At 42.8% G+C, this 102,919-nt stretch carries 81 protein-coding genes (1 of these 81 cut by a window edge); 56 read left to right on the top strand and 25 right to left on the bottom strand.

The window, feature by feature from the left end:
* The first annotated feature begins 29 nt into the window (after positions 1-29).
* Positions 30-1,115 carry a glycine-rich domain-containing protein gene (locus DUL71_RS32475; protein WP_208645703.1) on the top strand — a complete coding sequence of 362 codons (1,086 nt, stop codon included), beginning with the start codon at positions 30-32 and terminating at the stop codon, positions 1,113-1,115.
* A 9-nt stretch (positions 1,116-1,124) separates the two neighbouring features.
* On the opposite strand, the gene DUL71_RS30600 is transcribed toward DUL71_RS32475, so the two are convergent.
* The 3 genes from DUL71_RS30600 to DUL71_RS30590 all read right to left on the bottom strand — a co-directional run bounded on the left by DUL71_RS30600 (position 1,125) and on the right by DUL71_RS30590 (position 2,890).
* Complete coding sequence (locus DUL71_RS30600) at positions 1,125-1,427, bottom strand: hypothetical protein (RefSeq protein ID WP_208645702.1); 303 nt, start codon at positions 1,425-1,427, stop codon at positions 1,125-1,127.
* A gap of 4 nt (positions 1,428-1,431) precedes the next feature.
* Complete coding sequence (locus DUL71_RS30595) at positions 1,432-2,148, bottom strand: pirin family protein (RefSeq protein WP_114941620.1); 717 nt, start codon at positions 2,146-2,148, stop codon at positions 1,432-1,434.
* 157 nt (positions 2,149-2,305) lie between these two features.
* Entirely contained in the window at positions 2,306-2,890 is a 585-nt protein-coding gene (locus tag DUL71_RS30590) for a Crp/Fnr family transcriptional regulator (protein ID WP_114941619.1), read from the bottom strand.
* Positions 2,891-3,174: 284 nt separating this feature from the next.
* Here DUL71_RS30590 and DUL71_RS30585 point away from each other — a divergent pair, with 284 nt between their 5' ends.
* Genes DUL71_RS30585 through DUL71_RS30565 form a run of 5 tightly spaced genes read left to right on the top strand, consistent with a single transcriptional unit; the run spans position 3,175 to position 8,539 of the window.
* Entirely contained in the window at positions 3,175-4,347 is a 1,173-nt protein-coding gene (locus DUL71_RS30585; RefSeq protein WP_114941618.1) for a glycoside hydrolase family 172 protein, read from the top strand.
* Positions 4,347-5,198, top strand: a complete 852-nt coding sequence (locus tag DUL71_RS30580; protein ID WP_114941617.1) for a fumarylacetoacetate hydrolase family protein — start codon at positions 4,347-4,349, stop codon at positions 5,196-5,198. The genes DUL71_RS30585 and DUL71_RS30580 overlap by 1 nt, the downstream gene beginning before the upstream one ends.
* Positions 5,199-5,203: 5 nt before the next feature.
* Positions 5,204-6,421 carry a DUF6786 family protein gene (locus tag DUL71_RS30575; protein ID WP_114941616.1) on the top strand — a complete coding sequence of 406 codons (1,218 nt, stop codon included), beginning with the start codon at positions 5,204-5,206 and terminating at the stop codon, positions 6,419-6,421.
* Between the two features lie 30 nt (positions 6,422-6,451).
* Positions 6,452-7,732, top strand: coding sequence for an L-fucose:H+ symporter permease (gene fucP, locus DUL71_RS30570; protein WP_114941615.1), 1,281 nt, complete (start codon positions 6,452-6,454; stop codon positions 7,730-7,732).
* Between the two features lie 18 nt (positions 7,733-7,750).
* Positions 7,751-8,539, top strand: coding sequence for an SDR family oxidoreductase (locus DUL71_RS30565; RefSeq protein ID WP_114941614.1), 789 nt, complete (start codon positions 7,751-7,753; stop codon positions 8,537-8,539).
* 164 nt (positions 8,540-8,703) lie between these two features.
* On the opposite strand, the gene DUL71_RS30560 is transcribed toward DUL71_RS30565, so the two are convergent.
* The 6 genes from DUL71_RS30560 to DUL71_RS30535 all read right to left on the bottom strand — a co-directional run bounded on the left by DUL71_RS30560 (position 8,704) and on the right by DUL71_RS30535 (position 17,398).
* Positions 8,704-9,483, bottom strand: a complete 780-nt coding sequence (locus DUL71_RS30560) for a GLPGLI family protein (protein ID WP_114941613.1) — start codon at positions 9,481-9,483, stop codon at positions 8,704-8,706.
* A gap of 6 nt (positions 9,484-9,489) precedes the next feature.
* Entirely contained in the window at positions 9,490-12,291 is a 2,802-nt protein-coding gene (locus DUL71_RS30555; protein WP_114941612.1) for an outer membrane beta-barrel family protein, read from the bottom strand.
* 443 nt (positions 12,292-12,734) lie between these two features.
* Positions 12,735-13,952 carry an ABC transporter permease gene (locus DUL71_RS30550; protein WP_114941611.1) on the bottom strand — a complete coding sequence of 406 codons (1,218 nt, stop codon included), beginning with the start codon at positions 13,950-13,952 and terminating at the stop codon, positions 12,735-12,737.
* A gap of 12 nt (positions 13,953-13,964) precedes the next feature.
* Complete coding sequence (locus tag DUL71_RS30545; RefSeq protein WP_114941610.1) at positions 13,965-14,714, bottom strand: ABC transporter ATP-binding protein; 750 nt, start codon at positions 14,712-14,714, stop codon at positions 13,965-13,967.
* Positions 14,714-16,039 (bottom strand): efflux RND transporter periplasmic adaptor subunit, encoded by a 1,326-nt coding sequence (locus tag DUL71_RS30540; RefSeq protein WP_114941609.1) that lies wholly within the window; start codon positions 16,037-16,039, stop codon positions 14,714-14,716. Before DUL71_RS30540 ends, DUL71_RS30545 begins: the two co-directional genes overlap by 1 nt.
* A gap of 12 nt (positions 16,040-16,051) precedes the next feature.
* Positions 16,052-17,398, bottom strand: a complete 1,347-nt coding sequence (locus DUL71_RS30535) for a TolC family protein (RefSeq protein WP_114941608.1) — start codon at positions 17,396-17,398, stop codon at positions 16,052-16,054.
* A 383-nt stretch (positions 17,399-17,781) separates the two neighbouring features.
* On the opposite strand from DUL71_RS30535, the gene DUL71_RS30530 reads away from it, so the two are divergent.
* Both DUL71_RS30530 and nagB read left to right on the top strand, forming a co-directional pair.
* Positions 17,782-20,346, top strand: a complete 2,565-nt coding sequence (locus DUL71_RS30530) for a Kelch repeat-containing protein (protein ID WP_154402528.1) — start codon at positions 17,782-17,784, stop codon at positions 20,344-20,346.
* 745 nt (positions 20,347-21,091) lie between these two features.
* Positions 21,092-23,011 (top strand): glucosamine-6-phosphate deaminase, encoded by a 1,920-nt coding sequence (nagB, locus tag DUL71_RS30525; RefSeq protein WP_114941606.1) that lies wholly within the window; start codon positions 21,092-21,094, stop codon positions 23,009-23,011.
* 256 nt (positions 23,012-23,267) lie between these two features.
* On the opposite strand, the gene DUL71_RS30520 is transcribed toward nagB, so the two are convergent.
* Positions 23,268-25,535 carry an aconitate hydratase gene (locus DUL71_RS30520; protein WP_114941605.1) on the bottom strand — a complete coding sequence of 756 codons (2,268 nt, stop codon included), beginning with the start codon at positions 25,533-25,535 and terminating at the stop codon, positions 23,268-23,270.
* A gap of 217 nt (positions 25,536-25,752) precedes the next feature.
* Positions 25,753-28,968: a S41 family peptidase gene (locus tag DUL71_RS30515; RefSeq protein ID WP_114941604.1), complete on the bottom strand. Its 3,216-nt coding sequence runs from the start codon at positions 28,966-28,968 to the stop codon at positions 25,753-25,755.
* Positions 28,969-29,005: 37 nt separating this feature from the next.
* On the opposite strand from DUL71_RS30515, the gene DUL71_RS30510 reads away from it, so the two are divergent.
* Both DUL71_RS30510 and DUL71_RS30505 read left to right on the top strand, forming a co-directional pair.
* Complete coding sequence (locus DUL71_RS30510; RefSeq protein ID WP_114941603.1) at positions 29,006-30,289, top strand: glycosyltransferase; 1,284 nt, start codon at positions 29,006-29,008, stop codon at positions 30,287-30,289.
* A complete protein-coding gene (locus tag DUL71_RS30505) occupies positions 30,270-31,034 on the top strand; it encodes a glycosyltransferase family 2 protein (protein ID WP_244228887.1) in 765 nt (254 codons plus the stop codon). The genes DUL71_RS30510 and DUL71_RS30505 overlap by 20 nt, the downstream gene beginning before the upstream one ends.
* A 195-nt stretch (positions 31,035-31,229) precedes the next feature.
* Here DUL71_RS30505 and DUL71_RS30500 read toward each other — a convergent pair whose 3' ends face one another.
* The 7 genes from DUL71_RS30500 to DUL71_RS30470 form a co-directional block, all read right to left on the bottom strand.
* Positions 31,230-31,979 (bottom strand): hypothetical protein, encoded by a 750-nt coding sequence (locus tag DUL71_RS30500; protein ID WP_154402527.1) that lies wholly within the window; start codon positions 31,977-31,979, stop codon positions 31,230-31,232.
* Between the two features lie 262 nt (positions 31,980-32,241).
* Positions 32,242-34,719, bottom strand: coding sequence for a glycosyltransferase family protein (locus tag DUL71_RS30495; protein WP_114941600.1), 2,478 nt, complete (start codon positions 34,717-34,719; stop codon positions 32,242-32,244).
* An 85-nt stretch (positions 34,720-34,804) separates the two neighbouring features.
* Positions 34,805-35,098: a hypothetical protein gene (locus DUL71_RS30490; protein WP_112575671.1), complete on the bottom strand. Its 294-nt coding sequence runs from the start codon at positions 35,096-35,098 to the stop codon at positions 34,805-34,807.
* A 16-nt stretch (positions 35,099-35,114) separates the two neighbouring features.
* Entirely contained in the window at positions 35,115-35,369 is a 255-nt protein-coding gene (locus tag DUL71_RS30485; RefSeq protein WP_114941599.1) for a DUF4834 family protein, read from the bottom strand.
* A gap of 244 nt (positions 35,370-35,613) precedes the next feature.
* Complete coding sequence (gene uvrB / locus DUL71_RS30480; protein ID WP_114941598.1) at positions 35,614-37,638, bottom strand: excinuclease ABC subunit UvrB; 2,025 nt, start codon at positions 37,636-37,638, stop codon at positions 35,614-35,616.
* Positions 37,639-38,026: 388 nt separating this feature from the next.
* A complete protein-coding gene (locus tag DUL71_RS30475) occupies positions 38,027-38,506 on the bottom strand; it encodes a MarR family transcriptional regulator (protein ID WP_114941597.1) in 480 nt (159 codons plus the stop codon).
* 10 nt (positions 38,507-38,516) lie between these two features.
* The gene (locus DUL71_RS30470; RefSeq protein ID WP_114941596.1) at positions 38,517-39,014 is read right to left on the bottom strand and encodes a GNAT family N-acetyltransferase; all 498 of its coding nucleotides are present in this window, start codon (positions 39,012-39,014) and stop codon (positions 38,517-38,519) included.
* A 132-nt stretch (positions 39,015-39,146) separates the two neighbouring features.
* Between DUL71_RS30470 and upp the strand changes: the two genes are divergently transcribed.
* The 18 genes from upp (at position 39,147) to DUL71_RS30375 (ending at position 55,701) form a co-directional block, all read left to right on the top strand.
* Complete coding sequence (upp, locus tag DUL71_RS30465; protein ID WP_114941595.1) at positions 39,147-39,791, top strand: uracil phosphoribosyltransferase; 645 nt, start codon at positions 39,147-39,149, stop codon at positions 39,789-39,791.
* A 130-nt stretch (positions 39,792-39,921) separates the two neighbouring features.
* A complete protein-coding gene (locus tag DUL71_RS30460) occupies positions 39,922-40,617 on the top strand; it encodes a YjjG family noncanonical pyrimidine nucleotidase (protein WP_114941594.1) in 696 nt (231 codons plus the stop codon).
* A complete protein-coding gene (locus DUL71_RS30455; protein ID WP_114941593.1) occupies positions 40,614-41,147 on the top strand; it encodes a DinB family protein in 534 nt (177 codons plus the stop codon). The genes DUL71_RS30460 and DUL71_RS30455 overlap by 4 nt, the downstream gene beginning before the upstream one ends.
* Positions 41,148-41,405: 258 nt before the next feature.
* Positions 41,406-42,260: a UDP-2,3-diacylglucosamine diphosphatase gene (locus DUL71_RS30445; protein ID WP_114941591.1), complete on the top strand. Its 855-nt coding sequence runs from the start codon at positions 41,406-41,408 to the stop codon at positions 42,258-42,260.
* A gap of 123 nt (positions 42,261-42,383) precedes the next feature.
* Complete coding sequence (locus tag DUL71_RS30440; protein WP_114941590.1) at positions 42,384-43,376, top strand: glycosyltransferase family protein; 993 nt, start codon at positions 42,384-42,386, stop codon at positions 43,374-43,376.
* 60 nt (positions 43,377-43,436) lie between these two features.
* Entirely contained in the window at positions 43,437-44,423 is a 987-nt protein-coding gene (locus tag DUL71_RS30435; RefSeq protein WP_114941589.1) for a DUF6427 family protein, read from the top strand.
* Positions 44,424-44,522: 99 nt separating this feature from the next.
* A complete protein-coding gene (purQ, locus tag DUL71_RS30430; protein ID WP_114941588.1) occupies positions 44,523-45,215 on the top strand; it encodes a phosphoribosylformylglycinamidine synthase subunit PurQ in 693 nt (230 codons plus the stop codon).
* A complete protein-coding gene (locus DUL71_RS30425) occupies positions 45,215-45,958 on the top strand; it encodes a type III pantothenate kinase (protein ID WP_114941587.1) in 744 nt (247 codons plus the stop codon). The genes purQ and DUL71_RS30425 overlap by 1 nt, the downstream gene beginning before the upstream one ends.
* Complete coding sequence (bamG, locus tag DUL71_RS30420) at positions 45,951-47,273, top strand: BamG family beta-barrel-assembly machinery protein (RefSeq protein WP_114941586.1); 1,323 nt, start codon at positions 45,951-45,953, stop codon at positions 47,271-47,273. The genes DUL71_RS30425 and bamG overlap by 8 nt, the downstream gene beginning before the upstream one ends.
* A 9-nt stretch (positions 47,274-47,282) precedes the next feature.
* The gene (gene lptC / locus DUL71_RS30415; RefSeq protein ID WP_114941585.1) at positions 47,283-47,861 is read left to right on the top strand and encodes an LPS export ABC transporter periplasmic protein LptC; all 579 of its coding nucleotides are present in this window, start codon (positions 47,283-47,285) and stop codon (positions 47,859-47,861) included.
* 96 nt (positions 47,862-47,957) lie between these two features.
* On the top strand, positions 47,958-50,087 hold the full coding sequence (locus tag DUL71_RS30410) for a peptidylprolyl isomerase (protein WP_114941584.1): 2,130 nt from the start codon (positions 47,958-47,960) through the stop codon (positions 50,085-50,087).
* 160 nt (positions 50,088-50,247) lie between these two features.
* Positions 50,248-50,763: a DUF2480 family protein gene (locus DUL71_RS30405; protein ID WP_114941626.1), complete on the top strand. Its 516-nt coding sequence runs from the start codon at positions 50,248-50,250 to the stop codon at positions 50,761-50,763.
* Between the two features lie 93 nt (positions 50,764-50,856).
* A complete protein-coding gene (locus DUL71_RS30400; RefSeq protein WP_114941583.1) occupies positions 50,857-51,651 on the top strand; it encodes a DUF3108 domain-containing protein in 795 nt (264 codons plus the stop codon).
* 10 nt (positions 51,652-51,661) lie between these two features.
* Positions 51,662-52,225, top strand: coding sequence for a DUF3109 family protein (locus DUL71_RS30395; protein ID WP_114941582.1), 564 nt, complete (start codon positions 51,662-51,664; stop codon positions 52,223-52,225).
* 145 nt (positions 52,226-52,370) lie between these two features.
* A complete protein-coding gene (gene gmd / locus DUL71_RS30390; RefSeq protein ID WP_114941581.1) occupies positions 52,371-53,507 on the top strand; it encodes a GDP-mannose 4,6-dehydratase in 1,137 nt (378 codons plus the stop codon).
* A gap of 26 nt (positions 53,508-53,533) precedes the next feature.
* The gene (locus DUL71_RS30385) at positions 53,534-55,120 is read left to right on the top strand and encodes a gliding motility protein RemB (RefSeq protein ID WP_114941580.1); all 1,587 of its coding nucleotides are present in this window, start codon (positions 53,534-53,536) and stop codon (positions 55,118-55,120) included.
* Between the two features lie 48 nt (positions 55,121-55,168).
* Positions 55,169-55,387 (top strand): hypothetical protein, encoded by a 219-nt coding sequence (locus DUL71_RS30380; RefSeq protein ID WP_114941579.1) that lies wholly within the window; start codon positions 55,169-55,171, stop codon positions 55,385-55,387.
* Positions 55,372-55,701: a type II toxin-antitoxin system PemK/MazF family toxin gene (locus DUL71_RS30375; protein WP_114941578.1), complete on the top strand. Its 330-nt coding sequence runs from the start codon at positions 55,372-55,374 to the stop codon at positions 55,699-55,701. The genes DUL71_RS30380 and DUL71_RS30375 overlap by 16 nt, the downstream gene beginning before the upstream one ends.
* A 23-nt stretch (positions 55,702-55,724) precedes the next feature.
* Here DUL71_RS30375 and DUL71_RS30370 read toward each other — a convergent pair whose 3' ends face one another.
* The gene (locus tag DUL71_RS30370) at positions 55,725-56,240 is read right to left on the bottom strand and encodes an alpha-ketoglutarate-dependent dioxygenase AlkB (RefSeq protein WP_114941577.1); all 516 of its coding nucleotides are present in this window, start codon (positions 56,238-56,240) and stop codon (positions 55,725-55,727) included.
* Between the two features lie 40 nt (positions 56,241-56,280).
* Positions 56,281-58,212 (bottom strand): 1-deoxy-D-xylulose-5-phosphate synthase, encoded by a 1,932-nt coding sequence (gene dxs, locus DUL71_RS30365; RefSeq protein ID WP_114941576.1) that lies wholly within the window; start codon positions 58,210-58,212, stop codon positions 56,281-56,283.
* Positions 58,213-58,423: 211 nt separating this feature from the next.
* Between dxs and DUL71_RS30360 the strand changes: the two genes are divergently transcribed.
* A complete protein-coding gene (locus tag DUL71_RS30360) occupies positions 58,424-59,716 on the top strand; it encodes a hypothetical protein (RefSeq protein ID WP_114941575.1) in 1,293 nt (430 codons plus the stop codon).
* A gap of 65 nt (positions 59,717-59,781) precedes the next feature.
* Positions 59,782-60,543, top strand: a complete 762-nt coding sequence (locus tag DUL71_RS30355) for a segregation and condensation protein A (RefSeq protein ID WP_114941574.1) — start codon at positions 59,782-59,784, stop codon at positions 60,541-60,543.
* Between the two features lie 203 nt (positions 60,544-60,746).
* Here DUL71_RS30355 and DUL71_RS30350 read toward each other — a convergent pair whose 3' ends face one another.
* The gene (locus DUL71_RS30350) at positions 60,747-61,643 is read right to left on the bottom strand and encodes a helix-turn-helix domain-containing protein (RefSeq protein WP_114941573.1); all 897 of its coding nucleotides are present in this window, start codon (positions 61,641-61,643) and stop codon (positions 60,747-60,749) included.
* 151 nt (positions 61,644-61,794) lie between these two features.
* On the opposite strand from DUL71_RS30350, the gene DUL71_RS30345 reads away from it, so the two are divergent.
* The 6 genes from DUL71_RS30345 (at position 61,795) to DUL71_RS30320 (ending at position 71,380) form a co-directional block, all read left to right on the top strand.
* Positions 61,795-62,646: an aldo/keto reductase gene (locus DUL71_RS30345; protein WP_114941572.1), complete on the top strand. Its 852-nt coding sequence runs from the start codon at positions 61,795-61,797 to the stop codon at positions 62,644-62,646.
* 14 nt (positions 62,647-62,660) lie between these two features.
* Complete coding sequence (locus DUL71_RS30340) at positions 62,661-63,119, top strand: cupin domain-containing protein (RefSeq protein ID WP_114941571.1); 459 nt, start codon at positions 62,661-62,663, stop codon at positions 63,117-63,119.
* Between the two features lie 28 nt (positions 63,120-63,147).
* Positions 63,148-63,633, top strand: a complete 486-nt coding sequence (locus DUL71_RS30335) for a nuclear transport factor 2 family protein (protein WP_114941570.1) — start codon at positions 63,148-63,150, stop codon at positions 63,631-63,633.
* 416 nt (positions 63,634-64,049) lie between these two features.
* A complete protein-coding gene (locus DUL71_RS30330; RefSeq protein ID WP_161964549.1) occupies positions 64,050-66,647 on the top strand; it encodes an MBG domain-containing protein in 2,598 nt (865 codons plus the stop codon).
* Between the two features lie 314 nt (positions 66,648-66,961).
* Positions 66,962-68,248, top strand: coding sequence for a serine hydroxymethyltransferase (locus DUL71_RS30325; RefSeq protein WP_112575641.1), 1,287 nt, complete (start codon positions 66,962-66,964; stop codon positions 68,246-68,248).
* A gap of 3 nt (positions 68,249-68,251) precedes the next feature.
* Positions 68,252-71,380, top strand: a complete 3,129-nt coding sequence (locus DUL71_RS30320; protein ID WP_114941568.1) for a PAS domain S-box protein — start codon at positions 68,252-68,254, stop codon at positions 71,378-71,380.
* Between the two features lie 126 nt (positions 71,381-71,506).
* Here DUL71_RS30320 and DUL71_RS30315 read toward each other — a convergent pair whose 3' ends face one another.
* Positions 71,507-72,205, bottom strand: coding sequence for a ComF family protein (locus tag DUL71_RS30315; protein ID WP_114941567.1), 699 nt, complete (start codon positions 72,203-72,205; stop codon positions 71,507-71,509).
* Positions 72,206-72,228: 23 nt separating this feature from the next.
* Entirely contained in the window at positions 72,229-73,296 is a 1,068-nt protein-coding gene (rlmN, locus tag DUL71_RS30310; RefSeq protein ID WP_114941566.1) for a dual-specificity RNA methyltransferase RlmN, read from the bottom strand.
* Between the two features lie 157 nt (positions 73,297-73,453).
* Between rlmN and DUL71_RS30305 the strand changes: the two genes are divergently transcribed.
* Positions 73,454-74,623, top strand: a complete 1,170-nt coding sequence (locus DUL71_RS30305) for an amidohydrolase family protein (protein WP_114941565.1) — start codon at positions 73,454-73,456, stop codon at positions 74,621-74,623.
* Between the two features lie 175 nt (positions 74,624-74,798).
* Here DUL71_RS30305 and DUL71_RS30300 read toward each other — a convergent pair whose 3' ends face one another.
* Positions 74,799-75,320, bottom strand: coding sequence for a YceI family protein (locus DUL71_RS30300; RefSeq protein WP_112575636.1), 522 nt, complete (start codon positions 75,318-75,320; stop codon positions 74,799-74,801).
* A 227-nt stretch (positions 75,321-75,547) separates the two neighbouring features.
* Here DUL71_RS30300 and DUL71_RS30295 point away from each other — a divergent pair, with 227 nt between their 5' ends.
* From DUL71_RS30295 to sov, 14 genes are all read left to right on the top strand, one after another.
* A complete protein-coding gene (locus tag DUL71_RS30295) occupies positions 75,548-75,829 on the top strand; it encodes an acylphosphatase (protein ID WP_341867758.1) in 282 nt (93 codons plus the stop codon).
* A gap of 13 nt (positions 75,830-75,842) precedes the next feature.
* Positions 75,843-77,363, top strand: a complete 1,521-nt coding sequence (locus DUL71_RS30290; protein WP_114941564.1) for an oligosaccharide flippase family protein — start codon at positions 75,843-75,845, stop codon at positions 77,361-77,363.
* The gene (dut, locus tag DUL71_RS30285; protein ID WP_114941563.1) at positions 77,360-77,794 is read left to right on the top strand and encodes a dUTP diphosphatase; all 435 of its coding nucleotides are present in this window, start codon (positions 77,360-77,362) and stop codon (positions 77,792-77,794) included. Before DUL71_RS30290 ends, dut begins: the two co-directional genes overlap by 4 nt.
* Positions 77,795-77,866: 72 nt before the next feature.
* On the top strand, positions 77,867-79,666 hold the full coding sequence (locus tag DUL71_RS30280; protein ID WP_114941562.1) for a tetratricopeptide repeat protein: 1,800 nt from the start codon (positions 77,867-77,869) through the stop codon (positions 79,664-79,666).
* On the top strand, positions 79,644-80,429 hold the full coding sequence (gene lolB1, locus DUL71_RS30275; protein WP_114941561.1) for a lipoprotein insertase outer membrane protein LolB1: 786 nt from the start codon (positions 79,644-79,646) through the stop codon (positions 80,427-80,429). Before DUL71_RS30280 ends, lolB1 begins: the two co-directional genes overlap by 23 nt.
* A gap of 17 nt (positions 80,430-80,446) precedes the next feature.
* Positions 80,447-81,757, top strand: coding sequence for a murein hydrolase activator EnvC family protein (locus DUL71_RS30270; RefSeq protein WP_114941560.1), 1,311 nt, complete (start codon positions 80,447-80,449; stop codon positions 81,755-81,757).
* A gap of 59 nt (positions 81,758-81,816) precedes the next feature.
* Positions 81,817-82,254 carry a Sec-independent protein translocase subunit TatA/TatB gene (locus DUL71_RS30265; protein ID WP_112575630.1) on the top strand — a complete coding sequence of 146 codons (438 nt, stop codon included), beginning with the start codon at positions 81,817-81,819 and terminating at the stop codon, positions 82,252-82,254.
* A gap of 32 nt (positions 82,255-82,286) precedes the next feature.
* Complete coding sequence (locus DUL71_RS30260) at positions 82,287-82,463, top strand: Sec-independent protein translocase subunit TatA/TatB (protein ID WP_091219083.1); 177 nt, start codon at positions 82,287-82,289, stop codon at positions 82,461-82,463.
* A gap of 103 nt (positions 82,464-82,566) precedes the next feature.
* On the top strand, positions 82,567-83,991 hold the full coding sequence (gene gatA, locus DUL71_RS30255; protein ID WP_114941559.1) for an Asp-tRNA(Asn)/Glu-tRNA(Gln) amidotransferase subunit GatA: 1,425 nt from the start codon (positions 82,567-82,569) through the stop codon (positions 83,989-83,991).
* 66 nt (positions 83,992-84,057) lie between these two features.
* Positions 84,058-85,335 carry a lytic transglycosylase domain-containing protein gene (locus DUL71_RS30250; protein ID WP_114941558.1) on the top strand — a complete coding sequence of 426 codons (1,278 nt, stop codon included), beginning with the start codon at positions 84,058-84,060 and terminating at the stop codon, positions 85,333-85,335.
* A 317-nt stretch (positions 85,336-85,652) separates the two neighbouring features.
* Positions 85,653-86,021, top strand: coding sequence for an iron chaperone (locus DUL71_RS30245; RefSeq protein WP_114941557.1), 369 nt, complete (start codon positions 85,653-85,655; stop codon positions 86,019-86,021).
* Between the two features lie 146 nt (positions 86,022-86,167).
* Entirely contained in the window at positions 86,168-88,447 is a 2,280-nt protein-coding gene (locus tag DUL71_RS30240) for an NADP-dependent malic enzyme (RefSeq protein WP_114941556.1), read from the top strand.
* A gap of 286 nt (positions 88,448-88,733) precedes the next feature.
* Positions 88,734-89,318: a Holliday junction branch migration protein RuvA gene (gene ruvA / locus DUL71_RS30235; protein ID WP_114941555.1), complete on the top strand. Its 585-nt coding sequence runs from the start codon at positions 88,734-88,736 to the stop codon at positions 89,316-89,318.
* A 24-nt stretch (positions 89,319-89,342) separates the two neighbouring features.
* Entirely contained in the window at positions 89,343-96,353 is a 7,011-nt protein-coding gene (sov, locus tag DUL71_RS30230; RefSeq protein ID WP_244228885.1) for a T9SS outer membrane translocon Sov/SprA, read from the top strand.
* A 145-nt stretch (positions 96,354-96,498) separates the two neighbouring features.
* Here the strand turns inward: sov and DUL71_RS30225 are convergent, their stop codons facing one another.
* Entirely contained in the window at positions 96,499-98,301 is a 1,803-nt protein-coding gene (locus tag DUL71_RS30225; RefSeq protein ID WP_114941554.1) for a hypothetical protein, read from the bottom strand.
* Between the two features lie 272 nt (positions 98,302-98,573).
* Here DUL71_RS30225 and DUL71_RS30220 point away from each other — a divergent pair, with 272 nt between their 5' ends.
* The 5 genes from DUL71_RS30220 to DUL71_RS30200 all read left to right on the top strand — a co-directional run.
* Positions 98,574-99,419 (top strand): hypothetical protein, encoded by an 846-nt coding sequence (locus tag DUL71_RS30220; RefSeq protein ID WP_208645700.1) that lies wholly within the window; start codon positions 98,574-98,576, stop codon positions 99,417-99,419.
* Between the two features lie 147 nt (positions 99,420-99,566).
* On the top strand, positions 99,567-100,991 hold the full coding sequence (gene miaB, locus DUL71_RS30215; protein ID WP_114941552.1) for a tRNA (N6-isopentenyl adenosine(37)-C2)-methylthiotransferase MiaB: 1,425 nt from the start codon (positions 99,567-99,569) through the stop codon (positions 100,989-100,991).
* Between the two features lie 84 nt (positions 100,992-101,075).
* On the top strand, positions 101,076-102,335 hold the full coding sequence (locus DUL71_RS30210; RefSeq protein ID WP_114941551.1) for a sigma-54 interaction domain-containing protein: 1,260 nt from the start codon (positions 101,076-101,078) through the stop codon (positions 102,333-102,335).
* Positions 102,336-102,340: 5 nt separating this feature from the next.
* Complete coding sequence (locus tag DUL71_RS30205; protein ID WP_112575619.1) at positions 102,341-102,865, top strand: LptE family protein; 525 nt, start codon at positions 102,341-102,343, stop codon at positions 102,863-102,865.
* A gap of 21 nt (positions 102,866-102,886) precedes the next feature.
* Positions 102,887-102,919 carry the 5' end (the start) of a hypothetical protein gene (locus DUL71_RS30200; protein WP_114941550.1) on the top strand. Its footprint extends 1,323 nt past the window's final position, so the window shows 33 of its 1,356 coding nt (coding positions 1-33); it begins with the start codon at positions 102,887-102,889; its stop codon lies beyond the right edge, outside the window.

Here is a 102,919-nt window from a genome sequence, read left to right as displayed (position 1 = left end):
GCTAACCGTTAAGGCTTTTTGCGTTTAAAATGCTTTTTTATATCTCCGGCAACAATAAAACCATCCCAGCCACTCTCCAATCAATATTCTCCAATGACATACTTAAAACACCTGTTATTCTGAGCCGTAGCGAAGAATCTTCTTCAGCAGGCAAAGCGGCTATACACAGCGCAAAAGATCTTTCGTCCTTCAGGATGGCGGCTTTTTTGATGATGCCAAACACCGAAATTAATTCACAGCGCACCCAACTACTCACCACTCTCTATTCAACCACTCACCTATTTATTTGTGAAAGTAATTTCCCTATCTTAGCGCATATACCTAAACATATGCTTACAGCAGAACAAGCCGTACTTTGGCAAAAGATCCTCAATTTTCAATTGGATGATCCTGAAGCTGCTTTTAAATTTTCAGAACGTTTGGCCCGTGAAAACGGTTGGAACGCCAATTATGCTCTCCGTGTTATATCCGAGTATAAGAAGTTTATTTTCCTTTGTTGTATATCTGATAACGGTGTAACACCATCCGACGCTGTTGATCAGGCCTGGCACCTGCATCTGACTTTTACACGCTCATACTGGATTGATCTTTGCCGTGATACGCTTGGCCGGGAGATTCATCATAATCCTACTAAGGGAGGGGATAGTGAAGCTGTTAAATATGATGCTTTTTATACAGATACCAATAAAATATATACAGATGTATTTCAGCAATACCCTCCACCTGATATTTGGCCTGAAAATAATGCCCGGTTTACAGATATAGACTTTCAACGCGTTAACAAGCGACGTAATTGGGTAATTCGGAAGCCCAGGGCAAATAAGATCTGGCCGGTACTTTTGATTTTTACTTTTGGTTTCGGCGTGATCGCGATGAAGTCGGGAGATGGGGCGATGTTTGTTTTATGCTTTTTAGCGTTTTTTGTTGTTCTTCTGGTAGTTGTTTTTAAACGGGAAAGTTGGAACAAAAATGACGCAGGTGAAACTTCTGGTTGTAATACCGGGGGCTGCGGAGCTTACGGTGATCTGGATACGGGCCATCATGGGCACTCCGGTCATGGCTGTCATAGTGGCTGCTCCGGATGTTCGTCATCAGGGTGCAGCAGTGGACATTAATTTGATGTGTTATTTGCTCAAGGCTTCAAATATCTCGGCACTAAGCAACCCACTACCTCCACCAAAATGTTGTACTATCTTAATGTTGGGGTTTCTTTTATAAAAGCGCTCGTTCAATTTGCCTTCAGAAGTTTCATCGACTCCACCTCCCATTAGCACCACTTTAAAGTCTTGCGTATCGAACGCCGCAATGGCTTCCTCGTCGCTAAGGCAGCCTGTTGCGTTCCAGTCAGGATTATTGTTTACCAGTCTTACTACAGTGGCCAGTATTTCGGGATGCCGGCCAATTACCAATATCTGTGTCTTTTCCATGATCTTAAAATTTCATCGGTACATCTATCAGTAAAAATTCGGCATCGGTACCTGCTTCGACAGTAAATTTGTCGGTATCCCAAATGCCCAATGCATCGCGGCTGCTTAATGTTTCGCCATTGATGATCACTTCTCCACTTAAAATAAAAGCGTAAACACCGTTACCTTCTTTTTTAATGGTATATTCAGTACTTAAGCCTTTGTCAAATTTTCCTAAATGAAACCAGGCATCCTGGTGAATCCATACACCGGCATCGTCAGGGTTAGGTGATAGTACTTGTTGTAATTTATTATGGCGGTCTTCAAGATTTAACGAGATCTGATCATAACGCGGTTCAACATTCCGTTTGTTAGGATAAATCCAGATCTGTAAAAACTTAACTTCGCTGGTACGGTCAAAATTATATTCGCTATGGAAGATCCCGGTACCGGCACTCATAGCCTGGATATCACCGTTTTTAATAACAGCCACATTGTTCATGCTGTCTTTATGCTCCAGGTCACCTTCCAGCGGAATGGAAATAATTTCCATATTGTCATGTGGATGTTTGCCAAAGCCCATGCCCGGATCAACAGTATCATCATTTAATACTCTTAAAGCACCAAAGTTCATCCGTTGAGGATTGTAGTAACCAGCAAAACTAAATGATTGATAACTGTGCAGCCAACCATGGTCTGCATGTCCACGGGTGTTAGCCTTATGTAAAATGGTTTGTGCCATGATGTGTTTCCTTTAAATTGTAATACAAATTTAAGTGAGCGTTGTCCGGCGGCACTTGATGTAGGTTAAGAAATTGGTGTGCGGTTGATTAGGTGAGTGGAGAATAGTTATTTATGGCGCATAAACCACTCACTAATCAACCCAATCAACCATTCACTTACTTTTTCCTCACTATCACACTTTTCATCCGGCTAAAAAACTCGGGGGTTACACCAATGTATGAGGCTATTTGTTTTTGGGGCAGATGATCTATTAATGTAGGATAACGTTTGCAAAAGTTGTTATAGCGTTCTTCGGCAGTTAAGCTTAGGCTATCAATTAGTCGTTGTTGGCTGGCTACTAAGGAGTTTTCGGTCAGGATCCTAAAAAAATGCTCAAACTTGGGGATTTGTGTATATAGCTTTTCCTGGTTTACCTTAGAAAGTAGCAGCACATCGGTATCTTCTAAGGCTTCAATATTCTGGATACCGGGCTTTTGCGAAATGAGGCTGTACATATCTGCAATCCACCAATCGGCGGGGGCAAAACTCAGCACATGTTCAATGCCGCTTTTATCTACCGTGTATCCCCGCAAACAACCGGCCGTTACAAAAGCCGAATATTTACACACTTCACCATAAGTGAGCAAATATTGCTTGCGTTTTATTTTTTTCGGTTGTAAATAGGCCGTGAAAATTTCCTGTTCTTCGCGGGTTAAGTGGATGTGTTTTTCGAGATTATGTAGTATCAGATCAAGCGGCATATGCAAAAATGTGTTTTATTTGGCTCATTACCGAAGATTGGTCAATTAATCTATCCGGTTTTTTACAGGATGGGGCACGTATTTAATAAATTTTAAATTAGCTTTATCAACCGCCAAACAAGCCATGCCAAAATATGCGCATGTTATGCTTATAAAGCGGTATGGATAGCGAAAAATTATCAATATGATTGTGAATGGCTTTTTAAACAAGGCTTGAAGCATAAACAAATAAACCTGGAACGCATTACCAATTACTGCGTTAATTGATTTTAAAGATAAATTTTATGGTAAAAAATTATTTTTTAACGATCTGCCTGTGTGTTATTGTGGCTTCATTTGCTAACGCGCAACAAAAATTTAATGGGCTTGATGTAGGGCTCGGGAATCTTTACCGTACGTCTGATGCCAAAACAAGGTCTATCAGTCCGGAAAATTTTACTGGTGAAAAGGGTAAAGGCGGCATGGCTACAACCGGAACCGGTGCCAATGCCTCGCGCGATCTGGGGCAGACTTGGAAAGTGAGCCCAAGCGTTATCATCAAAAAACATACAACATTTACTGTTGCCGAAATTAATGGTTCAGGAGCTATTCAACATATCTGGATGACACCCACCGGGAACTGGCGATATTCCATTATTCGTTTTTATTGGGATGACGAAACAACCCCATCGGTTGAAGTGCCGGTAGGCGATTTTTTTTGCATGGGCTGGGGTAAGTATGCGCCGGTAACTTCGTTAGCAGTGGCGGTTAATCCAGGCAGCGCTTTTAACTGTTACTGGCCGATGCCATTCCGTAAAAAGAGCCGCATCACCATGGAAAATATCGACGATGAGGATATGGTACTCTATTATCAAGTTGATTATACCCTGACCGATGTACCTGAAGATGCAGGCTATTTTCATGCGCAGTTTCGCCGTGTAAATCCATTGCCTTATAAAAAGGATTTTGTTTTGGTAGATAGCATTAAAGGAAAAGGACAGTACGTAGGTACTTATATCGCCTACGGCTCAAATAAAAATGGCTGGTGGGGCGAAGGTGAGATCAAGTTTTTTATGGATGGAGACACTAAATTCCCTACCATAAATGGTACAGGTACCGAGGATTATTTTTGCGGATCGTATGATTTCGACACCCGTCATAAAGACGCTGATGGCAAAGAGAAACCAGGTACCGAATACACCGAGTTTTGCAGCCCTTACAGCGGTTTGCCACAGGTGATCCGCGGCGACGGACATTATAATATCGCTCAGCGTTTCGGTTTGTACCGCTGGCATATTGTTGACCCTATCCGTTTTGAAAAAAGCCTGAAGGTTACCATACAGGCTTTGGGCTGGCGGCATGATGGCCGTTACATGCCTTTGCAGGATGATATAGCCTCGACCGTGTTTTGGTACCAAACCGGCGAACATGGCCCGTTCCCTAAATTTCCCTCAAAAGACGAATTGGAAGTAAACTGATGAAACTATATAAACTGGCAAAGGGCAGCTTACTGCAGCATAACGGTTCATCATACATTATTGATGATGAATGGGACAAACTGATCAATCGTGATGATTTGGCCGCTTACCTGGAATCGGTTACCACCGATACTACAGCTTTAAGCACCGAAGTAGAGGCCGAACATTTAAATGGCAACATATTAGCGCCGATAGGCAGCCAGGAAGTATGGGCAGCCGGCGTAACTTATTTACGCAGTCGTGATGCGCGGATGGAAGAATCAGAAACCGGAGCAAGCCTGTACGATAAGGTTTATGACGCACCCCGACCTGAGCTTTTTTTCAAGGCGCTCGCTCATCGCGTGTCGGGTCATAACGGCGAGGTTTATATCCGTAAAGATTCGGAATGGAATGTACCTGAACCAGAGCTTACACTATTTGTAAATAGTAATGGCAACATCCAGGGATATACTATCGGCAATGATATGAGCTCGCGCAGTATCGAAGGTGAAAATGCCTTGTACTTGCCGCAAGCCAAAGTATACGAAAAGAGTGCGGCCCTTGGGCCTTGTTTATATGTTACTTCGGCACCTATTCCTGGTGAAACCGTGATCAGTATGAACATCAGGCGTGCTGGTGAGCTTGTTTTTGAAGATGAAACCACGGTATCCCGTATTAAGCGTTCATTTACTGAGCTTACCGGCTATTTATACAGTGAATGCGATTTTCCTTACGGATGCTTTTTAATGACAGGTACTTGCCTTGTACCGCCGCCAAGTTTTACTTTACAGGCCGGCGACGTGGTAGAGATCAGCATTGATCATATAGGTACTATGGTGAATGTGATTGGTTTAAACCCTAAACATAAATAAGCGGTATGGTGCAGCTTTTAAAAAAGTCATCATTAGTTTTGCTGCTTGGCGGTTTAGCGTCATGTACAATGCGCAACCCTCAACTACCTATGAAAGGCACTTTTGGATTTGATCTTGATTTTTTAAAAGCAAAGGATAGCGTTATCGTTTTAAAAGACGACAGCGGTTTGGGGCAGGTTATTGTCTCGCCTAAATACCAGGCAAAAGTTTTTACATCGACTGCTGATGGTTTAAATGGGAAAAGCTTTGGCTGGATCAAATATGAAACGTTCGACCAGAAACAGCCCGATCCGCATATGAATGCTTTCGGTGGCGAAGACCGCCTGTGGCTCGGGCCGGAAGGCGGGCAGTTTTCGCTCTTCTTCAAGCCAGGCACCAAAATGGAATTCGACAACTGGCATACACCCGCTGCTGTTGATAATGAAAGCTGGGAGCTTATTTCATCTTCGGATAAAAAGGTATCGATGAGCAAAAGCACACATCTGCAAAATTATGCCGGCACCGAATTATCAATAAAGCTGGAGCGGGATGTTGAGATCGTGGAGCCCAAAGCAATACAACAGCTGTTAGGTATCGATGCCGATGCATCTGTAAAATCGGTTGGTTTTAACACTGTAAATTCCATCAGTAATGCAGGGGATAAAGCCTGGGACAAAACAACAGGTGCACCCTGTTTGTGGAATTTGGATATGTTTACACCTTCGCCAAAAGTGGTGATCGTGGTACCATACGATGAAAATGCTACGGGTAAAGTTGCTACAACCAATTATTTCGGTGAGATTCCGAAAGGCAGGATCACTTATAAAAACGGCATTCTGCTGTTTAAGGCTGATGGCAAAAGCCGGGGCAAGCTGGGGATTCCTCCTCATCGGGCAAAAAGTATGGCCGGTAGCTATGATGCGGAGAACGATGTTTTAACCATAACCATGTTTGATGTGGATAGCACCGCATCATACTTAAACCAGGAGTGGAAAACGGATACCGCTCCTTATAGTGGCGACGCGGTAAATGCTTATAACGATGGCCCGTTAGCTGATGGTAAACAGATGGGGCCGTTTTACGAAATAGAAAGCGTATCTCCTGCCGCCTTCCTGAAACCGGGCGAAAAGCTTACACATAAACACAGTGTATTCCACTTTACAGGCGATAAAGCAGCATTAAATAAAATAGCATTAAAAACGCTGGGAATCTCTTTAGATGATATTTCCACAACATTTAAATAACAGATCAATATATATCAACCATAAATACTAATGTCAAAAAACAACACGCTATTCGCAGTAGCATTAATTACTTCCCTGTTCTTCATTTGGGGCTTCGCGCTTAATCTTAACCCGATATTAATTCCGCACTTAAAAAAGGCCTGTCAGCTTAACGATTTACAATCATCGCTCATAGATTCGGCTTCTTATATCGCCTATTTTATATTGCCAATTCCGGCTGCCCAGTTCATGAAGAGATATGGCTACAAGGGTGGTATCATTTTGGGCCTGATCCTTTTTGCTACAGGCGCGTTCCTGTTTTTCCCTGCGGCTGCAGTGCGTAATTATTCATTCTTTTTAGCCGCGTTATTTATCGTGTTTTCGGGTGCAGCGTTTTTGGAAACAGCTGCTAATCCTTATATCACAGTATTAGGCGATCCGGCAGGTGCTGAAAGAAGGATCAATTTTTCACAATCATTTAATGGGTTGGCCGCAACGTTGGCTCCATTGATTGGTGGTAAGTATATTTTATCTGGCAAAGTTTTAACAGATGCCGAATCAAGCAAAATGTCGCCCGATCAACTGAACGAATATCTTAACCATGAAGCATCATCGGTACAAATCCCTTTTTTAGTAATTGGAGCAGCTGTACTTGTGGTAGCGTTCTTAATTTATCGCACGCACTTCCCGCCAATTGTTGAAGAAACCAGTGATGAGGCTGTTAATGATAATCGTTCCCTTGGCGTAAGGATAGCCGAATTATTGCAGGTGAAAAGTTTAAGGGCAGGTATTTTTGCCGAATTTTTATACGTTGGAGCGCAGGCTGGTATAAGCAGTTTCTTTATCCGTTATTCAGAGAAAGTAGCTGGTTTTGCCGAAAAACCGGCATCATTTTACCTCACCATTGCTTCGGCGGGTTTCATGGCAGGCAGGTTTATTGGCACATTGCTGATGCGTTACTTTAACCCGGTTAAGCTGCTAATTACTTATGCTGTTATCAATATCTGTTTAATTATCATGACGGTTACCCTTCACGGTAACGTAGCTGTTTACTCATTAATGTGTACCTGGTTCTTCATGTCAATCATGTTCCCGACTATCTTCTCGTTAAGTATTCGTGGGCTTGGTGCTAAAACCAAACTTGGCTCGTCATTGGTGATCATGGGTATTGTAGGTGGCGCTATATTCCCGGTAATTATGGGTAGGGTATCAGATGCTACACACAACATTCAGATGGCGTATATAGTACCGGGCTTCTGTTTCCTGGGGATTTTGATATTCGCCATTAATAATCATAAAGTTAAAAAGCTGGTAATGGCCGGCAGTCATTAATATATCTATCATACTAAAATGAATTTACAACTTACAGATAAGGTAATTATAGTTACCGGCGGTGCCAAAGGCATAGGCGAGGGCATAGTGAAGGTGTTGGCGGCTGAAGGTGCTATCCCGGTTGTTTTAGGCCGTAACGAGGCTGATAACCTAAAAACGGTTGAAGCTGTTGAAGCGGCGGGGTACAAAGCCCACCAGGTTGTTGCGGAATTGACGGAACCCGGCGCTTGTGAAAATGCAGTAAAAGAGGTTGTAGCCAAATTTGGCCGTATTGACGGCCTGGTTAATAATGCGGGTGTAAACGACGGTGTTGGTTTGGAAAGCGGCGATTATGAAGGTTTTATGGCATCGTTACATAAAAACGTAGTGCATTATTACCTGATGGCACATCATGCCCTACCCGAATTAAAAAAATCTAAAGGCGCTATCCTGAATATTACTTCAAAAACTGCTGACACCGGTCAGGGTAATACTTCGGGATATGCAGCATCAAACGGTGGGCGCAACGCGCTTACACGTGAGTGGGCTGTAGAGCTTTTAAAATATGGTATCCGCGTAAACGCGCTGGTAGTAGCCGAATGCTGGACGCCGCTATATGCCAACTGGATTAAGACCCTGCCCGATCCGGAAGCCAAGCTAAAAGAGATTGAATCAAAAATTCCGCTGGGTAACCGCATGACCACTGCTGAAGAAATTGCCAATACCGTAGCGTTTTTATTATCGCCGGCATCAAGCCATACCACCGGGCAGTTAATTTATGTTGATGGCGGTTATGTGCATTTGGACAGGGCTCTGGCTAACGCCTGAGGAATATCCCTAAACAAGTCCTTTCCCCGTTGACCGTGTCCTCATGGTCAACTTTTTTGTATAAAGAAAGCGCCCGTGGGACACGGGCGCCGGGTATGATTTAAGAAAACATACGAAGTTTCAAAAACTTCGTATGTCTGATTGCTTTTCTTGTTATATTCTTTCTACAACGAAAACCCTTTTAAATACTGTTTAGCATAAGTTTCTCCCCAGTCTTTCATGGCGTTTTGCAGTACAGTAAGAAAGCTTTTATTATTTCCTGCTTTTCCTTTTTTGGGTGCCATGAGCGATTTCTCGTCTACCGGTTGTTCGGTAACTTTGGTGGCAAACCAGGTAATGTTTTCATGCGGTAAGGCTACGCCTAATATCATTCCGGGTAAACCATTAAATGATTCCGGCCCGCCGGAAACAGGGATTTCATCGGTATAAAAAGCTACTACATAAATAGAATCAAGGATGAGCCCGTTTGCCCGGCGGCAGTTATAGCCTGCAATCTCCCGGCTTTCGCCGGTAAGTTTCCATTTAATATGCCTTGTGGTATCCTTTACCAGGAAAGTTTCTTCAAATACCTTTTTTTGGCTGGTGCTTATTCCTGTATTATAGTCGGTGAATATGGTATTATTTTGCACGGCCATTGGCAGCTCATCGCCAAAATTGTTGGGTGTGTATTCCGGCTCTATAGGGGTAAACAACGTTTGATTATTGCCAAATTTTAAGGTGCTTTTCAAAACCTTAAACTGTGGTTTGTTTTTCTTGTATTGATCAAACATGGGTTGGTACCAGCTTTCATTATCCTTATTGATCAGTTTTTGTAGCATGGCCCACATGTTTGATGATTTATCATACTCAATGGTGCCGTGAAAAGTGAAGTGCTTATTGCCCTGTGCCCGCAGCAGGCTTGCGCTTAATAATAGTATGGTTGTTAAGGTTAAAATCTTTTTCATGATAGGTTATTTTTTAGGTGCTCCGCCGCCAACTTTGTTAAAATCCCAGGTTAGTGAAAACATAAAGTATCTCCTGATAGTGGTATAACGTTCCTGGGTAAGTACATTGGCCGATCCAGTACGGTTATATCCGGTATTTTGATTTAACAGGTCGTTGCCCGTAACAGAAGCTTTTAAAGCATCTTTAAAGAATGTTCTTGAAATGTTCGCGTTCCACAAAAATCTCCTGAAATCCTGCGGGAATGATTTTGTTGGCGCGTTATAAGTGTAGTTACCGTCCGAGCCAATCTGGAATTTCCCCGGCAGATAGATATTGAATCCTCCGTTGGCATTAAAGCCGCGACCATTATTGTTCAGGATGGTGTTAAGCGATGACGAGTTAATAGTATAAGTAGGCCCTGCTGATACCCATGCGTCATACTTCTTTTCCTTATATTTAGATAGCCTGACGCTGCCCGAATAGCTATATGATTTGGTTTCGTTCAGTACATCGTTAGACATATTGTAATAGGTATTACCATTGGCATAAACCTCCAGGCCTGCATTAATTCCTATTCCCGGAATCTTCCTTTCAAAATAAGTATTCACCCAGAAATTGTTTGTCGATTTATTTTTTAGGTTTGATGATTTATAGGTGCTGATACCGGTTGTAGTATCGCGCATAACATTGCTAACGATAGGGTTGCTGGTAGTTGAGTATGATCCGCTGATCCAGATATATTGATTACTGATCACCTTGTACGAGTTGTAGCTGATGTTGTACCTGTTGGTGAAAGACGGCTTTAAATCGGCGTTACCCTCCTGTATATTCAGCGGGTCGGTGTTTATTCTCACCGGCTGAATTTGATCGATATTAGGTTGGGTGGTATTACCATTATAGCTTACACGGATGCTTGATTGCTTGGAAAACTTGTACTGGAAGGAAGCCTGCGGATACCAGTTAGTAAAATTGCGCACCAGGTCAGCGATTCGTCCAAACTCATCAACCTGTTTAAACTTTACGCCGGCTACCTTAGTGCCAAAGTTGAACGAATATTTTTGCTTTTGCATATTAAATACCGCGCCTCCCTGGTTTGAAAGCTGGTTGAGTTTATAGTCGCTGCTGTAAACGCTGTCTAAAGCGGTGTAAATAGCAGCCGAGCTAACCGGTTTGTTAAACGTGCGCCTGTCGGCGGTGGCATTATTAACCGCTAAGGCATAGCTCAGGGCAAGGGTGAAATCCTTGGCCAATGGTTCGGTATAGGTGATGTTGGTATTGATATTGGTGCTTTTGGTTTTATTTACCTTGTACTGATCAATGGTGTCTTTGTTTACATAGGTACCAACAGAATCATAGAATTGGGTGTTTGACTTTAAGAAACCTTTGGAGTCACTTTCGTTATAAGCAGTTCTGAAGTTTACCGAAAGTGTACGGCTTTTTTTCTTGAATTTTTTGGTGTAGAAAGCATTCGCGTTAAATACTTTGCCATCAACATTGGCGCTGTTTTCACGATCATTGCTGTTGATCAGGCTGCCATCTAAACGGCGGGTCTGTGTAGCGAAATTGCTTCGGGTATTACTGTTTTTTAATGTTCCGTCGGCGGTAATCTTCAGGTTCTGCATCGAATCGATCTTTACCTGGTAATTTACATCCAGCTTTTGGCGAAACATGTAATTATGATTGTTTTGGTCGCTGTTAACATTTGATATGTTACCCGGGAAGTTGTTTTGCTGCTGGGTGTTCTTGGTACCGTCAACAGTAAGCGAACCTATTTTATAGTTGGTGTTTATCGATTCCTTATCATTATTCCATTTAGTATCATAATGTGCGCCACCGGTACGGGCTACAGGTTTACCTTCGCCATTGTACCTGCCATCGAAGCTATCAAGGTCATCACCACCGCCGAAGATATAGAAGCCGCCGTCGTCGCCAAACTCCATGCCGCCACCGCCGCCGTACTTGTTATTGTCTTCCCAGCCTAAACCTGTTTTACCGGTATTGCCAAGCGTGCCGTACACCGAAAACTTCTGTTTGCCTTTAAAGCGGTTAAATAAGGCCTGTCCCTGGTAATAACCATCGGTGCCTATGCCGCCGTCAAGTTTGCCGAAGTAGCCGTTCTTTTTATCTTCTTTAAGTTTAATGTTAATGGTTTTATCTTTCACGCCATCATCAATGCCGGTAAATGCGGCCTGGTCGCTTTTTTTATCATAAAGCTGTACTTTATCCACCATATCGGCACGCAGGTTTTTGGTAACAAGGGTAGGGTCATCCCCAAAAAACTCCTCGCCGTCAACCAATACTTTTTTTACGGTTTGGCCTTGCGCGGTGATTTTACCGTCTTTGTCTACCTCGATACCTGGTAATTGTTTCAGTAAATCTTCGACTTTTGAGTTAGGTTGGATATTGTAAGCAGCCGGGTTAAACTCGGTAGTATCTCCCTTAATTTTGATAGCCGCGGCTTTGCCTTTTACAATTACTTCTTGTAAAAGCCTTTCTTTAAGCAGCATGCTGATACGACCGAAATTGTGAGTAGTGTGTGCCGAATCCAAAGCGAAATGTTCAACAAAATCGGCATAACCGGGGTAGGTTGCCACTAAAATAAACTTGCCTTTATTAAGATTGTTGATGATAAATGTACCATCGTCCTTAATGCGGGTAAATTTTTGCAGGATAGAATCTTTGGCTGTGATTACGCTTACGCTGGCGTTAATAAGGTTTGTGTTAGCTACTGTGTCGGCTACTTTTCCTTTAATACTATAACCGGTTTGAGCAAATGAAGTTGTCCAGCTCAGGCAAAGCAGGAGTATTCCAATAAATGTGATTTTCATAAGGTTCGTTATGAAAGCCAAAATATAACTAAATGGTTAGTTATGCAAGCGATTTAACATTTTATACTGTAGATTTAACATTTCATCGCTAAAATTTAACATTTGGTCGCGGATGGATGTGTTAAATTTTATTTAGTGAAGTACTTGCATGGTGTAGACCGGCCAGAGGCCGGGAAATAGTTGCCGCTCGCGTACTCGCGAGCGGCGGCATTATTATTNGAAATAGTTGCCGCTCGCGTACTCGCGAGCGGCGGCATTATTATTTTATGTCATTGCGAGGAGGGACGACGAAGCAATCGCACGGAAGCATAGCCGCTCTGTATAGCATGCGGTTGCCACGCTTCGCTCGCAATGACATGATGGTGAGTTACTTGATTTTATTCCCCGCCGCCGCTCGGCTCCAGCCGAGTGGCAACTATCTCCCGGCCTCTGGCCGCCGATTATTACTCATACCGCAACGCTTCAATAGGATCAAGCCTTGCAGCTTTCTGTGCCGGGTAATACCCAAAGAAAATCCCCGTAATGGCACAAACCACAAACGACAATAGTACCGATGATTCTGATACGATAGTTGGCCATGATAAAGTGAGCGTAACCAGGTTGGATGATACAATACCCAACACTACACCAATAATACCGCCGGTGATACTGATCAGGATAGCTTCCATTAAAAATTGGAGCATGATATCTTTTCCACGTGCGCCGATAGACATACGCAGGCCGATCTCGCGGGTACGCTCCGTTACCGAAACGTACATTATGTTCATGATGCCTATGCCACCTATCACCAGCGAAATGCCTGCGATTACCGTAAGTAATACTGTAAGCAGCCCGCTGGTTGAACTCAGGGTATTGATCAGTTCGGCCTGGGTACGAACGGTAAAATCATTATCCTCGCTATCGCGTAAACGATGTGAATCACGAAGGATCTGGGTCATTTCGGATACGGCTGCATCGGTTACCTGCTCGCTGGCTGCAGAGGCGTAAATGTTTTGGTAATAGATAGTAGCCAGGATCCTTTTTTGAATAGTAGTATAAGGCGCAATCAAAATATCATCCTGATCTTGCCCGAAGGCGTTTTGACCTTTGGGGTTAAGAATGCCAATGATCTGGAAAGGGATTTTATTAAAGCGGATCACTTTTCCTATGGGGTTTTCACCGTTAGGAAACAGGTTGTCGATCACTGTTTGCCCGATCAAACAAACTTTTGCCGAGGTGAGAATATCATCCTCGGTAAATGCTATGCCATCTTTTAAGCTCAGTTTGCGGATATCTAAATAATCCGGACTTACGCCCTGGATACTGGTTGGCCAGTTAAGGGCGCCATTAATTGCCTGTCCTTTTGAGGTTATTGATGGTGAAAGTTCGGTGATATACTGAGCCTTTTTTAGGGCTACGATATCTTTTTGAGTAAGGGTTTGAAAGCTTGATCCGGCTATCCTCACACCGCCGTTAAGGTTACTGCTTGGCAACACGGTGATCATGTTAGATCCCATGCTTGATAGCTGGTCGTGAATGCTTTGCTTGGATCCCTGCCCAATAGCCACCATTGCTATTACGGAGGCTACACCTATGATAATACCAAGCATGGTCAAAAAGGCCCTCAGCTTGTTGCGTTGCAGGGCTTTGTAAGCTATCCTTATCAGGTTAAAAAAATTCATAGCTGCTTCGCTTTAATAATCATCGGTAATAGGCAAGCCTGCAAGTACTTCTTTTGCCGACCGCTGATTGGCATTTTGGGTATCCTTCTGGATCCGGCCATCACGCAATTGTATAGTGCGACTGCTGAACGAGGCGATATCCGGCTCGTGGGTTACAAACACAATGGTTTTGCCCTGCTGCGAGTTTAATTCCTGCATCAGTGACATAATTTCGTACGATGTGCGGCTATCCAGGTTACCGGTAGCCTCATCGGCCAGGATCATCACAGGCTCATTCACCAAGGCACGTGCAATGGCCACACGCTGCTGCTGCCCGCCAGAGAGCTGACTGGGTGTATGATCCAAACGTTCGGCCAGTTTTACGGCTTCCAGCGCGTGGATGGCCCTGTCGCGGCGTTCACTTACGCTGATCTCCCTGTTATATAAAAGTGGCAGCTCCACATTTTCTAATGCCGATGTACGGGGTAGCAGGTTATAGGCCTGGAAAACGAAACCTATTTTACGATTACGGAGTTGCGCCAGCTCATCACGCGAGAGTTTTTTTACATCTACACCATCCAAAAAGTAATCGCCTATAGAGGGTTTGTCCAAACAGCCTAAAATATTGAGCAGGGTAGTTTTGCCGCTGCCGCTACTGCCCATAATGGTTACAAATTCACCGGCTTCTACTTCAAAAGAGATCCCTTTAAGCGCGCGTACGGTTTCGCTGCCCATTTGAAACTCGCGTTTCAGCTCACGTATATCTAAAATCTTTTTGCTCATTACCGGCGTCCTCCCCCTCCGCCACGCGGCCTTTGTGGCATAAACGGACTTGCCCCCGGTTTAGCTGCCGCTGTTGATGAACCGGATGATCCGCCCGTAACACCAGTAATCACTGCGTCATCGGCTGTTAAGCCTGAAAGCACTTCAACCTGGGTATTATCATTCAAGCCGGTTTGGATTTTTTTGCGGACTATCTTTTTACCCTGCAACACCCACACTATGGCCGTTTGTTTATTTACGCCACTGCTATCCTTGCGGCTTTTGGCAGTATGCAATGCCTGAGAATTATCATTGGCACCTCCGTTTCCGCCACTGCCCGCAGCGGCATTTCCACCTTGGCCGCCACCTCTTTTCTTATTGCCTTTATGCCCAACCTTGCCTACTATCTCATAATCTTTCATTAACGCCGAATCGGGCGTAAAGCTTAAAGCCTTGGCGGGGATCAGCAGGGCATTATTCACCTCCTTGGTATAAATGATGATGCTTGCCGTCATGCCGGGTTTCAGTTTCATATCGTCATTAGGAGCATTGATAATGGTGGTGTAAGTAACCACGTTTGACGATACCGATGGGTGCAGCCTGATATCTTCTACGGTACCGGCAAACTGGTCGTTAATAAAAGCATCTACCGTAAATGAAGCACGGTCGCCCGATTTTACATCACCGATATCAGCTTCATCAACATTAGCTTCAACTTCCATTTTGGTGATATCTTTTGCAAGTACAAACAACGTTGGCGTGCTGAAACTTGCAGCAACAGTTTGCCCTACGCTCACATTTCGGTTAAGCACCACACCGTCAATGGGCGAATAAATATCAGCATAGGATAAATTCTTTTCTGCCGAACGCACCTGCGCTTCTGCACTTTTAACCTGGGCTTTTGCAGCGTTCAAGGTGTTAAGGGCTGTATCATAATCGGCCTTGCTGATGGCATCGGTTTTAAACAACAGGTTTTGCCTGCCGAAGTTATTTTGTGCAAACACCAGCTGACTTTGGGCATTAAGCAATGCTCCCCTTGCCTGATCAAGCGTGGCCTGCAATAGTGATTTATCAAGTTCGGCTATAAGCTGGCCTTTCTTAACTTTCGAATTGAAATCGGCATAAACGTATTTGATAATACCCGATACCTGGGTACCTACCGTTACGGTATCAACCGGTTCAATACGGCCTGTAGCGGTTACACTTTGGGCAATATAACCTTTGGCTGGCTTTTGGGTTTGCAGTACAACCGGCTCCTCTTTTTTCCTGATGAACAGGAACCAGATGAGCACCAGTACCACCACTATGCCTGCAATAATGAGTATCTTTTTATAACTGCTTTTCATGATAAACCGGTATTATAATGTAATAGGTACTCCCCTGTAAAAGTCATAGATCTTTAGTGTAAGCAGGGCGTTGTATTTGGCCTGCACAAATGATTGCTGCGCCTGTACAAACAGGTTTTTCTGCAATAAAAAATCTACCGTATTAGCTACGCCAACTTTAAGTTGTTCGCTGGCTATGCGGTAGCTTTCTTTACTGAATTTATATTCTTCGGCGGCGGCACTAAACTGGCTGCGCGCGTTTTGTACGTTGATGTAAGCGCGTTCAACGGTTTGCGAAAGCGTGATCTTGGTGTTTTTGAGATCAAGCTGCGATTGCTTGACGTTGATCTTCGCTTCTTCGACCTGCGTTTTTACTACGCGTTTGGTGAATATGGGTATAGACAGGTTGACCCCGAGTTGCTGATAAAAGTTATTATTGATCTGGTTGCCGAATGAAACACCCTGGCCATTGGCGTAACCCGTATTAAGCGAAGCGCCGGCAGTAAGTGTAGGTTTATAACCGGCTTTGGCTTTATCTACATCAAACTGCGCAATCTTAACGCCTAACTCACCATTTTTAACCTCGGGGCGATTTTGCAGAGCTGTTTGTTCCGCTTCCGGGAAGGATGAAACGCTATCTATCGGGGCCATCACCGTGTCAGGCTTCATAATGTCGAAACTGAGGTCGGTTGGCAGTACCAGTAATTGTTTCAGGGTAAGCAGATCGTTACGGACGGCGTTTTGTGAATTAACCAATGTGTATTGATCAGTAGCTTGTTGGGCCTGCAGCTGAATGAGGTCCTTACGGGCTACGCTACCTACGTTGTACCGTTGTTGTTGTAATTTAACCTGCGCCTGAGTGGTACTAAGCAGATCGGTATTATAAATAACGGATTCCTTATCCAACAGTACGGTAAGATAAGCCTGGGTTATCTGCAGTACAATATCATTTTCCTGTTGCAGGATACTGAGGTTAGCCGATTGTACCTGCAGGTTTTTTTGAGAAATGTTGTTGTTGATATAACTGCCGTTGTACAGCGTTACATTGGAGCTTAACCCATACGACCCGGAAACATTATATCCCGAGTGCCTGCCGTTATCGCCATTACTGAAATTATTACCGTGCGCAAAGGTTTGTGACCCCGTAGCCGAAAGATCGGGCAGGCGGGCGGCTTTGGCCAGTAAATATTCCTGCTGACTGGTTTGCTGCGACAGGCGCAATGAATTGATCTGGATGTTGTTCTTTTTGGCATAGTCGATACACTTAGCCAGGTCCCATTTAAGTGATTGCCCAACCAGCGTGCTATCCTGTGCACGGAGTTGCGAACCAACTGCGAGCAAAAAAAAGAACGTTATGATATGTTTTACTTTCAATGGCATAGTTTTAAAATTATACCTGTAGCGGCTAATACCTGCTCATTTTGCAAGTAAGAATATCGCCTTTGGGCAAAATGTTTTAGTATGACTACGCTTACACCCGTAAGTAATGTATTATTTTTATTACTGTAAGTGGCTGATAAGTAGGTTTGTAGCTAATAAAGTGCCTTTGAGTGTATTTAAAGCGGGTTTAGTGTGGTTATGTAAAAAGTTTTTTACGCTTGATAAAAAAGAGTTTCGGAAACTGATAAAATTAATGCCGGTACAATAAGTCATAGCCGAAATGATGAAAATCTACCTCGCCCGATACCCAAAAAATCTATATTTTAGCACATTATTCTAACCTACAGCGCTGCCCGATCAGCGAGTTTAAACATGTATTGTAAATGATAAAAAAAAGTAAGGTTTTAATGCTTTCCCAAGGGGCATATAAGCTTGTATTGCTTTTTGTTTTGCTGCTGCCCGCGATGAAAGGCATGGGGCAGGGTTTACAATTTGGTTCAAACGATAGCCTGATGAGCAAACGCACCTCGTACCAGGTTTTTAAAGAAGATTTGCCCACTTTTCATGATCGCCTGGTTATCGGGTTTGACCTTTCATTGTGGGATAACCAGCATCTTGGCTATATTTTAAATTTAACCGATGATAAGGGCAACTCGTATAGTTTGAGTGCTATTTACGATCAGGGCTCGTTCCTTAATTTTAATATTGACAGCCGGAGTAATAAGCTCAACATTCCGCTTGCCAATGCCCTGCTGAAAAGGCGTAAATGGTTTAAGGTTATTGTTGATCTTGATTTGAAAGGCGATAAGGTAGGAATCTCGGTAAACGGGAAATGGTACCGAGCCAATGAACTGGGTTTTACCGGTAAAATAAAGGCTAAGATCACTTTTGGCAAAAACGAGCATTATTCGGATGTACCCAATATGGCCATTAAAAACCTTGTTGTCAGTAACGATGATAAAACCTATACTTTTCCGCTTAATGAATGGGCCGGGAATGATGTTTTTAACAGCGATGGCGACAATTTGGGCTATGTGGATAACCCCGCCTGGCTTATCAACGAATCCTATTATTGGAAGCAAAAGTTTGTACACACTTTTAATGAGGTGGCCGGTATCAACTTTAATGAAAAAAATGAGCAGTTCTTTATTTTCAAAAGTGATTCGCTCATGTTTTATGATGTTGAACGCGATGCGGTTTGGTCTAAACCGTTTAAAAATAGGCTGGAAGTACCGTTGCATTTGGGCAAGAGTATCATAAACCCTAAGGAGGATAAATGTTATCTGTATGAAGTACTCCGTGCTTCGCAACCGGCGCCGAGTATTGCATCCTTCAACCTTGATAGCCTTAACTGGGATTACTATGGTAAATCTACCATAATGGAACAAAGGCACCACCACAACATTTTTTATGATAAAGATTTCAATAACTTTTACCTGTTTGGTGGCTATGGGTCTTTCAAATACTATAATAACTTTTTCGAATACGATAAGGTAACCGATAACTGGCAAAAACAAAGCTTTACCGGCGATGTAATTAATCCCCGTTTTTTCTCGGCGGCCAGTACTGCCGATCAAAACAATGATGTATATATCTTCGGTGGGTACGGCAACCAATCAGGCAACCAGGTAGTAGGGGGGATGCATTATTATGACCTGTACAGGGTAAATCTTGCCAATCATACCATTAAAAAGTTATGGGAGATAAAGCCCGATGAGGAAGCATTTGTGCCGGCTAATAACCTCATCGTTTCAAAAGATAAGCAGTTTCTTTACGTGCTGTGCTATCCGCACGAGCGGCCTAAAACAAGTTTGCGCCTGTATAAATTTTCAATAAAAGATGGTTCATACCAGGTGGTGAGTGGCACTATCCCGGTTGTATCTGAACGTATTGAAACAGATCATAACCTGTTTTATAACGCCAAACAGGATGTGTTTTATTGTACAACCCAGGAGTTTGAAACTCCATCCCGGTCAACCATAAAAATATTTGCGCTTACGGCGCCGCCTGTAAGCCAGGCCGAGTTTGCAGCCGCACATCAGCCTAAAAGCAAATCTTTTACTTTATACAGGGTATTGGGTGGCGCATCCGCATTGATTTTACTGGGTGGTGTTGTGGCGTTTTTCCTAAGGAGAAAGAAGGCCGATGATGAAGCAGCTCCTGTTGCTCCGGAAGAAATTAGTGTTGAAGAAGTTGGTGAAGCAGTTGCAGATAATAAAGCTAACGCGGTTTACCTGTTAGGCGAGTTTACTGTATTTGATAAAAATAAGCGGGATATTACCTACCTGTTTAGCCCTAAGATCAAGCAGTTGTTTATCCTCATTCTGTTAAACAGCCGCGAAAAAAATGGCGTGATTTCTAAAAAGATTTCCACTACACTTTGGCCCGATAAAGATGTGGTTAAAACCAAAAATATCCGTGGTGTAACCATCAATCACCTGCGCAATATTCTTTCGGATATTGAAGGGCTGGAACTTGCCTTTTTGAATGATACGTATAGCTTTATTATTACCGAAGGCTTTTACTGCGATTATTTTGTGGTAAGAGATTCACTTAAGCAAACCATCAATGCCGAACCGGCAGTGTTTAATCATTTTGATTTGGTTTCCCGCGGCGGGCTGCTACAGCATATCCCGGAAATATGGCTTGATGATTTTAAACAGGATTATGAGGAAGCGCTGATGCCTGTTATTTTGCCGGTGATAAAAAAGGTTTACGATGGCCAGGATTATAAGAAAGCATTAGAGATTTCGCGCGTTGTGTTAAGTATCGATCCATTTAACGATATCGGCATTAAGTTTAAACTCAAAGCTTTGCGCCGTACTAAAGGTATTGAGCATGCCCGGAAAATTTACGAGGAGTTTGGCGCCGAATATGAAAAATCATTAGGTGAAGAATACCCTGTTCCTTTCGAAAAGATTTGCTCCAATAAGTCAGACCAGCGTTAATAGTAAAAAATTAAAGAGCCTGATAACTAAGAGGTTTTTATAAAAGATGAACGTTTTGTGAATAAATTCTACTAAGTATATAGATTTAATAGAATATTTATATATTTGCAACAGATTAGTTTGCAAATGGGGTTCATTTTTAAACTAAATGGCAGGTGCTGGCCGGCAGCAAACGGATGGTTCGACTCCACCCCTGCATCTCTTCTCCTCTCATGATTTATGTTTTATAATTGGTTAGCAAAAAGAGTATTCCTGCCCATCAGGAACTCTTTTGCCTTTTTGGAGAGGTTTCTATTTAATAATTGTCATTTCGAACGAGGAACGAGGAGAAATCTTATACCATATGTAGGCGAACTAATTGGGCTGGATTTTCATGGCGTATAAGATTTCTCTTTCGCCCCATGTTTATGCCCTCGCTTGCTCAATCGAAATGACAATTTCTGATGATAAGAGATGAAATCTGTCACAATGCAAATTTTAACCAAACTGTCTGCCAAATCATACTTTTCCGGATAAATTACTTATTAAAAAAATTTAAAAAGTTCTTTTAATTCAAATTTTGTTTTACTAAGTTTGTATTGATAATGCACAGCATATTATTATACGCACTTTACTTTACCCTCATGTCGGTGAGGATAAACATTTTTGTTAATTGGTTTGATAAAAATCCTCGCCCATGGCGGGGGTTTTTTGTATAGTGACTTTTTTAAACTTTAACATATAACATATAGGTTCTGAACAAATTATGGCACGATTAAATTTATTGGAAGAGACGCGTTACGAGAAGTTACCTGTGAGCGTGTACAACAACCAGCAAGAAGCCTCAGTGGCGGTAGCGAACCGGATAGCGGATCTGATCCGCTCAAAACAAGCCAAAGGCGAAAAAGCGGTATTGGGACTTGCCACCGGTGTAACTCCTATCGGCGTGTATGCCGAACTGGTGAGGCAGCACAAAGAAGCAGGCTTAAGCTTTAAAAATGTGATCACTTTCAACCTGGATGAGTACTACCCGATGAAACCAACAGCAGCCCAAAGCTATGTGACATTCATGTACGAAAACCTGTTCAGCCATATTGATATTGAAAAGGAGAATATTCACATTCCAGACGGTACACTGGATAAAGACGAAGTTGTAGCATTTTGTTTAGCCTATGAAAAACAGATTGAAGAACTGGGCGGGTTAGATCTTCAGATCCTGGGTATCGGTCGTACTGGTCACATCGGTTTCAACGAGCCGGGTTCGGCACCTAATTCAGGTACCAGGATGGTAACTCTTGACGACCTGACCAGGCGTGATGCTGCCCGCGATTTCGGTGGTAAAGCTGATGTGCCAACTAAGGCCATCACGATGGGTATTGGTACCATCTTCAAGGCAAGGGAAATCATCCTGATGGCCTGGAACAAAAAGAAAGCTCCGATCATCAAGAAAGCGGTAGAGGGTGAAATTTCAGGCGAAGTACCTGCAACCTACTTGCAACTGTCACAGCATGTAGAGTTTGTACTGGACGCGGATGCTGCCTCAGAACTGACCAGGTTTGATACCCCATGGTTGGTAAAAGATTGTGTATGGGAAAATACACTGAAAAAGAAAGCTGTAATTTGGTTAGCGAATGAGGTTAACAAACCGGTATTGAAACTAACCGAAGAAGATTACAATAACCACGGTATGGCTCAGCTCGCGGTAGAGCAAGGCCCGGTATACAATATCAACATTGATATTTTTAACCAGATCCAGCATACCATCACCGGCTGGCCGGGCGGCAAACCGGATGCTGATGATTCGCAAAGACCGGAAAGGGCATTGCCAGCCAAAAAACGTTCAATCATTTTCTCACCGCACCCGGATGATGACGTGATTTCAATGGGTGGTACGTTTATTCGTTTGGTAGACCAAGGTCATGATGTGCACGTAGCTTACCAAACTTCGGGCAATACCGCGGTATGGGATGATGATGTGTTGAGGTATATGGAATTTGCCATCGACTTCACCAACAGCATTGGCGAAGACACCACTCATCTTCAAAAATCATATGAAGATATGCGTGCCTTCTTTCCAACAAAACAGCCTAACGAAATTGATACGCAAGAAATCAGGAATGTAAAAGGTTTCATCCGGAAAACAGAAGCGATTTCAGGTGCAAGGTATGCAGGTTTGCAGGACGATCATATCCACTTCATGGCTCTACCATTCTATGAAACAGGTAAAACCAAAAAGAACTCAGTCGGCGAGGAAGATATTCAACTAACTATTGAACTGCTTCAAAAAATAAAACCACAACAGATTTTCGCGGCAGGTGATTTTGCGGATCCTAACGGTACCCACCTCGTGTGCTTCAAGATCATCCTGGCTGCATTGGACAGACTGAAAGGTAAAGAAGCCTGGGTTGAAGACTGCTGGTTATGGATGTATCGTGGTGCATGGCACGAGTTTGAAACCTACGAGATAGAGATGGCCGTACCATTATCTCCACAAGAGGTGATCCGCAAACGTAACGCTATCTTCAAACACCAGTCGCAGAAAGATACTCCGGTATTCCCTGGTGATGATGCAAGGGAGTTCTGGGTAAGGGCAGAAGACCGTACCCGCGACACTGCCCAACGCTACGATCGTCTTGGCCTTGCCGAATACGAGGCGATGGAAGCGTTTGTTAGGTATAAATTCTAATTTTTTGGTTCAGGGATTATTTAGTTCATGGATCATAGTTCATAGATCAACAACCATATTTTTCCCAGCGTCCGTGTCCCCACGGGCGCTTTTTTTATTACATATAGTTGGCCGTGGGGACACGGCCAACGGGAAATATTATCTTTCATCCCCATCGTTCGTGTCCTCACGAACGATTTTTATCCAACAAAAAAAGCCTCCCCAATAGGGAAGGCTTCAAATATTGAATCCGAAATCAGAATTCCGATATCCGAAATTAAGATGCCATTTGTTTACGGATGATGTTTAATGCACCGCCTGCTTTAAACCACTCAATTTGCTGAGCATTGTAAGTGTGGTTTACAGGGAATGATTCGGTTGAACCATCTTTGTGGTGTAATACAACAGTTAACTGTTTGCCTGGGGCAAATGTAGTTAAGCCGGTGATATCGATTGTGTCATCTTCCTGGATCTTATCATAATCGTTGTTATCAGCGAAAGTGATACCAAGCATACCTTGTTTTTTAAGGTTGGTTTCATGGATACGGGCAAATGATTTCACCAATATGGCACGCACACCAAGGTGACGTGGTTCCATAGCAGCGTGCTCACGTGATGAACCTTCGCCATAGTTTTCGTCGCCTACTACTATCGAACCGATACCTGCTGCTTTGTAAGCACGCTGAGTAGCCGGAACAGGACCGTACTCGCCGGTTAATTCGTTTTTAACGCTATCGGCAGTAAGGTTAAAGTAGTTGATAGCACCAATCAACATATTGTTTGAAATGTTATCCAGGTGACCACGGAATTTCAACCATGGACCAGCCATTGAAATGTGGTCGGTAGTACATTTACCTTTAGCTTTGATCAACAGTTTCAAGCCTGTAATGTCGGTACCTTCCCAAGCTTTGAATGGCTCAAGCAATTGTAAACGTGATGAAGTTGGAGAAACAATAACTTCAACTTTGCTGCCATCTTCGGCTGGTGCCTGGTAGCCTGCATCTTCAACCGCGAAACCTTTTACCGGTAATTCGATACCCTGAGGCTCGTCAAATTTAACCTGTTCGCCAGCTTCGTTAGTTAACGTATCGGTAAGCGGGTTGAAAGTTAAATCACCTGCGATAGCAAAAGCGGTAACAATTTCTGGTGAAGCTACGAAAGCATGTGTATTAGGGTTGCCATCCTGACGTTTAGCGAAGTTACGGTTAAACGAAGTGATGATGGAGTTTTTACGAGTAGGATCATCAGTATGACGAGCCCACTGGCCGATACATGGTCCGCAGGCGTTAGCCAATACCACACCGCCCATTTGAGCAAATGTATCAAGGTAACCGTCACGGTCAACAGTGTAACGTACTTGCTCAGAGCCTGGAGTGATGGTAAACTCGGCCTGAGTTTTTAATTTTTTATCGATAGCCTGTTTAGCGATAGAAGCTGAACGGGTGATGTCTTCGTATGATGAGTTGGTACATGAACCAATCAAACCAACCTCTAATTTGGTAGGCCAGCCGTTTTCTTTAACAGCAGTAGCAAATTTAGAGATAGGCCATGCCAAATCCGGAGTGAACGGACCGTTTACATGTGGTTCAAGCTCGCTCAGGTTAATTTCAATAACCTGGTCGAAATATTGCTCAGGGTTAGCGTAAACCTCTTCGTCGCCGGTTAAGTGTTCAGCGATAGCGTCAGCTAACTCAGCGATATCAGCACGTTTAGTGCCTTTTAAGTAAGCAGCAGCTTTTTCGTCGTAACCAAAGATAGAGGTAGTAGCACCGATTTCGGCACCCATGTTACAGATAGTACCTTTACCGGTTGCAGACATTGAACGCGCGCCTTCACCAAAGTATTCAACAATGGCACCGGTACCACCTTTTACTGTAAGGATACCAGCAACACGTAAGATCACGTCTTTTGCTGAAGTCCAGCCAGAAAGTTTACCGGTTAATTTAACACCGATCAATTTAGGGAATTTAAGCTCCCAAGGTAAGCCAGCCATTACGTCGCAGGCATCAGCGCCACCAACACCAATAGCAATCATACCTAAACCACCTGCATTAGGTGTATGTGAGTCGGTACCGATCATCATACCACCAGGGAAAGCGTAGTTTTCTAACACTACCTGGTGAATGATACCTGCACCGGCTTTCCAGAAACCGATACCATATTTATCAGATACTGAAGCCAGGAAGTCATAAACTTCACGGTTAACGTCAACAGCAGTGCTTAAATCTTCAACAGCGCCAATTTTAGCTTGTATAAGGTGATCGCAATGTACGGTAGACGGAACGGCAACCTGCGGGCGACCAGCTTGCATAAACTGCAAAAGGGCCATTTGCGCCGTAGCATCCTGCATAGCTACACGGTCTGGTGCAAAATCAACATAGTCCACTCCACGACCGAATGCTTTTTGAGCATCGCCTTCGCTAAGGTGGGCATATAAAATCTTTTCGGTTAAAGTTAGGGGTTTACCGGTCGCTTTACGGGCAGCCTCAACGCGGGTGCTGTAGCGGTCGTAAACCTTTTTGATCATATCTAAATCAAAAGCCATTTGTATTTGATTTTTAGGTGAAAAGTAAAAGAAATTGACGTTAAGCCCATTAACTGGCCTTAGAGCGGCGAATTTACAAAAAATAACATTTGAAAGCGGTTAGTGCTTTATACAAATGTTATTTGGATATGTTCTAAATAAAGCCCCCCGGCCCCCTAAAGGGGGAGCATGAGGGCTTTATTTAGATATTAGTATATACAATCAAAACAGTTCTGCACTATTTTTCCCCCTTTAGGGGGGTAGGGGGCGGCAACTGCTTCAATATCTCCTCAATAGCCCTGTCCAATTGCGGATCTTTATTTTCAAGCCTGTCGGCAAAATCTGTTTTTACATAGATATCTGGTGATACACCGTTTTTTTCAATGTCTTTACCATCAAGGGTATAGCATCCCCAGGCCGGGATACGATAAAAAGAGCCATCAACCAGGCCTTTGCCGCTGGTGAAAATGATCCAGCGATAGGTCTCTGTGCCAATGATCTTACCTAAGCCCAATTGTTTAAAGCCTTGCGAGGTCATTTCGCCGTCGCTCAGGGTTTGCTCATTCATAAGCAGGATAATTGGTTTTGCTGCCGGAGCAAAATTTGATTGCTGTGCTTTTTTACCATCACGATACGCCCATTGCAAATATGGTTTTTGCGACAGAAATTTCAACACATTATCATGCACGTTACCGCCGGTATTATACCTCAGGTCAAGGATGAGGGCGTCTTTGTTATAAGCATCATCAACCATATCTTCCAGGAAATCTTCCAATGCACCATCACCCATGTTTTTCATGTAGGAGTAAGCTATGCGGTTTTTGCTTTTTTCGGCTACAGTTTTGGCGTTGGTCTTGATCCAGTCGTCGTAAAGGTTACCCGACAGATCACCGGTTGATTCGGGGTGTAGCTTCACCTTAATTTCTTTACCGGCGCGGTTAAAGGTCAGTTCAATTTCTTTATCGAGCGATGGCTTGCTGAAGTAATAGTTACGGTCTTGTTTTTCGTCAACGATAACACCATTAACTGCTTTTAATATATCGCCTGGCTTTACGTCAACACCTGCTTTATCGGCATTACTGCGGGTGGCTATACTGCTAACTTTGTATGGCGAATCATTGTCAAAAATGATCCCGGTTTCCATAGTGCGGTAGGAGAGTGTTTTCTTTTCCTCACTGCCATTGGAATAAAAGCCCTGGTGCGATGAGTTGAGTTCGCCAAGCATATCATTCAATAACAGGCGCAGATCTGAGCGGTTATTGATGTAAGGTACAAAAGCTTTATAGGTGTCATGCACCTTTTTCCAGTCGGCTCCATGGAAATTGCCGTCATAATAGTTTTCATCTAAACCTGCCCAGGTTTCATCAAACATCTGCGCAAATTCGCCGGCCATGTTGCGGGTGAAGGCGTAGTTGATCTCTACCTTATCTACTTTATTGGCATCAATATTTAATGTATAAATATTACCTCCGGCCAGTAAAAAGTATTTATCGCTGTTACCAAAAATGTCAAAACTGCCAAAGTCGCCGCCGCCAACTTTTTCGGTTTTAGGTTGCTCGAAGTTTTCGAGGGTAGTACGGTAAAGTGCAGCTTTGCCTTCGCTGTGGTTGGATGCGTAGTACACCATCGTCTTATCGCCTTTTTGAATCACATACGAACCCTGTGCCTGTCCAAATTCCGGACTGATGCGTTCCAGGCGTTTCATAGGCTCTTCGGTATCTATGGTAATATCATCCGGTGCTTTTGGGGTAGGCTGCTCAGATAAAGGTTTCTTTTTGTTAGACGATTTTTTGTCTTTATCCTTCGATTTACTTTTATCGTCGTCTTTTTTCTCCTCTTTAAACAAGGCTGTGAACTTATCCATCTTGAACGGATCGTCATACTTTTGCAAAGGCATCCGGTAGATATGGGAATCTTTTGAGCCGTAAGGATATTCCGGCTGCGTACGCGATGAAGTAAAATAAATATACTTACCATCCGGCGACCAAAACGGTGCCGCCTCAGTAACACCGCTGTTGGTAAGGTTGGTGATCTTCCCGGTTTTTATCTCGTAAACAAAAACATCCATTTCAAAATTGCGGTATGCGTTATAAACCACATACTCGCCATTGGGCGAAAACCTCGGCGCGAGATTTTCAAAACCCCAAAACTCATCGGTAACAATAGTTTTTGATGTAAGTGTTTTTGTGTCTAAAAGCTTCAGCTCGTTTCGGCCGCTCAAATAAATAGCTTTTGATCTGTCCTTATTCATGCTGAGCATACGGTTGCTGCCTTTATCGGTAGTAAGCTGTTTTTCGTCACCCGTACCGTCGGCAGCTATGGTGTACCAGTTTGGAAAGCCACCCAGCGTTTGACCAAAAATTAAGGTTTTATTGTCGCTTAGCCATTCAACTTCGGTAACACGTTCGCTGGTGTTACGCTCCAGTTTTTTTATGAATTTGCCTTCAGCGTCGCTCACAAATAATTCGCCGCGTGATACAAAAGCAAGTTTTTTACCGTCAGGCGATAAATCCGCCGCTCCAATTTTGCCGCCTGTTTCAAATGATTGGTCTTTAGGCAATACGTTGTTACGGAACAGGTTAAAGCTTAGCTTTTGTGTTTGTTTTGAAGCGACATCGTAAACAAAAATCTGGTAATCTTTTTCAAAAACAACCTTGCTGCCATCGGCACTTACCTGTGGACGTTTAATAGATGTAGGGAACTGGGTTAAAGCAGTTTTTTTACCATCGATAAACGTGTACAGGTTATATTCTTCGTTACCCTCGTCGGATACAAAATAGATATTTCCTTTCTGATCGATAGTAGTCCAGAAATCCTTACCCTGCCAGTCGGTATATTTTTTATAAGCTTTGGTTTTTGGATTGTACGATTGGATATCGGGGTTATAAGCACCTTTATAATGTTTGCGGGTTGGAAAATAGATACTTTCCCAGGTATTGCTGAAAAACAGTTCGCCGGTTTGCGGATGCTCAACTACCCCGTGTATGGTATTGAAGTAATGGCCAAACAAGCGCACCGGTGTGCCGCCGGTAGCAGCTACCTTGTACTCGCTAAAGCCATTATAACGGGTAGAGTTGAAATAGATAGATTTAGAATCCCAGGTCCATGAATCTACATTGTCGGCCGCATCATTAAAAGTGATCTGTTTAATGTCGCCACCGGCAAGGGGCATTACATATACGTCGGTGTTGCCAAACTGGTTTGACGAAAAGGCCAGCCATTGCCCGTCGGGCGATACACGGGGATTGCTTTCATCGCCCTGCATGGCGGTTAACCTTGTTGCAGCGGGGCTGTTAATATCGGCTTTCCATAGGTCGCCCTCATAAGTGAAAATTACGGTCTTGCCATCGGGTGTAAGGGTTGGGTTGGATGTGAAATAGTTTCCGGCGGTTTGTGCTTTAAGATTTGTTTGACACAATACTGCCGAAAACAATACGATGTATAGTTTCTTCATGTGGTTTAAGTGTTATGAATAAATGTATTTTTGAGCCATGTTAAAAGTGGTGCACCTCAATACGTATGACGGTAATGGCGGCGCGGGCAGGGCCTGCATGCGCCTTAACCGGGCATTACTAAGCCAAAATATCGATTCTAAAATTATAGTACATTATAAATTTGGAAATAATCCTGATATCAAGACTTTTAACCGTAGTATTATCCAAAAATCATACACCGCCGCCACTATTATTCTGGAGCGGATACTGGCTAAACGCTTTCTAAAACCCGATAGCCGTACGCCATTTTCTTTTACCTGGTTTGGCCGTTCGGTAATTAAACATCCTGATGTTAAAAATGCTGATGTTATTCATCTGCACTGGATCAATCATGGCTTTTTAGATCCTAAACATTTAGCCGAAATCAAAAAGCTGGGAAAGCCTGTAGTGTGGACTTTTCATGACAGCAATGCCTTTACCGGCGGATGCCATGTGCGCTATACCTGCGATCATTATCAGCAACAATGCGGCAATTGTCCGCTGCTGATCAATGCCGGTGATAATGATATTTCACGCCGCATCTGGCAACAAAAAAGTGAGGCTTACCGGCAACTCGGCTTTAACATTATAGCACCAAGTTTATGGATGCAAGCCTCTGTAAATAAAAGCAGTTTAATGCAAGGGAGAGCTATTAGTAATATTCCTAATACGCTGGAAACGGATGTGTTTAAGCCGATTGATAAAAAGCAGGCGAAACTGCAAGCCGGGTTACCGACTGATAAATTCATTTTTTTAAGCGGATTTATGCCATCGCGCAAGGATCTGCATAAAGGTACCCAATACCTGTTGGAAAGTATGGAGCTGCTTAGGCAACGTTTAGGTGCAGATACAGATCAGGTAGAATTGGTGGTGTTTGGAAACCGCGGTACAGAAAATCTGCCTGATTTTCCTTTTAAAACCAGTTTTTTAGGTACCATCAATAACGATGAAAAACTGGCCTTGCATTATGCCGCGGCCGATGCCTTTTTGATTCCTTCGCTTGAGGATAATTTACCTTACACTGTAATGGAAAGCTTGAGCTGTGGTACCCCGGTAATTGCTTTTACTACCGGTGGCATCCCCGACATGGTGCAGCATCAATACAGCGGTTACTTAGCTACCTATCGCTCGTCAGAAAGTTTTACCGATGGGATGGAGTGGATTATTAAACATCCTGACAAGGACAAGCTGAACCAGCAAGCCCGGCAAACCATTATGGATAACTTTTCGGAAGAAGTGATCGCCAAAAAGCATGTCGAAGTTTATCAACAATTATTGAATAATGGAGGTTGCGATGTTTAATCCCCGGTTAAGCGTTATCACCATTGTTTATAACAACGTTAGGGATATTGAGCGTACTATCCGGTCGGTAGTTGATCAAACTTATACTAATATAGAATATGTTATTGTCGACGGTTTATCCAACGATGGCACTTTACAGGTAATTGATCAATACAAAAGCCAAATAGCAAAGCTCGTCAGCGAAAAGGATGAGGGTATTTATGATGCCATGAACAAAGGCCTTGCTTTGGCTACCGGCGATTACGTGATCTTCATGAACTCGGGAGATGAGTTTTATGATCTTGAAACTGTAGCCGCGGTTTTTGCTTCGGCAGATGATGCCGATATTTACTATGGCGAAACCGAAATGATTGACGATGATGGAAATAGTTTAGGCCAGCGTCGGCATAAAGCCCCCGCTAAGTTTACCTGGCGTGGTTTTAAATATGGCATGAACATTAGTCACCAGGCTATTTATATCAGGCATTCACTGGCCGAACCTTACGACCGTCGTTATCAATTAAGTTCGGATATCGACTGGATAATCCGTGCCGCAAAAAAGGCCAAAAAGATTGTCAACGTTAACCGCTACGTAGCTAAATACCTGGTAGGGGGCATGTCGAAGAAAAAGCATCGGCAAAGCCTGACGGAACGTTTTGACATCATGAAACGGAATTATGGCTTAATTCCCACTGTTTTTAACCATTTTGTTATCGCCTTTAATTTAGGATGGTACTGGTTAAAGAACAGGAGGACGAATGATTGAGGAACTTAAATAAAAAATGTCATTGCGATAGAGCCCTTCTCTGGCGCAAGTGTTGTGTGGTTGATTGAGCAGGGCTCACTTGTGCCTGAGTATCGGAAAGCCCTGTGTAAGCACAAGTCATCCATCGCACACTTCTCTGCTCAATACTTGCGCCAAAGCTTGACAATTATTTATAAGGATTGACTCTTCAAATTATTAATTGAAAAATCTTTTAAACCTGCTCCAGAGATTAGTAGGTTGATTTTCTTCTTCTTGCTCTTTTAACTGTATTTCGTGCTCATCTATCTTCTCAACTAATTTTTGAGCGTTAGCATCGGTGCCCGGTCTAACCCGCTTTATTTGGGGCAGACTGATGCCGGTAATTGTTTCAAAGCGGTTTTTAGCCGTTTCAAAAATTTCTATTTCTTCATCGGTACGTGTATCAACGTGGGTGATTTCGGGGATTAAATTGCTGGATAATTGTACAGATTCGCATTCAAAATCCGATAGTATATTTTGGTAAATACGGGCCGCCTGATCTTTTAATCCCGCATTTTCATATCCAGCGGCAAATTGTAGCATGTCTTGCCCAATTTCATGCTTTTTAAGCAGGTCGCCTATGGATAAACTGATTTGCGCTTTTGCGGCAGAGGCATTTGCAATTGCCTGCACATCATCCGTTTCTTTGAGTAAGTCAATAAACGCTTGTAGCTCGCTTCTTAAAGATGCGTCAACTTTATATACACCCTTTGCCTGGGAAAGATATACTCCTTTTTGCATAGTTGTATCAGCTAAAAGTTTGATAAATCCTCCCATTTTAAATACCAGGAATGTCAACGCGATTTTATATTCCTGAAGCTGCTTTTTGGGGATTTCTGATTTGTTTAATGCTTTATACAAATTAATGCCTTCAAGAAATTCTTCCTGGTACATATTTGCCTCAAAGCCATAATCGGCTTCGTCCAAATGGTTGCCGTTTAAAACCTGCAAAAGGACCTGGTGTATTTTTAAGCCGCTATCTGAATTTTGCAGAACATACTTGAGCTCATCAAATTTGTTTTGCTGTATTAATGGTATCATTGTTTGTAATAAGGTTTATTCAAAGGTACAATCTTTTCAGCAGCTGCAAGGATGATTATTTCCCACCCGTCAAACACATTCATCAATAAAATCCCACAAAAAAAGCGATGAGCATTGCTCATCGCTTTTTTCTTCTTAAGCTTAATGCTTATACTTTTTTATCAGCCGGTTTTGCAGCCGGAGTTTTCTTTTTGTTTTCGGTGTAGGCGGCACCACCTAAGGCAAGTACCAGCAGGATTGAACCTGCTAATGAGATATTCTCGCCGGTGTAATATGATGCCGGGTGGAATATAAACTCAATTTTGTGGTTACCAACCGGGATCTGAGCGGCACGTAAAAGGTAATCGGCACGGAAATACGGTTTTTCAACGCCGTCGATATACATTTTCCAGCCTTTATTATAGTATACTTCAGAGAATACTGCTATCTGTGATGCAGTAGAACCGCTTTGGTAAACCATATGATCTGGCGAGTAGCTGGTAAGTTCAATTTTACCTTCACCGGCTCCGGCACCTAAAGTTTTCTCGTCGATAACGCTTTTGTATTGTTTATCAACAATGGCCTCGTCTTTTGGTGTAAAGCTGCTGATGGCAACCATTTCCTGGTCGGCATTATCAGCATATTTAATACTCTTAACAAACCATACGTGGCCGCAGGCTGTTTGGTTTACCTGCATACCTACATTTTGTGTTTTAGGATCAGAATTGATGATGTATTTAACGTTCATCATATCCAGCACATCCTGGTTAATGCTTTTGCTTAGCTGGTTGTCAATAAGTTCTTCCCAGCGTTTTAGCCTTGCAGCCGAATAGCCACCTAATGATTTGTAGAAGAATGGTGTTAGGCCATCGCCCTTGATTGATTGGGTAACGTCAAACACCCTGAAATCAGGATCTTTATCTTTCATGATAAACTGGTCAACCTCGCGTGGCTGCGGTGTTTCGTTATCCTGTTTTGGCGCAAAGCTATCATGGTTCAAATAGCGTTTATCAATGCCCCAAAGATCAACAAGGATCAAAGCTAAGAATGCAAGAGAGGCAACTGTTGGGTTGATCTTCTTTTTAAGGAAAGCCCATGCAATACCAAAAGCCACGGCAAGGAAAATAAGCGAACGGATAGCATCGGCCTGCGCCATTGATTCCCTGTCGGCAATTAACGCGCGGGTTATCGCTGAGCTATCGGTTTTCAAAGCCTGGCCAATTTGAGCTATAACGCCAGCCTGTTGTTCGCTAACGCTGAAAGATAATAACAGGGATGGTACTGCCGCAACAATCAGCACAATGCCGCCGGTTATATAAAACGCGATTTTTAGTTTTTTGAACAAGTTTGCCTTGTCTTCATTCACTATAGCTTCGTTAACCGCCAACACAGCAAGAATCGGGAAGCAGAAACCTGCAACCGCCAGTATAGATTCAACAGCGCGGAATTTATTATAAAGCGGGAAGTAGTTAAAGAACAGGTCGGATAGATACGGCCAGTTCCTGCCGAATGACAGCAACATAGTCAATACAACAGCTCCCAATAACCACCATTTAATGCGGTTTTTAACTATCATTAAGCCCCATACAAACAGTAAGCAAATTACAGCGCCAAAATAAAACGGACCTGCAGTAAATGGTTTGTTACCCCAGTACAGTGGCAAATAATTTGCAGAGATACCGGCAACTTGATTAGGATCGGCTCCACTTGCACCAAGCGTTTTGATTACATGCGAATCCGGATCAGTAGAGCCTTGTTCACCGCCACCATAAGCGTTAGGGATCAGGAAGGTGATACATTCACCGACACCCTGGCTCCATTCGTAAGCGTAATCGCGGGCCAAGCCGTTGTTGGGCTCTGCTGCTTGCCTGGTAAGGTTTGATTTACCACGAATGGTTTCATTGCCATAATCGGCAGTGCTCCATAAGATAGATGCATTTACGGCAACAGCAAGCAGTACCGCGGCAGCTATATAGCCTACCGATTTTAGAAAATCGTTCAGCGTTTTGTTTTTTATAGCATGGTAAAGCTCAATACCCACCATAATTAATAGGGCCAGCATCAAATAATAAGTCATTTGTATGTGGTTGGCCCTGATCTCTAATGCAAGAAATAAAGCTGTAACTGCGAAACCCAACAGGTGCTTGCCCCGAAGCGTAAGGATAATGCCCGCAAGTATCGGCCCGAAAAATGCAATAGCAAAGGCCTGGTTTGCGTGACCGGCAACCAGCAAAATAATATTATACGATGAAAAGGTGAACGCTACCGCACCCGCCGCCGCAAGCCATGGATTCACCTTTAATACTATAAATAAAAAGTATGTACCTAATAAGAATAACAGCACTGTACCAACAGGGGTTGGGAAAGTATAGTTTATGGCGCTAACTACCCATGTAGTTAAATTGGCTTTATAAGGAGCCCATACCTGGTAGGTTGGCATACCGCCATAAATCTGGTTGGTCCACAATATGGTGGTGTCTTTGGCCTTATAATCATTAATTTCTTTTTGGGTTGATTGTGCCCTTGTAACGTCATTACCGCCTAATGTTTTTCCCTGAAAAGCCGGGGTTAAAAATATAAAGCAGATCACTAAGAAAATTGCAGCTATGGCAAAATGAATGCCGTTACGCTTAAACCAGTTATTCATTTAAATTTTTTGAAATGGATATTATATTCCTCAAAAATAGAAATTACAATGAGAATAGGAATTATAAGTTTTGTTAAGGAATTTGTTAGCAGTGTTGTGCGTACCGCAAAACAAAATATAAGCCTATCATTACAACAAGGCTCACCACGTAGGCTATGACCTGGGGTTTGTCATAATCTTCGCGGTATTTACGTATGGTGAAGTAATTATAAACAGCTAAAGCGGCTAAAACCACCCAAAAAAAAGTGTTAATGCCGGCACAGGAAGTAAACATTTGGGTGGACAGGCCAAATACTATAAAGTTGGTGATAATAAGTGTTACCGAGGCGGGCGTATTATTATGGTTATGACGCCTGTTAAATACCGGGTTAGTGTCCATAGTTTATTGATTTAGGTTATTTTACTTCTTCGTAATCAACAAACTCACCTTCGCTATCGGGCACGCTGCCTTTTTTAGGCTGCGGAATATGATCAATCCTGATTTTGCCATCAGGTTTTGGGCCTTCATTATAATTACGTTGCTGTTGCTGATATTGTTGTTGCGCTTTATTTACAACACTTTCAAAAAGGAATGGCAACAGGTAACGTGCCAGGCTGCGTACAATGTATAATATACAAATAGATATGATCAGGAAACGAATAAGAATCATACTGTTAATTTTGAGCTTACAAATATAAGGTATATAACGTTAAAAATGTTTTATTATGATTTGAGTTGATAATGTGCAAATTTCAAATGTGCAGATGTGCAAATGAAAAAGATGATTTGACGATTTGCAGATTTCAAATGTGAAGATTTGCAAATGAAAAAAACTTAATTTTCTAATCTGTCATTTGCCCATCTGAAATTTGCCCATTTACACATTTGAAATTTGCACATCTGAAACCTGAAGCCTAAAATTTCTCTTCCATCATTTTTTCCAATGCAAACATTTCGTCGCGTAGCTTGGCTGCCAAAAGGAAATCCATGTTTTTGGCGGCGGCAAGCATATCTTTTTTGGTATTGTCGATTGATTTTTTCAGATCGGACTTGGTCATGTATTGAACAATAGGGTCGGCGGCAAGGGTGATGGTATCTGTTTCTACGTAGGCCTGTTGTACACCGCCTTTAAAGTCAACCACCGATGTTTGCTCCATAATTTCCTCGCGGGTTTTGCCAACCGTTAGCGGTGTAATGCCGTGTAATGTGTTGTAGGCAATCTGAATTTCACGGCGACGATTGGTTTCATCCATCGTTATCTGCATCGAATCGGTTATTTTATCGGCATACATGATCACCCGGCCACGGTCATTACGGGCGGCGCGACCGATGGTTTGGATCAATGAGCGTTCCGATCTTAAAAAGCCTTCTTTATCGGCATCTAAAATGGCCACTAATGATACTTCGGGTAAATCGAGGCCTTCACGAAGCAGGTTGATACCAATCAGTACATCAAATTCGCCAAGACGCAGGCCCCGTAAAATTTCCACACGCTGCAGGGTTTTAACCTCCGAGTGGATATAACGGCATTTAATGCCCAGCCTGTCCATGTACTTGGCCAATTCTTCGGCCATACGTTTGGTAAGCGTAGTTACCAACACGCGATCGCCTTTTTTAATGGTTTTATCTACTTCGTCAAGCAGGTCATCTACCTGGTTAATTACCGGGCGAACATCGATGACCGGATCAAGCAGTCCGGTAGGGCGAATAACCTGTTCAACTACAACACCGCCCGATTTTTCCAGCTCAAAATCGCCCGGGGTAGCACTTACGTAAACAGTTTGTGGCGCCAGGTTTTCAAACTCCTGGAAATTAAGCGGACGGTTATCCAAGGCAGCCGGTAAGCGGAAGCCATAGTCAACCAATGAGATCTTGCGCGAACGGTCACCACCATACATGGCCCTGATCTGCGGAACGGTTACGTGACTTTCGTCAATTACCATCAGGTAATCTTCCGGGAAATAGTCGAGCAAGCAGAATGGCCTTGCACCAGGCTTGCGTCCGTCAAAAAAGCGGGAATAGTTCTCGATGCCAGAGCAGTAACCCAGCTCACGGATCATTTCCAGGTCGTAATTAACCCTTTCTTCCAAACGTTTAGCTTCCAGGAAACGGCCATCGTCAATGAATTGCTTTTTGCGGGTTTCAAGTTCTTCCTGTATTGCCCAGATGGATTGCAGGAAACGCTCGCGGGGAGCCACGTATAGGTTGGCCGGATAGACCACCATGTGAGTCATTTTTTCAATGGTTTTGCCGGTACCGATGTCAAAGGCACTTAACTCTTCAATGTCATCGCCAAAAAATGAAATTCGATACGCGTAATCCAGATAAGCTGGAAAAATATCCACGGTGTCACCTTTTACCCTGAATGTTCCGCGTTTAAAATCGGCAGTGGTACGGGCGTATAAAATCTCCACCAAGCGGTGCAAAAAAGCATTCCTGCTGATGCGGGTACCTACAGCAAATTTGAAAACCGAATCGGCAAAGTCGTCAGGGTTACCCATACCATAGATACATGATATGGACGACACCACGATAACATCGCGCCTGCCCGACATTAAAGACGAGGTAGTGCGTAAACGAAGTTTTTCTATCTCTTCATTTATCTGCAGGTCTTTTTCTATGTAGGTGTTTGTGGTAGGGATAAACGCCTCAGGTTGATAATAATCGTAATATGACACAAAATAGTTTACCGCGTTTTCGGGGAAAAACTGTTTAAACTCACCATATAGCTGTGCCGCCAATGTTTTATTGTGGCTCAGAATGAGTGTGGGCTTTTGCGTTTGTGCTATAATATTGGCAACAGTAAACGTTTTGCCCGACCCGGTAACCCCTAAAAGAGTTTGATATGGGTCACGGTTGTTGATACCTTCAACCAACTGCCGTATAGCTTCGGGCTGATCGCCGGTGGGTTTATATTGAGATGTTAATTGAAAATCCATGTTGTTATGTAAAAATACAAATAATCCAGAAACAGGGTTTGTAAATCAAAATAAGTACATGGTAATGACAACCGTATGTCAACATTGTTGTGCCGGGGGTAATAAATTACATCAGTCATAACAAATTATGTCATGGGTAGAGAGAGTCGGGATCTGTAAAGGTGCGATGACATTAGGTGTGGTAGCTTGTCATCCTGAGCTTGTCGAAGGACGCGCGCAGAGGCCCACCCCGCTATGCTTCGACAGGCTCAGCATGACCCCATTTTTTAATTGTGTCATTATTAAGAACGAAGGATCTTCTTCACCACGTATTACGGCTCTGCATAGTGAAGAGGATTCTTCGCTTTCGCTCAGAATGACAGACGTTTTAGCCTCAATATTAGTAAACTCACATCTCAGCCTTTAAACGCAATGCCCTATCCAAAAAACTTTGCTGTTTTAATTTTTCTTCAGCTTCGGTAATTGCCTTCATCAGGTTGTTCTGGGTATCGGCAATTTCGGCGGCGGCTGCCTTTATAATTTCCCAAACCGGTTTCATGCGCTCTATAAGCTCCTGTCCCTTTGTCGTTAACATAATCAGGCGCTTCCTTTCGTCGGCCTTGTCTTTTTTTGAGCGAATAAGTTTTTCTTTTTCCAACTCTTTTAACAGGCTTATTGTTGAAGGATGAGTGTAACCAATTTCGGCTGCAATTTCTACCACGCTCAGCATCGGCTTAAAATGCAACGTATAAATAACCGGGAACCATTTGGGTTCAAATTCAATATTGTTGGCTTTGTAAATGAGTACGCCTTCTTTACGCAACTGCTCGGCCAGGCGCTGCAGCCTTGTTGAAATTGCCAAAATCCCCGATTCGTCAATAACATTCATTATTCCGTTGTTAATTGTTCAAATGTAACTCATAAAAAATAGTATCCGCAGCCATAAGCGGGAATGATTCTGGTAAATCATGCTTGGCAAGCCGTGTAAATCCATTCCTTTCATAAAAGCGATGAGCGGCTTTCAACACTTCAACAGTTCCTAAGTAAATGGATGTAATATTGTTTTGCCTGCAATAAGTAATAAGGTTATCAAGTAATAACTGTGCAATGCCCAGCTCCTTGCCGCGATAATCTTTAAGCACAAACATTTTGCGGATAGCCGCGGCATTATCGCCAAAAGCAATCAGAGCTATGGTGCCAATAAGCTGTTCGTTGTAGGTAGCTCCCCAAAAATTGCCGCCGGTTTGGTGGTAGTTGGTTTCAATATCCAACAAGTCGGGCTGGGCTTCAAGTGTAATGGGCACGTTAAACTCTATTTGCTGAATTGGCAAAATGATATCAATGATCTGCTGGCAATAGGTATTGTTTAATGAGCTTATAACCGGTGTAGTATTCATGACTTTAATATTTATGTACAAATCTACGTAGTTGACTACATATATTCAAAATAAAGTTTATTACTGACGACCCGATATGACATTTAATAAACAAATAATGATGCTATTGCCGAAAAACCTTTAAATTTAAACATGATTTTCATCCTCAATAAAACCGATACCATTGCCAACCAGTTTCTGGCCGAATTGCGGGATGCCGTCATCCAGCAGGATAAGGAACGCTTCAGGCGAAACCAGGAGCGGCTGGGCGCCATACTGGCTTATGAGCTGAGCAAATCATTACATTACGAAACCAAAGAAATTCAGACCCCGTTGGGTACAGCCAGCGTTAACGTACCTGCAGATGAGCCGGTACTGGGCATTATATTACGGGCCGGTCTGCCATTTTATCAAGGCTTTCTGCAGTTCTTTGATCAGTCGTCATCGGCGTTTATCACGGCCTACCGCAAAGTGAAACGCAATGGCAGCTTTTTGATCCAGGTTGATCATATCGCTACGCCAAACCTTGATGATAAGATTTTTATTTTGTGCGATACCATGCTGGCTACGGGACAAAGTGTTGTTGCTGTTTGTAAAGAGCTGATGGCCCAATACTCTATAAAAGAACTGCACATTGCCGCCGTAATTGCCAGTACCGAAGGTGTAGCGCATGTGAAAGCGAACCTGCCCAAAGCCAAAATCTGGGTTTGCGCCGTTGATGACGAAATGACCAGCAAAGCTTATATAGTACCTGGTTTGGGCGATGCCGGGGATCTGGCCTTTGGAGAAAAAGCGTAGTCCGATTTCGGATTTATTTTGATTTCGAATTTCGGAATTGGGATTTCGGATTTAACAATTAAGATTTTCTAATTTTGGACTTTCGATTTTTAAATCAAGCAAATCCGAAATCGAACATCCGAAATCCGACATGAAACAATACAAACACATCTTCTTTGATCTTGACCATACCATTTGGGATTTTGATAAAAATGCTGAGGAAGCTTTGCAGGAGCTATATGTTATCCATCAGCTTGCTGAGATAGGGTTGGAGTCTGCCGAGCTCTTCATCGAAACTTATACCCGCAATAATCACCGCCTCTGGGCGCAATACCATATTGGCGAGATCACCAAAGATGAGTTGCGTGAGGCCCGTTTCAAATCAACATTTATTGATCTTGGCTTACAGCCCGACCTGATGCCGCTTGATTTTGAGGATGAGTACGTAAAACTTTGTCCTACTAAAACCAACCTGTTTCCGCACGCGCACGAAACCCTGCAATACCTGCAATCGAAGTATACCCTGCACCTGATCTCGAATGGGTTTAAAGATTCAACCCGGATAAAAATAGCCGGGACCGATCTGGCAAAATATTTTCAAAACATTATCATTTCTGAAGATATAGGTGTCAATAAACCCGATAAAGCGATATTTCAGCATGCGCTTGACCTGGCCGGGGCCTCAAAAACCGAAAGCGTGATGATAGGGGATAGCATAGAGGCCGATATCCGCGGCGCGTTTAATTTTGGCATGGATGCCATTTATTTTAACCCTTTTAACCTCGAAAAGCCGGATGATGTAACCGTGCAGATTGCTCATTTAAAAGAGTTAACTTTACTTTTATGAGTATTGCCAAAGAACGTAAAGCTATTGATGCAGCCCTTGATGAATACCGCAAACAACTGGATATTATACCTGATGAGTTGTTTGATGTTACTCCGCCAAACGGCGGCTGGTCGTTTGCGGAGGTGTATAGTCACATTATGCAGGCTACGCTTGGTTCATCAATAGCGCTTGAACGTTGTACGCATGGCAATTGCGAACCCACCAAAAAAGGCATTAACTGGGAGGGAAGGATCTTGCTGCTGCTGGGTAAGTTTCCGCCCGTTAAAACAACAGTTCCCAGTACGGTTAGTGATAAAATGGCTGCCAACAAAATCAGTAAGGAAGATGCCAAAAACCTGATCATAAAATGCCGCAAGCGGGTTGACACTACCATGCCGCTTATTGCAGGCTCTTCTCCGGCCAATAAATACAAACATCCCCGCCTGGGCATGCTTAATGCCAAACAATGGTTTAAGTTTATCCGCATCCATTTACAGCACCACTTAAAACAGCTCGACAGGATAAAAAATAAATTTAGCACAGCAAAGTAACCTTTTACATTTAATGAAGTCTTAACAGTAGGATAATGTTAGATTTCAGACATTTGTAAAAATCTTTGTAATGAATTTTGAGTATGCTTATTTGGTAGTTATAGGGTTGCTGATACTTGTCGGCTGCTTCTACGCAAGTCCATATGAATTGACAGTTAACGAAGATGAGGACGACGAGTAATCGTTGCTTTATTAATAAAATATTGTTTTTTCCGGCTAACCAAATCATGCCGGCCTGTAAAATAGCCCCTTAATTTAATGGCAAAACGCGAAGTTGATATTGTAGTAATATCTGATGTGCACCTTGGTACTTACGGCTGTCACGCAAAAGAATTGCTTAAATATTTAAAAAGCATCAAGCCCAAAATCCTTATCCTGAACGGCGATATTATTGATATTTGGCAATTTAGTAAATCGTACTGGCCCGAAGCACACATGAAAGTGGTGCGCCGTATCCTGAAGTTTGTTACTGATGGTATCCCGGTTTATTATTTAACCGGCAACCATGACGAAATGCTGCGGAAGTTTACCGATTTTAACATGGGTACTTTTCAGCTGCTTGATAAACTTGTGCTTAATATCGACGGTAAAAAGGCCTGGATTTTTCATGGGGATGTTTTTGACGTTACCATGCAGCACTCTAAGTGGCTGGCCAAACTGGGTGCAGTGGGTTATGATACGCTTATTTTGATCAACAGTTTTGTGAACTGGTTCCTTACGGCAATTGGCAGGCAAAAAATGAGCTTTTCGCAAAAGGTAAAAGCCAGTTTTAAGGAGGCGGTAAAATTCATTAACCAGTTTGAACAAACCGCGGCTGATCTGGCTGTGGATAAAGAATACAGCTATGTAATTTGTGGTCACATTCACCACGCCGAGATCAGGGAAATTACATCAACCCAAAATAACGGTTCGGTACTTTATCTAAACTCGGGCGATTGGGTAGAAAGCCTGAGCGCATTGGAGTATAACGACGGGAAGTGGGAAGTATTCAGATATAAGCCTGATGATTTCAATACCGATGCGGATGAAGAAGATAAAACCGATTCGGAAGATTTGAACGCCATGCTTGACGTTAAAAACCTGTTGGAGCGTTTTAAGCACGAACACGATTAAATTACACGGCGAAAACATTTTTCTTTACTAAATTAACCCCCTGAATATTGGCGGAGGTAAACCAGCATGTCTGCTACACCTGTACCGCGCGATCATCATCCTTTTTGAAAAGAAATTATTTTAATGAAGATACTGTTTGGTATACAGGGAACAGGTAACGGCCATATCAGCCGGGCAAGGGAAATTGTACCCCTGCTGCAACAATACGGTGAGGTTGACCTGCTGGTGAGCGGCACCGAAGCGGAAGTTTCGTTATCTCAGCCCCTGAAATATAAGTTTCATGGCGTAAGTTTTGTATTTGGCACTAATGGTGGCGTAGATAACTGGGCCACCTGGAAAATCATGAACCTGCGCCAGTTTCAGCGCGATTTACGGAGCCTTCCGCTAAAACAGTATGATCTTATCATCAACGATTTTGAACCGGTAAGTGCCTGGGCCTGCAGGCTAAGAGGAGTGCCATCGGTTTCATTAAGTCATCAGTGTTCATTTGTATCGCCCAATACGCCGAGGCCCGAAAAAAAGGACCCTTTTGCGCAGTGGCTTTTAAAAAATTATTCGCCTACCACTTATCATGTGGGGTTCCATTTTGAGCGCTATGATACTTTTATCAACACGCCTGTGATCCGCAGCGAGATCAGGCAGATGGAAACTTCTGATCTGGGGCATTATACCGTTTATTTGCCGGCATATGATGATAAAACCCTGCTGAAGTACCTGAGTACACAAAAAGAAGTTAAATGGCAGGTGTTTTCAAAAAGGCAAAAGCAAGCCTATCAATCCGGTAATGTAGAAATCTTCCCGGTAAATAATGAGGCTTTCAATAAAAGTTTGGCCAGCTGTACCGGCTTGCTTACCGGCGGTGGCTTTGAAGGCCCTGCTGAAGCGTTGTTTTTGCAGAAAAAGGTCATGATGATACCTATGAAGGGGCAATATGAGCAGCAGTGCAACGCGCTATCGGCCTCTAAGCTGGGCGTTCCGGTAGTGAGCGAAATCAATGAAAAATTCAATGGCCATTTAAGTAATTGGATAAACGACAGCAAAAAAATCATCGTTGATTTTCCTGACGAAACAGCCGCTATAGTTGATAAACTGGTAAAGCAATACGCAAGAGTTTAAAGCATTGCAACGTAAGCTGTTTTTCTGCTAATTTTGCAACCGCAAATACGGCCGCATAATATGATCAATCTTTTCCGGAACTATAATCCCCTTAATATTTTATGGCTGGCTATTTTGCTGTTCGTGCTCCGGGTGGGTTATATGGCACAAGTCCCCGAAAAGGTTGAATTTATTTTTGTTGAACCATTTGCCCGGCTGCTGGTCCCGGTAAAATATGAATACGCTTTTTCGCCACTGTTGAATGTGATAATTGCGGGCGGGCTGGTATTCGCGCAAGCATTATTGCTTAATTCGCTCATCAATCACCATAACTTATTGGGCAAACCAACTTTTTTACCAGCGTTAATGTATGTTACGCTTGCTGGTTTGTTTACGCCTTTTTTAACATTAAGTGCGCCGCTTATATGTAATTTTCTGCTTCTATGGATGCTGTATAAATTATTCAACCTTTATAAGGGTGAGGATGTTAAATCGGCAACTTATGATGTGGGCATGATCGTAGCGGTGGGCTCGCTTGTGTATTTCCCGTTTATTTATTTGTTTTTAGCTATCTGGGTGGCGCTTATTGTGTACCGGCCGTTTAACTGGCGCGAGTGGGTTATTTCGATACTGGGGTATGTAACCGTATTCTTTTTCCTGGCGGTTATCTATTTCCTGAACGATATGCTGCCCCGGTTTACGCATATCTGGCTGCCCTTAGGCAAAAAGTTTCCGGATCATATCAGTATAAACTCTTATAACTACCTTTTGCTGGCGCCGGTTATTTTGATATTGGTGCTTTGTTTTTTTAAACTGCAACAAAATTTCTTTAAAAGTTACGTACAGATCCGTAAAACATTTCAGTTGTTGTTTTTCATTTTTCTGACTACGGCGCTTTCATTTTATCTTAATTCAGAGTTTCGCCTGAGCCATTTTTTGCTTTGTGCGGTACCCGCAACGGTGTTTTTTGCCTATTATTTTTTGTATGCAACAAAGCGCTGGTTTTATGAAATACTGTATCTACTGTTGTTTATCAGCATTATTTATTTTCAGTTTAACAAATTTTAACTTTTACATTCGTCCTTATTTCGGTGGTTATGTTAGTTTTGTAGCCTGAAACTATAATAACAAGCTATTTAGGTTCACCCCATTTTAAAAGTAATACTGATGAAGTTTGGAGTAGTTATATTTCCCGGCTCTAATTGTGATGAAGATATCATTTATGTATTAGAAAAGATAATGGGTCAGCAGGTAGTAAGGTTATGGCATAAAGATCATGATCTGCAAGGTGTTGACTTTGTTGTTTTACCCGGTGGTTTTTCATTTGGCGATTACCTGCGTTCAGGCGCTATTTCGCGTTTTTCGCCAATTATGCAGGAGGTGATCCAGTTTGCAGCAAAAGGTGGTTACGTGATGGGGATCTGCAACGGTTTCCAGATCCTGACCGAAGCAGGTTTGTTGTCAGGTGCTTTATTGCACAACAGCAACCGCAAATTTATTTGCAGCAACATTTACTTAAAACCACAAACATCACAGTCGCTGCTTACAGCGCAGCTTGATCCTCAGCAACCATTAAGGATCCCGATTGCACATGGTGAAGGTAATTACTTTGCTGATGCTGATGTAATTAAAGCCCTTAATGATAATGACCAGGTAATGTTCAGGTATTGTGATGAGGCCGGTAATATCACTGCCGATTCGAACCCTAACGGCTCATTGGAAAACATAGCCGGTATTACCAACCTAACCAGGAATGTGTTTGGTTTAATGCCACACCCTGAGCGTGCTGCCGATAGCTTGTTAGCCAATGAGGACGGTTTAGCTATTTTTGAATCAATATTATCAATAGTTAGGGCCTGATGACCAGTCTGGTTATCGACATTGGTAATACCCTCATCAAAATCGCGGTTTTTAACCTGGATGTAATGCTTGAGGCGAACCAATATGAATCCATTGACGAGCCAGCTCTTGATGGTTTACTTAGCAAATACAACCCTGTTAAGGCAATTGTATCATCGGTAAAAAAAAGTAAAGAACCCTGGCAGGCTATACTGGGGCAAAAAATTCCGCTGATTCAATTTAATACATTTATGACCAGCGGAATAAATAACCATTATTTAACCCCCGAAACCCTCGGCCCCGATAGGCTGGCGGCTGTTATAGGCGCGTATCACATGTTCCCGGGGCAAAACAGCCTGGTAATAACCGGAGGGACAGCCATTACTTATGATGGTGTTGATGCCGAAGGGAATTATTTTGGCGGGAGTATATCGCCGGGCTTAAATATGCGTTATAAGGCTTTAAATAATTACACGGCAGGTTTGCCGCTCATTGAGGCCGACGCTGATTTTGATACGACATACGGTAACAATACAACAACCGCCATCCGTTCGGGAGTACAAAACGGAATAAAATATGAGCTTACCGGTTTTATTGAAAGTTATAAAACCGTCGGTGAGCAACTGAACATTATATTAAGCGGGGGCGACAGCATTTTTTTTGATACTCTATTGAAAAATAGCATCTTTGCCCGCTACATAAAAATTGAACCATATTTGGTTTTAAAAGGATTAAACGCAGCTATACAAAAGCATAATGATTAAATATACCCGGTTTTTTATAACACTTTTATTGGCTGTTGCCGCTTTCTCTGTACACGCGCAATCAACGGCAACTTCAAGCTCTCCATATTCACGTTACGGTATTGGCGATATTGATCCTCAACTTATGGGCCAGAATATAGGTATGGGCGGTATAGCTGTTGCTACCAACAAAATAGGTTTTTTTAATAACATCAACGTTATAAACCCGGCATCATACGGCGCCGTTAACCTTACAACTATTGACGTTGGTTTATATGCCAACTTTTTAACACTGAACCAAACAGGAGCGGCAAGTCAAAAAAACAGTAATTTCAGGCTTAATCATATCGCGTTCGCTATCCCTACTTCAAAGCGTTCGGCATTAAGCTTTGGTTTGTTGCCATACAGTGAGCGTGGTTACAACTATAAAAGAACGGTTAATAAAATGGGAAATTCAGGCTCGCCTGCTGATACCAACGTAACCAATTATAGCTACAGCGGCGATGGTAGCTTATCAAAAGCATATTTTGGATATGGTTTTGGTATAGGCAAGCACTTGCTGTTAGGTGCAAACGTATCATACATATTTGGTAACATCAAAGATATTGCCACCACCGAAATCCCTAATCTTGCAGGTGCAATAAATTCAAAAATTGAATCGAGCAATGCCATTGGTGGTATCAACTACGATTACGGTTTGCAATATTCATTTGATTTTTCTGAAACAAAACACCTCGTTTTCGGCTATTCGGCTTCGGCGGGTACAAAGCTGCATACGCAAAGCAGCTTTGTTGTTAGCCAGTATTTTAATGATGCCAATGGTAACCAGGACATAGCTGCTGATAGTGTGGTTAGTACAACCGGCCCAAAATCAAAACTGAAATTACCGCAGATCAACAGGTTCGGTATCTCTTTTCAAAACGATGGCAAGTTTCTTGTTGGTGCCGATTACTCTATGGGTAAATGGTCTGACTTATCAATTGCCGGTGTAAACCAGGGCTTACAGGATAGCAAAACATTCAACATAGGTGGTTCATATACGCCTAATATCTCAACCATCAGAAACTACCTTGCCACTGTTGATTACCGTTTAGGTGCTCTTTATGATGAAACTTATATGCACATCAACGGCCGCACCATTAAAAGGTATGCCGGTACTATAGGATTAGGATTACCGCTGCGCTCAAACAACGGTAGTTACTACAAGATCAACATCGCTGCTGAAGTTGGTCAGCGTGGTTCATTGGTTAATGGTTTGGTTAAAGAAAACTACGTTAACATCCACCTTGGCTTTACGCTTAATGATAAGTGGTTTACCAAATATAAATTTGACTAATTCGCTGTCATGAGCCGCCCTGCAGTTAACATACCGGTATTATGCCTGTTATTGTTGCCATTGGCGGCTTTCCTGTCCTCGTGCGAAAACGATCTGAAAAAAGTTAGGGAAATATCAGCTAATGAAGTTGATACCGTAGCCCAGCGCACTACCGGGCTCGATGTGATCATGAGCGATTCGACAAAGGTGGAGATCCATCTTACGGCTCCGCTTATGGTTGAGTACCAGATCAAGAAGCCTTATAAAATTATGCCTAAAGGTGTCAAGATCGATTATTATGATCGTGCTACCGGCGACTTTGCGGGAAATATCATTGCCGATACCGGCATTCAACGGGAGAAGGAAAAGCTTATCGAATTTCACGGTAACGTGGTTGCAACCAATGCCAAAGGCGAAACCTTTAAATCAAAAGAATTATTTTGGGACCAGGTAACCAAACGTGTTTACTCCAATAAACCGGTACAAGCCACCCTTAGCGGAGGCAACGTCATGAACGGCGATACCTTTGAAAGCGATGACAAGCTATTAAATCCTTCCTTTAAAAGTAGTACGGGCATATTCCATGTGGATGAAAAAGCGACACAATAATGACTTTTTTTAACGAAAATTTTGTGTTATAGAATTTTAGTAAAAATTGTATCTTGCGCCCTCTTTAAAAAAGAATAGAATAATTATAAATGTAATATGGGTATAATGGGTTTTTTGCGCGAAAGAATGGGGAAGATTCTCGCATTCTTTATTGGCCTCGCGCTGCTTGCATTTATTGTGAGCGAAGTTGTAAGATCGGGCGGTTCCTTTTTCAGGGACGATAGTAACGAGCTTGCCGTTGTAAACGGCGAAAAAGTGCCCTATGACAAATTCAACGAAAAGCTGGAGCAAAATTCAGCGCAGTTCAAACAGCAGGGACAGAGCATTTCTCCGCAGATAGCAAGCTATTTGCAGGAAACTACCTGGAACCAGTATTTAAGCCAGATGCTGATAGGCAAAGAAATTGAAAAACTTGGCCTTACAGTTGGTGACGACGAAATGAGTGTGATGATTGGCGACAATAATCCTGACCCTCAGATTGCCCGTCAGTTTGCCGATCAGCAAACAGGCCAGTTTGACCGCAACAAGTACAACCAGTTTAAAGCCTACCTTCAATCAGGTAAAGCCGATCCTGCTCAAAAAGAAGCATGGCATAACTTTGTTGTTGACTTAATTGAAGCTAAAAAAGCTACCAAATACATGACATTGGTTACCAATGGCCTTTATGTAAACTCGCTTGAAGCTACGGATGACTACGAAGCAAAAAACAAGCTGGTTAACTTTAAATATGTATCGCTTGATTACGCTTCAATCCCTGACGCTAAAGTTACTTTAACTGATGGCGATTACAGCGCATATTACGATGCTCACAAAGCTCAGTTCAAAACGCCACAGGAGTTAAGGGATTTTGAATATGTTACTTTTAACGCTGCCCCTTCAAAGGAAGACTCAGCTGCAGTTAAACTACAGGCAGAAAAATTAGCGAACGAATTTAAGACAACTAATAACGATTCGCTTTTTGTTCAGATCAATGCCGAAACAAAAGCGCCTTTAGCCTATCAGCGTAAAGGCAGCCTTGACCCTAAACTGGATACAACCATGTTTAGCGCTGCCAAAGGATTCGTATACGGCCCTTACATTGAAAACGGTAGCTACAAAATAGCTAAACTGGTTGACAGCAAAACTACTTTTGACTCAGTTAAAACAAGGCACATCCTGATCGACCTTGCATCTGCAGGTGGCGAGGATAAAGCAAAAGCTAAAGCGGATTCAATCAAAAAATTAATCCAGGGCGGTAAGTCATTTGCCGAATTGGCAACAACTTTCTCGGCCGATAAAGGCAGCGCTGTAAAAGGCGGTGAAATTCCATCATTTGATGCCAATGGCGTTATGGGTGGCGGTCAGGGCGCATTAGTTCCTGAATATTACAATGCTGCTTTCAAAGCAAACAAAGGCGATATCCTTGTTGTAAAATCGCAATTTGGTTACCATGTTATCCAGGTTGAAGATCAAAAAGGTTCTGTAAAACTGGTTAAAGTTGGCGTGGTTGATAAACCTTTAACTGCAAGCAGCAAAACACAAACTGTAGCTTACAGCAAAGCACAAGCATTTTTAGCTTCGTTAACATCTGATAACTTTGAAGCTGAGGCTAAAAAAGAAGGGTTAAAACCACGTACTGCCGAAGATGTTACCGCTATAGCTTCTGGCCTGCCAGGTTTGGATAACGCCCGTGATGTAGTTAGATGGGCTTACAAAGCCGAAAAAGGCGATATCACTGATAAAGTATTTACTGTAGGTGACCAATATATCGTAACCCGCCTTACCGAGATCAAGCCTAAAGGTACATTAGCTCTTGAAGCTGTTAAAAAGCAAATTGAGCCAATGGTACGTAATGAGGTTAAAGCTAAACAACTGAAAGAGAAATTTGACTCGGCCCTTGGCGGCGGCGCTTCTATCGACCAGGTTGCTCAAAAAGTAAACAGCAAAGTGGTTCCGGTTGAAAACATTGTTTTCGCTAACCCGATCATCCCTGGTCAATCTGCAGAATACAAAGTTATTGGTTCTGTATTTGGCTCAGCAGTTAACAAAATTTCAAAACCGGTTGACGGTGCTCAAGGCGTTTATGTGTTTGTGGTTAATGGTTTCACTAACCCGCCTGCACTTGGTAATGCTGTTAAACAAAAAGAGCAAATTGGCCAGGCACTGTTACAACGTTCACAAGGCTTAGTTCTGGATGCATTAAAAGATAATGCAATTGTAAAAGATAACAGAGCTAAATTTTTCTAAATAAAATTTAAAGTAAATTTGTATCCGGGAGTAGCGTTAAGCCGCTCCCGGATTTTTTGTTTTATATACTGACTATAGTGTTTTTATATAAGGCGGTTAGAAGTAATATTTAAGAACCCGGCTAAGCGGCGTCAAGCTTTTAGCTTTCATGATAAACGGTATGGATATCCAGGAAAACATAGTAAATAAGGTAGCTCAGAGTGGCTTGGTTACCTTAGACCCGGCAGATTTTTATCCTGCCGGCGAGCGCGTCATATACGATATAAAAGAAAATCTTTTCCATGGCCTTATTTTAAAGGAGAAGGATTTCAGGGACTTTATAAAAGAACATGACTGGGCGCAATACGAGGGCAAGAACGTAGGAATTACCTGCTCTGCCGACGCTATTGTACCTGCATGGGCGTATATGTTGCTGGCTAACCGTATGGCCCCTTACGCCCGCGAAATAGTTTTTGGCGATAAGGATGTACTTGAAACTGTGCTTTTTGAAAAGGAGATAGCTAAAGCCGATTTTGAACAATACCGCGGGCAGCGCATTGTGCTGAAAGGTTGTGGCGATACAGAAGTGCCAACATCTGCTTATGTGGAGATCACTAAAAAGCTAACTGCCGTGGTGAAAAGCCTCATGTTTGGTGAGCCATGCTCAACCGTTCCTATCTATAAGCGTAAGGACTAAGTTTTTAAGTAGCAGTACGCAATAAAAATAGGTTTAAACCATTTATAATAGCAGTTGTCTTATCACAAGTCCTGCAAAAGGGGCTATTAATCAATGAAAAAACTGCTGATAAATAAATATTTTTTTACTGTACTGCTTTTTATAGTTTGTTGTTCCGGGGTATCTGCCCAGGAGTTGAAAAAGATCAACGAATCGATTTTCAAAGCTGGCGAACAACTGGATTACAAGATGAAGTACGGCTTTTTTACCGCTGCCGAGGCTACCATTAAGGTAGAGGCCAGCGATAAAAAATATAATGACCGTCCAACGTTCCACCTTGTTGCTGAGGGCAAAACGGCGGGCTCCTTCGACCTGTTTTACAAGGTGCGTAACCGTTATGAATCATACGTTGATCAGACAACGCTGATGCCCTATTTTTATACTGAAAACAGGAGGGAAGGCAAGTACAGGCATACAGACAATGTTACCTTCGATCAGAAAGATAAAAAGGTAACGGCGAATAAGGGAACATTCGGGTATAAGGGAGAGTCTTTTGATTTTGTATCGGCCTATTATTTCGCTCGGGCTATTGATGTTTCAAAGCTGCACGAGGGGGATACCTTTGATCTGCAATACTTTTTGGAGGATGGCTTTCACAGTATGCAGATAACCTATGTGGGTACCGAAACGGTTGAGTGTTCGCTTGGTAAGTTTAATTGTCTTAAATTTAGCCCGGCAATTATTCCGGGGCGTATTTTCCGGAAGAACAGTAAGTTGTACCTTTGGGTTACTAATGATAAAAACAGGATACCGGTAAAAGCCCATGTTGAAGTGCTGATTGGTAGTGTAACGATGGACCTGAAATCGGCATCGGGACTTAAGTATCCGTTAAATCCTATTAAAGATTGATTTTAAAAAGATGATTGAGGTTGGCAATGTGTTACTGCACGAAGATGTAGTAAAGGAAAATTTTGTATGTAACTTAAACAAGTGCAAAGGAGCCTGCTGTCTTGAAGGCGATTCGGGTGCCCCGCTCAATGCCGACGAGCTTGATATCCTGAAAGAGATCTACCCTAAAGTGAAACCTTACCTTACTGCAAAAGGCATCAAAACAATTGAGCAGGACGGCGTATATGTAACCGATTTTGAAGGCGATTATACTACTCCTTGTGTTGATACCAATAAAGAATGCGCTTATGTAATATGGGAAAACGGCATTACCAAATGTGGTATTGAAAAAGCCTACGAAGAAGGTGCTGTTAACTGGAAAAAGCCTATCTCCTGCCATTTATATCCTATCCGCATCACCTCATATCCTGAGTTTGATGTTTTAAACTATGACAGGTGGAATATCTGCAGCCCTGCATGTTCATTTGGCGACGAGTTGAAAGTGCGCGTCCACGAGTTTTTAAAAGATCCGCTTATCCGTAAATATGGTGCCGATTGGTACAAGGAACTGGAAGATACCGTAGCCGGAATTTGATTGTTCCGGTTGTTTATTTAATATCCTCATCAGTCATTTAACAGTAGCATTAACCGCTGCCTGTCTTATATATTAAGCGTTATGGACGTAATTACAATAAAATTGGATATTATTGTATTGCACAATACATGTACGCTATTTATTAATGAAAAAGGCTTTAATAACAGGAATAACAGGGCAGGATGGCGCTTATTTAGCAGAGTTTTTGCTGAAAAAGGGTTATGAGGTGCATGGGGTTAAACGCCGCTCATCATTATTAAATACAGACAGGATTGATCATTTATATCATGATCCGCATGAACCCAATGTTAAATTCAGGCTTCATTATGGTGATCTTACCGATTCAACTAACCTTATCAGGCTTATACAGGAAGTTCAGCCCGACGAAATTTATAATCTTGCTGCCCAAAGCCACGTAAAGGTGAGCTTTGAAACACCCGAATATACGGCTAACGCCGATGGCGTTGGCACTTTACGCATTCTTGAAGCAGTCCGACTTCTTGATCTTACCAAAAAGACGCGTGTTTACCAGGCTTCCACATCAGAGCTTTATGGCCTGGTGCAGGCGGTACCGCAAAGTGAAACTACTCCTTTTTACCCGCGCTCACCGTACGCTGTTGCAAAACTATATGGTTATTGGATTGTAGTTAACTATCGCGAAGCTTACGGCATGTATGCCTGTAATGGGATTCTTTTTAATCATGAAAGCCCGGTACGGGGCGAAACTTTTGTCACCCGTAAAATTACACGCGCGGCATCCAAAATAGCACTTGGCCTGCAAAATTGCCTGTATGTGGGCACCCTTTCGGCACAACGCGATTGGGGACATGCCAAAGATTACGTAGAAGCCATGTGGCTGATGCTGCAGCAGGAAACTGCCGAGGATTTTGTAATAGCAACAGGTGTAACAACAACCGTGCGCGACTTTATCAGGATGGCATTTATAGAGCTGGGTATAGAGGTTGAATTTAGCGGGAAGGATGAAAATGAACGTGGCGTGATCATTGATATAGATGAGGAACGTGCTACCACGCTTGGCTTGAATTTGGATGCACTAAGATTTGGGCAGACAGTAGTTAAGGTAGATCCCCGTTATTTCAGGCCAACAGAAGTTGATCTGTTAATTGGTGATGCTACCAAAGCGTATAATAAATTGGGCTGGAAACCTAAATATGACCTGCAGGCGCTGGTGACCGATATGGTACTTGTCGATCTGCATTTGGTAAAAAAAGACGAATACCTGAGAAAAGGCGGTTTTAATACGCTTAATTATTTTGAATAATCACAGACCAAACGTATAACCTATATATGAAGAGAATATTTACAAGCATTATTTTACTGTTGTTGATAAGCGGATTTGCGGAGGCCCAGTCCGAATATCAGCCTTATAATTACCAGTTTTACCAAAAACTTAATGAGGATGTTTATTCAACCAAAACAAGGGTGCATAGCTCACTAAGGCCGTTTATGGTTGATGATTCGCTTTTGAAGGAGCACTATGATTCATTAATGAACCTGAACGGGCTTAAAGGCCGTTTTTTTAACGAACACCAAATTGATGTGAAAAGTAAAAACTCCACTTTTTATGCCGATCTGCTGCCCGACTTTAATGTTAGCCGCGATTTCTCCGGTAAAAAGAATACCAATTTTGGTACGCTTGGCATCCAGTTTGGCGGAACTTTCGGTAAAAACTTTTCATATAATATTGCCGGTTATGAAAACCGTGCCGTATTGCCCAATTACCTGCAAACTTACGTTAACCAGGTTGGCATAGCTCCCGGGCAGGCATACGCTGGTATTTATGGTAATGAATACCGCTGGTCATACATCACCGCCAACGTTTCTTATACCCCTGTAAAGTTTTTGAATATCAGTGCCGGTCGTGACAAAACTTTTGTTGGTGATGGTTATCGTTCATTATTATTATCTGATTACGCGTCACCTTATCCCTTCTTCAAATTAACAGCAACGCTGGGTAATGTACGGTATATGGCCATGTGGACCTATTTTGATGATCCACTTTCCATAAAGGTAGATAATGGTGACAGGAAGAAATTTGGTGTGTTCCATTACCTGGACTGGAATGTAACTAACAGGTTATCGCTCGGTTTCTTTGATGCTGTAATATGGGCAGCTAAAGACGATTTAGGTCATAAACGGGGCTTTGATTTTACTTATGTGAACCCGGTAATATTTTTAAGGCCGGTTGAAGCCTCAAACGGTTCGCCTGACAATGCGTTGATTGGTTTTACCGCTAAATACAAGTTAACCGATGGCATTACCGCTTATGGACAGTTCGCTCTTGACGAGTTTGAGTCATCAAGCTTTTTTTCAAGTAAGGGTAGTTCACGTAATAAATACGGCTTTCAGTTGGGTATAAGGGGAGCAAATCTGTTTAACGTTAAGGGGTTAAACTACCTGGTTGAAACAAACAATGTTAAGCCTTATACTTACTCAGAACGTACATCTGTAATTAACTATACTGAAAATGGAGAGCCAATCGGACATCCATGGGGAGCTAATTTCCGTGAGGCTGTAGGCTTATTGAATTATTCATATAAAAGGTTTGACTTTACAGGCGAGATAGATTATGGACATTATGGTCTCGATGTTAACGGTCTAAACTATGGTAAAGATCCATATCAGGGCTATCGCGATCCTGCGCGTGAATACGGCAATTATACAGGGCAGGGCTTAACTACCAATATGGTTTATCTCGAAGGCAAGGTGGCTTATTTAATTAATCCTAAATATAATTTAAGGTTTGAGCTTGGCGGTTTAATCCGCAGGGATAAAAATGATCAGTTTAATGATAAAACATCTATGCTGACTTTTGGTATCCGAAGCTCGTTCCGTGCTATATATAATGATTTGGCAAGTTATAAGGTTCATTGATAGTAATTAGGATTTCGGGATAGACCTTTACTTTTAGTATATTTGATTATGATCAGGACAGTTGTTAAGCCAAGTAATCGTAATATATCAATCAGCTTACCAGAAGAATTTGTTGGCAAGCAGGTAGAGGTTATTGCATTTACTATTGAGGAAGCGGATAATACTGCAGAAAGTATGGACAATATTTCTACTCATTTTGCTACTGAGGCAGTGTTAGCTAAAAGCTGGTTGACAGCAGAAGAAGATAAGGCATGGCAGGATTTGTAAAAGGGGACATCGTAGTTATTCCATTTCCTTTTTCTGATTTATCGGGCAGCAAGAAAAGGCCTGCCTTGGTATTAGCTGACTTGCAGGGTGATGACATTATTTTATGTCAGATAACAAGTCAGCAAAGTAAAGATGCTTATGCTATTGCTATTGATCAGACAGATTTTGCGAGAGGATCTTTACCTGTGGCTTCAAATATTCGTCCTTCGCGTATTTTTACAGCTGATAAAAAGATAATATTACGCACGGCCGGTACATTAAAAAGCGCAAGCTTAATAAAGGTTTCAAATGCAATTGTTAAGCTATTAACATAAAGTATGACCGATTATCACATCGGCTATGCTTTGATTTTTCGAAAAGTAAGGCTTATTCTACTGTTTTCTGTATCCGAGGACGGAACAGCGTGATGCCATTTTGTTTGAACTTCTTGTGTCATATATATCAGACTACCCGGTTTTAGTTCGTAATTCACAAACTCGTCTTTGTTTTCGATATTGCGAAATCTTAAAGTGCGAGTTTCTCCTACAGAAATTATAGCCACTCCTGTGTTTGGGTATAGAATATCTGTTTGGTCGGAGTGATAACCCATTTTAGCCTTCCCGTCTAAATAATAATTTAAGAGGCAGTTATTGGCGATAAAATTGATGAGAGGCGTTAGACTATTTATTATAGCTTCTAATTGGGGCAATAGTTGTTGATAGGGATAGCTAATTTGCGAATAGTTATAGGCTTCCCCATAGCTGGCCGTTTTACGGGCAGCCATTCGCTCGTCCCAACTGATATTCGTTACCAGGAAATCAAAAAGTTGGACGGGATCGTTGATGAAATTTTCAATATAAAGTATCCCGTCCATATGTCAAAAATGATATGTCCCTATTTTGAGAATGCGAACGTTACGATGCAATAGTATTCACGCTTCTTTTTTCGGCCATGTTGCGTACCTGCTCGGCTATTCCGTTGGCATTGAAACCGCAATCTGCCCAAAGCTCGGGTTGATCACCATGTTCAATGAATGTATCCGGAATGCCCAGGCGTTTCACCTGAATGTTGGTGTAGCCATTATCTGCCATAAATTCAAGCACCGCGCTACCTGCACCGCCTTCAATACAGCCATCTTCAACGGTAATTACTTTATTAAACTTGCTGAATACATCGTGCAATAAAGCTTTGTCAAGCGGTTTTACAAACCGGAGATCGTAGTGGGCTGGATTATAACCTTCGGCATTAAGTTCGGTAATAGCTTTAACTACTTCGTTACCGATAGCGCCGATAGAAAGGATCGCAACATCGTCGCCATCGCAAACCTTGCGGCCTTTGCCTACCGGGATGGCTTTAAACGGACGCTGCCAGTCAACCATAACACCGTTACCACGAGGGTACCTGATCACGAATGGCCCCATGTTTTCCTGCTGGGCAGTGAACATCAGGTTACGAAGTTCTTCCTCATTCATTGGGGCAGACACAACCATGTTTGGTATGCAACGCATGTAAGCCATGTCATAAGCGCCGTGGTGTGTAGCACCATCAGCCCCGGCAAAACCGGCGCGGTCAAGGCAAAATATAACGTTGAGCTTTTGTATAGCTACGTCATGGATCACCTGGTCATAAGCCCGCTGCATAAAGCTGGAGTAAATGTTACAGAACGGAACAAGTCCCTGGGTTGCTAAACCCGCGGAGAAAGTTACCGCATGCTGCTCGGCAATGCCCACGTCAAACGCGCGGTTTGGCATAGCCTTCATCATCAGGTTTAATGAACAGCCGGAAGGCATGGCCGGAGTGATCCCCATGATTTTAGGGTTTTGCTCTGCCAGTTCAATTATGGTATGCCCAAACACATCCTGGAATTTAGGAGGCTGAGGCTTATCGTATTTAGTTTTCTTGATCTCGCCGGTAATTTTATCAAACAAACCGGGAGCGTGCCATTTGGTCTGATCTTTTTCGGCAAGGGCATAACCTTTACCTTTTACCGTGATGCAATGCAACAGTTTTGGCCCTGGAATATCGCGCAGGTCCTTCAATACTTTTATCAGGTGATTTACATCGTGCCCGTCAATAGGCCCAAAATACCTGAACTTAAGTGCTTCAAAAAAGTTGCTGCGTTTAAGCAGGGTGCCTTTAATGCTTTTTTCGAGCTTTTGAGCAATTTTAAACGCATCGGGGCCAATAGATGATAGCTTGGCCAGTACATGCGCTATATCGTCCCTGAAGCGGTTATATGGCTTTGAGATGGCGATGTCTGTAAGATATTCTTTCAATGCGCCAACGTTAGGGTCGATGGCCATGTTATTATCGTTCAGGATCACCAGTAAGTTTGAATTCTCGATACCGGCATGGTTAAGGGCTTCAAAAGCCATACCCGCGGTCATAGCACCATCGCCAATTACCGCCACGTGCTGCCTGTCGGTTTCGCCTTTGTAATGAGAGGCAACAGCCATGCCCAATGCTGCGGAAATAGAGGTTGATGAGTGGCCTACGCCAAATGTATCATATTCACTTTCCGAACGTTTTGGGAAGCCGCTGATTCCACCGTGAATACGGTTGGTATGAAACTCATCCCGGCGGCCTGTAAGTATTTTATGACCGTAAGCCTGGTGGCCAACGTCCCAAACCAACTGGTCATAAGGGGTATTGAGTACATATTGTAGCGCTACCGTAAGTTCAACTACACCCAGGCTGGCGGCAAAGTGCCCGCCATTAACGGATACCACGTCAATAATATACTGGCGTAGTTCTTTGCATACCTGTTCAAGCTCGTTTTCATTAAGTAGCTTTAAATCAGATGGATAATTTATTTTTTGTAATAAATTTCCGGCCGGTACCTGCATTGACATTCGTAAGGATATTTAACCTGCAAAATAAGGTAATTATTGTTAAAATAAGGACATATAAATGTATTAATTGTTTTGCGACTGTGCCGAATACGGTGTAAAGTGCAATAATAGCCTCATAGCTACAGGCTATAAACATTTAGCTTACAGATGCTACCGCAAATTATTATATTTAGCTTTCCTCAAACCATTAACCTTGTTATAATTTATGACGGAGACAAATGCCAGCCCGCTTTTCTGGTCGGCCCCGCAAAAAATAGCTTTTAGGTTTATCCTGCAGCTTTTTACTTTGTACATTATTTTTAATCCAAATGGCGTACTGCCGTACACGGAAGTTATCGCCGAATACTACATTAAACCGTTCCATACGCTGATTCCCTGGCTGGCCCAACATGTTTTACATTTAGCACAACCCATAACCGTTTTTACTAACGGCAGCGGTGATACTACTTACGATTATCTGATCATTTTGTTTATAGCAACTGTTGCAGCAATAGGTACCCTAATATGGTCAATTGCCGACAGTAGGTCCCGCAATTATAACAAGCTTTTTTATTGGCTGTGCGTTATTGTAAGGTATTATGTGGGTATAACCATGCTTAGTTATGGATTTGTAAAGGTTATCAAGCTGCAGTTTCCCTCGCCGTCACCAGGCCGGCTGGTGCAATCAATTGGCAACGCGTCGCCTATGGGATTGGCCTGGACTTACATGGGATACTCAAGGGGCTTCAATTATTTTACGGGAATAGCGGAGGTAAGCTGCGGGGTGTTGCTCTTTTTTCGCAAAACCACCACCTTGGGTGCCGTTTTGGGCCTTGTGGTTGCCGGGAATATTATGGCCATCAATTACTGCTTTGATGTACCTGTTAAATTATTGTCGACCACGCTTGTGCTCATGTCGCTGTTCCTCCTTTCAAAGGATGCCGGCCGGCTCATCAACTTCTTTTTTCTTAATAAGCCTGCGCCACCGTCAGAAATTGAACCACACCGTTTCCGGCTTAAATGGAAAAATGTTACGCTTTCCGTTTTTAAATATATTTTGCTGCTCTATCTGTTAGTATCAAATATCAATGATGATATTAAAGCTGCCACCCAATATGGCGATGCTGCTGTAAAGCCGCATCTTTATGGCATTTATGATATTCAAACCTATGTGTTAAATAAAGATACTGTTGCCCCCTTAACTACTAACATCAACCGCTGGCGTAAATTGATGGTAGGAGCCTCGGGCCGTGCCATGGTGAAAAAGATGAATGACAGTACCGAAAATTACACTTTTAGATCAGATATTAAAGCGCATACCATAGTGATGTTTACCGATGCCGATACGATAAACAAGTATTACTTTAACTATGCCGAATCTGGTAAAACCAAATTGATTTTGACCGGGAAGTGCGGTATTGATTCGCTTCATATCAGCCTTGAAAAATTTGATCTGAATAAATTCAGGCTGAACAGTCGTGGTTTTCATTGGATTAATGAATACCCATACAATAAGTAAGGGCTTGGTAAAGGCGGCTGATTTGTAATTATTTGATGTTGTAAAATGTTTATTTTTGACCCTTTATGACCGACGATAGTTTTGCCATTAGGTTACCCCAGTTTGAAGGCCCGTTTGACCTGCTGCTGTTTTTCATTGAGCGCGATGAACTGGATATCCACGATATCCCTATCGCAAAAATTGCCGATGATTTTCTGAACTACCTGCACCAGATGTCGAGTCTCAATATGGAAATTGCCAGCGAGTTTATTTTCGTTGCGGCAACGCTTATGCGTATCAAGGCCAAAATGTTATTGCCGCGTTACGGTACCGAAGAAGCCGCCGATGATCCGGATACCAAAGAAAACCTGATCAGGAAACTCATCGAATACAAAAAGTTCAAGGAGGTTTGCGAAGAGATAAGGCCCATGGAAGATGAGCGCTTTAAACAGGAAAGGCGCGGCAATATCAAGCATGACCTTGAGCAGGTTGAAAAAGTGGCCGTTCCAGGCGAAGAACTGTCCGAACTAACCCTTTACCGCCTGATGGTGGTTTATGAGCGGATGCTCCGCAATTTTACGCGCCGCAGCGAGGAAGTAAAACACACGGTTGTCCAGTATCCCTATACTATCGAAAAGCAAAAAAAGGCGGTTGCCGATCTGCTCCGGATCAATAAAATGCTCGACTTTAAGGCTATCGCCAAAGAGTCTGAAAACAAGGTGCATTTTGTATACAACTTTTTAGCAGTGCTTGAAATGCTGCAGCAGGATTTGATAGACATTCAGATAGGACTAGGGTATAATAATTTCTGGATTTCGCCTAAAGGCGAGCTGGAAGTAGAAGGCTAAAAGCCTAAAATTCGGCGCTTTTTTGGAACTGATGCAAAAGCTTTATGCTTTCAATTTTTTAAACATATAAATTAAAAATGTTCCGGATCTCACCCCGGAACACCGTTACCATTCGGTAATCAACTAAATCACCAATCTCACGCTGGTGATACCTTGATACTTATCACAGACAAAACTCATTTATCTGGGTAAGCATTTGTTTCTTAATTTAATGACCGGTACTCCTGGGGGGTATGACCAACTCTTTTTTTAAACAGGCGGGCAAAGTGTTGTGGATATTTAAATCCTAATTCGTAAGCCACCTGGTTGATAGTTTTATTTCCATCAAAGATTTTTTCCTTGGCCATATCAATCAGTTTGGCCTGGATATATTCCTGGGCAGTTTTCCCTGTTTCTTTTTTAACCAGATCGCCAAAGTAGTTTGCCGAAAGGTTCATTTGCTCTGCACACCAGGCAACGGCAGGCAAACCAATAGTTTGCGGCTTGTCTGATCCGAAATAATCGTTCAACAGGTTTTCGAACTTTGCTAAAATGCCTTGATGCACATGATCGCGAGTGATGAACTGGCGGTCGTAAAAACGGGTGCTGTAATCCAAAAACAATTCAATATTGGCAATAATCAAGTGTTTGCTATGCTTATCTACACCCCGCTCCAGTTCATAATCAATTTTAGAGAAACAATCTAAAACGATGTTCCTTTCACGTTCGGACAGGTGTAGTGCCTCGTTCGACTGGTAGCCGAAAAAGCTGTATCCGTGGATTCGCTTGCCGAGCGAAGTGCCGTGTATGAGATCGGGGTGGAAGGCCAGCGCGTTACCTTTCGGCTGATAGGTTTCGCCGTTGCTATTTATGCCGGCTACCTGCCCGGGCGCAAGTAAAACCAATGTCCCTTCCTGGTAATCATAGGTGTTTCTGCCATACACCATATCGCCACATTTAACATCTTTTAAAAACACGATATAAAAGCCGAAATACATTTTAGAGCCCTGCCTTGGATCGGCTTTGGACAGGTCGACAACACTCACTAACGGGTGTTTGGTTTCGTTGTTGTTAAATGCATTGTACTCACTTATTGTATTGAAACGGCGCATGCTATCCATATTCACTCTGTTTTAATTCCCGAATTTACGCTATTAATCAATGGGTTGGCACTGCAAGTGGCCCGACCTGTAATAATGGTATAAACATCCGTAATCTGTATCCTGTTTCGGCGGGCAAAATGCCTCAACTTTGTCTTAGTAAATATCAGCTATGCAAAAAGTTAAATTAAATAATGGTGTCGAAATGCCAATTCTTGGATTTGGTGTATTCCAGGTAACGGATCTGGCGGAGTGTGAAAGAAGTGTAAGCGATGCCATTGAAACAGGCTACCGTTTAATTGATACCGCAGCGTCTTACATGAACGAAGAAGCTGTAGGCAGTGCTATCAAAGCAAGCGGTGTAGCAAGGGAAGAATTATTTATTACTACAAAGCTTTGGATCCAGCGGGACGGTTATGCCGGGGCAAAAAAGGCTTTTGAAAGTTCATTGAAAAAGCTGCAGTTAGATTACCTGGACCTATATCTGATGCATCAGCCATATGGCGATGTGTACGGCGAATGGCGGGCAATGGAAGATTTATATAAAGAATGCAAGGTAAGGGCTGTAGGTGTGAGTAATTTCCACCCCGACAGGTTGATCGACCTCATCGTCCATAACGAGATTATTCCGGCTGTTAACCAGGTTGAAACCCACCCTTTTCATCAGCAGAATGAAGCGCAGCATTTCATGATCGATAACAGGGTGCAGATAGAATCATGGGGGTCATTTGCCGAGGGAAAAAACAATATTTTTCATAACGAACTACTGCAAACCATTGCCGGGAAGTACAATAAATCAATAGCTCAGGTTATCCTTCGCTGGCTTACGCAAAGGGGAGTTGTGGCCATTCCCAAGTCGGTACGCAAAGAGCGAATGGAAGAGAATATCAACATCTTCGATTTTGAACTGAGCTCCGAAGATATGGACGCTGTTAAAACGTTGGATACTAAAACAAGCAGCTTTTTTGACCATCGCGATCCGGCAATGGTAAAATGGCTTGGAGAAAGAAAATTGAATAATTAAACCTGCAAAAAATCATGAAAAAAGTATTGTATGTATTGGTGTTATTAGGAACTGTAGTTTCTACCCGCGCGATGGCCCAAACGGCCGCCATCTTCACAAAAGGCGAATTATCTAAAACCAATAATCATACAGGGGATGTGTGGCTCAGGGAATTAAACAAGGCCGATAGCGTAATTGATTGCAATATAGCTACCGCGACGTTTGCGCCGGGTGCTAAACTCGACTGGCATATCCACCCGGCCGGGCAAATTCTGATGATTACAGAAGGAACCGGCTATTACCAGGAAAAAGGAAAGCCAATTCAGGTGGTTCATAAAGGGGATGTGATTAAATGTGTTCCCGGTGTAGCCCACTGGCACGGCGCATCACCAGAGTCAGCCTTCACGTACGTTGCAGTTAGCACCAATGGGGCAACAAATAAAACCCAATGGCTGCAAAGGGTAACCGACGCGGAATATAACAGTGTGAAATAATTTAGCAACCGATAAATTCTGTAAAATTATGAAGGTATCAATTATCACATTATTCCTGCTAATTGCCGGGGTGCGGTTAGCCGGTGCGCAAACACAAAATACATCACCTGCACCCACAAAAGCAGAGCAGGAGATCATTAATCTGTCTAAAGCCAAATGGGCCTGGATGGCCGACAAAAATGTTGATTCGCTAAATGTGCTGTTTGATGAAAAAGCTGTGTTTGTTCATATGGGCGGAAGCTGGGGGAAACCACAGGAGCTCAACGTAATCAAATCAGGAGGGATCTGGTATAAGAAAGCAGACGTTTACTCCACTTCAGTAAATATTTTGGATAACACAGCCATCCTGTTAAATGATATCGACTTGCTGGCGGTAGTAGGCGGAAACGAAGTTGTACATGCTTTCATGGTGACGGAAGTATACGTTAAAGAAAACGGTAAATGGAAGATGGGATCACTCACTTTTTCACAATTGCTACGGCCGGTTAAGATGGAAGTACCGGGCAAGAAATAAAAATCGGGCGTCTGAAAAAAGTATGTTTTGCAGCGGAAAGCTAAAGGCTGAAAGCGTAATGCTTTTCGGTGATGCATTGAAAGTTTTAAGCCTTTAGCTTTAGGTTTTAGTCAATGAAGATATAGTAAGTTGCAAACTCGGTTTTGCAAAAAAGATTTATCTTTAAGACTTTAAACTATTGCACCTGAACCATGCACTTCAAAATATTTATAATTGGTGTTTTAAGCTTTTTTTTATTACAAATTCAAGTACTGTACGCACAAATAAAGCCCGCTTCTGCCTCAATTCAGATTTTTGGTACCTGTCAGAATTGTACTACCGTTAACCAAATTCAAAAAACTAAAGTTAATGTCAGCAGTATTAAACAGGTTCCGGAGGCACTCTCTGCAATTCGCACAAATGCTGCTGTCCCTCAAATGCAGTTTTCTGGTAGTTTCGTTGCAGTTAGCACATCATATGGCTTTCCAACTACTTCAACAAGCATTACTGTAACCGGTAGTAATTTGCAGGGAGGGATAAGTGTTACTGCGGCTAATGGGTTTGAGGTAAGTGTTGATAATATTAATTTTACAAATAGCGTTACCGTGGGTGCCGCCGGTTCGGTGTCGGCTACGGTATTTATCCGGCTATCGGGAAAAGCTAACGTAGGCCAATACAACGGAAGTTTTACATTGGCTACAGCAGGGGCGCAAGACCAGGTTGTAAATATACCGGCAGGTACGGTTGTGCCAACTCAATTGAATGTATGGGGTAAGGTTGTTAAAGTGTATGGCAATGAACTTCCGGCAACTGTTCTATTCTCGAAGGGGGATCCGGGATTTATTACCGATATGCCCGGTTTACAAAATGGCAACACCGCAAAATCCATCAAATTTACTTTTAGCGGAGGCATGGCCGGTACGGATCCGGTGGGCGATTACTCGGATAAGGTTTCATTGTCCGACTTTCAGGGCGAAAATGGATTTTTAGCCAGCAATTATGATATCCATTATAATGGGACAAATCAAATGAATATCATTCCCGCTCCCCTTACCATTACGGCTACCGAAGCAACTAAAGCTTATGGTACTACGCTTACAGATGGCCCAAAACCGGATGGGTTCAGCTCTGTAGGATTAAAGAATTCTGAAAACATAGGCAACGTAACCATGCATTATGGGGCAGGTGCTGAAGCGTCGGCCGCGGTAGGCACTTATCCGCTTTCTGTTATTCCAATCGCTGCCGGAGGCGGAACGTTTTTGCCCAGCAATTATGATATTACCTATCAGTCTGCCGATTTAAAAGTACTGCCGACAGGCCCAATATTGCATGACCTTGGGCAATTATACACCATGCAAATCGTTTATGGCGATGCTACCGGGTCGTCATCGGCCAAAATACGCGTCTCGGGCGAGTATCTTACAGATAATGTGACTGTAAACGCGCCGGATGGATTTATCATTAGCCTTGACGACAGAAACTTCGGCAATACGGTTCAATTATCACCCAATGCATCCGGAGCTATACCTGGGGCAACCATTTATATCAGGTTGAAGCCTACCGCACAGGTTAAACAAACCTATGATAGTAACGTAATATTCACCACAGTTGGAACAACTTTAAACGTACACGTGGTGGGTACAGTTATTCCGGCCCCGCTTACTATAAACGTTACTAACCTAACCAAGCCGTATGGCTCCACGCTTGCTAATATCCCGTCGACAAATAATTTTACAGTTTTGGGTTTGAAAAATAACGAAACGGTAGGCAGCATTGCTATAAAATATGGCAATGGCGCACAGGCAACAGCAGCGCAGGGCTTTTACTCAGGCTCGGTTATACCGTATAATGCCGGTGGTGGTACGTTCTCGCCGGATAATTATACTATAACATATTTACCCGCCGATTTAACTGTTGGTCCGCCGGCACCGGCTATTTCTTATACGGGGCAGCAGGTAACACTTCAAACAGAATATGGTACAGCTTCGGTGGCACAGACTATCAATATTTCAGGCTCCGATCTTACGGGGGATATTATCATAACAGCGCCGCCGGGTTTCCAGGTAAGCAAGGACAATAATATTTTTGGTAATTCTGTTACGCTGTCGCCGGCAGGAAGTACAGTTTCTTCAGTAGTTTATATCAGGTTAACTTCAGATGCCGCGGCTGGCAATCATACCAGCAATTTGAATGCAAGCTCTGCGGGTGCGCAGGATCTTGTAGTACCGGTTATTGGCAATGTTACGCCCGCTCCGCTCATTGTTAAAGCAATACCGGTTCTTAAAATTTATGGGGAAAAATTGGTTAACGGTAGTTCTACTAATTTTGATGAGATAGGCCTTAAAAACGGAGAAACCATTAGCAGTGTTACGCTTAACTACGGCGAAGGAGGTAATGCCACTGCTCATACTGGCGTTTATGATTTGTCGATAACTCCATCGGGGGCTACCGGAGGCAGTTTTAACCCGGATAATTATACGATACAATATGTTCCTGGTGCAATAGCAATCAATAAAGCACCGCTAACCATTAAGGCTGACGATTTATCAAGGGCGTTCCTCAAAGCTAATCCAACTTTAACAGTAACTTATACAGGTTTTGTTAACAATGACAGCCCTGCACAAATAACACAACAACCTGTAATTAGTACAACCGCAGAAACCAATTCAATCCCTGGTAAATATCCAATAATAGTTAGTGGTGCCCAATCCGATGACTATATTATCAATTATATTCCCGGTGAACTGACAGTATTTTTATCATCGAAAGACATTAAAATATATAACACCTTTACCCCTAACGGCGATGGGATCAACGATCAATGGGTGATTAATGATTTGCAATACTATTCAAATTGTACGGTAGACGTTTATAATCGTTATGGGCTGCAAATATATTTTTCAAGAGGCTACAGCCACCCCTGGGATGGTACCTACAAAGGAAAGCCGGTGCCGACAGGTTGCTATTATTATGTTGTTAACCCTAACGATGGAACAGCAAATAGATTTGCAGGTTATCTGACTGTTATAAGATAATATCGTGAATGGGATGAGATTTAGGGCGGTTCGCCGGTAATGACAAAGGGATATCAATTGATAACTGCGGAGGAATAATATGCTTGTTTAAGCATTAATATTGGCTTAAACCAATTCGTTGTTTATTAATGTTACTTCAAGGCTAAGCTTTGTAATTAATTATTGTTGTTTTATTCGCTGTAAAAGCCTCAACAGCAAATAATATTGTGTTTACTTTTAATTAAGTAAAATCTAACATTGCTTACATCTCAAATCTAATATCTCACATCTCAAATCTATCTTTTTCGCTAACTTAGCGCCGTTAAAAACACACAATGAAAAGAGACAAACTGATATTTAAGCTATTGGATGAAGAGCAACAACGCCAGGAAGAGGGTATTGAGCTTATTGCATCTGAGAATTTTGTAAGCAGGCAGGTTATGGAAGCTGCAGGTTCTGTTGCAACCAACAAATATGCCGAAGGTTTACCGGGCAAGCGCTATTATGGCGGCTGCCAGGTGGTTGACGAAATTGAAACCATAGCTATCGAGCGCGCTAAGCAATTGTTTAACGCCGAGTGGGTTAACGTACAGCCACACTCTGGCGCACAGGCAAACGCGGCAGTTATGCTTGCGGTATTGCAGCCGGGCGATAAAATATTAGGTTTTGACCTTTCTCACGGTGGTCACTTAACGCATGGTTCGCCTGTTAACTTTTCGGGTAAATTGTATGAGCCTCATTTTTATGGGGTTAATAAAGAAACCGGTTTGGTTGACTATGATCAGCTGAAAGAAGTTGCCCTGCGCGAAAAACCAAAACTGATCATCGCCGGTGCTTCTGCATACTCACGCGATTGGGATTATGAGTTTATCCGTAAGGTAGCTGACGAAGTTGGTGCTTTGGTACTGGCCGATATTTCACACCCTGCCGGTTTAATTGCACGTGGTTTGTTAACAGATCCGCTTCCGCATTGCCATATTGTTACTACTACCACCCACAAAACATTACGTGGCCCGCGCGGTGGCCTGATCATGATGGGTAAAGATTTTGAAAACCCATGGGGCCATAAAACTCCAAAAGGCGAAATCAGGATGATGTCGTCATTGTTGGATATGGCTGTATTCCCGGGTACACAAGGTGGTCCGCTTGAGCATATCATAGCTGCTAAAGCTGTTGCTTTTGGCGAAGCTTTGAGTGAAAACTACATGAAATACATTGTACAGGTTAAAAAGAATGCCGATGCTATGGCCGAGGCATTTGTGAAGTTGGGCTACCAGATCATTTCTGGCGGTACCGATAATCACTTAATGCTTATCGACCTGCGCAATAAAAACATCACCGGCAAAGCAGCAGAAAATGCTTTGGTAACTGCCGATATCACCGTGAACAAAAACATGGTGCCTTACGATGATAAATCACCATTTGTAACTTCAGGTATCCGTGTGGGTACTGCCGCTATTACAACCCGTGGCATGAAGGAAAAACACATGGAGCACATTGTTGAATTGATAGATGCTGTAATTTCTGATCCTGAAAATGAACATTCTATCAAAAAAATTCGTAAAAGGGTTCACAAGTTAATGTACGATTTTCCGTTGTACAGAGATAAGGACTCAGAATAAAAAATGACACCAAGGCAGGAAGATCCATCAAACATAGAAGATAAGCGTTTAGCCGCGCTCCAATCATATCATGTTTTGGATACCATGCCCGAAAAGGAATATGACGCCATTACGCGTTTAGCTTCTTATATATGCCAGGCTCCTATAGCGTTAATTACGCTGCTGGATGCCGACAGGCAATGGTTTAAATCAACATACGGCGTCGACGCGGAGGAAACACCCCGCGCCGACGCTTTTTGTAACCGCACTATCCAATCCGACGCCCTTCTTGAAATTCCAGATTCGAATGAAGATGAAGAATTCAGAGATAACCCTATTGCCAACGGAATGGGCATACGCTTTTACGCCGGTGCGCCGCTGATCAATCCCGACGGTCTCCGCTTAGGCTCATTATGCGTAGTAGATACTAAACCCCGCAAGCTTACTGCCGAACAGCGCGATGCCTTACGTGTACTGGCCGATGAGGTAATGTCTCACCTGGAGCTCCGCAAACAAAAGCTTAAACTGGAGCAAAGCCTTGCCGTTCGCGAAGAATTTTATGACCTTTTTGATAGCTCGCCCGATATCCATTGCATTATGGACAGGGATTTTAAAATCGGACATATCAACCGCGCGGTAAAATCTGTTTTGGGTTATTCCGCAGAGGAGGTATGCGGCATGCCTATCTGGAGTTTTTTTCCGGAGGAGGCGCGTGAACAATCATTGGCTGTATTAAAAAAGGGCATCAGTAAACAGCAACGCAAATTTGAAATTGAAACTCCCGTAATTACTGTTGAAGGGGATAATAAGTGGATAAGCTGGTCGGTAACTTTTAAAGACGATAAATGGTTTGCCAGCGGGCGCGATATTACCTATCAGAAACAGGTGGCCCAGGATCTCGAACTGCTTTCGCTGGTGGCCAGTAAGGTGAGCAATGGGGTTGTGATCAGTGATGCCGAGGACCAGATATTATGGACAAACGACGCGTTTGAAAACATAACGGGTTATGCTTATGCAGATGTTAAGCAACTTCGCCTGCGTGACGTTATAAAGGGGAAGCCGTTAAGTCCTGAGGCTATGGAAAAGCTGGAAGAGGCCATCCGCAACAAGGTGTCGTACGAGGTAGAGCTTTCTTTCAACGCAAAGGATGGTTCGCCAAAGTGGATCTCGGTGATGAACTCGCTCATTTATAATACCGATGGAAGTGTTGATAAATCCATCAGGGTAATTATAGATATCACCAAACGTAAACTGGCCGAACAGGAAGTCGAGATCTTATCGTTCGCGGCACGTAAATCACCAAGCGGTATCCTGATCCGCGATGCCGAGGGTAAGGTGATCTGGATGAACGAGGCCCTTGAAAACATAACAGGTTATACATTTACCGAAATGCAGGGCCGGGCCTTTGGCACCATGTTGCTGGGTGAGGATACCGACCTGGAGGTTTTTAAAGATGCTGTTAAAGCAGTTGAAGAAAAGCGTTCATACGAGGTAGAGATCAAGATCTACAAAAAAGATCAAACTCCTATCTGGGCTTTCCTGTCAAATAGCCCTTTGCTTAACGAAACCGGACAGGTTGAACGGCAGATAGGGGTGATGGTTGATATCAGCGAGCGCAAAGCTACCGAAGAGCAGTTGAAGCAACTATCGTTAGTGGCAAGCAATACCACCAGTGGAGTAGTGATTAATAACAGCGATGGTAAGGTAGAATGGGTTAACCGAGCATTTGAAAATATTACAGGTTATACGCTTGCTGATGTAAAAGATGTGCACCTGGGCGATATATTGAAGGGTGAGCTTACCGATGTATCTATCATACAAAAAGCCCGGGAACTATCCCGGCAAAAGCAATCATTTGAGGTGGACCTGCTGGTTTACCGTAAGGACAGGCAGCCTTTGTGGATCTCGGTTATAAACTCGGTTATACTGAACAGTAAAAACGAGGTTGACAAATACATTGAAGTAATTATTGATATCACGGCTAAGAAGAAGGCCGAGATTGAGCTTATTTCGGCAAGGGAAGAGGCAATACAGCTTAACCGGGCCAAAGATATGTTCATATCGGTGATGAGCCACGAAATCCGTACGCCGCTAAATGCCGTAATTGGTATGTCGCACATATTGCTGGATGATGATCCTGCCGAGTCGCAAAAGGAAAATCTTAATATCCTTAAGTTTTCGGCCGAGAACCTCATGACGTTGATTAACGATGTGCTGGATCTGGCTAAAATTGAAACAGGCAACGTTGAGCTTGAAAAGGCCACGGTTAACCTGCGGGAACTGGTTAACAGCATAACAAGTTCGATGCAGTTTAAGGCTGCCGAAAAAAAGATTTATATTAGCAAAAGCGTTGAGGAGGTTGTCCCTGATGAAGTGATTGGCGACCGGACACGCCTTATCCAGATATTGCTTAACTTAGTAGGCAACGCGGTTAAGTTTACACATTACGGCGGTGTTAATATCGATTTAAAAGTTATCCAGGAAACCGAGCGGGATGTACGCATCAGGTTTGCTGTAACAGATACCGGCATTGGTATCCCGGCAGATAAACTGGGTACTATATTTGAGCAGTTTAAACAGGCCGATACAGATACCACACGTAAGTATGGCGGTACCGGTTTAGGTTTGGCTATCAGTAAACGCCTTATTGAATTACATGATTCGCGGATAAACGTGGATAGTGTGCCGGGGAAAGGTTCGACATTTTGGTTTACCATTGGATTTAAAAAAGCTGATATAAAGCAACAGAGAAAAAATAATAACGTGGAAGAAGGACTTAAAATAAACGTTTTAGTAGTAGACGACAACCAGATCAACCGCTTGCTTATTAATAAAATATTAAAGAAGTGGGGGGCTCATGCCGATTTTGCTGAAAACGGCATTGAAGCTATTGAAAAGGTTGAAGCCAACCGCGGCTATAACGTGGTGCTGATGGATATCCACATGCCCGAAATGGGCGGATTGGAGGCCACAGGCATTATCCGTTCTAAAACAGATCCTTATTTTAAACAGTTGCCCATTATAGCACTTACCGCATCCATGCTCAGCAATCAAATGGGCGAGATCAACAACGCAGGCATGAATGACTATATTCTTAAGCCTTTTGATCCAAGGGTGCTTTACGATAAACTAAGCAGGTATCAGCAGCAGTAGGTAAAAAGCTATGTCATTGCCAGCGAAGCGTGGCAACCGCACGGAAGCACGGCCGCTTTGTATAGCATGCGATTGCTTCGTCGTTCCTCCTCGCAATGGTATGAAAAATAAAGCTTTAATGCTTTTCTACACCGCGTAAGCTATCGCGGCAATACTCAACTTTACCCCGGGTACTTTCAATAACTCCGCTCCGCAGGCCTCAAGGGTTGAGCCGGTGGTTACAATGTCATCAACCAGCAAAATATGCTTGCCCTCAAGTGCGGCAGGATCTCTAACAGCGAATACATTCTGCATATTTTCAAACCGGGCAAAGCGCGACCGCTGGGTTTGCGTTTTGGTGGCCACCGTTCGCACAAGGCTATGCTCATCAACAACAGCATTTAGTTTTTCGGCAAGCCCATGAGCAAAACAGGCACTTTGGTTATAACCACGTTCGCGTAGGCGGCGTTTGTGCAAGGGGACAGGGATAATGAGATCTGTCGAGCTGAAAATGTCATTTGAAGCCAGTTGCGCGCCGGCAATAGCGCCAAGGAGGTTGCCTATCTGCTGCATGCCCTTATATTTAAAATGATGCATCAGGTTCTGGATCTTGCCACCTTTATGAAAATAATAAAGCGCGTAGGCAGCCTCAACGTGTATTTTACCCCAAAACTGCTGGGCCACAATGTTGGCAGGCTGCTGATGAAAATTGGTAAAAGGTAAATTAAAACGGCAATCGCTGCAAATAATGTGTTCCCCTGCCACTAAACTTGCCTGGCAAGCCGGGCAAAGCTCCGGAAACAGCAAGGCGGCAAAATCGGCAAGGTAGGCACGCAGTAATTTCATGCCCTCAATTTAAGTCGGATTTTTTAAACTTCGGCCAGTTTATCTTTTTCTTTGATGGCAAGCTGTCCGCAGGCCGCATCAATATCCTTACCGCGGCTTCGGCGCAGGTGCGTGTTGATGCCTTGTTTAGTAAGATAATCGGCAAATGCTTCAACCTTATCTTCGCCGGCGTTAATGTAGCTTGCAAAGGCAATGGGATTATATTCAATGATATTAACCTTGCATGGCAGGTGCTTGCAAAATTTAGCCAGCTCTATAGCATCCTGGATCCCATCGTTTACACCATCAAAAATAATGTACTCGTAGGTTACCGGGTTTTTGGTTTTAGCATAGTAATATTTCAAAGCCTCGGCCAGTGCCTTTAACGAGTTTTGCTCGTTGATAGGCATAATGGTGTTACGCTTTTCGTCGTTTGCGGCATGCAGGGACAGGGCAAGGTTAAACTTCACCTGGTCGTCGCCCAGTTTTTTGATCATTTTGGCAATGCCGGCAGTTGATACAGTGATACGCTTGGCAGCCATATTAAGCCCATCTTCGGAGGTGATGCGCTCAATTGATTTCATCATATTGGCATAGTTGAGCAGCGGCTCGCCCATACCCATGTAAACAATATTTGATAAAGGCTGACCGTAGTTTTCACGGGCCTGCTGATCAATCAAAACTACCTGGTCGTAAATTTCATCCGGGTTAAGGTTCCTTTTGCGCTCCATATATCCGGTAGCGCAAAATTTACAGGTGAGGCTGCAACCTACCTGTGATGATACACAGGCTGTCATACGGCCGGGGGTGGGAATCAAAACACCCTCAATTAAGTGGTTATCGTGTAAAATAAAAGAATTTTTTATAGTTTTATCAGCACTAACCTGTGAGGAATTAATTTTTACATTATTAATTACAAAATTTGCATCCAGTTTAGCACGGAGTTCTTTTGAAATATTGCTCATCTCGTTGAAAGAAAAGCAAGATTTTTTCCAAAGCCATTCATATACCTGTTTTGCCCTGAAGCCTTTTTCATCCATGCGGATGAAATGCTCCTGTAAAGCATTCAGACTCAGGCTGCGGATGTCAATTTTATCTTTTGTATTGTTCACAGTGCAAAAGTACTTAAATTTAAAAAAATCTATCTTTTTTTAAAGTCATTCTTTTTGGCTGAATAAAAAACAATAACTAAAAGTTAATTGTACTTATTTTTGCAGGATAGTTTGTTTTGAAAAACGTTATGTGTTACGATACCAAGTTTAAATTTTAATGAAAAGTTTTAGAGCCGATTACGTTTTTCCTATTTATGCCGATCCGATTAAAAATGGAGTAGTCACTGTTGATGATCATGGTAAGATAATAGCCGTTTCCGATAGTAACAAATCCCCCGGCGGACATGTACAGCAGGTAAGCGGTGTTATTTGCCCCGGATTTGTTAACACTCACTGCCATACCGAACTTTCTCATTTAAAAGATAAAGTAAAACCCAAAGGCGGTCTGGTAAATTTTATAAAAGATATTCAATCTTTACGTAATGCCGATCAGCAGGAGGTACTTGATGCCATAGCTAAAGCCGATCAGGAAATGTATGATAACGGCATAGTGGCCGTTGGTGATATCTCCAACACTAATAACAGTGTTGCGATGAAAAAGCAAAGCAAGTTGTATTATCATACCTTTGTTGAAACTTTTGGCTTTTTACCCGAAAAGGCCAACGAGGTTTTTGAAAAGGCATTGGCCCTGCTTAGCGAATTTAAACCCGGCTCATGCTCGGTAACACCCCACGCTCCTTATTCGGTATCAAAGGAGTTGTTCAAGCTCATCAAAAAACATAGTGATACTGCCGACGATAATCTCATCAGTATTCATAACCAGGAGTGCGAGGACGAGAATAAGTTTTACCGTTATAAACTTGGCGCCTTTTTAGAGTTATACGAGCATTTTGGTATGGATATATCCTACTTTAAGCCTCAGGCCCGTAATTCGGTACAATCCATCATTCCGCTGCTTACCAATAAACAAAAAGTACTGCTGGTACATAATACCTGTACCAACCTGAAGGATATTTATTTCATCAAACGGTTTGACAGGAAGATTAACTGGTGTTTTTGCCCTAATGCCAATCTTTATATTGAAGGGCGTTTACCTAAAATAGATCTTTTTGTTGACCAGGGCTTTAATATCACCCTGGGTACCGATAGCCTTGCATCTAACAATAAATTATGTATCCTGAGCGAGATGCGTGCTATTCAGCAAAAATTCCCGTCTATAAGTTTGCCTCGCCTCGTTGAATGGGGTACCCGCAATGGTGCCGAGTACCTGGGTATCGACGATGAGAAAGGTACACTCGAAGTTGGCAAAACACCCGGCCTTAACCTCGTTAGCGGTTTGGATGGGTTTAAGATCACTCCCGAAACCAAAGTGAAGAAATTGATATAAAACGAGAAAACCGGCGGAAAGCCGGTTTTTTCGTTTTATACTTAACCCGATGTCATTGCGAGCGAAGCGTGGCAATCTCGTAGCCAATGCATCTCCGATTTGTATCGCTACGAGATTGCCACGTCGCCCCGCGCTTTTCCCTTATCGCTCCTCGCAATGACATGAATTTATATACTTACCCCTTACTCACCGGTACCGTCAAATGGATGGTAACTTCGGGAGGGGTACCGCTTCTGTCGATGCCGTATTTTGGAGGCAGCACTTTAAAGTCGCCTTTAAATACGCCTTCGTTGCCTTTATCTTCAAACGTGAAATGGATAGACTCAGGGTTGGTTTTGCCTTTCATGGTTAACTTACCATTGGCCACATAACCATTGCCGCTTTTTGATACCGAGGTCGATTCAAATTTAATGGTCGGGTAATCATCAGCGCCTAAGGCCGATTTTACGTGGCTGGTTTTAATGAAAAAACCAGTTGCCGCTGTGGTTACATCAATGGTAGCCGAAATTTTAGCAGCCTCGGGATGGTCCTTGTCAAAACTGATCTCGGCTTTTAGTCCGCTGAATGAGCCGCTTACCCTATGCCCTTCAAAAGTTACCTGGGCTTCGTCTCCCTTAACCTTCCAGTTGCTAAAAATCGCGAATGCCGAAAAAGCTGTAAAAGCGACGATTAGCGCGGAAAAAATAATTTTTTTCATAAAATAGATTTTTTAATGTTATGTCGATCCCGTTTAAATTGTGATACTTTTACTGTAAGTACGCTTGTTAAGTTAAACGGGTTGCTTAGCAGGAAAAAAGTTAACTTTGCAACAGTTGTACATAATCTGTTAACGTTTTTCAGATAACACAATTGTCAATACCGGTCTGTTAGCTTTAGGCTTTGTGCATTAAGCTTTCAGCTGCTATCTAATATCCAAAAATACTGATGATAAAACATCTTAATATTACAGTTAAAGGCAAAGTGCAGGGCGTTTTCTACCGTAAATCAACCAAAGCGGTTGCCGATCAGCTTGGTGTACGTGGCTTCATATTAAATGAGCCTAACGGCGATGTGTACATGGAGGCCGAGGCTGACAATTCCACACTTGATATGTTTCTGGACTGGTGTAATGAAGGTCCTCAGGATGCCGAAGTGACCTCTGTTGAAAGCCATGAAGGCGAATTAAAAAACTATCGTAATTTTGAGGTTGTTAAAAGACGCTCATAAATAAATATCATCATTGTCTACTATAAAAAAATTTGCCGGGCAAACTGCTATATATGGTTTAAGTACCATTATTTCCCGGATGATCTACTTCGTTCTAACGCCTATTTATACCCGCACTTTACCGGTTAATGCCAACGGTGTTTTTACGTCTGTTTATGGAAGCGCTTCTATCATCAATGCTATTTTGGCCTTTGGGATGGAGACTACCTATTTCAGGTATCTTCAAAAGCGTTCGGATAATAAGCAGCAGGTTTATAATAACGCCTTTGGGGTTGTTATCATGGTGTCAGTGCTATTCTTGATTTTTTGCTTGCTGTTTTTAGATCCCATTGTTAATTACATGCAGGCAGGTGTAGCAAAAGATCATGCCGACTATACTTTTTATGTAAAATGCTTCCTGGTGATCTTAGTACTGGATGCTTTTTGTGTTATTCCGTTCGCGCGCATTCGTGCCGAAGGCCGGCCGGTTAAGTATGCCGTAATTAAATGCTCAAACATAGGTTTGGTAATGGCACTCAATTTGTTTTTTCTTTTTGGAGTTCCGTTTATATTAAGTCATCATTTACCGGGAGCAGCATGGATGGCTGGTTGGTACAGGCCAAACTGGGTCGGGTACGTATTTTTGGCCAACGCTATAGCAAGTGGCCTTACGGTTCTGTTATTGTTACCAGAGGTAATACAACTGAAATTGAAATTTGACGGCACTATGTTAGCAGAAATGTTTTCATACAGCTGGCCCGTATTGATAGCTAATATCTCATTCATCATAAACGAATCCCTGGATAAAGTAATGTTGAAACAAATGCTGCCGCAAAGTATTGCTGATACGCATGTTGGTATTTATGGTACCTGCGCTAAAATAGCATTGTTTCTGAGCCTTTTTGTACAGGCCTTCAGGTTGGGAGCCGAACCGTTTTTCTTCAGCCATTCCAAAAACAAAAACTCTGGCGAAACCTATGCCCGCATCATGACTTACTTTGTAATTATGATAGCGGTTATTTGTGTAGCGCTTACCGCCAATGTTGATATCCTGGCAACTATTATTGTTGGGAAGGAAACACATGTAATAAAACATCACATAGTTCATAATCCGTTTTGGCAGGGTTTGGGCGTTGTGCCGCCGCTATTGTTTGGTTACCTGAGCCTTGGTATTTATATGAATCTTTCGGTGTGGTATAAATTATCTGATCAAACCAGGTATGGCTTATATATATCAGGCATAGGAGCAGTACTTACCATAGCGTTAAACTGGTTGCTGATCCCTAAATACAGCTACATCGCTTCGGCATGGATCTCCTTTGCGGCTTATGCAACTATGATGGTGCTTTCGTATTTATGGGGGCAAAAAAATTATCCAATTCCTTACAACATAAAAAAGAACCTTGCGTATATAATTGTCTCAATAGTGTTTGTTTTTCTGTCGTTTACGGTATTTAAACGTAATATTTTTGTTGGTAACGGGCTTTTATTGTTATTTGCGGCCGGAGCTTATTACTTTGAACGCAAGGAGTTAAAAGCTATATTTAAACGATGAACATCAGGGTAATTAATAAATCAAAAAATAGTTTACCGGCCTATGAAACCGCTCACGCGGCAGGTATGGATTTGCGTGCCGATGTAGAAACTGCAGTAGTGCTTAAACCAATGGAGCGTAAACTCATTCCAACAGGTTTGTATATCGAATTGCCCGAAGGTTTTGAAGCGCAGATTCGCCCGAGAAGTGGTCTGGCATTTAAGCATGGTATCGGCATTGTTAACTCGCCGGGCACTATTGATGCCGACTATCGAGGAGAGATTAAAGTACTGCTGATCAATTTTTCGACCGAGGATTTCGAGATCAATACCGGCGACCGCATAGCCCAGATGGTAGTTGCCAAACACGAGCGTGTTAACTGGGAACAGGTAGAAGTACTGAACGAAACCCAAAGGGGCGAAGGCGGCTACGGACACACAGGGAAAGTTTAGAGCCAAGACTTTAAGAGTCAAGAGACAAGAAAGAAATAGAATCAAGACAGTTAGAATCAAGACGCAAGAAGAATGAAGATTAAGGAAGAGAATATTAGGTTGAGCGGTATGCAGAAAGCACGTTTGTTTTCTACTCCGTTCTTTGCTTCTTTATTCTTGCCTCTTGCCATCTTGCCGCTGTCCTTACGCGCTCAGCATAAAAAAACTGCCGATAATAAAACGCTTGCATCTGCGGGTAAGGTAATGAGTTACCAGGATAGTGCCCTGGTTAAACAGCTTTTCTTTTCGGCCCTGCGCGAAAAAACAATCGAGAACTATAAGCTTGCAACCGAAATGTTCGAGCGTATTTTACAGGCCGATCCTGCTAATGACGCATCGATGTATGAGCTGGCAAATCTTAAACGTCAACAAAATGATTTCGCAGGCTCCGAGCCACTTCTGGAGCAGGCTGTAACTTTAAATAAAGATAATGAATGGTATTGGGCGGCACTGGCTGATAGCTATGAGAAAACCAATACCATTGATAAACTCGAAAATGTTTTCAATCAACTTATCAGGCTTAATCCGGACAGATCGGAATATTATTTTGACAAGGCAAACGCGTTAAATATCCTCAAAAGATATGATGATGCACTAAAAGTGTATGATCAGATTGAAAAGCTTTACGGCCCGAGCGACGACCTTTTAGCCAACCGCCAAAAGATCTATTTAAAACAGGGTAAGGTTGATCTTGCCGCTTCTGAATTGGAAAAGCAGATAGCCGCCAATCCTAATGAAATTCGCTATTACCTGGCTCTTGGCGAGATCTATAACTCGAACGGGTTTAGTGATAAGGCACTCAAAATATTACAGCAGGCCGAAAAGCTTGACGCGCGTAATGGTTTAGTTCATTTTGCCCTTGCCGATATCTATCGCGATAAAAAAAATAACGAAGCCAGCTTTAATGAGCTTACACAGGGTTTTGCCATTCCTGATATCGGTATCGACCAGAAATTGAATATCATTTCGGGGTATTTTCCAAAATTTCCGGATGCCAACGCCAAGGCGAGCGCCCTTGAGCTGAGTCGCATTTTAACCATTGCGCACCCGGGTGATGCAAGGGCTTTTGCCATTTATGGTGATATGCTTATTCAGAATGCCAAATACAAGGAGGCAAAACCGGTGCTCAAAAAATCGGCACAGCTTAATGACCAGGTATATAATGTTCAGGAGCAACTGGTACGGTTGGAATTGGGCGATAATGATCTGGACGCTGCTATAAAGGATGGCGAAAACGCGTTGTCGTTATTTCCTAACCAGGCCTGGATGAATTACCTGGTTGGTGTGGCCTGGGCGCAAAAAAAGGATAATAACAAAGCCGTTGGTTACGTTAAAAACGCTACTTCATTAGAACTTCAGGATAAGGAACTACTTTCGTTAAGTTTTTCATTATTGGGCGATTGCTATCATGAGTTAAAGAACATTAAAAATTCTGACGAGAGTTATGATAAGGCCTTAACCTACAATCCGGATAATGCATTCACTTTAAACAATTATGCTTATTATTTATCGTTAAGGAATGAGCAATTGGAAAAGGCGGCTACTATGTCGGCACATTCCAATGAGCTACAGCCTAACACAGCATCGTTTGAAGATACTTATGCCTGGATCCTGTTTAAACAGAAAAAGTATGCCCAGGCAAAAGAGTGGATGGAGAAGGCCCTGGCGCATGATAAAGAAAATAGTGCGGTTAAGTACGAACATTATGGCGATATATTGTTTTTTGTTGGGAATACCGATGCTGCCTTAACTAACTGGAAAAAGGCTAAAGGCTTTGGTGAACAATCACCTGTTTTAGATCGTAAAATAAATGAAAAAAAATATAGCGAATAGTTTACTTATAGTTTGCTGCCTGCTGGTAATGGCAAGCTGTAAAGCACGTAAGCAAGTGTTGGTTGCCCGCAAGGCCGATTCGACGGCGAAGCCCAATGATGTTGCCAGTAAACTGGCGGCCATACGGGCAAGCCAAGTGAATTTTACCACATTTGCCGGTAAGGCTAAAAGTAAACTCAGCATTAATAATAACAGTAATGATGTTACGCTGAACATCAGGATTGCAAAAGATAAAATGATCTGGGTTTCTATTACCGCCGTATTAGGCATTGAAGCCGCCCGCGCGGTAATAACGCCCGATAGTATCCTGGTTATTAACCGCCTGCAAAGTGTTTATATTAAAAAGCCGTTCAGCTACATATATACTTATGCAAGTAAACAGGTTAATTATAAAACGCTGGAATCATTGCTGATTGGCAATGCCGTGCCCGAGCTTGTTAACGAGCAGGCCAGCATTGAACACGCTGATGGTAACACTACGTTGAGCGGCGCGCTGAATGATCTGGTTTACAAGCTGATACTTGGTCCGGATAATAAGGTTACGCAAACCAATCTGGATAATCAGGGCCAGGCCCAATCGCTACAGGTAACCAATAATGCCTTTATCCAGGCAACAAACAGGATACTGCCATCGCAAATAGATATAGCTTCAGTAGTAAAAGATAAAAAAATACAAGTTAATTTGCATTATACTAAGGCCGATTTTGAAGTACAGCAAAACTATCCTTTCAGCATCCCTGAAGGATACGAGCCTGGCAAATAATTAATAAAGTTTATTTGATGAAGTTTTTTAAAGCAGTTTTCTTTTTATTATTGGTGTTTGCAGTGGTTACAGTACGTGCCCAAAGCAGTGACGAATTAAAACGCCGCAAAGCTCAGCTAAACAAAGAGCTTGAACAATTAAATGAAGATTATCAGGAAACTTTAAATAACAAAAAGGCTTCACTAAAGCAGTTAAGCATCCTCAAGGCGCAAATAAACCTGCGCCAGGAAAAAATTGAGAATATCAACTCGGAGGTAAGAAATTTGGATAACCAAATCTCTGAGAGTAATAATAACGTACGTAGTTTACAATCACAGTTAGACCAGCTTAAAAAGGAATACGCGGCCATGATCCTGTTTGCATACCGCAACCAGAGTGCGTACAATAAAATGATGTTCCTTTTTGCGTCAAAAGACTTTAACCAGGCTTATAAACGTTTAAAATATTTACAACAGTTTGGTACATACCGTGAGCGGCAAGCCAATTATATACAGGGAACACAAAAGGAGCTGCACGTTAAGATCAATGAGCTTGACCGAACAAAAGATGAAAAAAATAATCTTTTAAAAGATCAGCAAAAAGAAAAAGAAACGCTGGGTAATGAGCGCACCAACCAGGTTAAGCTGGTGAGCGATCTGTCACAGCATGAGGGGATCCTAAAAAAACAACAAAAGGACCTGCAGGCTAAGATTGTAAAAACCAACCGCGCTATAAACGACGCGATCCGGAGGGAAATTGAGGAAGCAAGGCGCAGGGCTGAAGAGGAAGAAAGACGCCGTGCAGAAGAAGCTGCAAGGCTGGCTGCTGCCAAGGCAAAGGCCGAAAACAAACCGGCTCCTGCCGCACCTGCTCCGGTTAAACCAGCTGCAACACGCAGTACATCAAGCGTGCTGAATGCTACGCCTGAAGCAGCCCGATTGTCAAACGACTTTTTGGGTAACCGTGGTAGTTTGCCATGGCCGGTTGCTAATGGTATTGTAACGCAGGGATTCGGTATTTATACAACCCCTGAAGGTATCCGCAGTGAAAGCAATGGTCTGGATATCCGGACTAACTCGGGCAGCGCGGTAAGGGCGATATTTGACGGTACCGTTGTAAAAGTGATGGACGTGAGTGGTACTTACCTGGTGGTTATTGTACATGGTGAATACTTTACTGCATACAGTAATTTACGGTCGGTTAGCGTTGCAAGGGGGCAGAAAGTAAGCACCAAACAAGCCATTGGGGTGGTGGCAACAGATCCATCAACAGGCGAAACAGAGGCTCACTTTGAAATTTATAAAGGAGCTACACCTGTTAACCCTAAGATCTGGCTGGCGCCTAACTAATTAGTTATGAACGATAAGAAATTTTAATTGTATATATTTGTATCCTTAAACAGAATGCTATGTTAAGTTCAGTTTTGTTATTTTTAAATATTGGTACAGGCGAGATGGTACTGATACTTTTTGCAGCATTGATGCTATTTGGCGGCGAAAAGCTGCCTGGCCTGGCAAAAAGCCTGGGTAAAGGCATCCGCGAATTCAAAGACGCCTCCGAAGATGTTAAACGTGAGATCAACAATCAGATCAATAATTACGAAGACAAAAAGCCGGAACCTAAAAAAGAGGAAACCCCGCTTTTAGATGAAAAAGCTTCAGAAGCCCCTGAAACAGCCGAGCATCATGTGCCTGTTGTTGAAAACAATGTTCCAAACACAATGCCAATGAGCGGTTACCATGTAAATACTCCTGCCGAGCCGGAACATGAGAGCCATATTAATCTAACTAAAGCTACTACTGAAAATCATTCTGAGGCAGAAAAACACGAAGAGTACAAATCTTAATATAATTTAATCATACATAAAAACTTAAAATCATGGGTGGATTAGGCGCACCAGAAATTATTCTGATCATCATTGCGATACTTTTATTATTCGGCGGTAAAAAAATCCCTGAACTAATGAGAGGCTTAGGAAAAGGCGTTAAGGAATTTAAAGACGCGCAAAACGGCGAAGGCTCATCTTCTTCATCATCTGAAGAAAAAAAAGCTTAATTCCCTAACAGGGATTAGGTTTTAATGCCGCTTTTACTTAGTATATGAACTTATCTGTTGATTTATTTCTTATTTCAACAGATAAGTTTTTTATTTTAGCCCCATGGCTAATATTTATTCCACTTTAACCGAGATAAAGAGTGGGTTACAACGTGCGGAAATTACTGTTGAAGGTCTTGTAAAAGGCTATTTGATCGAGATTGAAAAGAACGCTCATTTAAATGCTTTTAATGAAGTGTTTGCAGATGAGGCTTTGCTTGCCGCACAACATGTTGACAATAAAATAAAAAATGGCACTGCCGGTAAGTTAGCCGGTATGGTTATCGGCATAAAAGATAATATCTGCTACAAAGGACACGAGGTTAATGCCTCCTCAAAAATCCTGACCGGTTTCACTTCAATTTTTTCATCAACTGTAGTTGAACGCCTGCTGGCCGAAGACGCGGTGATCATTGGTCGTTGCAATTGCGATGAATTTGCTATGGGCGCTACCAACGAGTCATCATATTTTGGTCCGGTAAAAAACCATGCTGATGAAACTAAGGTTGCGGGTGGCTCATCGGGCGGCTCGGCCGTGGCCGTGCAGGCCGGGATGTGCCATGCGGCATTAGGTACCGATACCGGTGGTTCGGTAAGGCAACCTGCCTCTTTTTGTGGCGTTGTAGGTTTAAAGCCAACTTACGGAACAATTTCAAGGCATGGCATTATCGCCTATGCATCATCGTTTGACCAGGTTGGGCCAATCACCAAATCGGTTGAAGATGCTGCTTTATTGCTTGAAGTACTTGCCGGACCTGATGAGTTCGACAGCACACTATCGCAAACGCCACCTCCTGCATCATATACCAATCTTCAAAAGCCGGGCAAAAAGAAAATAGCCTACCTCCAGGAAGCTATATCAAGCCCGGGTGTTGATAATGAAGTAAAAGAAAACCTCATACAATATATAGACAAGCTGCGTGCCGATGGCCACACGGTTACCCCAATTGCTTTTGAACTGCTGGAATACCTTGTGCCGACCTATTACATCCTGGCGATGGCCGAAGCCTCATCAAACCTGGCAAGATATGATGGCGTGCACTATGGCTATCGCAGTCCGCTGGCTACCGATCTGCAATCAACTTATAAGCGCTCGCGTTCTGAAGGCTTTGGTAAAGAAGTAAAGCGCCGCATCATGACGGGTACCTTTGTATTGAGCGCCGGATATTATGACGCTTATTATGCCAAGGCACAAAAGGTACGCCGACTGATACAGGAAAAAACCAACCAGATACTGGAAGAGTACGATTTTATACTGGTGCCATCGGCTCCTGAACCGGCCTTTGAAATAGGTAAGGAAGAGAAAGATCCGGTGGTAATGTATCTTTCTGACATATTTACCGTACAAGCCTCTTTAACCGGTGTTCCGGCTATATCAATCCCTACGGGCAATAACAGCAATGGTTTGCCGTTAGGTTTACAGTTATTAACAAAGCACTTTGGCGAGCAGCAGCTATTAGATTTTGCCAAATATTTTCTTGAACTGTAATAAAAATGATATTTTAGTAAAATGCTGATGCTTTGGGCATTATAAATTAATCAAATCCCGCACTAAATGAAGAGATTATTTACGCTGACCATTTGCCTCTTATCACTCCAAATTTTACAGGCCGAATCAATAACAACCAATTCGGCAAAAACAGTTAAGCAAGTAAACCAGGTAACCAGGGTTAACGCAGATGCTATAAATGCTGATACCACCATTTTACCGGTGCTTAATCAGCCAATGCCCTTAAGTTCATACGGTGGTATGTATAAACGCAGGTTAGATTCTATCCGTAAGGATATCCAGCTTGACTATAACGAATATGTGCAGGCCTATATCGACCTGTATATGCACAACCGCGACGAAATGGGACAGGTTGCCGGCTTAACCAAATATTACTTCCCTATTTATGAAAAAGCTTTTCGTGAAGCCGGTATCCCCGATGAAATAAAGTTTTTGTCTATTGTTGAATCAAAGCTTGATCCTAACGCGGTATCAAGGGTTGGGGCAACAGGTCTTTGGCAATTTATGGGTACCACTGCAAAAATTTACGGTCTTAACATGGATAACTATGTTGATGAGCGCCGTGACCCAATCCAGTCGAGCTATGCGGCGGCGGCCTACCTAAAAGATGCCTATCAGGAGTTTGGCGACTGGCTGCTGGCCATTGCTTCATATAATTGTGGTAAAAGTAATGTAGAGCGTGCTGTTGAAAAAGCAGGTGGTGTAACTGATTTCTGGAGCATCCGTCAGTACCTGCCTGTTGAAACCCGTGGTTATGTACCAGCTTTTATCGCCATGAACTATGTAATGAACTATTTCAATAAGCATAACATTGTGGCACAAGCCTGTAATTTCTCTACCCGTACTGATACGGTGATGGTGAAGAGGGTAGTGCCTTTGAGCAACGTTGCCCAGGCACTTGATGTTAGCTTAAGGGAGATCACCATTCTTAATCCATCGTACCGAATGGCGGTAGTTAATGGTAGTCCTAAAACACCACGCAGGCTTATTATTCCGCAAACCGCAAAAGGTAATTATGCTGCTTTGTATAATGTATTAAATGGTGTTGATGCTCCAATATCAACAGCTGCAGCTAAACCGGCTACTTATGCCGCTGTTCAATACTCACCGGCTAAATCGGAGCGCCATATTCCAACCCATCATAAAGTAAGAAAAGGCGAAACCCTTGCCTCCATAGCTGATAAGTTTGGCTGCGAAGTATCTGACCTGAAGGTTTGGAACCATCTTAAAACTAATCGTGCACCAGTAGGCGCTATGCTGAAAGTATCGGCCGGTGAAGTTGCTGCCAATGTGCAGGATGACGGCGGGTATTCGAAGAATTAAGTTTTATATTAGTATATAATAGAATTATAAAAGGCGTCATTGCGAGGAACGAAGCAATCCCCGGTTAGCAGGTCCGCCCTGTATAGTTTGGGATTGCTTCGTTCCTCGCAATGACGCCTTTTTGAAGAAAGTTTATTAGAAATAAGAAACTTCCGCAACCGATGTCTGGGACGTAAACAAAACCATGTCATTATAAGCGAAGCATGGCAATCGCACGGAAGCATAGCCGCCCTGTATAGCATGCGATTGCTTCGTCGTTCCTCCTCGCAATGACATGTTTTTTTTCGTAGATTTATTTCAACCAATTACTCATCAACATGGAAAAGCCAAAGGAGAATATTGATGAATATATCGCCGGTTTCCCGGAGGATGTTCAACAGAAACTGCAGTTGGTACGGGCTACGATAAAGGCAGCTGCTCCGGAAGCCGAAGAGGCTATCAAATATGCTATTCCTACGTTTATACTTAACGGCAATTTGGTGCATTTCGGCGGCTTTAAAAATCACATTGGTTTTTACCCGGCCCCGCAAGGTTTAGAAGAGTTTAAAGAAGAACTTTCGGGCTATAAAGGCGCTAAAGGTTCAGTTCAGTTTCCGTTAGATGAGCCGATGCCATTGGAACTGATCACCAAAATTGTAAAGTTTAGGGTACAAAAGAACATGGAGAAGGCGAAAAAGAAAAAGTAGATTTTTGCTAAATACAATCTTTTAAACGCATCTTATCAAAACATTAACCGTATTTTATCCTCTTTTTAACATAATCGTAAAAAGGGGCTTTTTTATGCTTGTTCCGTAAAAAGAATTGTAATTTTGGGCGCTTCAATTTGAAAAAAATGAATAAAACTAACCGAAAACAGGACGCGCTGAATTACCACTCTCAAGGCCGTCCCGGGAAGATACAAGTTGTACCTACCAAACCAACAAATTCGCAGCGCGACTTAACTATGGCTTACTCTCCGGGGGTAGCTGAACCATGTTTAAAGATCGCCGATAATACCGAAGATGTTTATAAATATACCGCTAAAGGTAACCTGGTTGCGGTGATCAGCAATGGTACCGCCGTATTGGGGTTGGGCAATATTGGTCCTGAGGCCAGCAAGCCGGTAATGGAAGGTAAGGGCCTGCTTTTTAAGATTTATGCGGATATCGACGTTTTTGACCTTGAGCTGAACGCCAAAAGTGTTGATGATTTTGTAAACATAGTTAAGGCGCTTGAACCCACTTTTGGCGGTGTAAACCTTGAAGATATCTCGGCCCCAACCTGCTTCGAAATTGAACGCAGGCTGAAAGCCGAAATGAATATCCCGGTAATGCATGACGATCAACATGGTACTGCTATCATATCAGGCGCGGCTTTAATGAACGCCTGCGAAATACAGGGGAAAAAACTGGATAAGATAAAAATGGTAGTTAACGGCGCAGGTGCTGCCGCGGTATCATGCTCAAAAATGTATCTGTCATTAGGGGTTAAAAAAGAAAACCTGGTGATGTTTGACATTAACGGCGTATTAAACCAGGAACGTACCGATCTTGATGATATCAGGATGGAATTTGCCACCACCCGTACCGATGTAAAAACACTGGCCGACGCAATGAAGGATGCCGATGTGTTTGTTGGTCTTTCGGCAGGTAATGTGGTAACGCCCGATATGTTGAAGGCGATGGCTAAAAAACCTATTGTTTTTGCAATGGCCAACCCGGTGCCTGAAATTGATTATGATCTTGCAGCCGGCACCCGCAACGATATCATTATGGCAACTGGTCGTTCTGATTTTCCTAACCAGGTGAACAACGTACTTGGTTTCCCTTATATCTTCCGCGGAGCACTTGACGTTAGGGCAACTGCTATTAACGAAGAAATGAAAATAGCGGCCACGCATGCTATCGCAGAGATGGCTAAAAAGCCGGTTCCGGAAGCTGTTAACCTGGCGTATAACCTTACCAACCTTAAATTTGGCAAGGATTATATCATCCCGAAGCCGATGGATCAAAGGCTGATCACCGAGGTATCTATGGCGGTGGCAAAAGCAGCTATAGCATCTGGAGTAGCCCGTAAAGTGATCACCGATTGGGATGCTTACCAGGAAGAATTAAGGTCACGTTTAGGTACTAATGATAAGCTATTGCGTAACCTTACCGCCAAAGCGAAACAGGATCCTAAGCGTGTTGTATTTGCTGAGGCTGATAATTATAAGATCCTGAGATCGGCCCAGATTGTAAAGGAAGAGGGTATTGCTACCCCTATTTTGCTGGGTAACGAAGCAAGGATCAAAAAGATCATTCATGATAACGACCTTGATTTAGGAGATGTGCACATCATTGACCCGCGCGAAGGCTGTGAGCACATGGACGAGTACGCTGAGTTTTTATACAACAAACGCCAGCGCAGAGGGGTAACCTTGTACGAGGCTAAGAAACTATTGGTAGACCGTAACTACTACGGCGCTTGTATGGTGCAGTTTGGCCGTGCCGATGCTTTAATCTCCGGCTTAACCAAAAACTATGTAACTACAGTGAAACCTGCATTGCAGATCATTGGTACCGAAGAAGGTGTGAACCGCGTTGCAGGTATGTATATGATGATCACAGCAAAAGGTCCGGTGTTTTTTGGCGATACCACGGTGAATGTAAATCCTTGTGTTAATGACCTCGTGGATATTACAGTACTCATAGAGCGCTCGGTAAAGCAATTTAATATCAGCCCGAGGATCGCAGTATTATCATATTCAAACTTTGGTTCAAACGAAGGTGAGGTTCCTGAAAAAACCCGCGAAACAGTAGCTATCCTGCATGAAAAGTATCCGGATATGGTAGTTGATGGTGATATGCAGGCTAACTTTGCACTCAATGCAGATTTGCTTGCGGATAACTTTCCGTTCTCAACGCTAAATGGAAAACCGGCAAATACACTGATCTTCCCTAACCTGGAATCGGGCAACATAGCTTACAAACTTTTGCAGGAGATAGGTGGCGCCGAAGCGGTAGGCCCTATATTGGTTGGCTTGAAAAAGCCGGTACACGTACTGCAATTAGGCAGTTCGGTGCGCGAAATTGTAAACATGGTTACCATTGCTGTGGTTGATGCACAGGCAAAAGCCGCTGCTAACAGTTAATAAAAACCCCTCTAAATCTCCCCCGGTAGGGGAGACTTCATAGAGATTTTTTAAAAAGCCCTCCCTTTGGGGGAGGGTTTGGGTGGGGTTAATAAGTATATCTTTTGATAAAGACGCTGGCATTTAAACGCTTAGCGTCTTTATTTTTTAAGCTGAGTATGCCGCAGCTTTTTGTTTGTCATTATATTAATATAATGACGCCGGAATTTTATCTTTGGATAATCACTGTAAAGGCAGTTTAGCCTGCAAAATCTTTGTTTTAATAAACTTAATAAAGTAATAATATATGTATGATTATATTAGTGGGAAACTAATGTTTAAAAGCCCGTCGTATGTGGTTATTGATGCAGGAGGGGTAGGGTATCATATCAATATTTCTGTAAACACCTACTCGGGCATAGGCGAAGACGAAAAATGCAAACTCTTTGCGTGGTTACACGTAAAAGAGGACGCGCACACCCTTTATGGTTTTGCTACCGAAGGTGAGCGCAGGTTGTTCTTACATTTGATCTCCATTTCGGGCATAGGGCCAAATACAGCAAGGATGATGTTATCATCCATAACCCCGGCCGAAATCCAGACGGCTATTGTAAACGGTAATGTTTCGCTGATCCAACGGATAAAAGGCATCGGCCCTAAATCGGCCCAGCGTATTATCCTGGAGCTGCAGGATAAGCTGCGCAAGGAAGGTCCGGATACATTAACAGTTGTACCGGTAAGCCAAACGGTTAAGGACGAAGCATTGTCGGCGTTGGTAATGCTGGGTTTTGCACGCAACACGGCCGAAAAAGTATTGGATCAGGAGATTAAGAAAAATAATGGCGAATTAACGGTTGAAGAGCTTATTAAGTTCGCGTTAAAAACTCTATAATTACGGATATATATCTACTAACTTTTGACCAAAGTATTTACTTATAAGACACTTATAAGTGTGTTGTTCATTGTGGTGTTTGGGGGGCTGGGTAATGTGTATGCACAACAAAAGCCTACTCCTGCGGCCAAAAATGATACAACCAAATCAAATGTACCAATAAACCTAACCGCGCCACGAAGCCAGCGGATGAGGGAAGGTATTTTCAATGCTGACCCGGCAAACCTGGTGCGTACCATTGAATATGATCCGGCCACCAACCGCTATATTTTGTACGAAAGGGTAGGGAACCTGCTCTATCGCCCGCCGCAATACCTCACGTTTGAACAATATTTAAAACTTAAAGAACGATCAACCCAGCGGGGCTATTTTCAGCAACTGGCCGATAATTATGCTTACGACTCTCAGCAGCCGGGCTTTATACCGCCTATAAAAGTGAGGAGCCATACGTTTGAACAGATCTTTGGAAGCTCGGTGATTGATATCCGGCCGCAGGGTTCGGCAGAGATGATATTGGCCGGGCAGGTAAATAAAAATCAGAACCCGCTTTTTAATACCCGTCAGCGCAGTCAGTTCAATTTTAATTTCGATCAGCGTATCCAGCTTAACGTAACCGGTAATATAGGCGATAAATTAAAGATCACTACTAATTACAATACAGATGCGCAGTTCCAGTTTGAAAACCAGATCAAGCTGGATTATACTGGTTCGCCGGATGAGATCATTCAAAAAATTGAGGCAGGTACGGTTAGTATGCCCCTTAATACTACATTAATTACCGGTAGCCAGGCGCTTTTTGGTGTTAAAACTAAACTGAAATTTGGCCGGTTAGATGTTACCAGTATCTTTTCGCAACAGCGGTCGCAATCCAAAACTATCACGATTACCAATGGCTCTCAGCAGGGCGAGTTTAGGTTAACTCCTGCCGACTATGAGGCTAATAAGCACTTCTTCCTGTCGCAATATTTCAGAAATAATTATAACAGGGCGCTGGCTAATATCCCGATCATCAGTTCCAATATCAACATCACCAAGATTGAGGTTTGGACAACCAACCGTACCAACGTAACAACCGATTCGCGCGATATATTGGGCTTTATTGATTTGGGCGAAAATAACCCATACAATAAAACACGAATTGTTGGTGGCGGTAGCGCCCTACCGGCCGGTTTTAAAGGCCCTGGTTTTGCACAGCAGTCCAACAACCTGTTATCGGTTTTGCCGCAAAATGCAAGGCTTACCAACTCTAATGATGTCGCCAACTTTTTCCAGGGATCGGGCAGTACAGATAATTATTCAAAACTAACCTACGCCCGTAAGCTTACCGATAAGGAGTATACCCTGCACCCGCAGTTAGGTTATATCTCCCTAAATTATCCTTTAAATAATGATGAGGTACTGGCAGTGGCCTACCAGTACACGGTTAACGGTGTACAGTACCAGGTAGGTGAGTTTAGCAGTGATGTTGCCGTTAACCCCAATACGCCTAACGTACTCTTTGTAAAGTTGCTGAAAGGCGAGTTGCTGAAAACCAATTTGCCGACCTGGGATTTAATGATGAAAAACATCTACTCCCTTGGTGCTTTCCAGATAGCCCCAACCAACTTTAAATTGACTGTTACCCGCCTTGATGATAAATCGGGTATCGAAAAAACGGTAATGGAAGAGGGCCAAAATACCAAAGGCAAATTGTGGCTGCAAATAGCAGGCCTCGATAACCTGAACCAGCAAAGCGATAAAAAGCCGGATGGCTATTTTGACTTTTTAGAGGGCATAACCATCGATTCGCAAAATGGACGTGTTTCGTTCCCGGTAGTGGAACCCTTTGGTTCGGATCTCGCGTCACAATTTACGCCCGGCGAAACTGACCTGGCCAAACGATACGTTTACCAGGCCTTATATGATTCAACCAAAACCATAGCGCAGCAATATTTCCCGGCTTTAAACAGGTATGTTATTAAGGGTACGTATACTTCAACGGGAGGTTCAGAATATCAGCTGAACGCGGTTAATATTCCGCAGGGCTCTGTAAACGTTACTGCCGGTACAGTAAAACTACAGGAAGGTAATGATTATACGGTTGATTATAACGCGGGGCGGATCAGGATCCTGAACCAGGCGCTGTTATCGTCCGGACAGCCTATTACCGTAAAGTTGGAAAACAACGAGTTGTTTGGTGTTCAGCAAAAATCGTTATACGGTACAAGGCTTGATTACCATGCCAGTGATAAGCTTCAATTAGGTGCCACCCTGATGCACCTCACCGAACAACCGCTTACTCAAAACGAAATAGCTGGTGAAGAATCTATTTCAAATACTATCTGGGGCTTTGATGCTAACTATAGCTCGAACTCACGTTTTTTAACAAGGCTGGTTGATAAGATCCCCGGTATTCATACCAAAGTGCCGTCATCCATCAATTTTTATGGCGAGTTTGCCAAGCTGATGCCGGGCAGTCCCGGAGCGCTGAACTTTGCGGGTTCAAAAAATGGAACGTCGTATCTTGATGATTTTGAAAATAGCCAGTCGGTAATTGATGTTAAGGCAGCCAATGCCTGGCAAATTTCGGGTACCCCGCAACTGTTTACCGAATCGACTTTGTTTGATAACCTGAGTTATGGATATAACCGTGCAAGGCTTGCTTTTTATAATATCGACCCTATATTTTATACCAATACAGGATCGATCCCCGTAACAAGAAGCGAGCTTTCCAACCATTACGTGAGGCAGGTGATTGAGCAGGAGGTATTTCCTTACAAGCAATCGGCCACGGGGCAACCGCTTAGCCTGGCTACATTGAACATGGCTTTTTATCCAACCATCCGTGGCCCTTACAACTATGCTACCACAGGCATTAATCCGGATGGTACTTTACAAAACCCTAAAACCCGCTGGGGCGGTATGTTCAGGAAATTGGAAACGAACGACTTTGAATCATTAAACGTATCATACATTGAGTTTTGGGTGCTTGATCCGTTCATTTACAAGCCAAACTCTGCAGGTGGTGATCTTTATTTTAACCTGGGCTCTATCTCTGAGGATATCTTAAAAGACGGACGCAAAAGTTTGGAGAACAGTTTGCCTGTTGATGGCGACATGACCAAGGTTGATGAAACCAACTGGGGCAGGGTATCTAAATTACAACCGGTTGTTAACGCTTTTGATAACAATCCCGATGCCCGTAAACTGCAGGATGTTGGTTTGGATGGTATGAACGATCAGGACGAGCAAACTAAATTTGCGCCCGTCGTTCAGCAAATAAAAGGTCAGTTGAACGCGCAGGCGGCAAATAATTATGCGGCCGACCCTTCATCTGACGATTATCAATATTACCAGGGCCCTGCCCTCGATCAGGCCCGCGCCGGTATCCTTGACCGTTACAGCAAGTATAACGGTACCGATGGCAACTCGAAAACAGCACAGCAATCGCAGGCCGAACTTGGTTTGCAAAACTCGGCCTCAACCTCCCTGCCCGATGGCGAGGATATTAACCGCGACAATAACATGAGCCAGGAAGATTCGTACTTCCAGTATAAAGTGTCTATGCGTCCTGCCGATATGGTTGTAGGTCAAAACTATATCAGCGATAAAGTTACCGCGCAGGTAAAACTGCCCAATGGTACAACGCAGGCTGTTAACTGGTACCAGTTCCGTATCCCGATCACTGATTATCAGTCGCGGGTGGGTAACATCCAGGATTTTAAGGCCATCCGCTTCATGAGGATGTTCATGACCAATTTTGCCGATACCGCGGTGCTCCGTTTTGCGACCCTGGAATTGGTGCGTGGCGAATGGCGTGCTTTCAACACCGAAAAAAATCCGCTGAATGTAATAGCTGATCCGGCAATTCAAAACCCGCCTATAGATAATTCGACCATTGACGTGCAGGCCGTAAATATCGAAGAAAACGGTAACCGTACGCCAATACCTTATGTGGTGCCGCCGGGTATCAACCGTCAGCGTAATTACAATAACCTGCAAACCAATACCAAGCTTAACGAGCAATCTTTATCGCTCAACGTAAAAAGCCTGCGCGATGGTTATTCAAGAGCCGCGTTCCGCACGTTTTATAACGACCTGCGCAAGTACAAACGCATGCAAATGTTTATCCATGCCGAGGGTGATTATTTAAAAGATAATGATCTGAACGCGTTTATCCGTTTGGGTGTTGATTACCAGGATAACTATTACGAATACGAGTTACCACTAAAAATAACCCAGCCGGGCACCAGCGATCCGGCAGCTATCTGGCCCGATGTTAACGAAATGGACCTGGAACTTGACCTGCTTGTACGCGCCAAGCTTGCACGCAATCACTCCAACGTGGCGTACAACCAGTTGTTCAAATACACAGAGGGAGATAAGGTGGTTTACATAAAAGGCCAGCCCGATTTAAGTAAACTGCGTACCATTATGCTGGGCGTACGGAACCCTTATAAAGGCACCAATGCTATTCCGGATGATGGGTTGGATAAATCGGGAACAGTTTGGTTTGATGAGCTGCGCCTTACTGATTTTGACCAGCGTGGTGGATGGGCGGCTACGGCAAGGATCGACGCCAAGCTTGCCGACTTTGCCGATATCACCGTATCCGGAAGTAAAACGACCATTGGTTTTGGTACTTTGGATTCAAGGTTGAATGATCGCAGCCAAAGCGATGATCAAACTTATGATGTGTCGGCTAATGTTGAACTGGGCAAGTTTTTCCCGGATAAAAGTGGTATCCATATTCCGGCGTATATCAATTTATCATCGCAAAGGAGTATGCCGCAATATGATCCCGGTGCACCCGATGTTGAATTGAAGGCATCGCTTGCAGCCGCTACCAGCACAAAAGAGCGCGACTCCATCCGGAACGCGGCCATTGATATAACCACCCGTAAAAGCATCAATTTTACCAATGTGCATAAGGCCCGGACAAACCAGAATGCCATTAACCACATTTGGGATATTGAAAACTTTAACGCCACTTACGCCTATACCGAATACAACCATCATGATTTTGTGACGCAGAACGATGTGGAGAAAACGTATAACCTTACACTCGCTTATAACTATACCAATCAGCCAAAATATTATAGTCCGTTTGCCAAGATCATTAAAAGCAATATGCTGGCCTTGTTCAGGGATCTAAACTTTAGCTTGTTGCCGTCACGGTTGAATTTCAGTATTAACTTCGATCGTTTTTACTCCGAGAACACCCTGCGGGATAATGATCCTAATAATTATATCCCTATCCCTACAACTACATTCAATAAGTATTTCAACATAACCCGTGTATATGGCATCGGCTGGAACTTATCGAAATCTTTACAAATGGATATCGATGCTACCAATTTATCGGTAGTGGATGAACCTGCAGGACGTATCAATGGTTTAAAGCGCGATACCCTGTGGGATAACCTGAAAAAGCTTGGCCGTACTACCAACTATAACCACACCATCAACTTTAATTATACAGTACCTATCAATAAAATTCCGGGGTTGGATTGGGTATCGGCCGTGGCCCGTTACAGCACACACTTTAACTGGCAAACGCAGCCGCTGTTTGCTATCAACAGCACCAATTATGATGTGGGTAACAGCATTCAAAACTCAAGGGCTATTCAGCTTAACCCAACTTTAAACATGGTTTCGCTGTATAATAAGTTCCCTTTTATCCGCAAGGCGAATAATCCTAATAAAAAGAATAATATCCTGATTGGCTTGCTAACCAGTATTAAAAACCTGAGTGCCACCTATACCCGTACGCAGGGTACCTTTTTACCGGGATACTTACCACAGTCGGGCTTTTTTGGCGCAGATGGAAGCGCTCCCGGATTGGGCTTTTTATTAGGCAGTCAGACAGATATCAGGGCCAAGGCGGTTGCCAACGGCTGGATCACGTCAGACACGCTGCAAAATCAGTTGTATACTACATCGCTTAATGAAGATATGCACTTTAGGGGGATCATAGAACCGTTTAAAGATTTGCGGATTGAGCTTACCGCATTTAAAACGCAGGATCATAATTATCAGGCTAACTTTAAATACCTGGCATCAAGCAATAGTATTGAAACGCTGAGCCCGGTTACATCGGGTAACTACAGCGTGTCATTCCTTACCATTGGTACTGCCTTTGAATCGGCCAAAGGTATTAACAATGTATCCAGTACCTTCCAGAAGTTTTTGGATGCCCGTACCGTGATATCACAAAGGTTGGGGCGCACCAATCCAAACTCAAGCGGCGTTACCGACGGATATGCGGATGGTTATGGCCCCAATTCACAAAACGTACTGGTACCGGCGTTTTTGGCGGCTTATGCGGGTAAAAATGCTTCGGGTAGTAACCTGTCGCAGTTTCCTAAAATTCCGATACCTAACTGGCAGGTTACTTATAACGGCTTAAGCAAGATCTCCTGGTTCCAGGATATTTTTGATTCGTTTGATTTGAGCCACGGCTACCGCTCATCATATAACGTAAGCGGCTTTACTTCGTTATTGCAATACCAGCAAGCCAACGGGGCATCATCTGCACGCGATTTGAATAATGATTTCCTGCCGTTATATCAATTTTCGCAGGTTACGATTTTCGAACAATTTGTACCCTTGCTGGGTGCAAGTATGCGTTTTAAAAACAGCATGACCGCCAATGCCGAGTATCGTCAAAGCCGTTCACTAAGCTTAAGTATGCTTAACAGCCAGTTGGCACAGCAAAATGAAAAGATCATTGTTTTGGGCTTTGGCTATCACACTAAAGATTTTCATTTCCCGTTTGGTTGGTTTGAAGGTATTCAGCATAAGGACGTAAACTTTAAGCTTGATTTTTCGCTTCGCGATAACAAAACACTCATTTACCGTGCGGATGTTGAATCGGCCGAGATCTCATCAGGTGCGCAAAATATAACCGTTAGGCCGTCTATTGATTATGTGATCAATCAGCGTTTTAACCTGAATTTATTTTACGATTCAAACCTTACCAAGCCTTACACTTCGCAAACGTTTAATACGTCGTTTACCAACTTTGGTATTAATTTGAAGTTGTTGTTGCAGTAGGACTGAGCGAAACGTGATGTATAATGTCAAAGCGTCATTGCTGCACGAAGCAATCCCCGATTTACAAGGCCGCTTTGTATAGTTCGCGATTGCTTCGTGCCTCGCAATGACGCTGTTTATGATCTTTTAAGAGATGTTTTTCAAATCAAAATTTCCCCTGATCCATCAATTTCTTCCGCTCTGCTTTTCTTTTCTGGCGTTCTGCTTTATTCTTTAAGCGCTCCTCTTTGTTTTTATTATGCTCGTCGATGCGGTCTTTAGTAGCTTTTTGTTTTTCCTCATCAAGGCCGATGCATGGCTTTATGCCGGTAAGCAGGGTTTTCCAGATGGTTTTAAAGAACGGCGAATCTTTAGGGCGTTTGTAAATTACTAATGCCGAAGTAAGCTTGCCCTTATCATCCGGATTGCTGCGCCTGATCACAAACAGGTTGGCAAATATCGACATGATCGATTTTCTTTTGAAGCGGTCGTTAGCTGTGTCGGGCTTTAGCAAAACCACCTTTAAATCGTTATATAAAAAATCAACTTTGCCCTTAAATACCTTGCTGTTGGCCTGGATATCAAAACTGAATTTTTTAACGCTACCCGAGGTCATTTTTACCATGGCCAAAGGCATTGTAGCTGGGTTTAATCGGCTAAATTCCATGGGGCCCAATGTTCCTTTGTAGCTGAAGGCGGCATCATCATCAGTTAAATTAAATTTCATTTGAACATCGAGCCGGCCGCGGTTCATGAAATACGTTGTCAGATCAATAGTGGTAACGTTGTTTTTGGCTATGGCCGATGGGTTATTGGTAATATTATAAATATTGCCGCTGGTATTGTTAAATGCAACTGTACCTGTTTTCTGCGACTTTTTATTAAACTCGTTATAGATCACATCCATGTGGCGGATTTTCAGGGTGTCGATCCGCAGATCAAGATTTAGTTTCCTGATCATCATATTAGGAAAAGTTTTAACCTTATCCGTCAATGAATCGGGCTTTTTACCCGGGTTTGTGAAAGCAGTTACTTTGCCATTGGCCAGGGTTAAACTTGAGGCAGAAACAGTACGGTACTTATGATAATTTAAGTAATCAAAGTTGTTGAGCTGTACAGAATCAGCCAGTAAGCCCAGACGATCTTTTTGGCTCTTGCCGAAGAATACATCTGATTTGGCCGGCTGCATGGCAAGCCCTTCGATGTTAAGCTTTGAAGTAAGCGTTGAAAGTTTAAGATGCCTGATCTTATAGGTATATAAACCGCTCGGCGTTTCTCCGGTATAATTATTTACTTCGGTTATAATATCCTTACAGTAAAGTAAACGCGATTTATCGTACTGTGTAGTCGAATCTATCAGTAAATCGGTAGCGCTAAAATTCAGCTCCTTCAGCCTGGAAATGGCTACTTTATTGCCCGAATAATCTTCATATTTTAAGTTAACATCGTTAAGTAAAATAGCACCGATTTGGATACATTTTAGGCTTTTGGAGATGCGCTGCCAGGCAGTACGGCGGTCTTTAACAACAGTATCTTTAGTATGGTTTAACTGGTAGCTTACATTTAATTGTGGCTCGTTCAAGATGATCTGGCCAATATTTAATTTTTTCTGAAAATACAGGCTGAAAGGATGAACGTGATTAAGCACAAGGCGTTTTACCTTAAGTTCAACCAGTGTATTAGGCGCGAGGCGCAAGCGTTTTTTTTGATTGTAAACGGCGGTGTCGGGCTTCAGCGTTATATTGTATATAATGATTTTTCCTTGCAGGATATGCAATTCCGCATCCGAAAAATCGGCTTTATAAAGGCTGTCGCTGCTGCTTAATACAACATCCTTTACTTTGCCGGCCAATATGGGCGACCAATACCTGTTTACAACTACGGCCAGCAGCAATATCACGATTACCGGTATCAGCACAAATTTAAATGTCCTTTTTTGCCACTTGTGCTTTAAAAAATTTAACGCCATTTACCGGTTATTAATTTTACTTGTGTCTTAATGCTTTAACAGCAAGTTAGTAACTTTTGTTATAGTGTTGGTGGATGGATAGGTTATTTTTTGTTAAAACTCATACTTAATTCATTGTTCGTCAGGAATCGTTTCAATATGGTTTATAGCTACGAGGTTAACTAATGTTGTGGTTTTGCTTAACCACGAAGCAACCCCCGGGAATTTCATGGCGTTATATCTAAACAATAACCATTATTAACATCTAATTAGGACTCCCGATGAAAACAAAAATGTACTTAGCCCTGACGCGCTCAATTGCCTTAACTTTATTAGCGGCATCATGTAAAAAAAATCACGACAACAACCCAACCAAGTCTACGGTTGTTACCGGTGTGCAGCTTACTTCAAACAACACTTTTGGTAGCATTATTACAGACAACAATGGCCGCGCGCTTTACTTTTTTTCTGACGATGCTGCTAACGTTTCGACCTGTACCGGCGGCTGTGCTGTGGTTTGGCCCGCCTTTTACAAAGAAAATCCATCAATAGGCACCGGCCTGGCCGCCACCGATTTTGGTGTTATTACCAATGCTGATGGAAGCAAACAAACCACTTATAAAGGCTGGCCCTTGTATTACTATTCAAAAGACGTTGCGACTACTGATGTTAACGGCGATGGTGTAGGCAAAACATGGTTTATTGCTAAAGCTGATTATAGCGTAATGGTTTCATACGCGCAGTTGATAGGCAACGACGGAAACCAATACACCAGTAAAGGCGTAGCCGGTACCGAAAACTCGCAGTACATTACTGATCCTAACGGACGTACCTTGTACCTGTTTACAAAAGATGCTTTTAAAACAAACAAGTTTAGCACCGGCGTTGCGGCGCATGATGCAAACTGGCCAATTGATGGGGCAACGGCCGTTCAAAACGTTCCATCTATTTTAAACAAGGCCGATTTTGATGTAATTACCGTATTTGGGCAAACACAACTGGTATACAAAGGGCATCCGCTGTATTATTTTGGCCAGGATAATGGTGTTAAAGGTAGTACCAAAGGTGTTAGCTTCCCTACGCCGGGTGCGGCTATATGGCAAATCAATAACACCAATACCGTAGCTTTAACACAGTAAGCTTAACTGAAACCGAATTTAATGAACGGGTAATACAAGCGTATTACCCGTTTTTTGTAAAGTAAACATTGATTTTATTTAATACTGACAATATGTCATTTAGGTATTTAAATTTTGTTTATTTTTGCAAACTAATTTTTTATATAAATGATGGATTTGCTTATTCCGGATAAAACACATGATGAGAGCAGGCAGGGTGAGGCGTTAATGTTAAAAGCCGAAGCAGCTAAAAATAATGGCCGTAAGCTTTATATCGAAAGCTATGGCTGTGCCATGAACTTTTCTGATAGTGAGATTGTAGCTTCTATTTTAGCCGAGCGTGGTTTTGAAACTACATCCGACTATAGCGTTGCTGATGTTATTTTCATCAATACCTGTTCTATCCGCGAAAACGCCGAACAACGTGTGCGCAACCGTTTAAAAGAATTCACTGTTGCCAAAGTAAAAAATCCGGGATTGGTGGTAGGCGTATTGGGCTGCATGGCCGAACGTTTGAAATCAAAATTCCTGGAAGAAGAAAAATTAGTTGACGTTGTTGTTGGTCCGGATGCTTACCGCGATTTGCCAAACCTGATTGACCAGGTTGATGATGGCCAAAAAGCGGTTAACGTATTGTTATCACGTGAGGAAACTTATGCCGATATCAGTCCGGTGCGTTTAAACAGCAATGGCATCAATGCCTTTGTATCCATTATGCGCGGATGCGATAACATGTGTTCGTTTTGCGTGGTGCCATTTACCCGTGGCCGCGAACGCAGCCGCGATCCATTATCGATAGTAGCCGAATGCCGCGATCTGTTTGACAGGGGCTACCGTGAGGTTACCTTGTTAGGCCAGAACGTAGATTCATATAAATATTCAACCACCGGAGAAGAAGTTATAACTACAAACTTTGCTAACCTGCTGGAGATGGTAGCGCTGATAAATCCTGATCTGAGGGTTAGGTTTTCAACTTCGCATCCAAAGGATATTACCGATGATGTGCTTTATACCATTAATAAATACGATAATATCTGTAATTATATCCACCTGCCGGTACAATCGGGCAATAGCCGCATCCTTGATCTGATGAACCGTACTTATGACCGTGAATGGTATATCAACAGGATAGACGCTATCCGCAGCATCATTCCTGATTGCGCGATATCAACCGATGTTATTACCGGTTTTTGCAGTGAGACTGACGATGAGCACAAGGATACCGTTAGCATGATGGATTATGTGAAGTACGATTTTGCCTACATGTTTAAATACAGTGAAAGGCCAGGTACTTTAGCTGCAAAACGCTATGCTGATGATATCCCGGAAGAGGTAAAACAAAAACGCTTAACCGAAATAGTAGCCAAACAGCAGGAGTATTCATTTTACAGGATGCAAGCCCGCATAGGCAGGGTAGAGCGTGTGCTGATAGAAGGCTTCTCCAAAAAATCAGACAAAGACTATTGCGGCCGCAGCGATCAAAACGCGATGGTAATTTTCCCGGTTGGCGAAAATTACAAGCCGGGTCAATACGTAAACGTACTTATCGAGCGCAGCACAACGGCTACGTTGATCGGTAAAGTGGTTGATTGAGTTTATTAGGTTGATTGAGTGAGTAGTTGTTAGGTGATTAACCATTCACTTAATAAACCCAATCAACCACTCACTAACAAAACAATGGAAGTACAGGAAATTAAACAACGCTTCGGGATCATTGGCAACTCGCCATTGCTTAACCGGGCTATAACTATAGCAAACCAGGTTTCGCCTACAGATATTTCGGTGTTGATTACCGGGGAGAGTGGTAGCGGTAAAGAGGTTTTTTCGCACATCATTCACCAGATGAGCCCGCGTAAGCATGGGCCTTTCATCGCGGTTAACTGTGGCGCTATACCAGAAGGTACTATTGATTCAGAACTTTTCGGTCACGAAAAGGGTGCTTACACGGGCGCTGTTGGCGAACGTAAAGGTTATTTTGAAACCGTAAATGGTGGTACCATATTTTTGGATGAGATTGCCGAAATGCCGCTGGGTACGCAGGCCCGTTTGTTAAGGGTGCTTGAATCGGGGCAGTATATTAAAGTAGGTTCGTCAAAGGTTGAAAAAACTAACGTGCGCGTTATTGCAGCAACTAACGTTGACGTATACGAGGCGGTAAAGAATGGAAAATTTCGTGAAGACCTTTACTATCGATTAAATACAGTACCATTAAAAATACCACCATTGCGCGACAGGAAGGAAGATATCTTTTTACTGTTCCGCAAGTTTACCGCCGATTTTACCGATAAATACCGTACGCCGCCAATTCAGCTGGATGACGAGGCGCAGCAGGTATTATCAAACTATTCGTGGCCAGGTAACGTAAGACAATTAAAAAATATGGCTGAACAGTTGGCCGTATTGGAGCGTGACAGGATCATTACCGCGCAAACACTGCTTACTTATATCCCACACGAGGCCGGTGCCCGTAACCTGCCTATGCGTGTTGAGAATCAACCCAAGGAAGATTTTTCTGAGCGTGATATATTATACAAAGTATTGTTTGATATGAAGCGTGATATGGTGGAGTTGAAAAAACTGGTGGCCGATATTATTGAACATGGTGGTGTTTCGCCGCATTATGCCAATAATCCGCAGACCTTAAATCAGCTTTATCGTGATATTGAGTTGCATGGTAATGCCGAGCCACAATTTACTTTACAACAACCCGTTAATACCGTTACAAACAGCAGCAGCAACAATAGCAATACTATCGACGGCTTTAATATAACACACGATGCCGAAGAGGTGGAAGAGTCGCTGTCGTTGATTGAAAAAGAATCGGACCTGATCCGTAAGGCTTTGAAGAAACATAAAGGCAAACGCAAGCTTGCCGCTAACGAACTGGGGATCTCTGAGCGTACTTTATACAGGAAAATAAAAGAGCTAAACTTATAAAATTGATGAAAAAACTTTTGGGAATTATTTCTGTGTGTGTGCTGGTACTTATATGCCCATCATGTTACACCCTCAAAAATCAATCAATCCCGCCCAGTTTGAAGACCATTAATATACAGTTTTTTGAAAATAACGCAGCTTTGGTGGTAAATAACCTGAGCCAGACCTTTACTGAAGCGTTAAAAGACAGGGTCCGTACACAAACCAGCCTAAGCTTAGTCCGCGGCGAGGCCGATGCAACCATGTCGGGCGCTATCACCGGTTATTCTATCGCTCCCGCATCTATTCAGGCTACTGCAAATAATGTGGCTCCAATTGCTGATGCTAACAGGCTTACTATCACCGTCAGGGTTAAATTTTCATTTGATGCCGCGAAAACTCCGGCAGATAAAAAGCTTAGTTTTGAGCAAAGTTTTACTAAGTTTGCCGATTACCGGGGGGATATTTCTTCGCAGGAACAAAACCTGATACAGCAAATTAATAAGCAGTTAATTGATGATATTTTTAACGCAGCCTTTTCTAATTGGTAGGCAATTTGTATTTTCAACCACGTGGATCAATATTTGAATAGCAGGCAATACGAA

This window comes from Mucilaginibacter endophyticus, from assembly GCF_003351025.1.
In the GTDB taxonomy this organism is placed as follows: domain Bacteria; phylum Bacteroidota; class Bacteroidia; order Sphingobacteriales; family Sphingobacteriaceae; genus Mucilaginibacter; species Mucilaginibacter endophyticus.
This window is presented reverse-complemented; position numbering and strand designations above follow the sequence as displayed.

Coding starts and splice junctions, on each gene's coding strand:
- DUL71_RS32475 (WP_208645703.1), top strand. CDS start 30: ATGCTTTTTTATATCTCCGGCAACAATAAAACCATCCCAGCCACTCTC.
- DUL71_RS30600 (WP_208645702.1), bottom strand. CDS start 1,427: ATGGAAAAGACACAGATATTGGTAATTGGCCGGCATCCCGAAATACTG.
- DUL71_RS30595 (WP_114941620.1), bottom strand. CDS start 2,148: ATGGCACAAACCATTTTACATAAGGCTAACACCCGTGGACATGCAGAC.
- DUL71_RS30590 (WP_114941619.1), bottom strand. CDS start 2,890: ATGCCGCTTGATCTGATACTACATAATCTCGAAAAACACATCCACTTA.
- DUL71_RS30585 (WP_114941618.1), top strand. CDS start 3,175: ATGGTAAAAAATTATTTTTTAACGATCTGCCTGTGTGTTATTGTGGCT.
- DUL71_RS30580 (WP_114941617.1), top strand. CDS start 4,347: ATGAAACTATATAAACTGGCAAAGGGCAGCTTACTGCAGCATAACGGT.
- DUL71_RS30575 (WP_114941616.1), top strand. CDS start 5,204: ATGGTGCAGCTTTTAAAAAAGTCATCATTAGTTTTGCTGCTTGGCGGT.
- fucP (WP_114941615.1), top strand. CDS start 6,452: ATGTCAAAAAACAACACGCTATTCGCAGTAGCATTAATTACTTCCCTG.
- DUL71_RS30565 (WP_114941614.1), top strand. CDS start 7,751: ATGAATTTACAACTTACAGATAAGGTAATTATAGTTACCGGCGGTGCC.
- DUL71_RS30560 (WP_114941613.1), bottom strand. CDS start 9,483: ATGAAAAAGATTTTAACCTTAACAACCATACTATTATTAAGCGCAAGC.
- DUL71_RS30555 (WP_114941612.1), bottom strand. CDS start 12,291: ATGAAAATCACATTTATTGGAATACTCCTGCTTTGCCTGAGCTGGACA.
- DUL71_RS30550 (WP_114941611.1), bottom strand. CDS start 13,952: ATGAATTTTTTTAACCTGATAAGGATAGCTTACAAAGCCCTGCAACGC.
- DUL71_RS30545 (WP_114941610.1), bottom strand. CDS start 14,714: ATGAGCAAAAAGATTTTAGATATACGTGAGCTGAAACGCGAGTTTCAA.
- DUL71_RS30540 (WP_114941609.1), bottom strand. CDS start 16,039: ATGAAAAGCAGTTATAAAAAGATACTCATTATTGCAGGCATAGTGGTG.
- DUL71_RS30535 (WP_114941608.1), bottom strand. CDS start 17,398: ATGCCATTGAAAGTAAAACATATCATAACGTTCTTTTTTTTGCTCGCA.
- DUL71_RS30530 (WP_154402528.1), top strand. CDS start 17,782: ATGATAAAAAAAAGTAAGGTTTTAATGCTTTCCCAAGGGGCATATAAG.
- nagB (WP_114941606.1), top strand. CDS start 21,092: ATGGCACGATTAAATTTATTGGAAGAGACGCGTTACGAGAAGTTACCT.
- DUL71_RS30520 (WP_114941605.1), bottom strand. CDS start 25,535: ATGGCTTTTGATTTAGATATGATCAAAAAGGTTTACGACCGCTACAGC.
- DUL71_RS30515 (WP_114941604.1), bottom strand. CDS start 28,968: ATGAAGAAACTATACATCGTATTGTTTTCGGCAGTATTGTGTCAAACA.
- DUL71_RS30510 (WP_114941603.1), top strand. CDS start 29,006: ATGTTAAAAGTGGTGCACCTCAATACGTATGACGGTAATGGCGGCGCG.
- DUL71_RS30505 (WP_244228887.1), top strand. CDS start 30,270: ATGGAGGTTGCGATGTTTAATCCCCGGTTAAGCGTTATCACCATTGTT.
- DUL71_RS30495 (WP_114941600.1), bottom strand. CDS start 34,719: ATGAATAACTGGTTTAAGCGTAACGGCATTCATTTTGCCATAGCTGCA.
- DUL71_RS30490 (WP_112575671.1), bottom strand. CDS start 35,098: ATGGACACTAACCCGGTATTTAACAGGCGTCATAACCATAATAATACG.
- DUL71_RS30485 (WP_114941599.1), bottom strand. CDS start 35,369: ATGATTCTTATTCGTTTCCTGATCATATCTATTTGTATATTATACATT.
- uvrB (WP_114941598.1), bottom strand. CDS start 37,638: ATGGATTTTCAATTAACATCTCAATATAAACCCACCGGCGATCAGCCC.
- DUL71_RS30475 (WP_114941597.1), bottom strand. CDS start 38,506: ATGAATGTTATTGACGAATCGGGGATTTTGGCAATTTCAACAAGGCTG.
- DUL71_RS30470 (WP_114941596.1), bottom strand. CDS start 39,014: ATGAATACTACACCGGTTATAAGCTCATTAAACAATACCTATTGCCAG.
- upp (WP_114941595.1), top strand. CDS start 39,147: ATGATTTTCATCCTCAATAAAACCGATACCATTGCCAACCAGTTTCTG.
- DUL71_RS30460 (WP_114941594.1), top strand. CDS start 39,922: ATGAAACAATACAAACACATCTTCTTTGATCTTGACCATACCATTTGG.
- DUL71_RS30455 (WP_114941593.1), top strand. CDS start 40,614: ATGAGTATTGCCAAAGAACGTAAAGCTATTGATGCAGCCCTTGATGAA.
- DUL71_RS30445 (WP_114941591.1), top strand. CDS start 41,406: ATGGCAAAACGCGAAGTTGATATTGTAGTAATATCTGATGTGCACCTT.
- DUL71_RS30440 (WP_114941590.1), top strand. CDS start 42,384: ATGAAGATACTGTTTGGTATACAGGGAACAGGTAACGGCCATATCAGC.
- DUL71_RS30435 (WP_114941589.1), top strand. CDS start 43,437: ATGATCAATCTTTTCCGGAACTATAATCCCCTTAATATTTTATGGCTG.
- purQ (WP_114941588.1), top strand. CDS start 44,523: ATGAAGTTTGGAGTAGTTATATTTCCCGGCTCTAATTGTGATGAAGAT.
- DUL71_RS30425 (WP_114941587.1), top strand. CDS start 45,215: ATGACCAGTCTGGTTATCGACATTGGTAATACCCTCATCAAAATCGCG.
- bamG (WP_114941586.1), top strand. CDS start 45,951: ATGATTAAATATACCCGGTTTTTTATAACACTTTTATTGGCTGTTGCC.
- lptC (WP_114941585.1), top strand. CDS start 47,283: ATGAGCCGCCCTGCAGTTAACATACCGGTATTATGCCTGTTATTGTTG.
- DUL71_RS30410 (WP_114941584.1), top strand. CDS start 47,958: ATGGGTATAATGGGTTTTTTGCGCGAAAGAATGGGGAAGATTCTCGCA.
- DUL71_RS30405 (WP_114941626.1), top strand. CDS start 50,248: ATGGATATCCAGGAAAACATAGTAAATAAGGTAGCTCAGAGTGGCTTG.
- DUL71_RS30400 (WP_114941583.1), top strand. CDS start 50,857: ATGAAAAAACTGCTGATAAATAAATATTTTTTTACTGTACTGCTTTTT.
- DUL71_RS30395 (WP_114941582.1), top strand. CDS start 51,662: ATGATTGAGGTTGGCAATGTGTTACTGCACGAAGATGTAGTAAAGGAA.
- gmd (WP_114941581.1), top strand. CDS start 52,371: ATGAAAAAGGCTTTAATAACAGGAATAACAGGGCAGGATGGCGCTTAT.
- DUL71_RS30385 (WP_114941580.1), top strand. CDS start 53,534: ATGAAGAGAATATTTACAAGCATTATTTTACTGTTGTTGATAAGCGGA.
- DUL71_RS30380 (WP_114941579.1), top strand. CDS start 55,169: ATGATCAGGACAGTTGTTAAGCCAAGTAATCGTAATATATCAATCAGC.
- DUL71_RS30375 (WP_114941578.1), top strand. CDS start 55,372: ATGGCAGGATTTGTAAAAGGGGACATCGTAGTTATTCCATTTCCTTTT.
- DUL71_RS30370 (WP_114941577.1), bottom strand. CDS start 56,240: ATGGACGGGATACTTTATATTGAAAATTTCATCAACGATCCCGTCCAA.
- dxs (WP_114941576.1), bottom strand. CDS start 58,212: ATGCAGGTACCGGCCGGAAATTTATTACAAAAAATAAATTATCCATCT.
- DUL71_RS30360 (WP_114941575.1), top strand. CDS start 58,424: ATGACGGAGACAAATGCCAGCCCGCTTTTCTGGTCGGCCCCGCAAAAA.
- DUL71_RS30355 (WP_114941574.1), top strand. CDS start 59,782: ATGACCGACGATAGTTTTGCCATTAGGTTACCCCAGTTTGAAGGCCCG.
- DUL71_RS30350 (WP_114941573.1), bottom strand. CDS start 61,643: ATGGATAGCATGCGCCGTTTCAATACAATAAGTGAGTACAATGCATTT.
- DUL71_RS30345 (WP_114941572.1), top strand. CDS start 61,795: ATGCAAAAAGTTAAATTAAATAATGGTGTCGAAATGCCAATTCTTGGA.
- DUL71_RS30340 (WP_114941571.1), top strand. CDS start 62,661: ATGAAAAAAGTATTGTATGTATTGGTGTTATTAGGAACTGTAGTTTCT.
- DUL71_RS30335 (WP_114941570.1), top strand. CDS start 63,148: ATGAAGGTATCAATTATCACATTATTCCTGCTAATTGCCGGGGTGCGG.
- DUL71_RS30330 (WP_161964549.1), top strand. CDS start 64,050: ATGCAGTTTTCTGGTAGTTTCGTTGCAGTTAGCACATCATATGGCTTT.
- DUL71_RS30325 (WP_112575641.1), top strand. CDS start 66,962: ATGAAAAGAGACAAACTGATATTTAAGCTATTGGATGAAGAGCAACAA.
- DUL71_RS30320 (WP_114941568.1), top strand. CDS start 68,252: ATGACACCAAGGCAGGAAGATCCATCAAACATAGAAGATAAGCGTTTA.
- DUL71_RS30315 (WP_114941567.1), bottom strand. CDS start 72,205: ATGAAATTACTGCGTGCCTACCTTGCCGATTTTGCCGCCTTGCTGTTT.
- DUL71_RS30305 (WP_114941565.1), top strand. CDS start 73,454: ATGAAAAGTTTTAGAGCCGATTACGTTTTTCCTATTTATGCCGATCCG.
- DUL71_RS30300 (WP_112575636.1), bottom strand. CDS start 75,320: ATGAAAAAAATTATTTTTTCCGCGCTAATCGTCGCTTTTACAGCTTTT.
- DUL71_RS30295 (WP_341867758.1), top strand. CDS start 75,548: ATGATAAAACATCTTAATATTACAGTTAAAGGCAAAGTGCAGGGCGTT.
- dut (WP_114941563.1), top strand. CDS start 77,360: ATGAACATCAGGGTAATTAATAAATCAAAAAATAGTTTACCGGCCTAT.
- DUL71_RS30280 (WP_114941562.1), top strand. CDS start 77,867: ATGAAGATTAAGGAAGAGAATATTAGGTTGAGCGGTATGCAGAAAGCA.
- lolB1 (WP_114941561.1), top strand. CDS start 79,644: ATGAAAAAAAATATAGCGAATAGTTTACTTATAGTTTGCTGCCTGCTG.
- DUL71_RS30270 (WP_114941560.1), top strand. CDS start 80,447: ATGAAGTTTTTTAAAGCAGTTTTCTTTTTATTATTGGTGTTTGCAGTG.
- DUL71_RS30265 (WP_112575630.1), top strand. CDS start 81,817: ATGTTAAGTTCAGTTTTGTTATTTTTAAATATTGGTACAGGCGAGATG.
- DUL71_RS30260 (WP_091219083.1), top strand. CDS start 82,287: ATGGGTGGATTAGGCGCACCAGAAATTATTCTGATCATCATTGCGATA.
- gatA (WP_114941559.1), top strand. CDS start 82,567: ATGGCTAATATTTATTCCACTTTAACCGAGATAAAGAGTGGGTTACAA.
- DUL71_RS30250 (WP_114941558.1), top strand. CDS start 84,058: ATGAAGAGATTATTTACGCTGACCATTTGCCTCTTATCACTCCAAATT.
- DUL71_RS30245 (WP_114941557.1), top strand. CDS start 85,653: ATGGAAAAGCCAAAGGAGAATATTGATGAATATATCGCCGGTTTCCCG.
- DUL71_RS30240 (WP_114941556.1), top strand. CDS start 86,168: ATGAATAAAACTAACCGAAAACAGGACGCGCTGAATTACCACTCTCAA.
- ruvA (WP_114941555.1), top strand. CDS start 88,734: ATGTATGATTATATTAGTGGGAAACTAATGTTTAAAAGCCCGTCGTAT.
- DUL71_RS30225 (WP_114941554.1), bottom strand. CDS start 98,301: ATGGCGTTAAATTTTTTAAAGCACAAGTGGCAAAAAAGGACATTTAAA.
- DUL71_RS30220 (WP_208645700.1), top strand. CDS start 98,574: ATGTACTTAGCCCTGACGCGCTCAATTGCCTTAACTTTATTAGCGGCA.
- miaB (WP_114941552.1), top strand. CDS start 99,567: ATGATGGATTTGCTTATTCCGGATAAAACACATGATGAGAGCAGGCAG.
- DUL71_RS30210 (WP_114941551.1), top strand. CDS start 101,076: ATGGAAGTACAGGAAATTAAACAACGCTTCGGGATCATTGGCAACTCG.
- DUL71_RS30205 (WP_112575619.1), top strand. CDS start 102,341: ATGAAAAAACTTTTGGGAATTATTTCTGTGTGTGTGCTGGTACTTATA.